Here is a 115343-nt window from a genome sequence, read left to right as displayed (position 1 = left end):
CATTTTGATGGTGTATAATTTGGAAGAAGTTATCATGAAATAAGGGGTTTTTCGACAAAAACCTACGTTTCCTATCCCCTATGTGGTTACAATGAAAAATGAATTTTTAGAAAATCGCCTTAACATAAACCGTCGGCATTTTTTAGGTAAAATGACCGCTGGCATTGGCAGCGTAGCCCTGGGCTCACTGCTCGTTCCCGATTTGTTCAAAGGCTCAGGCGACGACTCCGACGCCCTGCCCTTGGGTATTCCGCACTTTGCCCCCAAAGCCAAACGCGTGATTTACCTGTTCCAAAACGGCGCCCCATCGCAATACGAAAGTTTTGAATACAAACCCATGCTCAATAAAATGGCAGGAGAAGAGCTTCCCGCTTCTATTCGCATGGGACAACGCCTCACGGGTATGACCGCCAACCAGGCCAAATTCCCGTTGGTAGGTTCGCATTTTAAGTTTGCGCAATACGGGCAATCGGGCATGTGGATGAGTGAGTTGTTTCCAAACATCGCCAACATCGCCGACGACCTCTGCATGATTAAAACCATGAACACCGAGGCCATCAACCACGATCCAGCCCTCACGTTTATGCAAACAGGTGCCCAACAGGGCAACCGCCCAAGCATGGGTGCATGGGCAAGCTACGGACTGGGCAGCGAAAACAAAAACCTTCCTGCATTCTCAGTGTTGCTTTCGCGTGGCAAAGGCAACGGTCAGGGCGTTTATTCCAAACTGTGGACCAACGGGTTTCTGGATTCTACCCACCAGGGCGTGGTATTCAGCAGCGGCGAAGAGCCCATTTTGTACCTCAACGACCCCGCTGGCACCGACCGCTCGGCCCGGCGTAAGATGCTGGACAACCTTTCTGAATTGAATAACATGGCCTACGACGATTTTGGCGACCCCGAAATCAAGGCCAAAGTGCAGCAATACGAGATGGCCTACCGAATGCAAACGGCCGTGCCTGAACTCACCGACCTCAGCAAAGAACCCGACCACATCATCAAAATGTACGGCCCGGAATGTCTGGTACCGGGCACTTTTGCCGCAAATTGCCTTCTGGCCCGCAAACTGTCGGAAGCGGGTGTGCGTTTTGTGCAGTTATACCATCAGGGATGGGATCAACACGGCAACATGGTCGGTGAAATGCCCCTTCAGGCCAAAGATACCGACCGCGCTTCGGCGGCGTTGATTACCGATTTAAAACAACGTGGCTTGCTCGACGAAACCTTGGTCATTTGGGGTGGCGAATTTGGCCGTACCAACTACAGCCAAGGCACGGCCACCAAAGATAATTACGGCCGCGATCATCACCCCCGCGCCTATTGCACGTTTATGGCGGGCGGCGGCGTCAAACCGGGCACCGTTTACGGCGAAACCGACGATTTTGGGTACAATATCGTCCGCGACCCAGTACACATCAACGATTTCCACGCCACGGTCATGCACCTCATGGGCCTGAACCACGAAAAGCTGACCTACAAGCACTTAGGCCGCCGCTATCGCCTGACGGATGTAGCCGGAAAAGTAATTCCGGGCTTGATTGCATAACGCTGTCGCTCGCGTCCCGCGAGTGACTACCTAAACCGACACTTTTTCCAAAAATGCCTCGTTTTCAAAACCTAATCTCTTACCTACTTTTAGCCATTCACGCCCTGTTGGTGTTTTTATTGGCATTTCAGGACAAAGTCATCCTTCCAGCGTGGCTACAACCCGTGGGCCGAATGCACCCTATGCTACTGCATTTGCCCATTGGTTTATTGATTTTGGCAGGATTGCTGTGGATATTCAGGAAAGAATTTGAAGGGGCAAACTTTAACAAATTGTTGGGCTTTATCCTGTCATTGACTGCCTTAACGGCTGCCCTAACCGCGCTTATGGGATTCTTCCTTTCCCGCGAAGAAGGCTACACCGCCGACTTACTCAATTGGCACAAATACACAGGAATCGGCCTGAGTTTTCTGGCGTATGGCTTAGTTTTATTGCATCAACAAACCATTGAACGCAAAGTCATATTTAATACAATTTTGGCACTTAGTGCGGTTGTTTTAGCCGTAACGGGGCATTTTGGAGCCAGCCTCACGCACGGAGAAGATTATCTGTTTCCCACCAAAGATGGCGACGCCCCCCTTACCATCACCGACGATACCCCGGTGTTTGAAGCGGCTGTTCAGCCCATTTTGAAGGCCAAATGCTTTCAATGCCACAACGAGCAAAAGACCAAAGGCGAACTGCTCATGACCACCGTGGCGGGCTTGCTGAAAGGCGGCAAAAACGGTCCGATATGGGTAGCGGGCGACGCCCTCAATAGCCACATTATCCAACGCGCAAACCTGCCGCTCGACGATAAAAAGCACATGCCTCCCCGAGGAAAAGCCCAGCTAACCCCTCAAGAAATCGGTTTGCTGACGGCCTGGGTACAGAGCGGAGCCGATGTCAAAAAGCCCATCAAAGCATTGGCGGCCAACGATCCAATAAAAGCATTTTTGGAAAAGGGAGAAAGGAAAACGGAAAATGCAGCGGTTTACACTTTTGAACCGGCGTCTGAATCTACCCTTGAAAAACTCAACAATCCCTTCCGAGTGGTATTTCCTCTGGCGCACAATTCGCCCGCATTACAGGCTGATTTCTTTGTGCGGCAAGCGTACAAACCAGAGCAGTTGGGCGAGTTGTCGGACATCAAACAACAATTGGTGGTCCTGAATTTATCAAATATGCCCATCAAAGACGAGGATTTGGTGACCATTGCCAAATTTGAAAAGTTAGAAAAACTGAACTTGAACAATTCAGACATTACAGGCAAAACCCTGTCGGCCTTTAAGACGCTAAAGGGCTTAAAATCACTGTCATTGTCGGGCACAAAAGTGACCAAGGAATCATTGAAAACCATTGAAAATCTACCCAATCTTCAGGAAGTATTTATCTGGAATACGCCCATTTTGGAGAAAGAAGTGGCTGAATTGAAAAAACAAAACCCTAAAATTCGCTTTGAATTGGGCTACATTCCTAGAGAATCTGAAAGGCTAAAGCTCAATCCTCCGATGTTGGTCAACGAAAAATTTGTGTTGACCGAGCAAACGCCCGTTACCTTCAAACATCCCCTCAAAGGCGTCACAATTCGTTATACGCTCGATGGCTCCGTCCCAGATTCTACGGCCTCGTCGGTATACAAACAACCGATTGCCCTTAACGGCTATACCGTGGTGAAAGCCCGCGCAACCAAAGACAACTGGTACGCCAGCGACGTGGTCGAGTACACGTTTTTCAAAGGAACCTATCGCCCTACCCATGTTGAATTATTAAACGAGCCCAACCCTCAATACCAAGGCGAAGGCAGCAATACCCTCATCAATCAGAAAAAAGGCGAAGCCAGCGATTTTAAGAACCCTGCTTGGCTTGGCTACCGTGAAAAGCCTTTTGAAGCACTGTTTACGTTTGCCCAGCCTACGGCTGTTAAATCACTGACACTAAGTATTGGCAAAAACATCGGCGGCTTCATTTTTCCGCCTGCTTCGGTCGAAGTATGGGGTGGCAGCGACAAAGCCCATTTGACACTGTTGCAGAAAATTTTACCCGAACAACCGACCAAAGACCAGTCAGCCCGCGTTGAAGCTATTCAGAGTCAATTGAAAGAGGGTAAATACACGGTCATTAAAGTTGTTGCACGGCCAGTACCAAAACTTCCCGCTTGGCATCCGGGCAAAGGACAACCAGCGTGGGTCTTTGTAGATGAAGTATTTTTCAATTGAAAAGAAGAATCCCCCCCAAGGTTTCAGCCTAATTCAGCAGTTTTATTCTAAGGTGTGAAGTTCCGTTGCCTTTCACTTCAAAGGCACAATCTTCAAAATTAGGGCCCGTAAATACCGGACGATAATTATTACTGAAGCCAAAAGGCTCTTTGGGATAACCCACGAAGTTTTTATCCAACTTCCAATTATCATTCATATCGTGATACAACGCCAGCGCATAACGCCCCGGCGGCAAATTCATCACGGTGCGGGTTTCTCCCTTGGCCGACACCGCCACCATTTGCCCAAAATCAGGCTTGGTGTACGTACTTCCAAAGGTATTTCCTGCCCGAAATACGCCCAAACGCAAAGTGCCCTTCGGATGGCGGATGTTGGTTATTTCAATGGTAAGGGCGGTTTCTTCGGCCGTCAACAAAAGTGAGAGTAAAGATACTAAGAGCAATAACTTCATAAACGAGACTGGGTAATAGCTGATAGAGAATAATGTATACGATTGGTAAAGGCTATTGACAAGCGAAAATAATATAACCCCTAGTTAACAACTAGCGACTGCTTATTTTTATTACTTTCATCCAAATTTTTCTCGCTTAAATGTAAGTCATTAGATTTGCATTTAATGACGAAATGCCTATAATTGCATCACTGCTTTCGATTTAACTTAACCTATGTAATGAACGAAAAACCCAAATTAACCTTTTGGCAAATCTGGAACATGAGTTTCGGGTTTTTAGGGATTCAATATGGCTTTGGCTTGCAACAAGCAAATATGAGTCCCATTTTCCGCTACCTCGGAGCCGACGAAGCGTCTATCCCTGGCCTTTGGCTTGCTGGACCGCTTACTGGCTTATTGCTCCAGCCCATCATCGGGGCAGTTTCTGACCGCAGTTGGTCTCCCACTTGGGGGCGGCGTAGGCCATTTATCCTTGCGGGAGCACTTTTAGGAAGCATTGCTATGATTCTGATGCCCAATTCTTCGGCGGTCTGGATGGCGGCGGGCCTGATGTGGATTCTCGATGCGGGCCTCAATTCTGCCATGGAACCATTTCGGGCTTTTGTGGGTGATATGCTCAACGAAAAACAGCGTCCTGTTGGATTTGCGGTCCAATCCTTCTTTGTGGGTTTTGGACAAACCCTCGCCAACCTGATGCCTTATATTTTGCCACTTTTGGGTGTCTCGATGGTTTTATCTGACGACCAACTGGCCAATGGTATTCCCAACTCGGTTCGCTATCCATTCTATATAGGAGCGGCGTCTATTCTACTGGCGGTATTTTGGACAATGCGTACCACCAAAGAATACCCTCCCGAAAACGATGATTATAAAAAAACGCACGTTTTCTCGGAAGAAGAAAAAAAATCCATTTCCTTTTGGCATTTAGCCTTAGCCGTTGGCGCCGCAATTTTGGCCTTTGGCTTTGCTTACTTTTCGGGTGGCTTGGCCAACGGCATTAAATGGGGTTTAGGTATTTTAATTGGCGGGTACTTGGTGTTGATGTTGCCCGTATTCAAGGAAATTTTGGCCCCGCTTTCAACCATGCCTACGGTAATGCGTCAATTGTGGTGGGTAAAGTTTTTTACGTGGTACGGCCTGCCGCTGATGTGGCAATACCTTTCATTGGCTACGGCCAAATACGCGTTCAACGCGCCCGATGCCGTTTCAAATCCAACGGGTTTTGAAGAAGGAACCAAATGGGGCGGGCTTTGTTTTGCTATGTTCAGTATTTCGTGCGCAGTCGTTTCATTTTTTATTCCACGGATTGCCAAGGCCGTCGGGAGCAACCGCGCTACCCACGCCCTGTTTATGTGCCTCGGCGCGGCTGGTTTCTTTATGACATTGATTTCTAACGATAAGATGATTTATTTGGCCGGTATGACCATCATCGGGTTTATGTGGGGCTCTATAATGTCAATGCCCTATTTAATGCTAGCCGAAGCCGTACCCAAAGAAAAAATGGGAGTATACATGGGTATATTTAACGGCTTTATTTGCGTACCGCAGTTCATCGGGATGCTTACCGTACCGCTTTTCTATAAAACATTGTTGGGCGATGACCCTCGCAACGCCCTTGTGTTGGCGGGCGTTTGTATGTTATTTGCCGCTGCTTCTTGTTTTTTGGTGAAAGAAGCGAAATCATAGCCTAGAAACTTACTCAAATGTAAAAAGTCCCGATAGCATCGCATCATGCCATTGGGGCTTTTTTACATTTGTACTTAGTTATACGATTCTTAGTCTACTTTTTATTAAAATTATACCCCAACGTCAGGAAGAAAATCTGGGATTCTGTACCAGCGTAAGGTTTTACACCTCCTTCCGAAAAGCCCTGATTCAGGAAGTCATTTAGGTAATACTGCACTTTTAACCCAAACCCATTTTTAGCCTGAAATCCAACAAAAACGGCGGGCATAAACGCATTGGTACGATTGCTGAACCATTCGTTAAACTTATCGACTTTCTCGCCGTTTATAAAGTTTTTTTGTTTGTAATTGATGGCAAAACCTGCTTCAGCTCCCCCATACACGTAGAAGTTACGCAAATCTCCAATTTTAATTCCCACCGGAATTCCCACCGCATACACCCGCTGTTTGGTTTTAAATTTATCGGTTTTGACCGTTCCTACAATCTCTTCTTCCGTAATCATTCCGATATTGGTCAGGTTCAATCCACCAAAAACCCCGAAATGATTGCCCAAGTCCAGATTGGCATTGGTACCTAAGTTAAAAAACAACGTAAAACGCGGAATACTTCCCACTTCTTTACCGTTGCGGGTTACTTGCGAGAACGACAAAAGAGCACCGTTTCCACCCTGCGTGTAATAAATCTTCGACGATTTTTCTTTGGCTGAATCTTCAACGCTGTCCTGAGCAATGGCAGCTACGGAAGTCAAAAAAGCGATGGCGAAAATGATTGTTTTCATGGCTGTTGATTTTTTATGGTTAAGAATGATTTTCGTAAACAAGATGCAAGCTACTGGTCAAATGGTGACGGAATTGAGGATAAATGGGCAAAAAAAAGGACGAACGTTCCAAATTCTCCGCTCGACGGCAAAACGGTTTTATAGACTTCCTTTGAAAAATATTTTCCAGCCTTGGGGCCTCTTGGTCGTTAAAACCGCGTTTTTCGCTTTGTCGACATTAAAATCGAATATAAACTTTTTTAGATTTGCGATTTTTAATAAATACTCCTAACTTTGCAGCCCATTTTGATAGAGAAGTGAAAGCGCTAACACAGTACGACATAGGCATTTACGGTTTAAAAGACAAGCAGTATGTCTATAATTTTGAGTCAGGTCACGAATTTTTCGAGGCACTGGAGCAAGAATTAATTGAAAATGGTCAGTTTACAACGCATTTGACCATCGACAAGTCTACTACGATGCTGATTCTTAATTTTAGCATTGCAGGAGTCGTTGAGTTGGTGTGTGACCGCAGTCTTGAAGTTTTTGAAGAGCCAATTGATTTAACCGAAAAGCTCATTTTAAAATTTGGAGACCACGATGAAATACTGGCCGAAGACATTGAGCTTATCCGTCACGAAACGGTTAAAATCAACGTTGCTCAGTACATTTTTGATTTCATCGCGCTTTCATTGCCTATGAAAAAACTTCATCCACGCTTCAGAAATGAAGAGAATGAAGATGAAGAAGAGGGAATTTTAGTATATCAGTCAGGAGAAGAAAGCGAAGAAAAAGCCGCTGATGCCCCCGACAACGAAGCAATAGACCCTCGTTGGGCCGCTTTACAAAAGTTAAAAGGAAAAGAATAAGCATTTTTTTAGAGTAACTATAGATAACGAACAAACAATAAAGACATAAAGCAATGGCACATCCCAAACGAAGACATTCAAGCACTCGCCGCGACAAACGCCGTACACACGACGCAATCCAGGGTAAAGCACTTTCAACTGACCCAACAACGGGCGAAGTACATTTGATGCACCGTGCGCACGTATTTGAAGGAAATTTGGTTTACAAAGGCAAAGTTGTGGTAGAAGGCTACAAGCAAGTCTAATTCATAACTCTCTGTATGTGAAAGCATTTTATGGCAACTTATAGATAAAGTTGTTGTGAAATGCTTTTTTAGTATCGGTTATCTGCTATTTTTACAGCCTCATTTTGAGTATAACGATACCTTCTTGATACCCAATACCTCTAAAGAATAATGAAAATAGGAATAGACGCAATGGGAGGGGATTTTGCCCCCGATGCTATAATAGAAGGAGCCGTCAATGCAGCATCCCAATTACCCCCGGATATCCATATTGTATTGATTGGTAAGCAGGATGTAGTCAATGCTTTGCTGGAAAAATATAATTATCAGGGCAGCCAAATTGAAGTTGTCCATGCCGAAGAAGTCGTCGAAATGGGGGAACATCCCACAAAAGCGCTCTCTCAGAAGCCCCATTCCAGTATCTCAATTGGATTTAAGTTATTAAAAGACAAACAATTAGATATTTTTTGCGGAGCAGGCAACACGGGCGCTATGCACGTAGGAGCACTCTTTAGTATCAAAGCAATTGAGGGAATCATCCGCCCAGCCATTGTAGGATTTGTGCCTCAGAAAAAAGGCGGACACGCCGTTATGCTTGATATTGGCGCCAATGCCGACTGCAAACCCGAAGTATTGGAGCAATTTGGCGTCATAGGCTCTATATTCGCCCAGCAAACTTTCCAGATTGAACGCCCACGCGTGGCTTTAATGAATATCGGGGAAGAAGAGCAAAAAGGCTCGGTAGTAGCGCAGGCCGCTCACCAACTTTTAAAAGATAATACCCGAATTCATTTCGTAGGCAACATGGAAGGCGGCGATATGTTTGACGACAAAGCCGATGTCATTGTCACCGACGGATTTACGGGAAATGCTCTTTTCAAATTGGCCGAATCTTTCTACGATGTTGCCAAAGAGCGCGGTATTCAGGATGAGTTTATTGATAAAATGAATTATGAATCAGTGGGCGGTAGCTCCATCATCGGAGTCAACGGCAACGTCATGATTGCACACGGAATATCCTCGGCCATCGCCATCAAAAATATGATTACCTGGGCGCGCAAACAAGTGGAATCACACGCCTACGTTCAGATTGCCAAAGCCCTAAGTTAAAACTGCGTTAGCTGTTACCCGTTCAACGTTGTCCGAATTTAAAAAACGAACTTACGTATAACCGAGACACAGATAACTAATAACTTTTACGAAGTAAAAAATGAGTCAAATTCGAGCTGCTATTACGGGGATACAAGGATACGTACCCGACTACATTTTGACCAATGCAGAATTGGAAAAAATGGTTGATACCAATGACGAATGGATAACCGCCCGTACAGGTATCAAAGAACGTCACATCCTCAAAGGAGAAGGCCTAGGCACTTCTCACATGGCAGCTGAAGCAGTAAAAGGTCTTTTGACAAAGACCCATACCGCCCCAGAAGAAGTTGATTTACTTATCTGCGCAACCACAACCCCCGACTTTATCTTTCCAAGTACCGCCAATCTTATCTGCGATATGGTCGGTATCAAATCCATCGGGAGTTTTGATATTCAGGCTGCTTGTTCAGGCTTTGTGTACGCCCTAACCGTGGGCTCTCAGTTTATCGAAACAGGAAAATACAAAAAGGTGATTGTAGTAGGTGCCGATAAAATGTCGGCCATCGTCGACTACACCGACCGTACCACCTGCGTACTTTTCGGTGATGGAGCGGGAGCTGTAATGCTCGAACCCAACACCGAAGGTTTTGGAATTATCGACAGTATTATCCGTTCCGACGGTGCTGGACAGCCTTTCTTGAACCAAAAAGCAGGAGGAAGCCGCTACCCGCCCACCCACGAAACCATCGATAAACGCTGGCACTATGCGTACCAGGATGGTCCTTCGGTATTTAAGTTTGCCGTCACCAATATGGCCGACGTTGCCGCCGAAATCATGGAGCGCAATCACCTCACGGGCGACGATGTGGCGTGGCTCGTACCACATCAGGCCAACAAACGTATCATTTCTGCCACCGCCAATCGGATGAAAGTAGGAATGGATAAAGTGATGCTTAATATTCAAAAATACGGCAATACCACCGCCGCTACCATCCCGCTTTGTTTGTGGGATTACGAATCTCAACTCAACAAAGGCGACAACCTGATTTTGGCCGCTTTTGGGGGTGGGTTCACGTGGGGGTCGGTGTATGTCAAATGGGGCTACTAAGCTTTCCAGCAGCTCTTTAATGTTTTTTTTATCAACCTATATTTTGCAAATAATCGTCAGTTTTAAGGGTTTGTAATGTAGTTTTAGCCGCTTTACCAATCAACTACTCAACCAAAAACTGTAACTCAAAAAAGTATGGCAACAACCGCAGACATCCGTAATGGATTGGTCATTAACTTCAACAACGATTTATTCCAAGTAGTTGAATTTCAACACGTAAAACCTGGCAAAGGCGCAGCTTTCGTACGCACGAAAATCAAAAGCCTTACCACTGGAAAAGTGTTGGATAACACCTTCAACTCAGGAGTAGCTATTTATCCAGTTCGTGTAGAACGCCGCTCTTTCCAGTACTTGTACAAAGATGAAACTGGTTATAATTTCATGGACAATGAAACATTTGACCAAATCTCTATTTCCGAAAAACTTCTTACTGCGGCTGATTTGCTGAAAGAAGGCCAAGTCGTTGAAGTACTCATTAATACCGAAAACGAATCCCCCCTCACCTGTGAATTACCCTCTTTTGTGGAACTTGTCGTCACCTACGCCGAGCCAGGCATCAAAGGGGATACTGCCAATAACCCCCGCAAGGCCGTTGAAGTTGAAACAGGAGCCCGTATTATGGTGCCTATGTTTATCGAAGAAGGCGACAAACTCCGTATCGATACCCGCACTTACGATTATGTAGAACGCGTAAAATAATTCCTACTGATTGTAGCCAATCATTGATGGCATGGCGCTAAAAAATAGTGACGACTGCGTAATAACCACTAAAAAAATGGAAATCAAAGACATTCAAAAATTGTTGGACTTCATCGCTAATTCTGGCTTGGATGAAGTCAATATCGAAACCGGAGAATTTAAGGTAAGTGTAAAGAAAAATGCGGCAGCTACGTATGTAACGGCCGCCCCTGCTCCCGTAGCAGCAGCGCCTGTAGCGGCTCCTCAGCCCGCGGCTCCTGCCGCCCAGCCTGCCGCCGCCCCTGTGGCTCCCAAAGCTGATGATTCAAAGTACCTGACCATTAAATCACCAATGATTGGTACTTTCTACCGCTCAGGTGGCCCAGACAAACCCTCTTTTGTAGAAATAGGCGACGAGGTTACGGCGGGCAAAGTAGTTTGCATCGTGGAAGCTATGAAGCTCTTTAACGAAATCGAGTCGGAAGTATCGGGCCGGATTGTGAAAGTATTGGTTGAAAATGCAACTCCCGTTGAATACGACCAGCCTTTGTTCTTGGTAGAACCCATTTAAATCGTCGGAGTTAATCAAGTTTTTGCCGTAAAATATCGGGAACAATCAAGTTTTGATTGATAAACTCCCCGATTTTATGACAATCCCCTGATTACCAATGACTACTCAATGACTCAAAATTATGTTCAAAAAAATACTTATTGCCAATCGCGGGGAAATCGCCTTACGGGTGATTCGTACCTGCCGCGAAATGGGAATTCAGACCGTGGCGGTGTACTCAACAGCCGACCGTGAAAGTCTGCACGTACGTTTTGCCGACGAAGCGGTTTGTATTGGCCCCCCTGCAAGCCGTCAGTCCTACCTGAATATTCCAAACATCATTTCGGCCGCCGAAATCACCAACGCCGACGCCATTCACCCCGGCTACGGATTCTTGTCGGAAAATGCGGAGTTTTCTCGAATTTGTGCCGATTACGGTATCAAATTCATCGGAGCAACGGCCGAGCAGATTAACTTCATGGGCGACAAAGCCACCGCAAAAGCAACCATGAGAGCCGCGGGCGTACCCGTAATTCCAGGCTCAGAAGGGCTACTTGACTCGGTAGAACAAGGCAAAGAATTGGCCAAAGAAATTGGCTACCCCGTCATTGTGAAAGCAACTGCGGGGGGCGGTGGACGCGGAATGCGTATCATCAAAGATGAAAGTGAGTTTCAGAAAGCGTGGGATGATGCCAAAATGGAATCAGGCGCGGCTTTCGGCAACGACGGCCTTTATCTCGAAAAATTTGTAGAAGAACCCCGCCACATTGAAATTCAGGTGGTAGGCGACCAATACGGCAAAGTATGCCACCTTTCGGAGCGCGATTGCTCGATTCAGCGTCGCCACCAAAAACTGGTTGAAGAAACACCTTCTCCCATCGTGACCCCCGAACTTCGGGAGCGAATGGGGCAAGCCGCCATCAAAGGTGCTTCGGCCATCAATTACGAAGGGGCAGGAACCATTGAGTTTTTGGTCGATAAATACGGTGAATTCTACTTCATGGAAATGAATACCCGGATTCAAGTAGAACACCCGATTACGGAAGAGGTAACCAACTTTGACCTCATTAAGGAACAAATCAAAGTGGCGGCTGGTGAGCCAATTTCGGGACAAAACTACACCCCAAAGCGCTACGCAATGGAGTGCCGTATCAACGCAGAAGACCCCGCCAACGGATTCCGCCCAAGCCCAGGCAAGATTACGCAATTGCACTTCCCTGGCGGTCACGGCGTTCGTATCGATAGCCACGTATATGCTGGCTACACCATTCCTCCCAATTATGACTCCATGATTGCGAAGATTATTGTAAGCGGTCAGTCACGCGAAGAAGTGATGACCCGCATGAAACGGGCTTTGCAGGAATGCGTCATTGAAGGGATAAAAACTACGATTCCTTTCCATATCCGCCTCATGGACGACCCCGGCTTTAAATCGGGGATATTTACGACCAAATACTTGGAGTCCTTTGATTTCGGGGGATTGTAAGGTATAAATAACTGAAAAATGTAAAACTGATAAATGTAAAATAAGGAAAATACAGTCTGCATCAAGCTGTAAATCAGTTTTTCTTTTCGCCATATTTCTTTAAAAGCGGGCTTTCAAAAGCTCGCTTTTTTTGTTTCAACTTTCCCAAAAGTGTGCCTTTTTGGGAAGCTCTTTCTTGAACTGATGCACAATTTGAGGTTGTTATTTCCCAAGAAACCCTGTCTTTAAGTTAGCATGATTTTTTTATCTTTTCGGTCATAACTTATCATTCAACTTTAACAAACAAGGTTATGAAAAAGCAACAAATCACCGAAGAGATGAAACAATCTCCGCTTCATCAATTGTTTTTGGAAGAAATTAAAGACATTTATTGGGCCGAAAATCATTTGCTGAAAGCCCTACCAAAAATGGCCGAAGCCAGTACTTCAACCGAACTTAGGAAGGCATTTGAAGGTCACTTGGCCGTTACACAAACCCACGTAGAACGTTTGAAAAAGGTTTTTGAATCATTGGACGAAAAACCTGAAACCAAAACCTGTGAAGCCCTTAAAGGACTAATCAGAGAGGCCAACGAAATCATTGACGATACCGAAGACGGCACCATGGTGCGGGATTGTGGCCTGATTTTGGCAGCCCAAAAAGTTGAACATTACGAAATTGCAACCTATGGTACCCTGCGTACTTTGGCCGCCATTATGGGCCATACGGAAGTGCAAGCACTTTTACAGGCTACGTTGGACGAAGAACACTCGGCCGACGATGAACTGACACAGGTGGCAATGTCATTTGTTAACGAAGAAGCCATGTCCGAAAAATAGCTTAAGAGGCTAGAATAACTTAACAAAAAAGCAGAAGGTGAACCCTTCTGCTTTTTTTGAAACATTGTTACTGTCTATATTGGAAGTTTTAACCAGCAATACAAAGTCAACATTCAGAAGAAGGTTCTGATTTATTCTACTTTTCTAAATACAACCCGCTGTAAATTATCAACCGAATAGTTAGTGACGGGCTGGTTATCAACACCTTGTTTTTTTCCTGAAGTCACCTCAAAAATCAATTCTTTGCCTCTCAATTCATAGGTAGAAGTAAGTATTACGCCAGATGTTTCAAAAACGCAATACAGTTTATTCTCGAATAAATAGTCCATCAGCTCAATTCCACCTCCTTCGTCTGTAATATAATGCCCTTTTGAAGCGTCTTTTAGCCGTAAAATATAGTCTTTAACCATAGGCATTTGGGGCGACAAATATTCCATTTTCCACATCCATGCATCCGCAGCTGTCATTTTTTTAACGGTCAATTTTACAGACAAGCTGTCTTTGAGCATGCCTCGGTTGTAGATGTACATCGTTCCTTCCCAATTACCCAAACAGGTATCTACAAACGTTGTCTGCGCCATTGAAGACTCAAAAAAAGCAAAAAAGAGCCAAAGTATCAGTCCGAGTTTTTTCATAACAAACCATTATTTCAGTTCTTCTACCGTATCTATAAAATAACAATGGGGATGATGTTTCATGCCTATTTTGGGATAATACTCTACTGCTTTGGGCGCCGACAATAAAATGAGTTTGGCACGGGGCGCAGCCAGTTTTGTTTGCCGAATCAATTCCTTACCGATGCCCTGTTTTTGATACGCTTCGTCCACCGCCAAATCTGACAGATAGGTACAAAAAGCAAAGTCAGTAATGGCCCGCGATACGCCAACTAGGACGCCATTGTCGCGCGCCGTTACCAACAGATTGGCATTTTTGAGCATATCTGCTATCCGCTCAGTATCTTCTACGGGTCGACGCTCGCCTAAGGTTGAGCGATTGAGTACTGATATAAATTCATCAACAGACAACTGATTTTCTACTTGATAATTGATTAAAAATGACATGTAAGGTCTTGTTTTAGGCTCCAACAGAACAGGCAACAATTATCCGTACTTTTCGGCACTTTTCATCATACAGAAACAAAAAACTGTTCTTTTGCTCCGAATATAACCAAGCCTAAAGGCTATCTATCTAAAATTAGCACATCCACCCCAAAAATGATCAAAAGCATTTTTTCATAGAACGAGGTAATTTAGATTTGGTAAATTACTATAGCGAAATATCTTTTTTCACCCGACTAAACCTTCTCTCATCAATGGCTGCAACCCTGAAATGCCCCAAATGCGATAGCCTAGAAACTGTCAAAAACGGAATTATTAAAAACCGCCAACGGTTTCGGTGCAAAAAATGCGACTACAATTTTACCGTAGACAAACTCGGCAAAGGTATTAGTTCGTATTACGTCATCAAAGCCCTCCAGCTATATATTGAAGGGGTGAGTTTCCGCGAAATCGAGCGTTTGTTGGGCGTCAGTCACGTATCGGTCATGAACTGGGTCAAAAAATACCAAATCAAAATGCCCGACCGAATCACGCATCATGCCACTTATAAAGTAATGAGCCATAAGGAATTGGCGGAGTTTTATGCCGACCGCAAAAACCTCGAAGGAACGGGCATGATTGTGACCGAATTGGGCGATAAATTTATGATGATTAAATGGGAACGATTTAAAGATTAAGGTTCCTAAGAATTCATTTTAGTCAAACACGGCATTGCATTCTCCCCTATTTCTCCTATTTATTGCTAATATAATATACTTTTGCTAAATTACTATAGGCACTTTTCGGGGTGCCTATTCCTATTTTGCGCCCCTTTATACTTCAATTAGCGCCAAAATACCCTATAATATTCTGTTTTTTTCTTTAATTACCACAGAATATTCAGACTTGGGCACCATTATTAATATAAAATAAGGCAAATAGGGTGTTTTATTAGCCTTTACCTACACTAATTGACCAAAGCTATATCAATATTTTTTTTATTTATTGTATTTTATGGTGTTTTGGATCACAATTGCTGCCCAAGGCGCCAGGGCTTCGATTGCAATGCAGTCCGAATTTTTCGAAACCTTCTCCTCTTAACCGACAATGAAAAAGTTATTTTTAGTATTGATTTTTGCTACCAGCTGCGCCCATAGCTACGCCCAAGGCTCTACGGATTATGGTTCAGGAATGAAATTTAATATAAACCCTGAAGGCACGAAATACGTGCGTTTGATTACTTGGAGTCAGATATGGGCTAGGTCTGTACAGAACAATCCTGGCACGTTAATCAACGGAACACCCCAAGATAAAACGTTTGATGTGGGTGGTAGGCGCTTACGGATGCTAGCAATGGCCCAAGTGAGCCCCCGATTTATGGTATTGGCTCACTTTGGTGTCAACAATCAGTCTTTTCTGAACGGCGGTGCTGCGGGCACTTCTGGAACGGGTGGATATGGCGCTGGCAAAAAACCAGGGCTATTTTTCCATGACTTTTGGAGTGAATATACCATCATCCCTACCATCAACGCCGAGACCAAAAAGCCAAACAAATTTACGATGAATATTGGGGCTGGTCTGCACTACGTAATGGGGATTTCAAGAATGACCATGTCGAGTACCCTTAATTATTTGGCCGTTGATGCACCCATATTCAACTGGGCACTTATCGAAAACAGTGATCAATTTGCCCGCCAATACGGCATCTTTACCAAAGGAAAAGCGGGCAAGTTTGAGTATCGTTTGGCATTAAATAAACCGTTTGCAACCAACGGAACGGCCACTGAAGGCGTAGCCGTCGACAACAATGGCCAGAGTAAAGCCGCGCTGGCAGGCTATTTAGAATATGAATTTTTTGACCGAGAATCCAATGCCCTTCCTTTCAAAGTGGGCACCTACGTAGGCACCAAAAAGGTATTTAACGTGGGAGCAGGGTTTTATTCTCAAAAAGAAGGAACACAAAGCCTAAAAAATGGAATTGTACAAAAACATTCCATAAACTTGCTGGCGTTGGATGCATTTCTGGATATGCCGATCGGTAAAAAAGAGAAAAATGCAGCCCTTACGATGTACACCGGCTATTTTAATTACAATTTTGGTCCCAACTACCTCCGCAACATCGGCATCATGAATATTGGCACGATTGACCCCAAGTTTACCGATAAAAAAGCCTTGGCGGGGGCGGGAAATGCCCGCCCAATGATAGGAACAGGCTCCATTTTCTATACACAAGCAGGAATTTTATTGCCCAAAACCAGCGATAAACCCAAAATCCGCGTTCAGCCATTTGCCGCTTACACGTCTAAGAAGTTTGAAGCCCTCAGTAAAACAGGCAGCTACTTTGACCTTGGCAGCAACTTTTTCATCGACGGGCACCACGCGAAAATCACTTTACAGTACTCAACTCGCCCCATCTACACGGCCAAAGATGTCATAGATGGCAACAAAGGTGAGTTTATCGTTCAATTCCAAACGTATCTTTGAGTTTGGTTAAGTAAAACCCTCCTCCGAAACCCTTATATTTTCTCTAATTATAACACCTAACTTTCCTACACTAATGTCAGAATCTGCAACAACGAATACTAAAGCGCAGAAAAAACAAAGCTTAGCGGCCATCATTGCGGCATCGTCGGTCGGTACGATGATTGAGTGGTACGATTTCTACATCTTTGGAAGCTTGGCGACGATTATCGCCACCAAGTTTTTTCCAGACGGCAACCCCACCGCGGCTTTTCTTTCTACCTTAGCCACTTTTGCCGCAGGCTTTGTGGTTCGTCCTTTCGGGGCCATTTTCTTTGGCCGCTTGGGTGACCTTATTGGCCGAAAATATACCTTCATGGTCACGTTGCTGCTGATGGGCGGCGCTACGTTCATGATTGGTTTGATTCCCAGCTACGAAACCATCGGTTTCTTGGCTCCTACCCTAGTGCTTTTACTGCGTCTTTTGCAGGGGTTAGCCCTTGGCGGCGAATACGGCGGCGCCGCTACTTACGTGGCCGAGCACTCTCCCGCCGACAAGCGTGGATTCTGGACTTCATGGATTCAAATCACGGCTACTGCAGGGTTGTTTGTATCGCTGATTGTGATTCAATTGACCCAAAACAGCATGTCGAAAGAGGCTTTTTCTGAATGGGGCTGGCGCGTACCGTTTTTGGTTTCCATCATCATGGTGTACGTTTCGGTCTTGATTCGTAAAAACATGCACGAATCGCCGTTGTTTGCCAAAGCAAAAGCCGAAGGAAAAACCTCTACCAACCCGCTGAAAGAATCATTCGGCAACCGTTACAACTTCAAATTTGTGTTGCTGGCTTTATTGGGAGCCACTATGGGCCAAGGAGTTGTGTGGTACACGGGGCAATTTTACGCGTTGAGCTTTCTCCAAAAAGTAATGGCCATTGACCTTCAGCAATCCAACGCGCTGATGACCTACGCGTTGATGTTGGGCACGCCATTCTTTGTGTTATTCGGTTGGTTGTCTGATAAGATTGGCCGCAAAGGCATCATGCTCGCTGGTATGTTGATTGCCATTTTGTCGTACCGTCCGATTTACGAAAAAATGTACCAGACCACCAACATCCAAAATAAAACGGAAGTAGCCGAAAAAACAACGGTAGGTATAACCCGCACGCTGGACAAAAAAGACGGGGTTGAAACCAAAGATTCGCTCATTGTCACTACCATCAAAAAAGAATATACGGACGGCACTCAATACGAAGAAAAGAAGATTGAAAAAATCTTAGCCGATGCCTCCGCAGCCCCCGTAAAACCCGAAATCAAGAAACTCGTCACCATCAATGACAGCGATAAATGGACGCTTATTTGGCTAGTCTTCATTCAGGTGATTTTCGTAACAATGGTCTACGGCCCTATCGCAGCCTTCCTCGTGGAGATGTTTCCGACCCGCATTCGCTACACGTCTATGTCGTTGCCGTACCACATCGGAAACGGCGTATTTGGTGGACTGTTGCCTACCATTGCCACCGCTTTGGTTGCCTCGGCTGGCAAAGCCAACGACATCGCCAAAGAAGCTGGGGAAGCATTGCCCAACGCCGCTCCTTACCTCGAAGGACTTTGGTATCCGATTGTCATTGCAGGAATCTGTTTTGTCATTGGATTATTGTACATCAACGGTAAAGATCGCAACGTTAATGATTAATCCACCAAATCAATGAGTAACAAAAACGCTCATTACCCCTATTTTTTCAACTGATTTAGCAACAACAAAGACAATGAATACGATAAAAAGACTAGCAGGTATTATCTGGTTGGCCGTAGGTGCCGCCGCAGGGTATTATTTATTAATCAATCAGGCCATCCCCAAATTTGGCACGGGCAAACCCGAAGACTTGATTCCTGCGGGAATTTACACCTTTATCTTATGTCCTCTTATTGTAGGGAGCCTGGCTACTTTTGGAATTTATGCCCTCAAAGGCGAATACGACAGTAAAAGTTAGGTTTAGGGTTTAGTAGTTTGAATGATTGTCGAAGTAGTATCGCTCTTCGGCAATCATTTTATAACGGCAACGCATAGCAGGCATCTTCACTTTATCCCTTCTTATGAATACAAATCGTAAAATTTCATTGGTGGCGTTGTGTGTAGTGGCGATTGTCCTCTTCAATACCCCTTTTCTTTCGATTTTCAACAAGCCGACATTTATCGGGAGTATCCCCGTATTTTACGGCTTTCTATTTGGAGCATGGTTACTGATTATTGGGGCTACGGCGTGGTTACTTCGTCAATCTGAAGCAGAAGATGAGTAGTTTTTGGATTATTTGCTGGTCTTTGTTGTACCTGTTGCTCTTGTTTGTGATTGCCGACCGGGCTGAGCGCCGCTCGTCCCACAAGCGCAGTTGGGTGAATAATCCTTACGTGTATGCTCTTTCTTTGGCCGTTTACTGCACCGCTTGGACGTTTTATGGTAGCGTGGGTCGAGCGGCCGAATCGGGGCCAGATTTTCTAAGCGTTTACATCGGTCCTACGCTCGTAATTCCGCTTTGGTGGATTATTTTCAGGAAGGTTATTCGCATTTGTAAAGTCCAGCGAATCACCAGCATTGCCGATTTTATCTCCGCCCGTTATGGCAAAAGTCGTGCCTTGGGCGTGATTGTGACCGTGGTGTGTTTACTGGGTATCATCCCCTATATTTCCATTCAACTCAAAGCCATTACGAGCAGCTTTCTGATTCTTTCGGGCAATGATACCTCGCCCAATCAGTCGTTTTTGAGCGATCAATCTTTCTACATCGCCCTGATGCTGATTGTGTTTGCGATTCTATTCGGAACCCGAAAACTAGAAGCCAACGAACGCCACGAAGGCCTCGTTGCGGCCATTGCCTTTGAGTCGCTGGTCAAGTTATTTGCGTTTTTAGCGGTTGGAGTCTTCATTACTTTCGGCATTTTCAACGGCTTCGACGACATCGCCGCCCGCGCAGTGAAAGTCCCCGAACTTCGTAAACTATTTACTTTACCCGAAAATCAAACGGGAAATTGGTTCTGGCATTGCTTTCTGGCCGCCATTGCTATTCTGTTTTTACCTCGTCAGTTTCAGGTAACAGTAGTGGAAAATATCGACGAAAATCACCTCAAAAAAGCACAATGGTTATTCCCGCTTTACCTGCTGATTATCAACATTTTTGTCTTACCCATTGCCCTCAGCGGAAAATTACTTTTTGCCGACGAAGCCATCAAATCTGACACCTATCTGCTGGCCATACCACTGCATTTTAAGCAACAAGGCTTGGCTTTTCTGACTTATTTGGGCGGATTTTCGGCGGCGACAAGCATGATTATCGTGGAATGTACCGCCCTGACGGTGATGTTCAGCAATAATTTACTGATGCCATTTTTGGTGAGCCGTCGGGGGTGGCAAGAACGCATGGGGTCTTCGATTGGGAGTTTTGTCATTACGGCCCGTCGTTTATTTATTGCCGTCATTATTTTGCTAGCGTACGCTTATTACAAAAACGTCAGTGACAAGTACTCGTTGGTATCGGTCGGCATGGTTTCGTTTGCGGCAGTGGCGCAGTTTGCCCCCGCTGCTTTGGGCGGAATTTGTTGGAAACGGGCCAATCTGACGGGAGCGATGAGCGGAATTTTGGCAGGAACAACTGTTTGGTTTTATACCCTGATTATTCCCTCAATGGCCTCAAATGGCCTTATCTCTTCCGACTTTTTGGCGCATGGGCCAGCGCACATTCATTGGCTTAGGCCAGAAGCATTTCTGGGGCTTGAGGGGATGGACAGCCTTTCGCACGGCGTCTTTTGGTCGTTACTTTTTAACGTTTCATTCTACGTTTTGGGGGCGCTAAATTTCTCCCAAAGTGCCGTAGAGCACAACCAAGCCGCGTTGTTTGTCGATATTTTCAGATACGATACGTCTTACGAACGTTCGGTGGCTTGGCGAGGAAAAGCCTTGGTGACTGACATAACGAATCTTTTAAGTAAATTTTTCGGGGAAATGCGCGCACAACGGGCCATAACGCTCTACGTCAAACGCAATAAACTTGCCCTTTCTGCCAAATATGCCGACCCGCAGTTGGTCAATTATGCCGAAAAAATGCTCAGCGGTGCCATTGGGGCTGCTTCGGCGCGGGTGGTGGTGGCGTCGGTGGCGAAAGAAGAACCCGTAACGGTGGATGAGGTGATTGATATTTTAAAAACGTCACAAGAACTGCGCCTTGTGAACGAAGAGCTGACGCGCAAATCGCGCGAACTGGAGCAACTCACGGGTCAGCTCAAGGAAGCCAATGAGCGTCTGCAACAGGCCGACCGCGAAAAAGATGATTTTCTGTCGACGGTTACGCACGAAATCCGAACGCCCATGACCTCTATTCGGGCGTTGTCGGAAATTGTCCTCGACAATCCCGACATGGACGAAGAGCAGCAAAAGCATTTTCTGAGTACCATCATCAAAGAATCAGACCGCCTGACCCGGCTAATCAACCAAGTGCTTGATTTGGAACGGTTTGAAACTGGAAAATACCAATTGACCAAAGAAACATTTCACCCCGAAACCCTCATCGAAGAATCTATAAATTCCATTAATGCCTTGGCCACCGAAAAAAATATTGTCATTCAAACATCTTACGCGGGCAAACTACCCACGATAAACGGAGATTTTGACCGGCTGATGCAGGTGCTCATTAATTTGTTATCCAACGCCATCAAATTTTGCCCCGCCCAAAACGGGCTCATCGAAATAAGGGCAATGGCAGACGGCAATTACCTTTCTATCAGTGTAAAAGACAATGGACCAGGCATCAGTGCGGAGCATATTGCCCTGATTTTTGATAAATTTTACCAAGGAAATGCCCCGCTTGCCCGCAAGCCCAAAGGCAGCGGATTGGGGCTGGCCATTTCCAAAAAAATCATTGAACTGCATCAAGGAAGCATTCATGTGCAGAGTACAGTAGAAGAAGGGGCGCTGTTTACTTTTGAAATACCAGTGTAGTATCTATATCTCTTTGCGATCACAATTTTATTTTAAGAGAATAAATTTTCTATTTTACAACGTTATTCACTCAAAACTCCTAGGTCACCCTACGAACATACTGCCTATATGACACGCCAACATATAAAAATAGTAATAGTAGACGACGAGCCCAATATTTTGATGTCGCTGGAATTCCTGATGAAAAAGGAAGGATACAAAGTTTTTATTGCCCGCGATGGCGAAGAAGCCGTTGATATCGTTCGCACCGAAATTCCAGACGTTGTTTTATTAGATATTATGATGCCCAAAGTCGATGGGTATGAGGTGTGCCGTTTTATCAAAAGCTCGCCAGAATATCAACATGCCAAGGTCATCTTTATGAGTTCAAAAAGCCGTGAAACTGACCTGCAAAAAGGATATGATCTTGGCGCCGATTTATACATACCTAAACCGTTTTCAACCCGCGACATGGTGGCCAAAGTAAACGCACTTACGATGAGCGCCGTATAGTTTCCCCTTTTAAGTTTCATTACTCATGAAATCACCAACACCCTCTTATGCAGGCTTTTACGAAGCCAGCCTTGCTAGTCCTGTGGATTTTTGGACCAAACAGGCCACCAAAATTGCGTGGTATAAAGCACCCGTTCAGACATTAACGATGAACGAAAAGGGGTTCTATCGGTGGTTTGAAGGGGGAACACTAAATACCTGCTACTTGGCCTTGGATTATCACGTAGAGCACGGCCGGTCGGAGCAGGTGGCGCTTATTTATGATTCTCCTGTGACCAAAACCGTTCAAAAATACACCTACGCCCAACTTCAATCGGAGGTAGCAAAATTGGCAGGGGCATTACGTCAATTGGGCGTCGAAAAAGGCGATTGTGTCGTGATTTATATGCCGATGGTACCCGAAGCGGCTTTTGCGATGCTGGCTTGCGCCCGTTTGGGGGCGGTTCATTCGGTGGTTTTCGGAGGATTTGCCCCGCACGAACTGGCCATACGCATTGACGATACCCGCCCTAAAGTCGTTATTTCGGCTTCGTGCGGTATTGAGTTTGAGCGAGTGATTCCGTACAAACCGTTGCTCGACGACGCCATTCACCTCGCCCAATTTAAACCACCTCACTGTTTAATTTTACAACGTCCCCAAATTCACGCTCTCATGCACGCGGGGCGCGACGTTGATTTCAGCACCGCTGTTGCGCAGGCCGAGCCCGTTGATTGCGTACCCGTTGACGCCCTCGACCCGCTATACGTTTTGTACACGTCGGGTACCACGGGCAAACCCAAAGGAATTGTTCGCGACAACGGGGGGCACGCCGTTGCCATGAAATTTTCGATGCAGTATGTATATAACATTCAACCAGGAGATGTGTATTGGGCCGCTTCTGATTTGGGCTGGGCAGTTGGTCATTCATACATTATCTATGCACCTCTTATTCAGGGCTGTACCACCATTTTGTTTGAAGGAAAACCCGTTAGGACTCCCGATGCGGGCACCTTTTGGCGCATTATTTCTGAACATCAGGTAAAAGTATTTTTCACTGCACCCACGGCATTTCGCGCCATCCGGAAAGAAGACCCACAGGCTGAATTTCTCCAAAAATACGACCTTAGCTGCCTCCAACAGCTCTTCGTGGCTGGAGAGCGCTGCGATCCTTCTACCCTCAAATGGTTGCAGGAAATAACCAATAAACCTATCATTGATCATTGGTGGCAAACAGAGTCTGGCTGGCCGATGATTGCCAATATGACGGGCGTAGAGCTTTTACCCGTCAAACCCGGCTCCGCAACCAAACCCGTTTGTGGGTTTGATGTGCAGATTCTGGACGAAGACGGGCAGCCGTTGGATGCCAACCACGAAGGATACGTTTGCCTCAAACTGCCACTGCCTCCCGGCTGCCTACCCACGCTCTGGAACGACGATGCCCGCTTTCAAGAATCGTATCTTTCCAAGTTCCCAGGGTTTTATTTCTCTGGCGACGGCGGCTACAAAGACGACGACGGCTACGTGTACATCATGGGCCGCGTAGACGATGTCATCAATGTGGCGGGGCACCGCCTTTCTACGGGTGAAATGGAGGAATTTGTGGCTTCGCACCCAGCAGTGGCGGAATGTGCCGTGGTGGGAATTCAGGACGAAATGCGCGGACAGCGCCCCGTGGCGTTTGTGGTTCTGAAAGATGGAATGGCCATCGACGAGCCAATGATTGAAACCCAATTGGTAACGTTGATTCGAGAACAAATCGGGGCCGTGGCGTACTTCAAAAGTGCGTTAATTGTAAAACGTTTACCCAAGACCCGTTCGGGAAAAATCCTGCGAAAAGTAATGCGCCAAATCGCCGACGGCGAATCTTACAATGTTCCTTCTACAATTGACGACCCAGCGATTTTAGGAGAAATAGCCGAAAAATTGCAGAACCGAAAAATTGGCAAAGGATTCGGAGAATTTGCAGTCATCTGATTTTCATCACTTTCTATACCTTTTTAGCAATTTTAGGTCAGCGATTTCACTCAAACGGGAAAATGTTTTGTTATTTTTAGACCCGCATTCATCAACAACCTTCCTAACCACGTTAACTTTTACCAAAACACATTCAGATATCATGCGTATCCGTACATTTGAAGAGTACCAAACCGCCTATCAGCACAGTGTAGAAGACCCCGAAGGATTCTGGGCCGAAGTAGCTCAGGAATTCAAATGGCATAAGCCGTGGAAAAAAGTGCTCGAATGGAATTTTAGCACCCCCGACATCAAGTGGTTTGTAGGTGGAAAAACAAACATCACCGAAAACGCCCTCGACCGTCATTTGCGCGAGCTGGGCAATCATCCCGCCATCATTTGGGAGCCCAACGACCCTTCTGAACCCAGCGTAACGCTCACGTACAAAATGCTCCACGACCAAGTGTGTCGTTTTGCCAACGTGCTCAAGCGCAACGGCGTTGTCAAAGGCGACCGCGTGTGTATTTACCTGCCAATGGTGCCCGAAGCAGCCATCGCTATCTTGGCCTGTGCGCGCATCGGTGCTGTTCATTCGGTTGTATTCGGTGGGTTTTCGGCCCAATCGTTGACCGACCGCATCATTGATTCTAACTGTAAAGTTATTGTTACCTCCGACGGTGCGGCGCGTGGCAATAAAAATATCCCCATGAAAGATACCGTTGACGACGCCCTGATTGCGTGTCCTTCGGTTCAAAAAGTTATCGTACTCACCCATACCCGCACGCCCATTTCGATGATTAAAGGCCGTGACGTATGGTGGGAAAGTGAAATGAAGCAAGTTACGTCGGACTGCCGGCCCGAGGTGATGGATTCAGAAGACCCTTTGTTTATTCTCTATACATCAGGCTCAACGGGCAAGCCCAAGGGCGTTGTGCACACCACTGGTGGCTACATGGTGTATTCGGCGTATACGTTCCAAAATGTATTCCAATATGAAAAAGACCAAGTATTTTTCTGTACCGCCGACGTGGGCTGGATTACGGGCCACAGCTACATCGTATACGGCCCGCTGCTGAGTGGAGCCACTTCTTTGATGTTTGAAGGCATCCCGACCTATCCCGATGCGGGACGTTTTTGGGATATTGTTGACCGGCACAAAGTAGACATTCTTTATACCGCCCCTACGGCCATTCGTTCGTTGATGGGCTTTGGCCTCAAATACGTCGAAGGCAAAGACCTTAGTTCGCTCAAAGTGCTGGGCTCGGTGGGTGAACCCATCAATGAAGAAGCATGGAACTGGTACAACGAACACATTGGTAAAGGCAAATGCCCGATTGTAGACACATGGTGGCAAACCGAAACGGGCGGTATTTTGATTTCGCCCATCGCGGGAGTGACCAAAACCAAGCCAACCTACGCTACCCTGCCGCTGCCGGGGGTACAACCGATATTGGTCGACGAAAGCGGCAAAGAAATAGAAGGAAACGGCGTGAGCGGAAATCTTTGTATCAAATATCCGTGGCCGTCTATCATCCGTACCACTTGGGGCGACCACGAGCGCTGTCGGCAGACGTACTTCTCGACCTATCCAAATCTATACTTTACCGGCGACGGTTGCCTCCGCGACGAAGACGGCTACTACCGCATCACGGGCCGCGTGGATGATGTGCTCAACGTATCGGGGCACCGCATCGGAACCGCCGAAGTAGAAAACGCCATCAACATGCACGCCGACGTCATCGAGAGTGCAGTGGTGGGCTATCCGCACGATATCAAAGGGCAGGGAATCTATGCGTTTGTCATTTGCGAAAATACCCTCGACGACGAAGACCTTTCGCGCCGGGATATTTTAGCGACCGTGACACGCATCATTGGGCCCATTGCCAAACCAGATAAAATCCAGTTTGTCAGAGGATTACCCAAAACACGCTCGGGAAAAATCATGCGTCGGATTCTGCGCAAAATCGCCGAAGGAGACACCTCAAATCTAGGCGACACAACCACGCTTCTGGACCCCACAGTGGTGGATGATATTAAAGCAGGCGCGATGTAATATAAGTTTATCCGCTATTCTTTCAAGAAGGCTGCCTCATTCAGGGGCGGCCTTTTCATTTCTTCGTCTCCAGTTTATGAATCACATAATCTAGTTTTTCGTGCAAAAGTCGAATTTCCAACTCGGCACGGAGGTTAATTTCGTAATCACTTTTGGCACGTTCGCGGTCCTTTTGCTCCTGACGATTCTGGCTCATCATGATGACTGGGGCCTGCAAAGCGGCCAAACAAGATAGAAGCAAGTTGAGTAAAATGAACGGATACGGGTCAAATCCCTTGTTGAGCAACAACCACACATTGACGCATATCCAGACGGCGATAAAAAGACCAAACGAAATGATAAACGTCCAGCTACCGCCAAATTCCGCTATTTTATCCGCTACCCGCTCGCCAAAAGTAGTTTTTTGTCGGGTATCATCGAGCGAATTATCCACCAAAATACGGCTGATACTCATGGAAACCAAGATTTTCATCTCTTCATCCGATAGCCTTCCTAAGTCTTTTTGGAGAAGGGTTTCGAGGTGTTTTATTTTTTGATTGTTTAAACTTGTTTCCATTTTTATTGGTTTTGAATAACACACAAACGCCGCAAAGCAATGCAAAAACGCTCACTAGGAAACAGTACGATTTCGCTCTCGGCCATCGGTTTAGGCTGCATGGGAATGTCTGAGTTTTACGGTGCCACCGACGATACCGAATCCCTCAAGACCCTCCATACGGCCCTCGACGAAGGTATAAATTTTCTGGACACTGCCGACGCCTACGGGCCATTTAAAAACGAAGAACTCGTGGGAAAAGTGGTGCGCCAACGCCGCGACGAGGTAGTGTTAGCCACCAAATTTGGCATCATACGCGACCCCAACGACCCCGCCAAGCGGGGCTTCAGCGGACGCCCAGAGTACGTCCAGGCGAGTTGTGATGCCAGCCTTAAACGCCTAGGGATTGACACCATTGATTTATATTATTTGCACCGTTTGGACCAAAATACGCCCATTGAAGAAACTGTCGGTGCCATGAGCGAGCTTGTAAAAGCAGGAAAAGTGCGCTACATAGGACTCTCGGAGGTGTCGGCACAAACCATCAAACGTGCCCATGCGGTACATCCCATCTCGGCCGTTCAGTCAGAATACTCACTTTGGAGCCGCGATATTGAAGAGTCCGTCATCCCTACCTGTAATGAATTGGGCATTACTTTGGTAGCTTACAGTCCACTGGGGCGAGGTTTTTTGACGGGACAGTTCCAAAAATTTGAAGATTTATCTCCTGATGATTTCCGACGGAATTCGCCACGATTTATGGGCGAAAATTTTGCCAAAAATCTCGCCATCGTTGATTTACTCAAACGCTGGGCCGAAGAGCGCGGCATTACTCCTTCACAGTTAGCGCTGGCATGGGTACTGGCACAGGGCGAAAATATTGTACCTATTCCCGGCACCAAACGGGTTTCTTACTTAAAAGAGAACCTAGGTGCACTAACTATTACGCTTTCCAAGGAAGAATTGGCCGAACTCGAACGCATCAGCCCCAAAGAAGCCGTAGCAGGCCTACGTTATCCAGAAGCAATGATGAAGGTGTTGACGGCATAGAGTATCGTTATGGCCACGTAGTCTATTTCTCAAAATTATACCAAATTAGTGTTAAAAATAATTAAGTTTATTTTTTGGGAAAAACTCTTTATATCTACCAATGTTTGCCATTTTTTTCTTTATAAATAGCAATAAATTAGAAAATAAATTTCAAATTTTCTAATTTTTAATTTTTTCATTTAATTTTAAAACCAATTGTTATTCAAACAAAATAGCGACTAAATGTGGATAATATATAATTTTATCAAGAAAAGTATTCAATTAAGGATATTTTTTAAAAATTATTTGTAGATACATTGAATTTTACATTAGCTTTGAGCATTCAATGAAAAACAAAGCAGATTTTATTTGTTTTGTTCAACTTTGAAACACATTTCATCAACCTTCAAATAGTGACTACCCCCTTTTTGTGTAAAAGCAAAAAGGGGGTTTTTTGATGCTCAACAACCCAATGGATTGTGGTTACTTTGCCGATTGGGGTAGCTTTATAGACTCAAAACTGCATCCGACAAGCTATTTTTCTTATTCCAATAGGTGTAATTCGTACACACATATCAATTAATAAAGAAAATGTACTTATTTCGGCCTTAATAAGACCTTTACCCTATGCAAATCAACCCCTTCATTGACGCCGCTCGGCAGGGGCGTAACGAATTTGGCGTGTACGTCGCTGTGTTTATCTTAGTATTTATCGCCAATCTTCTTGGCTCAATTCCTGGCGCTTGGGCCATGGTCACGTGGAAAGATGACCCTCAGGCCTTGCCCGTTTATCTTATTACATCCCTGATGTTGTTGGGCTTTGTGGCCTCGCTCGTGGTGCTTTGGCTGTGTGTAAAACACCTCCACAAACGCAATCCACTCATGATGATTTCGCCTTCTGGGGTTGTCAATTGGCCTCGTATACTCAAATCCGCTGGGCTTTGGATGGTTTGCTCAGCGGTAGTAGAAACCGCTACTTACTTACTGTTTCCTGACAAATACCAGTTTTCGCTCAATTTGAAGGACTTTTTACCCTCGTTGGTCGTGGCCATTGTCTTACTTCCTCTTCAAACTTCTTTTGAAGAGCTTTTTTTCAGAGGGTACCTTTTGCAGGGAATTGGCTCCTGGAACCTCTGGGCCGGTATCATTATTACATCCGTGGTTTTTGGACTTGCGCACAGTTTCAACGACGAGATTGAAGCCGTAGGCTCATTGGGCCTCGCGATGGTATATTACATCGGCGTCGGTCTATTTTTTGCGCTGTTGGGCGTCATCGACAAATCACTTGAACTGCCACTGGGCATTCACTTGGCCAACAATGTGTACGCTTTTTTGTTGGTGGGTTACCCGAGCAGCTCGGTTCCTAGCTCCACTATTTGGATGACTACTGAACTAAACTTTCCGCTCATGGTTACCCAATGGGTGGTGGTGATGGCACTTTATTTATTGCTCGCCAAAAAGGTCGTGGGGCTTCAGTTGATTGCCAAGCCTACCAGTTAATGCCGCTTTCTCCGCCTAAGCCCAATTTCTTGGTAAATTGATTAGACATTTTTGATTTACTGGTAATGTAACGCACGCTTGCCCCGATAAAGGGCGCAATATTGGGCTTTTGGGTAATCAAATTTTCGTGGGCAGAGTTAAAAGTGCGCAGCTGGCGAAAGGTTCCTAATCCCGCTTCCAACGACACATTGAAAACAGTAAACAAATGAGCATTGGCCGCCACCGAAAACTTAACGTGCTGATAATTGCTGCGACGAAACATTTTTTCGGCATTCATGACCTGCTGAAAACCTCCGCTATATCCGTCAAAGGCACCAATCATATCAATGTTAAACCATTCGTTGAAGCGGCGGTTGACATCCAACCGAAAAGGCAATAAAGCCGACACACGCCACTGTTTGCCGAGGCGTTTGTTGAGGCCAAAAACGGGAATCAAACGAAATTTTTGGTTATAAATAACGGCCGTTCCGTAGGCAATCTGGGTATGTAGCCCTAAAATTCTCATTCGGGCAGCCCCTCCCCAGAAAAAAGGCTGGGGCGTAAAAAACGTTTCGTTGGACTCCGTTACGCCCAACCCTCCGCCATAAATCCAGAGTCGGTCGCGCAGGCTGGCCTGAAGCATAAGCACCCCCACCGATGCTGTTTTGTAACCGTTATCTGGGGTAATGATGCCGTTTTGGGTAGGCTTGAGTTGAGAAACATTGGCCAGCATCAAAAAATGGCGCGCGCGCAAATCAAACTTTTTACGCAAACTAAAAGACACATCCACCTCACTCCGCAGCGGAATAATGCCATTGAACGACGTCCGCGAAAGACCATAACGCTGATTATTGCCCATGTTGGCTTCGGGCATATAGTCGGCACGAAGGGTAGCATTAGGATAAAAAAGCCGACTCAACGCAAAATGCTGAGCCGAAAGAGAAGTAGAAATAAGCAGTGTAGCCGAAAGTAAAAAGGAGGCGCGAAAAAACATAATGTCGTGTATTTGGTGGAATTAACGCGCAAAAATGGGCAATATTGCGGAAGAAATACAATCATCTTTTCATTCTGAATTTAGTTTTTAATGAACCTAACCGATAAAATAGTTTGGATAACGGGAGCCTCGTCGGGTATTGGCGAAGCATTAGCCTATGAATTTGCCAAACAAGGCGCAAAATTGGTGCTCTCTGCCCGCCGGCTGGAAGAATTGGAGCGCGTCAAAAAAAGCCTAAACCTGCCCGATGCTTCCGTTCTAATCGTACCGATTGACATGTTGAAACCCGAAGAATTTGGGGCAAAAACCCAAACCGTTCTTCAATACTTCGGGCGAATAGACGTATTGGTTCCCAACGCGGGCATCAGCCAACGGGAAAAATTTCTGGACATTGCGCCCGCCGATTTTCAAAAATTGATGGATACCAATTTCACGAGTGTAGTCCTCCTCACCCGCGAAGTACTTCCGCACATGATTGCTCAAAAATCAGGGGGTATTTTGGTCACGAGCAGCGTGAGCGGCAAAATCGGCACTTCATTCAGGACATTCTATTGTGCCTCCAAACACGCCATTCAGGGTTTTTTTGATTCGTTGCGGGGTGAGGTTTGGCGCGATGGTATCTTGGTAACGGTGGCGTGTCCGGGTTATATCAAAACCAATATTTCGCTCAATGCTATTGGTAAAGACGGCAAACCTTTTGGTAAAATGGACCAAAATCAAGCCAAAGGAATTCCAGCGGATGTGTGTGCCCGTAAAATGGTCAATGCGCTCAAAGCTGGAAAACACGAGATTATCATTGCGGGCTTTAAAGAAACGCTCGGCACTTATCTCAAGCGCTTTGCTCCCAGTCTGTTGTGGCAATTGACCAAAAATTACAGCATCAAAGCCGTTGAACAATAACTGATTTCGATTTTTGGAAAATAGATTTCAAGTTTAAGGGAGATCTCGCGGTTTTTGAGAAACTGCTCGCACGTGGAGGCGGCTTCTCAAAATCGCGAGATTGCGTGAAAGCAGTTTCTCAAAACTGCGATCTCAGGCCTACTGCCTCTACTCGCTATATAGGCATTTCTGTCAGCTTTTGATAGAGTGATGAGTACGCATTTGCCACCACCCCGAAACTATTCCGCTGCCTAATAACCTGGAGATTATTTACCTTTAATTGCTCATAATCAGCTTCCTCCAACACAAACCGAATACCCTTGGCTAAGTCTTCCGCAGAATATAACTGGGCCACGTAGCCCGTTTTTTTGTGCTCGATTTGTTCCGAAATTCCGCCCGAGTCAAAACCCACCACGGGCGTACCGCAGGCCATAGCTTCGATGACGGTGTTGGGGTAATTGTCTTCCAACGAAGGCACCACCATCACATCGGCGGCCTGATACACCTCAACAACTTCGTGCGCTGGTAAGCTTCCCAACGACTTTACTTCCAAGCCCATATCCGTGAGGGCATCGGGTTCGGTTTTGCCAAAAACGACAATACCCCAGTCGGCACGTCGGTCTTTTAATAACTGAGTTGCTTCTTTAAAGTAGGCAAAACCTTTGCGCGGGTCTTGGGTATTGACACCCGCAAAAAGAATCCATTTTTTAGCGGGATTCAGGTCGATTTCTGAAGACGAAGCAGGCTTAAAAACGGAGGTATCGATGGGATTGGGAATGGCAAGCGAAGTCAAATGTTTGGTTAGCGCCGCACGCGTGCCCAATTCTGCCAGCCATCGACTGGGCGAGACGAGCGTCAGTGGAGCATTTGAAAACAGCTTTTTCTTTTGCTCAAACACCTGAGATGATAAATCTGTGGCGCTGGGCTTTCGTACATAGGGGCAAAATCCGCAATGTGTAAGGTAGCGGTCACATTCACGACTATAATGACAACCACCCGTAAAGGTCGACATATCGTGCATGGTCCAGACCACAGGCTTACCGAGCGCAAACAGTTTTTCTAATGAATGTAAAGACAAAAAACCGAAGTTTATCCAATGCAAATGAATCACATCGGCTTCTAACACAAGCGGGTGGGCAGATACGTCAACGCCAGCCCACAAGGGTGAAAAATGAAAGCGAACGCTTTTGTCTTTTTCATGAAACAAAAAATAGGCGCGTTCCGCCGCAAACCGTGCAAACGCCATTTTTTTTTCAATAAAACCAGAGGCAACTCCTTGCACACCCTCTTCCTCGCGTTCAGTTTCCTGCACCAATACCGACGATTCTACCCCAATGCCGCGCAAGGCATGGTGTAGCCGAAGCGCCGCAATCGCAGCCCCACCGAAGGTATGATAGGTACTCAGATGAACGACTTTCATACCCGCCACGCCGATATATTTAACTGTAAATCCATGACATCGTTGTTGCGATAACGGTGATTTACAAAAGGTGCTTTACGGTGCTGATTGGTGTCAATGTAATACCGAAACCCTGCTTTTTCAATCACTTCGATGACCTTCGCCAAGGCTTGCGGTTGGCCGATATAAGCGTGAAACTCTACAAACAAATGTTGCACGCGGTCGAGCACATCGGCACAATCGGGCAAAACATCAATTTCGGCTCCTTCAATGTCGATTTTTAGAAAATCAACGCGGGTTTCTACCGCCAACTCGTCGCGCAAACGCACCGAAGGAACCAATTTTTTGCTGCCTTGGCCATAAATAGAGGCATCGTCGGCCTGACCTTCGCCAAACCACACGCCAGCGGTGTCTTTCCAAACCGCTTTTTGGACGATTTCTACATCATTAATGCCGTTAATTTTTAGGTTTTGGGTCAAATAATTGGCAATTACTGGCTCCGCTTCGTAGGCTTTGATACGCGCCTGTGGGTACAATTCCTTAAAGTAAATAACGCTCATACCGACGTTGGCCCCGCAATCATAAATCACGGGTGCAGACGCTGATGTGTTGAATTTGTAAAACGCTTCGACGTAAATTTCTTCGTATTGCCACGTCCACGAAAAAGCATCGGGTACTTCCAGTTGATAACGTCCAAATTTAACCTTGGTCGGTTGGTAGCGCGGGCGGTCGCCATAGCGCCAAAAAAGCCCCAACAACTCCCTACCAGCGGGATTTCGGAGGATGTGAAACGGGTGTTTGAGTAAATATCGAAAAGCAAGCATGGAGCAAAATTAAGGAATCATTCTGTATCTTTGTTCAAGTATTCTACAATCCACAGGTGTACTCATGGTGATTCCGTTAAACCTACCAGCCCGCGACCAGTTTACCGACCACGAGTTGGTCACATTCTGTTTATCCAATCCCGACCGTTCAAGTTGAACGGGATGAGAATGGCCAAATTTTTATAAATATGTCTCCTACCCACCTCTTGACAAGCACAAACAACAGTGAATTAAATGGTGATAGGCATCTAACGGCGTACGATTGGGTTGGTTGATCACCATGAGTGAGCAACAAACCTACATTTATCGCCCAAGCCAACCAGTAGAAACCAAAGCCTTTTCCAAAGCATTAGACGGTGGGGATGTATTAATTGATTTTGAAGTTGTATTGAACAACATTGTAGAAATATAGTTTTAAAAGCACGACCTTTGGCAAAAACTGCTCCTCCATGCTTATTTCACTTATCGTAGCAGCGGCCCAAAATGGTGTTATCGGGCGTGATAATCAGCTCATCTGGCATTTGCCCGACGATTTGAAGCAATTCAAACGCCTCACCACAGGCTACCCCATCATCATGGGGCGCAAAACATTTGACTCCATCGGAAAGCCCTTACCCAACCGGACATCTATCGTCATTACGCGAAATCAAGATTGGCAATTTGAAGGCGTAATTGTGGTCAATTCAGTCAACAAAGCTATTGAAGCCGCGCGCCAAACGGGCACCGACGAAGCCTTCGTCATTGGCGGGGCAGAAGTATATAAAATGACATTGCCCGTAGCCGACAAAATTTATCTGACGGAAGTAAAAGCGGAGTTTGAAGGGGATGCCTATTTCACTATCCCCAATAAAGAAAAGTGGCAAGAAATCAGCAGGGTAAGTCATGCAACCGACGAAAAGCACGCCATTGCATTTGATTTTGTAGAATTGGTGCGCCAAGGCTGATAGAGTCCGTGAAGGCAGTAGTGTCTGACGGTTTAGAACCGTCGGACACGGCTAGCGTCTAAACCGCCCAACAGATGCAGGAAACGAGCCCTCGTACCTGAGCAAGCTTCTTGCTAAAGTCAAGTATATTTTTGATTTTGCAAGGCACTTTATATAACCGAAAGCTCCCCTTCCTGATGAAAAACGCACTCCGAGTCATTGCGATTGGCCTTGTTTTATTGATTGGCGTGTTGTTGTTCAACACCCTCCGTATTTCTTCCAAACAAATGGCTGGCATAGCACCCGCACCCGCCCTAGCCATCAGCGATTCTGCCCTGACGCACTTGTCCGATGCCGTTAAAATCCGTACCGTTTCGTACGAAGATTTGTCGCTCATGGACAGTACGCAGTTCGAAAAATTCATTGGTTTCCTCGAACAAGCTTACCCTCTCACCCACGCCCGTCTCAAACGCGAACGGGTTAACGGCTACGCTTTATTGTTTGAGTGGAAAGGAAAGAACCCTACCCTCAAACCTGCCCTGCTGATGGGCCACTACGATGTTGTTCCCGTAGTACAAGGCACCGAAAAAATGTGGAAACACCAACCTTTTGCGGGAGATATTGCTGATGGTTTTATTTACGGTCGTGGTACGCTTGACGACAAAGTAACGGTTATCGGGGTTTTGGAAGCAATCGAATATTTATTGAAGCAAAACTACCAACCTGAGCGCTCCTTTTACCTAGCCTTCGGCCACGACGAAGAGGTTTCCGGGCGCTACGGGGCACGCCAAATTGCGGCGTTGCTTGAAACCAGAAAGGTACAGTTGGAGTACGTCATGGATGAGGGCGGCACTATTAAGACCGATGGTGTTTCGGGCATCACCACTCCTATTGCACTCATTGGCATCGCCGAAAAAGGCTACACGACCCTTCAATTAACCTCAGTGGGCGACGGAGGCCATTCGTCCATGCCACCGCCCCAAACCAGCATCGGCATGATGGCCGAAGCGATTGACAAGCTTCAGAAAAATCCTTTCCCCGCGCGTTTGGAAGGCGCGGCCAGTTATTTACAGGATTACCTCGCCCCCGAAATGCCCTTCGGCACCAAATTAGCCATGGCAAACCGCTGGCTACTCAAGCCAGTGATTGTCAATATTCTCGCTAAAACCAACGCTGGCAACGCCATGGTTCGCACGAGCATTGCCCCCACCGTAATCCACGCAGGCGTTAAAGACAATGTGCTCCCTGTGGAGGTCATTGCCAAAATAAACTTCCGAATTCTGCCTGGTGATTCTGTAAAAGGTGTAGCCGAGTATGTCCAAAAAACCATTGATAACGAGCGCATTACAATTGAAACACTCAAACAGTTTGACTCCGAGCCCTCCCCCGTTTCTGATACCGCTACCCTTGGATTTCGGGCGTTGCACCGAACCATCAAAAGCTGTTTTCCAGAAGTGATTGTAGCCCCTTATCTAGTGGTAGGTGCTACAGATGCGCGTTTTTACCGCAACGTGTGTTCAAATATCTACCGTTTTATGCCCGTTAGAATGAACGAAGAAGACCTCAAACGCCCCCACGGCACCAACGAGCGCATCAGTGAAACTGATTTCAAAAATGTGGTAAAATTTTATATTGAATTGGTAAAAAGAAGTTAGGTTGAAGCCGTTTCAAATAACGGCTGCTTATCTTTCAACTTCCTACTTTTTAGTCCTTCTTCAAGCAAGGTAAAATTCAGTTGTTTCCTGATTTATTTCTATATACTAACAATCTTTTAATGTCAAACTGGTCAATGTCACTCACTTTTTTGGTAATTTTAAACTTAATTTACACGTAATATTGCCTCAATGTTAAATCAACGCAATTCAATTACTTTTGCCGTATAAATCCTTTGATTGAAATGATTTCAAAATCGTTGCCAAGTTTTGATGAAGCCTTCGCTTGGGATTGCTTTAGAGGAGGGGACAAAAAGGCCTTTGCCGAAATCTATGAACGGTTTGTGAAAGTACTTTATAACTATGCCTACAAGCTGACCCACGACCCGCAAACCTCTCAAGATGCAGTACAAGAGCTTTTTGTAGAAATATGGGACACCCGCGAACGGCTCAGTGCCACCACTTCGATTCGATTTTATCTGTATCGGGCCCTGCGGCGCAAGATTCACCGTTCTTACCAAAATGAGTGGCGTACCGATCTGAATTCTTTGCAGGACCATGAGATTCCTGATACGCTCCTATGGCCTTCTATCGAAGAAATGACCATTACTGAAGAAACGTTTGATGCCAATGTAAAGTGGTTAAAATCTCAACTTGAGCAACTCTCGGCCCGGGAATACGAAGCGCTGCAACTACGCTTTTATGATGGGTTGGAATATGATCAAATCGCGGAAATACTGCAAATAAACGACCAGTCGGCCCGAAATTTAATCACCCGGGCCATTCAGCGTTTGCGCCGAAACCTCCCCGATTCGTTGCTTCACGTGCTGCTGTACTACGTTTTTCAATTTTCTATTAAATAATTTCAAAAAAAATTCAGAAAAAGTGAGTTACCGATAAAGTTTCCTGCTTTTTCTTCATGAGGGGTAAACGTTTACTGTTTACACGCCATTCGATTTATTATTTATGAAGCCCCTTTCCGAATTTTCTGCGCGTGATTTTGCCGAACATCCGGACTTCAGAAATTGGGTACAAGCCCCAACGCCGGAGTCGGATACTTTTTGGGAAAATTATCGCCAGACTTATCCACACCAACAACCCCATATACTGAGGGCCCAAGCTTTGGTTAAAGCCATCGCCGAAAGCCCTCAGTTTTTTCCTTCCGATTCCCAACTTTCCGAGATGTGGCAGTATATAGAAACTCACACATCGGAGAAAACCCCCACACCAGTCGTTCGTTCATTGAGAGTATGGTGGGCCGCCGCGGCCGCCGTCATTTTGGTCATGGCCGCGGGATGGATTTGGTGGCAGCAACGTCAACAGCCCATTTCGTACGATACCATCGTTGCCACCGCAACCAAGCAACTGGAAGAACGAATCAATACCCAAAATCAGATCCAACACCTTCGCCTTCCCGATGGAAGTTCGGTACAGTTGGCTCCCAAAAGTCGGCTGAGTTTTGCGAAAAAATTCGAAAACCTACGCGAAGTATACCTAGATGGAGAAGCTTACTTTGAAGTAAAACGTGACCCCGAACATCCTTTTTTGGTATACGCCGCCGAAACGGTGACTCAAGTAGTAGGTACGAGTTTTACCGTGCAGGCCTTTGTAGGAAAACCCAACGTAAACGTGTCGGTCCAGGAAGGCAAGGTGGCGGTCTCGTCGCGAAAAAACCTATCTAACGACCTTAAAAACACGGTTTTACTCGCCGCCAATCAACAGGCAACGTTTGTCAGAAACGGTGAGATTTTGGTAAAATCGCTGGTAGAAAATCCCACCAAAATTATCGCCGACCAGAAAGAATTGGTTTATACCGACCGTTCAGCAGTAAGCGTATTGCGTGACTTAGAGCAACAATACGGGGTAGAATTGGTATACGATGAAGATGTGTTGAAGAAATGCTTTGTTACAATAAGTTTTTCTGACGAAGTATTTTATGAGCGTCTGCGTTTACTATGCCGTACCATCGGGGCCGAGTACGAAACCATTGAAACCCAGATTGTCATTAAATCCAACGGATGCCAATAACCTTGCATTCAGTTTCGTTTTATTGAATAGATTTTTATATCCACTCCTCTTTTTAAAAGCAAAATGGCCGGTGAAGGACCAGTTCACCGACCAAAAACAGTAAGCCCTCAACCATCTGCAATACGGTTGACGCAGGGCTTTTTTGTCGTGTCCGCGTTTTCCACATCGAACAAAACAAACAAAAATATGAATTTTTTTTCCAACTAATCATTGGTTGTACGTAGCCTTGAAAATTACTACTGCCCAACTCGTTTTCGTGCTGCTGTTGATGAGCGTTGGCTACACCCGACGAGCCGCAGCCCAGGATGTCCTCAACCAACGATTCTCGTTAAAGGTTGAGAACCAATCCCTGCGTCAAGTGCTCAATAAAATCGAAAAACAGGCAAAAGTTCGTTTTTCTTATCGGTCCGAAATACTTAAAAAAGTGCCCACAGTCAACCTGACGGTGAAGGACGAAAAGCTAGAGAATGTATTTGACCAACTTTTTTCGCCCCTTCAAATCAACTATGAGATTATAAGCCGAAAACAAATTGTACTCACCAAAAAACCGCAAAGAATCACGGTTTCACCCTTAGAACTTCCTAAACGCACCAAAAGCACGTCCATAGAAACCCTCATCTCTGGAACGGTCAAAGGAGAAAACGGCGAAGGACTGCCCGGCGTAAATATTTTGGTCAAAGGAACGGTCAAAGGAACTTCCACCGACGTCAACGGCCACTTCACCCTTTCCGTACCTCTCCCACAAACGGTTTTGGTATTAAGTTACGTGGGCTACCTCCGTCGGGAAATAATGGTGGGAAATCGAACTACCCTCGAAATTGTGATGGATTCTGATTCTAAGTTACTTTCAGAAGTCATAGTCGTAGGCTACGGAACCCAAAAGAAAGCACACCTCACCGGTGCCGTTGACCAAGTAACGAGCGAAGTACTCGAAAACCGTTCGTTGCCCAACCTGACCCAAGGTTTACAAGGTGTAATTCCCAATCTAAACCTGCGCATGGCCGACGGAAAACCCATACAATCTCCTTTATATAATATTCGCGGCACTACTTCCATTGGGCAGGGAGGAAACGCCCTGATTTTGATTGACGGCGTAGAAGGCGACCCTAGTCGCCTCAATCCCAACGATGTAGCGAGCGTAACGGTCCTGAAAGATGCGGCATCGGCAGCTATCTACGGAGCCAGAGGGGCGTTTGGCGTGGTACTGATTACCACCAAAAGTCCCCAAAAAGATAAGACCGTGATTAGCTATTCGCTCAACCACTCTATCAAAAGCCCCACCACGCTTCCTAAATTCGTGACCAATGGATACGAGTTTGCAAAGATGTTTAATGAAAGCTGGACGGCTTGGAATGATTATTCACAGACCCCACAAAACGTCAATAAAACACTTCGCTTCTCTCCCGCCTACCTGACCGAATTTGAACGGAGAAACAATGACCCCACCCTGCCCAAAACAGACATCGACCCCGCCACCGGCGAGTACGTATACTACGAAAATACCGATTGGTACAAGGAGTTGTACAAAGAAAATAACAGCGCCACTGAGCACAACCTTTCAGTGTCGGGCAGCAGTGGCAAAGCAGATTTTTACTTAACAGGTCGTTATTATACGCAAAGCGGCCTGTTTCGTTACAATTCCGACGATTACCGCCTCATGAGCGTACGGGCCAAAGGGTCGATTCAGCCATTTCCGTGGTTGAAAGTGACCAATAACGCCGATTTTTCTTCCATGAAATACCATAATCCGCTCAACGTAGGTGAGGGCGGGGGCATCTGGCGCAACATCGCCGACGAAGGCCACATGATGGCACCAATGTTTAACCCTGACGGAACCCTTTCTTATTCAGCGGCGTATACGGTAGGTGATTTTTGGTACGGCAAAAACGGCATCGACATGGACAAACGCGTGTTTAGAAACACGACCGATTTTACCAGCCAATTTTTCAATGACCAATTCAGGATAAAAGGAAATTTTACCTTTCAAAATACTGACGACAACGAATACCGCCGTCGGGTGCCCGTACCCTATAGCCGCAAACCTGGGGTGATTGAATACGTAGGCACAGGCACCAACGATTTGCAGAATATTTACCGTGAAACACTCTACACAGCTACCAACCTATACGCCGAATACGAGCCTAAAATCAGTCCAAATCATTTTCTAAAAGCATTGGTGGGGTATAACTACGAATTATCAACTTTTCGCCGCCTCGAAACCATACGTAATGGACTGATTTACGAAGATGCAAACGACATCAACCTTGCCTTGGGGCAGTCGGTCAGTACGAGCGGCGGCTGGGAAAAATGGGCGGTTGTGGGTGGTTTTTACCGGTTTAATTATTCTTTTAAAGACAAATACTTGTTGGAACTCAACGGCCGCTACGACGGCTCGTCCAAATTTCCATCAAATGAGCGGTATGCATTTTTCCCCTCTGTTTCAGCAGGTTGGCGCTTGTCTAACGAATCTTTTTGGAAGATTTTGCCAAAATTTATCAGCGACCTTAAAATCAGAGGCTCCTACGGCTCGCTCGGCAACGGAAGCATTGGCTCTTATGCGTTTCAAGAGCAATTTTCCATTTCGCAATCCAACCGAATCTTAAACGGAGTCCGTCCCCAAAAAACAGGGCAACCCAGCGTCATTCCCGATGGCCTCACGTGGGAAACCTCCACCACGCAAGATGTAGGAATCGACTTGGGAATGTTTAACAATCGCCTGATTCTTAACGCCGATGCATACATTCGCAAAACGACCAATATGTTTACGGTGGGAATGACGCTACCCGCGGTTTTCGGGACCGATATTCCCAAAGGCAACTACGCCGACCTCACCACCAAAGGCTGGGAGGGCGTTTTGTCGTGGCGGGATAAATTCCAAGCAGGTGGTAAGCCTTTCGACTACGAAGTACGCCTTACGATGGCTGATTATACCTCTACCATCGACAAATTCAACAATCCCAACAAGAAACTCAGTGACTACTACGCTGGGCAAACCATCGGTGAAATTTGGGGTTATACCACCGACGGGTACTTTACCTCCTTAGGCGATGTGGAGAATTCCGCCAAACAAACCTTGTTTAAAGCCTCTAACACGGGACAATGGTTGCCCGGTGACATAAAATTTAGAGATTTGAACGGCGATGGCCAGATTGACAACGGTGATAATACCGTGGCAAGCCCCGGCGACCGCAGTATCATCGGCAATTCGACACCTCGTTACACTTACGGAATCATCCTCAGTGCCAACTGGAATAACTTCTTTTTTTCTACCTTCTTTCAAGGCGTTGGGCAACAGGATTGGTGGCCGGGCCCAGAAGCTGCTATTTTTTGGGGACAATACAACCGTCCATACAATAAGTTGCCCGAATGGCACATGGGGAATATTTGGTCGCCCGAAAACCCCAATGCCTACTTGCCGCGCTACCGAGGGTACGTAACGCAAAATAGCGCCGGAGAGCTGTATCAGGCCCAAACTAAATACCTTCAAAATGCGGCCTATCTCCGGATGAAAAATCTTCAGATTGGCTATAATTTACCCCGCGTGCTCATTAAAAAGTTGGGAATGAACACAACCAAAATTTTTGTTTCGGGCGAAAATCTCGCAACATGGTCGCCACTCTACAAACTCACCCGCGATTTGGACGTAGAAAACCTCGGTCCGTCCGACAGCGTGGTCACCAACGGAAATAGCGGCAACGGGTACAACTATCCGATTTTGAAAAGTATTACCATCGGCCTATCGGCAACATTCTAAGCTAAAATCAGCCTTGCACAAATGAAAACATATACGATAGGATTTTTATTGACACTGTTTTGCCTCGCTGGTTGCAGCGAATTAGATCAGGTGCCTGAGGCAACAGCCACCAAAGATGCCGTTTTTAGCAACGAAAAAGGCCTAGAATTATACACAGCTTCTTTTTACGATAACTTGCCCAACGCCAGCGAAATCCACAAAGGAGACGCCATGGCCGATTACAGCGTGCGCACCCAAGTGCCCGATTTTTTGCGCGAAGGAGCCTATGGCCCACGCCAAAGTACAGGCTGGTCGTGGACGGCATTGCGCAACATCAATTACTTTATTGCCAACAATACCAACCCTTCCATCCCCGTCGACGTGCGTAAACATTACAACGGAATGGCGCGTTTTTTCAGAGCGTGGTTCTACTTCGACAAAGTGGTGCGTTTTGGCGATGTTCCGTGGATTAATAAACCCCTAGATGTCTCGGATGGAGCCTTGTTTGGTGGCCGTGATCCCCGCAGTATGGTCATGGACTCGGTATTGGCCGATTTAAACTACGCCTGCGAAAACATCCGCACCACCAACGACAACACCCGCAGCGTGATTACCAAATACGTGGTTTATGGTTTTAAATCACGCGTATGTCTCTTCGAAGGAACTTTCAGAAAGTATCAAACTTCGTACACCCTGATGGATACCTCCGAAAAATGGCTCACCGAAGCAGCCAATGCTGCCGATAAAGTAATGAAAGAGGGCGGTTTCAGCCTCAACGAAGCGGGTGGTTCCGAAAAATCCTACCGTCAATTATTTACGAGTAAAACCCCTGTTACGTCCGAAATCATGCTCGCCACAGTCGTAGACCCCGCCCTGAGCATCTTCAACGACGCCAACTGGTGGTGGACCAGCGCCACCTACGGAGCGCGGGTGAGTTTGAATCGTACTTTCATAAATACCTACCTAAATATAGATGGAACACCTTTTACCAGCCGCGCAGGGCACGAAGTCCTCCCGTTTATGGAAGAGGTAAAAGGTCGGGATAAACGCCTACAACAAACCATTCGGGTGGGAAATTATACTCGTATCAACGGCGGAACTGCGGAGCCTGCCCCGCCCGTATTTTCTTACACGTACACAGGGTACATGCCCATCAAGTGGTCGCTGGATGATACCTATTTTGATGGCGGAAGCCGCAACGACAACTCCATCTGCCTCATGCGCTACGCCGAAATACTTCTCAACTATGCCGAGGCAAAAGCAGAGCTTAAAACCCTAACCGACGCCGATTGGGCAAAAACCGTAGGAGCATTACGCAAACGAGCAGGCATAACGGGTGGTTTTACCGCCAAACCAACCGCTATTGACGCATATCTTCAAGTCCATTACTTCCCCGAAATTACGGATGCTACTCTACTCGAAATCCGGCGCGAACGAGGCATTGAGCTAGTATTTGAGGGCTTCCGATTCAACGACATTATCCGCTGGAAGTGCGGCGAATTAATGGAGCAAATCTGGAACGGTTTCTACGTACCCGCCCTCGACAAACCCTTAGATCTGAACGAAGACGGGAAGAATGACGTCGTTTTTTATAAAATAAGACCTACTACTCAATTGGCGGGGGTAACGTATATTAATGTGGCAGAAACTATAAACGGCGTAGCCAACCCTCAGCGCTTGAAAAACGACACCTACGGAGAACTCACTTGGCTGACCAATATTCCTCGAAAATGGAATGAAAAATATTATCTTTATCCCATTCCGGAAGCGGATAGACTGTTAAATCCAGCCTTAGGACAAAACCCTGGTTGGTAATCCACTCAATTTCAAACTACTATTCTTTCACAAATGAACAAAAGTCTGTTTTTAGGGGTATTGTTTGTACTCTTTGCCCAAAACGTTTATTCACAAAAAAACACCCCGATTGTGGTGGCCACGTACAATGTAAGGTATAACACCCCCAACGACGGCGTCAATGCCTGGCCTAACCGCAAAGAAGAAGTAAAAGCGCTGATTCGCTACCACGAATTTGATATTTTTGGCACACAGGAAGGCTTGCGCGGGCAGTTGGACGACATTGCTGAATTACAAGAATTTACGTTTTTTGGAGCTGGCCGCGACGACGGTCAAAAGGCGGGCGAGCATTCGGCCATTTTCTACAAAAAAGACCGTTTTAAAGTATTACAATCGGGCAATTTCTGGTTAAGCCAAACCCCTGACAAACCTTCCAAAGGATGGGATGCTACCTGCTGCAATCGTATTTGTTCGTGGGTAAAATTCAAAGATGCCACGACGAAGAAGGAGTTTTACTTTTTCAGCGTTCACTTCGACCACCAAGGCGTTGAAGCCCGCCGCCAGTCGGGGAAATTGATGGTGCAGAAAATCAAAGAAATTGCCAAAGATGCACCCACGATTTGCGTGGGAGATTTTAATTCCACCCCCGAAACTGAACAAATTATCGAAATGCAGACGCTGCTCAGCGATGCAAAAAAGGTATCAGCCATGGCTCCTTATGGTCCCGAAGGCACATTTAACTCCTTTAAGTTTGACGCACCGATGAAAAACCGAATTGACTATATCTTTGCAAGTAAGCAAATATCTGTCTTAAAATACGGTGTCCTGACCGACGCAAAAGAGCAACGCTATCCTTCAGACCACCAACCCGTTGTGGCAAAGGTCGTGATTAACTAAGAAGTTTTTTTGCTAAAAATGCCCCCTGAGGAAATTATTAGGGGGCATTTTTATGATTTCTACGGTCGATTTACCCTTGTATTTTCTCCTGATGTCTCCACAAATCCTGAAAAATAGCGCTGTTTTGGCGGAGGGACTCAAACGTTCCTTGGTCGGCGATTCGGCCGTTTTGAAGAATATAGACGTAGTCAAATTTGGTCAAAAGATGCAGACGGTGAAGCGTGGAGACAACCGCCTTACCGCTAAATTCTTCAAACAAACGGTCATAAATCTGCACCTCCGTTTTGGGGTCAACGCTGCTCGTTGGCTCATCCAAAAGCACAATGTCACTGCTTCGGGCGGCCAATACGCCCCGCGCTAAAGCCAAACGCTGTTTTTGTCCGCCTGATAAATTCACCCCTTTTTCCTGAATGTTTGATTGCAGCCCGTTGGGCAATTGCGCAATCACTTCCGAAAAATGCGCGGTGGCGCAAACCGCACTGATGTCGGTTTCTTCAAAAGGCAACCCAAGCGTAATGTTGTATTCAATCGTATTTTCAAATATTTCAGGTTCTTGCGGAAAGAGCGTTACGGTGTCGTTAATTGTTTCAAGCCCCCTAAAATCTTTCCCATCGATGTTGATTTTCAGCCCGCTTTCGGCTTGATACAACCCGCGCAACAGCGCCAACAATGTACTCTTGCCGCTACCGCTTTCACCAATAAACGCCACCCGCTGTCCGCGCTTAATGCTCAACGAAAGATTGTGCAAACTGTGGGCTTTGTGCTCGGCATCGTACAGCTCTTGGTGCGAAAAGTTCAGGTGTTGAATCTGAATCGTTTGCCAAGCAGTCGGCAGCATTTCCTCCGACTCAGCCCGGTGCTGTTGGGAATACGACTCACCAATGGCACGGGCCGTTTGCACGTCGGTATTGTACCGAGTGATTTCGGTATACTGCCAGGCCACATCCTGAAACACACTGGTAAACTGATTGACATACCCTAACAAAGTCACCAACCCACCGACCAAAAATACCGTATTGGGTACATAATTCTCATACACGTAGCCAATGGCGACTACCACATAGATTATTCCAATCAGCACGCTAGCAACAAACCATTTCCACTCATTGATAACCACCGTACGACGAAAAGGCGGAAAAATCTCGGCTACTTTTCCCATCAAGCTATTTTGCATTCGCTTTTCGAGCCGAAGCGTAATCACCGTAATGATATTGGAAAGGCTATCAAAAAGCGTGGAAGAAACGACGTGTTCTTTCTCGTTGGTTTCGTCAAGTGCTTTGATAAACGGTTTGTCAAATTTAAAAATAATCCAGACCGTCAATACACCAATCAAGACGCCGATGCCCCCGTAAAAAGGAGAAAAATATAGAATGGCGCCAAACGAAAAAATAAACTTGGCAAAGGCATGAAAAAACATAAAACCATTTTGAAAGAAATCTCTCAACGCTTCATAAGCTTTTCTGATGCGGTTGATGGTAGCACCGCTGTGGTGGTCTTGATGCCAACGTACCGGCAGATGCAAGGCTTGATGATAGAGTTCATCCAAAAAATTGCGGCTGAGATTAAAGGCCAATTCACGCTCCATTACCCGAGCAGGGCCGTGAAAAGCCCATTCCAACAGCATCAAAAACAAATATCCACCCGCATACATCCAAACGTGTTTAATCACGCCTGTACCTTCTTTTTGAATGGCTTCAATAAACCACCCATAAAGAAGCGGATTGAGGGCATACACGATATTTGCCAAAACAAACAGCCCATATACAAGCAAATAACGCCCCTTTTGCTGGCGGGCATACCGCCAGGCAATACGAAGCAAGGAAATATAGGGGTTTTGCATGGGTTACAATAATCAGCCTCAGGCGATTGTCGTCACTTTTTTCAAATCATCCCAAAAACTCGGGTACGATTTGGCCACCACGTGCGGTTCGGAAATTTCAACAGGAAACACCATACCTACTGGCGCAAAAGCCATGGCCATGCGGTGGTCATCGTAAGTCTCAATCACGGGTGTTGAAGGAGGAGTAGCAGGCGTTTCTGCCTTTTTTCTAACGATATATTTGGTGTTTTGCTCCAATTCAACCAACTCACCACCAATTTTGGGCAATTCTGCCTGAAGCGCCCCTACACGGTCTGTTTCCTTGATTTTCAGGCTTTCAATGCCCGTCATGGTTACCTCAATTCCTGCTACTGCCGCACAGGCCGCCACGGTTTGGGCCAAATCTGGACAATCGGTAAAATCCCACGCAAAAGCTTTGTCAGCGGGAATTTTAGTCAATAAAACACCGCGCTTGGTAAAGGCACTTTTTACGCCCATGTGCTCCATAATTTTCACAATGGCGCTATCGCCCTGCAAGGAGTTTTCTTTAAGACCCAATAATTCTACCTCCGCATCTTTGGCCAACGCCACCAAACTGTACCAATAACTCGCCCCTGACCAGTCAGATTCAATGGCATAGTGCGTTGGGATATAGTGTTGAGCAGGTACGCGAATGGTTTTAGCTTCCCAATTGGCTTCGTGGGTCACGCCAAAAGCCCGCATTTGTTGAAGCGTCATTTCAATATAAGGCCGCGAACCAATTTCTCCCGTCAATTCAAGCGTAATGCCGTCGGGTAACATGGGGCCAATCATCAACAAAGCCGAAATATACTGACTGCTTACATCCCCCCGAATCGTCAGGTGATTTTGGCCCGAATACTGAAAACCGTTAAGCTCGGTAGGAGGATAGCCTTCGTTTTGTTTATACGTAATGTTTGCCCCCAAAATACGCAATGCATCTACTAATATTCCAATCGGGCGCTCACACATGCGCGGTGTTCCCGTCATGGTTTTGTGTTGATTTGTAACGGCAAAATACGCCGTCAAAAAACGCATGGTAGTACCCGCATCCAGTACGTCGGCTACGACATCCGAAGACTGTAAAAGGCGCATCATGGTTTGGGTATCACGTGCAGAAGAAATATTCTCCAATTGGCCTTTAAACTGCGTCAGCGCATTAATGATCAATGCCCGGTTGCTTTCGCTTTTAGAAGAAGCCAGTCGGATTTCGGTACGAATGGGTTGAGTAGGTGGGTTAACAATAACTGAGTTCATGAAATAAGAAACGTTGGATGAAAGACATTGGGCCGAAATAAGTAGCATACTTTATTGTCAAAAGCCCAAGGCATTTCGTCGATTAATATAATAATTTTACAAAGTTAAGGCCATTTTTTTGCTTTTCAACATAAAAAAATACAATTTGCAGCTTGATTTATTCATAGCTTATGAATGATGTTTCGGTTATTATTCTGACGCACAACGAAGAAAAACACATTGAAAGATGTATTCAAAGTTTGCTGCACTTTACGGATAAAATCTTCATCGTAGATTCTGGTTCAACGGATCGTACCGTAGCCATCGCCGAATCGTTAGGGGCAAATGTAATGCATAACCCTTGGGTTACGTATGCGGTTCAATTCAATTTTGGCATCAATCACACGCCTTTTAAGACCGATTGGCTGATGCGCATGGACGCCGACGAGTACGTTACCCCTGAATTAGGCCAAGAGATAAAGCAATCACTTGCCGCTTTGAACAACGACACTACGGGTATCTATGTGAAACGCCGGGTCATGTTTATGAACCAATGGATAAAACGCGGAGGATACTATCCGATTTGGCTTTTAAGGCTTTGGCGAAGAGACAAAGGAATCTGTGAAGAACTTTGGATGGATGAGCACATTAAACTTTCAGAAGGCGCCACGGTCCAATTCAAAAATGACATTGTGGATCATAATCTCAACAACCTGACGTGGTGGACGCAGAAGCACAATAATTATGCCATTCGGGAAGTAATTGATTTATTGGACATAAAATACAATTTTACGGAAGCCAATCGCGTTATACCTAAACTTTTTGGAACGCAGGATCAACGTAAACGTTTCCTAAAGCTGAAATACGCTTCTTTACCCCTTTTCACACGTCCTTTTGCCTATTTTTTTTATCGTTATTTTGTAAAGTTAGGTTTCCTTGACGGCAAAAAAGGCCTGATTTGGCACTTCTTACAAGGACTTTGGTATCGCTTTTTGGTAGATGCCAAAATATATGAAGTTTATCATCGAGTTGGGAAAGACAAACAAGACATCATCGAATTTTTCCGAAATGAATACGGAAAAGACTTATCAGCGGTTCAAAACCGACCTGTCGAAGTACGACAATAGTTGGTACAAGCAGCCACCTTTCATAAAAAATGTGCTTTGGTTTATTACAAACGCCATTTTTTTGAATTCATATTTGCTCGTACCAGTTTCATTAAAACGCCTCATTTTGAGAGCCTTTGGTGCAACAATAGGCACTGGAGTCATGATTAAGCCAAAAGTAAATATCAAATATCCATGGTTACTTAATGTAGGTAATTACGTCTGGATAGGAGAAGAGGTCTGGATTGACAACCTGACGACAGTATCGCTGGGGGATCACGTATGTTTGTCGCAAGGCGCTATGCTCCTTACGGGAAATCATGACTATACCCGCAGTACTTTTGATTTAAGCGTGGGTAAAATCGTCATTGAAGACGGCGTTTGGATTGGTGCAAAAGCCATGGTGTGTCCCAATGTAGTTTGCCATTCGCACGCGGTATTGGCCGTAAATTCGGTTGCAGTCAAAGACTTGGAAGCCTACGGAGTCTATCAAGGCAACCCAGCACAATGGATAAGAGAACGAAAAATAACTGAATAATTACAGCATATACAACAAATATAGCTTCTCCCTCAACAGATAAATTAATAAGGAAGGAGAACGGTTAACATTTCGAAACTTTGAAAGTAAGCATTATAACGGTCGTTTTTAACGGAGAAAAAACCATACGAAGTTGTATTGATTCGGTGCTAAAGCAGTCCTACAAAGACATCGAATATATCATAATCGACGGAAAATCAACCGATACGACACCAGAAATTGTTAAAAGTTACGGCACGAAAATTGCTGTATTTTTGTCCGAAAAAGATGCTGGAATTTATGATGCCATGAACAAAGGCATCTCTCTAGCAACCGGTGAGGTAATCGGCATCTTGAATGCCGACGACTTTTATCACGACGCTTTTGTCATTGAGCATATTGTTGATAGGCTGATAGAAACAAACGCAGAGGCAATCTACGGTGATTTGATTTACGTAAATGCCGACGATACGCACCGAGTAACGCGTTATTGGAAATCTGGTAACTACCAAAGGAGTAACTTTTTGTTTGGATGGATGCCACCTCATCCAACGTTTTTCCTTCGAAGTTCGTCCTATAAGAAATTCGGGACGTATCGATTGGACCTTGGAAGCGCGGCTGATTACGAGCTCATGCTGAGGATGATGTACAAACACCAAATAAGTGTGACCTACCAACCTCAAATCACAACCGTAATGCGAACAGGTGGCGTCAGCAACAAGTCGCTTGATAATCGTTTAAAAGCAAATACAAGCGACCGGATGGCGTGGACTCTCAACGGAATTAAACCTTATTGGTTTACGCTGTGGTTAAAACCCCTCCGAAAAGTTTTACAGTTTGTTTACAAGCCAAAATATACCGAATAATAAATTGCCCCCTATTTTCGTCGTCGATTTTTGTTCGGTAATCTTATTTTTATAATTTTTGTTTTCAAGTTATGAAGGCAAAGTAAGCTGAAATTGAATTTATGAATGCAGATATACTTATAGATGTACTCCGAACACAGTATCAAAATATACTTCAACACGAAGTGTATCAGTGCCTTATATCTTTTTTGATTGCCTGTGCCGTATCCGTTACATCTATCCCCGTCATCATTAACATCAGCGGTTTATTGGAGCTTAAAAAGAAGCCCAATTTTCGGAGCGCTCACCAGCAAGAAACCCCCGAATTTGGCGGAATAGCCATCTACGCCTCCCTGCTGATTGCCCACTTTCTTTGGCCTCATACCAATGAAAACACCGATTCTTACCTGACAAGTTTGGCCGTGGTAGGTCTCACGATTCTGTTTTTTCTGGGTCTAAAAGACGATATTTTGGTGCTCGACCCCAACAAAAAACTGTTGCTTCAAGTATTAGCCGTTTCAACACTTATTCTTTTGGGTGGGCTGAAAGTGGATAATTTCTTCGGGATTTTCGGTATTCATCAGATTCCAGATTTAATCAGCATTCCTTTTACAATCTTTATATTCATTGCGCTCATCAACGCCATTAACCTCATTGACGGGGTCGATGGTTTGGCGGGCGGGATTGCTTTTATTGCGGGGTTGAGTTTCGGGACGTGGTTTTTGCTTAACCACCATTTTTCAATGGCCTGTATGGCGTTCTCGATGTCGGGGGCTTTGCTGGGTTTCCTTCGGTTCAATTTCTCCAAAACCAGCAAAATTTTTATGGGTGATACAGGCTCACTTATTGTCGGTTTTTTGTTGGCTTTTTTTGCCGTAAAATTCATCCGACTCAACGTCACCTATATCCACGACAGCAGCGCATTTTTCAACGCACCTATTTTGGCGGTTGTGCTTTTGATTGTTCCGATATTTGATACACTGCGGGTATTTCTGGTACGTATACTTAACCGACGTTCTCCGTTTAAGGCCGACCGCAATCACATGCACCACGTTTTATTGGATAATGGCCTGAGCCACTTCCAGACTTCAATTACACTTTGGAGTATGACTATTGTTAACGTGATTGGTTATTTTTTGACTTTTAAGTACATTACAAATACCCAGGCTTTCTTTGTACTGGTAGGTCTTTTCTTTTTATATCTGCTTATTGGATATGTATTGAAAATGCGAGCGGTAAAAATGAAGAGGCAGGTATCTTGGGCCGATGTATGGAAACCTCAAGATTTACGCAGCCAACGTTACTCATGGGCAAAGAGATTCATTAAAGGATTATAATAACAGAAGAGAGGCTTAGTGCTTCTCTTCTGTTATTTGATAGATACCCCACCCGATATAATCATCTTCATCACATCGGCACTAGAGAGGCCTTCGAGTACTTCAATATGCTCCGCCGAAACAATAAAAAGTTCTCCAGAAAAAGCATAAGAATGGGGACAATAAACTGCCATATAGCCTTCCAATTGCAAATTGGACAAATCCGTTTGAGTAATAAAACCCAGTTTTTTAAGATTTGACTGTTGATTAACCGTTACCAGCACAGGTTGGTTAAATTTTCGCTTGTCGCCCACAAAAGCTGTGATGAGGTCTTTGAAGGAATAATAGATAAGACTCACCAACGGCATCTGCTTCAAAATGCTTTGGCCAAAAGCAAAAAATGACTGCGGCACAAAACGCGAGAAAATAAATCCCAAAAAAACGATACTTGAAAGGATAATCAACAGCCCCAAACCAGGTAAGTAAAGGGTCTGTTTGTCGCTTGTGTCAATATAAATGGGAAGAATACTGTCTAAATACCCAATCCCTTCTTTGATAATTACGAATGTAAAATAGGTCGGCGCTACCAATATAAGCCCACGGCCAAAGTAGGCCAGAATACGTTTAACGATACGATTTTGTAGCATTTTACGGCATAATAATAGTTTTACACTTGCCCGATTCTTGTAACGGCATCAACAAATCGGCAAGGCATTTGTTCTTCTCAACTGCGAATGTTTTAGGTAAGTTCCTTCTCTCGAACGCCATTAATCCCCTAATCGGCTCTAAAAATGGATAAAACTCTAAAAAAAAGAAAAAGATATTTCTTTATAATTACCCGATTTAATGAGATGTTTACATTTGAATACTACCCCTTCAAATTTACTTGTCTTCCGGTAAACGCGACCAATTGTATGGTGTCATTCTAATTTAATTACCCATATGCCGCGTACCAAAAATAAAATACATTCTCCATACTATATGGGAGCAATGGCTAAGTATTGCGACTTGGCCATTGGCGGTCATCCTTCTGCCCGGCCCACTGGGGAGGAACAGGCCGCGTGGTTTGCAAAACACCTTCGCAAAAAGGGTGAGCAAGGGGCCGATTGGGACGTGCCTGGTGTAGAAAGCCTGAAAAAAGTTTACTGTAAAATGCGCCGCTCCCCGTGGAGTTGCAGCTTCGATGAGTCAACGCTCAATAAAGTTTGCGGTATGATTGGGAAGGACGTGGAGTTTGCTGATTTCGAAACGTATGAGGACTTCAAAAAATGGATGGGTGAACCGCCAAACGGAGACGAAAATTGGCTGGCAATCATTGCCCGCGAACGCATCCAACAGCTTTTTGAGGAAACCGAAAAACAAAAATTATTGATACGGAATGCCGAAAATACGGCCCGTTCGCTCACGTTTGACATTGAAAAAATTGAGCAATACTTTGCGGTCGGAAACCTGTCGGCGGTGGAAGCGAATAAGTACGCTAAGTTTCAAAAAAAGCAACTGGAGCAACTGGAAAAACTGGCGGATTTTGCCATTCAGGAGATTGCTACCGAGTCGTTTGTTAAAGCCTTTAACACGGTATTTGTGTACGACAGCAATAAAATTTTGACCGTGACCTTGACCGCAAAACTTTGGAACTTTGCGTGGAAAATAGACCAATATCTAAAAGGATTGGTAAAGCCTAGCCCAGAAATGCTCCGCTATATGCTGGATCTCAAATGTAACCTGATGAAAACCGCAGGGGCAATGGAGAAGAACGAAATAGCCCAACAGCTTAACCGTGAATTTTTAGAACTGATTGACGAAAACGCTCCCCGCCACACGTTTGATTTATCCCCTCTGATTTCGTATCATTTGAGCAATTGCATCATTAATCCCCACTTCTACCACTTAAACCCCGAGTATCGCTCCAGCACCGATGAGTCGACTTCCCAAAAATCGCTCTCTCCGTTTTATTATTATCTGCTGGGTATTATTCAATATTACAGAGGTCGTCAATTTTACACGGCAGCGGTCCAAAACCTCCACCATGCACTTGATCATTGGAGCAAAACTGAGCTGAATAAAAGCGTGGAGGCAGCCCACGCATACTATTTACTGAGCAAAATACAACAGGAAATGGGGTACTTTGTTGAATCGATGTCGCTTTCCGAAAAAGCAAACATTATTTTAGGCAACGTTGCCGAAATGGATACTTTTTTTGAGAATCACCCTATTTTCGCAAAAAAGAGTACGCACAATATTGAAAAAGAGCCCCGTTGAGGTATCAATGGGGCTCTTCAGAAACCAAAAAGCATGACAACGGCAACGCCTCGACTTATGCTTTTTTTGCTTGCAGTTTTTTAACGGTGTATACCGCTGCACCTACTGCCAATGCCACCGACAAGAGTTTTACTACTTTTTTCACGGCTTTATGGATGATTTAGAAATGAGTAAAATGAACATTTAATGCTAATTTAGGACTTTATCTCAGGGTAGAGTTCACACGGTTGCACCTAATTAATAAGACTCCTAAAAGAGGCAAAAAGTTGATTGGTTTTGCAAAAAAATTACAGCAACAAAAGTGCCAATTTTTAAGAACGAGTTATAGCGTAGAAATACGTGTTTTAAGACCGTTTGATAATTTTTTACAATCTTTTCCCCAATTCTTCCAACTGTTGGTCCGTAAAATCCATGTGCGTCACAAAGCGCACTAGATGTTTGCCAAACGTAACGGCTCGAATTCCTTTTTGCGCCAATTGAGCCACGTAATCAACGGCAAGGATGGTTTCTGGCAAACGGAAGATGACAATATTGGTATCAATCGGGAAAATCTCTTCTACTTCAGGGAGTTGTTGAAGCATCTGCCCAATGGCTCGGGCCCGGGCGTGATCTTCGCGCAGACGCTCCACGTGATAATCAAGGGCATAAATACCCGCGGCGGCCAAATAACCCGCCTGCCGCCAGCCGCCCCCCATTACTTTTCGGAATCGTCGCGCTTGTTTTACAAAATCCTTCGTCCCCAACAACAACGACCCCACTGGACAACCCAACCCTTTGGAGAGACAAATGCTGATGCTATCAAACACACGGCCGTACTCCACGGGAGATTCGCCCGTTTCGACCAAAGCGTTGAAGAGTCTAGCACCGTCAAGATGCAAGCCTAGACCATGCTCGTTGCAAACCAGGCGAATGGACTCAATATCCGACAAATTATAATAGCATCCTCCGCCTTTATTCATCGTATTTTCGAGCGAAACGAGCCTCGATACAGCCGCATGAACATCGTCGGGATTATTGACGGCATCTCGTACCTGCTGTGCGTTGATACGACCACGGTCGCCCTCCAATAATTTAACCGAACTAAACGAATTCAGCGCTATTCCTCCTCCTTCGTAGAGGTAGATATGAGAATTCTTGTCACAAATTACTTCACTACCCGGACGCGTATGTACTCGAATTGCCAATTGATTGGTCATGGTCCCCGAAGCACAAAACAAGGCCGCTTCCATTCCAAACAATCGAGCCGCTTTTTCTTCTAATGCATTGACCGTCGGGTCATCGCCAAAAACATCGTCGCCGACAGAAGCCGAAAACATGGCTTCAAGCATGGGTTGAGTAGGCTTGGTTAGGGTATCAGAACGAAGGTCGATGGACATTATGGGGGATTGGTTGGTTTAAAAATTTGAGCGATGCAAAAATAACAAAAGGCGGACTTCTCCGCCTTTTGTTGTGGGAATAAACTGAAAACAATCAGCTTTTCAACACCAATGTGCTGGCAATCATATCGTGCAAGGCCTGTTTTTTGGCGGTAAAGGCCGCCATAATGTACCCAATCAGCATAATCATCCCCGAAACAATGCGCCCAACAAAACGAATTATTGCGGTGGTCGGGGTAATACGATTTCCGTTGAGGTCTGTTACTTTAAGTCCCATCGCTATTTTACCCAGAGTAGCCTGTTTTTCTGACGACTCCATTAGCACAAAATAAACGCCGCTGATGCCCCAGCTTACGAGCTGAATCATCAAGCCCGCTCCCATCATTGCCGAAAAAATGCTCATCGCCTCTCCGGGCTCCATTGTTTCGAGCGAATCTGTGTCAATCTTGGACGCTACCCCCAGACCTAAGGAAATCATAATCGGTACAATAATGAATGATTGAGCAACTCCAATAATGATTCCATCAATAATCAAGGCGACTAGCCGGCGACCAAAACTCGCATAGTTGGTAGGTTCTCCTACCTGAGTAATTACATTTTCCATGTTAAAAAGATTAAAAGGTTTCGAACGAATAGGTTGTACAAACCTATGATTTTCAGGCAAAAAACCAAACATTTTAGCCCATTCTTTCGCTGGTGTATTGAAGTTTTTTCTCTTTTTAATACCAAAAAGCCCACCTATATCTACTTGGCAATTTTCGTCAGCATTTACTTTCCTTTTGGCAACTATCTTTCGCCCTTTTCAAACACTTTCCAAAACCCTCCCAGCCACTACCATTTTTGATTAACTAGCCCTTCGCTTGCAGCACCTATTCACCCAAACTTCACAAAAACAGTCATATTGTCAGCAAAAAACAACCTAAAATTGACACATTAAGACATTTTGTCATTAATATAAAACCCACAGAAAACCAAACAAAAAAATACAATTAATTGAATATCAAACATTTAAATAAAAATAGATTATGTAAGTCAATTATTTTGTTGGTAGGTGGTACAAAAGTTGAAGATATAGAACCGTCGCATCGGCGAACCGTCGCATCGGCGAATTGAATCAGAAAACTTAAAACACTAAAAAAATAACAATCATGGCAACTTTAGTAAAAACAAACGGCAATTTCCCCAACTTATTCGGAAGTGTATTTGGCAAAGACCTCAATGACATTTTTGCCCCTGCTACATTGAGCAACTATGGCGTACCAGCCGTTAATATCGTAGAACACGAGGGTGGTTTTCGACTAGAAGTAGCCGCTCCTGGTCTCAAAAAAGAAGATTTTAAAATCAACTTAGAAAACAACGTGTTGACGATTTCGGCCCAACAAGAGCAAAAAAACGAAGAAAGTACTGAGAAATACACCCGCAAAGAATTTAGTTACACAAGTTTTCGCCGGGCTTTTACCTTACCTAACACCATCAACGGCGACCAAATCAACGCTGCTTACACCGACGGAATATTAAAAATCGAACTTCCTAAAAAAGACGAAGCGAAAAAATCGCCACGTATTATCGAAATCGGCTAATCCAGAAGAATAAATAACAGAAGCCCCACTTCTTGGATAAAGAGTGGGGCTTCTGTTATTAGCGTGTTGATGGTTTTGAGAATCCAACAACACGGCGCTTAAAGCAGTACAATATCATTTGCATTGGCTACTTCAAAGTTTTGAGTTTTGAGGTTTTGAGCAATTGAGCTTGAAGATTCTTTTGCTTTGGCCACCGCCACCGACGTACCTTCTTCATCCACAATTTCAACCGCTTCACCCGCTTCAAAATCTCCTTCTACTTCCGTGATGCCGACGGCTAAAAGGCTTTTTCGATTTTGAAGGGCCAACGCCGCCCCCGCATCGATTAGGATACGCCCCGCTACCAAACTACCACTTCCGAGCCAGCGATTGCGGGCCGAAAGCACGCTTTCCTGTGAAACAAACACAGTTCCAGTCTCTTCACGCAATGCCCTTAAAATACCATCCGACTCGTTCATCCCGAAGATAATCGTCCGAATGCCCATGCGCATCGCGAGTTTGGCGAAGGTAAGTTTAGAGGTCATCCCCCCCAAACCTACGCTAGACTTATCCGTTCTGACGTACTTAAAAACATCATTTACCTGCGAAACTCTCGGGATAACTTTACCAGTATTGTCCAACAATCCACCCACTGATGTACACAACATCAACGTGTCGGCACCGAAACCTACCGCAATGAGGGTTGCCAGTTCGTCATTATCAGAAAACTTTAATTCGCGGCTGCTGACTACGTCGTTTTCATTTACAATTGGGATAATGCCGTTGTCCCACAACTCCTGAAAGGTTTCTTTCATTTGTAAAAACTGGTCGCGATTGGCAAAATGCCCTCGCTCGCAGAGGCTCTGGGCCACGGGAATCTCATAAGGGGCAAAGAACTGCGCGTACTTGTTGAGCAATAGCAGGTTACCAATGGCCGCCGCCGCTTTACGCTGGGCTATTTCGCCCGCATAATTGCGGATATACTGCTTGCCAGCCGCCACCGCCCCCGACGATACAATCACCAAATGATACTCCGAATACAACTGCGCCACCTGCCGCGCAATCTCCACCATCACCAATTGATTCAGCTCTCCATTGGCTTTGGTAATGGCCGCACTTCCAAATTTTATAACTAAGATGGGTTTTGACATTAATCGTAATCTTTGCGGCAAAGTTACGAACCAGAAAGGGTTACCCAAATTTAGAGTTCAGGAATCAGCAGACAAAAACATAAAAAAGGATATTTTCTATCCTACTCAGCAACTCAAGCTACAGTATTTTCAAAAAGTAAGCTCACGCATAAATGGGGTAAGAATTCCCGATTCCCCATAATACAACGCTCACTTTTGCGGTTATTTCCCCTTTTATGCATTCATAGTCACTCCCTATTTTTTATTTATCTCAATCCGTAAACCTGCAAATTAAAAATATAACAAATTGATTACAAGGACATTAACAAGCATATATTCTTAGGCACAACCATTGTTATTTCTTCAAAACGGCCTGTCAGGGCACACTTTTTTAATCTTACTAGACAAATGACCGCACAAGCGTCATTGTTATGTATCACCAAAAATCATCAAAGAAAATTGTTATGGAAACAAACACAAGTGAAAAAAATCGCCATCTGACAGGCATGTTCCGGGACCGGGAAAGTGCGGAGAAAGCCTATAATTCACTAACCGAACGCGGCTATACCAAAGACGATGTCAATCTGGTCATGTCTGATGAAACCCGCAAAAAATATTTCGACAAGGACGATGATGTCAATACCGAGCTAGGCGACAAAGCCATGGAAAAAGCGGGTGTGGGCTCGGCCATCGGTGGTACACTCGGGGCCATTGTGGGGGCTATTGCCGCCATAGGTACTACACTGGCCCTTCCAGGGCTCGGGCTTGTAATCGCAGGACCAGTAGCGGCAGCCTTAGCCGGTGCAGGAGCTGGGGGCTTAACGGGCGGGCTAGTAGGTGCGCTGGTAGGTTCTGGTATTCCAGAAGACAGAGCCCATGAGTACGAAAAAGGTATCAAAGACGGTGGAATCTTTATGGGCGTGAAACCCAAAAACGAAGAAGATGCCCGTTATCTGAACGAATCCTGGAACCAAGGCCAAGGCCAGCAGAGTCATTACTAGCACTAATATCTTCTGAAAACCAAAGCACCCGGTGGCGTATAGTCATCGGGTGCCTTTTTTTTGCATTTTGCCGTTCATCTGTTTTACGGTTTAGCTACATGTCTCCCCCAACGACTTTTGACTTTTCAGCACAAAAAATCAGGGTCTTCTATCCTGGTAATAAGATAAAAGACCCTGTGTCAGATAGTACCCAAAATGTGGAGAGAAATCCCCTCCCGGGAAGTGCTCAAAAAAGATGCGTCGGCTACTTTCGAGCTACATTCTTCTTTACTTTTTTACCTCTGTTTTCGGCCCATTCTTCCGCTTTGGCAGTAGCAATGGCAATGGCACTTCCTTCGTCGCGCCCATCTTCCAAGAGTGCATTCGCAATTTCGATGGCTTTATCGCGTACCGGTTTCATGAGGTTCTTCATCGAAGGCGGAAAATCATCTTTAGTCCAAGGCATAGCTGTATCCGTTAAAAGGGGTGTGGATAATGACCTTTTCTTACATTTTATCGGTTTTTTTTTCCGTTTGTTCCGCCATTTGCAAATGGCGTTTTAACGTCGGTAGCGTTTTGGCAGCAAACGCCTTTATATCGGCGTCATTTCCTTTATCAGCGGCTTTCTCAAACGCGTCGATATCTTTTTTGTGGTCATCCACCATCATATTCATGTACTCTTTGTCAAATTCTTTACCAATTTTAGTGGTAAGGTCATTGACCATTTTCTGGTGTTTTTCCATGAGCATGGCGGGAAGCGTAATGCCTTTTTGAGCGGCCAATGATTTCAATTCATTGTTGGCTTTGGTGTGGTCGTCAACCATCATTTTGGCAAAATTCTTCACATAGGCCGATACAGCTTTATTAGCCGCCAATTGGCCCAATTCCACTTCCATCATGCCTCCGCTGGCGGCTTCAGTCAGAAACTCGGTATCTTCATCCTGAGCATCGGAAGCCGAATCAACCGACATAACAGCTGTATCTGCGGTAGAATCATTTGTGTCTTTGTTTTCTGAAGAATTACAAGCGGCGAAGCCCCACATTACGATGAGGGCCGACACCCAAATAAGTTTTGTTTTCATAACATTTTGTTTTAAAAGGTTGAATAACACAGCATTCTGATAAAAAGCTATGCCGGGCCTTTTAAAAATCTTATTCCATACAAAAAGCGAGCGACTTTCGCCGCTCGCTTTTTGTATGGAATTCATCAGGAAACATCTTTATTTGTCAAACCACTGTGGCGTATCCAACGTCAATCCAGAAGGCGTATTAGGATTGGAATTAACCTCTTCGCTACGGTAAAGCAGGCGGCGTATCAACCCCGCTACCGGTGCCCCCGTTGGAGTAGTCATAGCAGGCACTTCCTGTCCAATTGTCCCCGAACGACGGTGCTGCACCCAGCCTTCAATCGGCCGCATAAACAAGTCTAAGTATTGCTGTTGCGCCAAAACTGTTTTGTAATTGGTGGCCGTCAGGGCAGGCAAAGCCGCAACATAGGCATCCGTTTGGGCCGCAGTGACTCCCAAGGCCAACATTGATTCGCGCACCCCAGCCCGCATCTTGGTCGTAGCTGCCTCAAAGCCTCCAGGGGCAAATCCTCGGGCAATGGCTTCGGCTTCAAACAACAATTGTTCTGAATACGAAAACGATACTTCGGGCAGGTCGGGTTTCAGCAAGTTCATGTTAACCAAAGCAGATTTGGTGGTATAAACTTCAACGGGCCCCAACGCAATAAATTCATTGGGGGCCGCATCCGTGCCAGGCTGATAAAAATACGGAATCCGTGGATCTTTGAGCGACACCAGCAAGTCATAAACGGGCTTGGAGCAATACCAATCCGACTGTACGCCTCCCCTAAAAATAGCCGTAAACGAAAAGCGCGGGTTCTGACGACCTGGTTGATTGTAGTATTTATACAACATGGCATCGGCATTAGAAGAAATCATATTTCCCCCCGCAACCAACTGACCAATGGCTGCACCCTTGGTAGGGTCAGAATCGACCATTGAAAATAAGATTCTCATTTTCAACGAATTGGCAAACTTACGCCATTTAGCCATGTCACCACCATAATACAAGTCATTGGGGGCAATAATACCTTTAGCGTTCAAGTCAATCAGCCCGATGGCTTCGTCGAGTAGCGCAATAGTGCCGTTCAATACATCCTGTTGTTTGTCGAATTTAGGAAAGTCTACTTTGCCGTTTGCAGCTTCAGTAAACGGAATATCCCCCCATAATAAAGAGGTTTGCGCGTACGCAAACGCCATCAAAATTTTACACTGAGCCACCGCATTTTTATTGACAGGTTGGGTGTTTTGGGCAATCTCAATGGCCACATTCAGGTTTTTTAGAACGTCGGTGTACGTCCGTCCCCAAGCGCTGCGGATACGGGTCTGGTCATACTGCGACTGCGAAAGACCCCAACGACCGCCCGAAGCCCACATTTGGTTCATCAGGGCGATGGGCCAAGTGAGTTCGGCCACGCGCAAAAGCGAAAATTGCGTAGAAGCTCCCGAAAACAACAACGCAGGGTCAACCGATGTAGAACGGTTGGGGTCGATGTTGATGTTGCTGTCTTTGAAACAAGCCGTTGTGGAAATGGCCAGCAAAGCGGCTAAAATCAGCTTTTTCATGTTGGTTGTAGTTGATATAAGTGAATATTTTTATTAAAAAGTAAATCGTAAGTTACCGCCCACGGTGCGACTGCTCGGGATACTTCCGCGCTCTAGTCCTTCTCCGATGAGGCCCGTCCCCAATACGTTGGCTTCGGGGTCAATGTGCGGCACTTTCGAACTGATAATCCACAGGTTACGTCCCTCTAAACCTAACGCAATACTGCCAAAAGGTGTTTTGCTAATCCACGATTTAGGCAAATTATAGGCAATGCGCACCTCGCGCAATTTGGTATAAGAACCGTCGAAAATGTTGTTTTCTGGACTGACCGAATTATCCAATTGGCTCCAGTATTGTTGAATGCTCGCCACTGGTTTATCGTTCGGACGGAAGGTACCGTCGGCGTTACGAATCACGCCTGGATCAATGAAAGGAGTCCGGTTGTCGATGGCCGTTTCGGCGGCTAAGCCACTACCACGCACAATACTTACCGTTTGTGAGTTGATTACCCCGCCCTTGCGCACATCCACCAGAAAGTTAAAATCAATGCCTTTGTAAGAGAAAGAGTTGTTGATACCCAACGTCCAATCAGGATAAATCGAGCCAAATACCTTTCGTGGGCCGGGCGTCCGTAAGCCCGTTGTGGGGTTGATGATGATATTTCCCTGCGGGTCACGCAACCAGCCTACGCCCTGAATACTAAACGTTTCGCCAGGACGCGCCACCACAAAAATCCCAAATCCGTCGCCAGAAGTGGTGATAAATTCGGTCAATCCAGGCGCTAAAGATTCCACGCGGTTGATGTTTCGGTTGAAGTTAAAGGCCGCATCCCAACGAAAACCCGAACGAGTTTTGAACGGCGTAACGGTCAGCATCGCTTCTAGACCTCTGTTAGAAATTTCACCTACGTTCAAACGTCTGGCCGAGTAACCCGTCGTTTGGGGAATGGCAATGGAGATGATTTGGTCATAGTTGAGGGTTTTATAATACGTCATGTCCAAACCCAAACGTCCGCCAAAAAACTTCAACTCTGCTCCGAATTCATACGAAGTTTGCTGCTGTGGACGGAGGTTGGTGGGTGGCAAAATATTGGTGGCTCCAAAAGCCGACGCCCCACCGATAGGATACAAAATATTGAACGTATAAATATCGCTGGCCTGCGTCAATGGATTGTAGGTAAACGACAATTGGTAGGGGTCTTCGTCTGAACCGACATTGGCGTAATTGGCGCGAAGTTTGGCATAACTCAAAATGTCATTTTTAACAATTCCTAAATTCGGAAATGCTTCAGTCAACACAAAAGATACGCTTGCCGATGGATAAAAATAGGAGTTGTTGTTAACAGGAAGCGTTGAAGACCAGTCATTTCTACCCGTTACGTTGAGAAACAAATAGTTTTTGTAATCAAAACTAAAGTCGCCATACACCCCAAAGATATCGCGCCGGCTGAAGAAGTTGGACGGCACGTTGGATTGGGCGTTGGCAAAAGTATAAAGTTGGTCAATGTTTAAACCTTCCGACAACAAACGCGAACGGCGAATGGTACGTTGGTTAAACTGATGCCCAACGATGCCTTTGAACGTCCAGTTGGTATTGATTTTGCGCGAAATCGTCCCCAAAATATCCGTTTGGAGTTCCCGCTCAAAAATATCGTTGGTTTCAAACTGCCCGTTTAGGCGTCCGCGTGTTCCTTTGCGCGTTACAGCGCGGCGGTTTTCGGTAAAGAAGTCCGTGCCCACGCGCCCCGTTACGTTAAACCAAGGAGTTACATCATAGCTTAGGCTGGTTCCACCGTATACGCGGTCAACAGTATTGGAAAAACGGTTGAACGCCGTTACGAAATAAGGGTTGTTCTGAACACCATTAAGGTCAATAGAACGCGCCAAATCGCCCGTCCAACCTGCGGGAACCGCCTGCGTCGAAGGTGCGAAAAGATTGTTTCTCAATTCGTTAATATCTACCGTCACGGGTAAACCCGCCAAAATTGTAGCGATGATATTGGTCGTATTTGAGCCTTGCTGCGGGCGTCCGTCGCTGGTGGTACGTACGTAGTTCACCCACGCGCGCGAAGTCAGTTTATCCGTAATTTTTTTGCCTGCATTGATAGCAAAGGTATTGCGGTTCAGTTCAGAACCTGGCACCGTTCCCGTTTGACGTAAGTTGGTATAACCGATACGGTAATCCCCTTGGTCGGTAGCGCCGTCCAGCGAAACACTATTAATCATGGTGTGACCCGTCACAAAGAAATTTTTCCAGTTTTGCGGATATGCCTGCAATCCCTGCACGGTTTCGCCTTTGTAATCTTTGACAGGTCCTGTTACGCTTGAAATCTTTGGTCCCCAGCCATTCCCTGACTGAGGATTATACACCCCCAAATTTCCCTGTGCGTACTCTGTTTGGAGTTCAGGAACCCGTAAAACATTGTCGGTACGATAAGACGAGTTGACCGTCACGTTCATTTTTTTCGCTCCTTGCTTACCGCGTTTGGTCGTAATCACAATCACACCGTTGCGGGCCCGCGAGCCGTACAAAGCCGACGCTGCCGCCCCTTTTAGCACGTTCATGGTTTCAATGTCGTCGGGGTTCAAATCTCCCGCCCTGTTACCTACGTCTACCCCACCCGTCACCACGTCGGTTTCGGAGTTGTTAAAAGAAGAGTTTGAAATCGGGATTCCGTCAACCACAAATAGCGGCTCGCTGGAGCTTGAAATGGAGTTGGCACCGCGAATCATGACGCGGCTAGAACCACCCACTGTACCCGACTGCTGCGAAATGCGCACCCCTGCAATCCGACCCGCCATTGAATTGAGCACGTTTGGGTCGCGCGCTTTGACGAGCTCAGCGCCGCCGATCGTCGAAACAGCATAGCCGAGTTCCTTTTTCTCACGCACAATGGCATTGGCCGTTACGACCACTTCGTTCAAATTGACCAAATCAGCCTCCAATTGAATATTGATTGTGGACTGGTTTCCAATTGTGACATCCGCCGTTTTGTATCCAATGAACGAAAATACCAACGTACCCGCTTTGTCGGGAACGCTGATTTGGTAGGTACCATCGGCCTTTGTAGCCGTCCCTACGTTGGTTCCCTTGAGCAAAACATTGACGCCAGGAACACCTTCATTTTCGGGTGAGGTGACCTTTCCCGAAATCGTTCTGGTCTGCGCTCGTCCGAGCATAGACATGCCTAACAACATTAACAGAAGTAGCCTTCTTTTCATGAGGAGATTTGGTTTTTATGGTGTACAGAAAATGGGTAATCGAAAAAAAAGTGCTACTTTGGCTGAATAAGGAACACTTCTAGGCTATTTCACACGTCGTACAGCAGTAATTACGACTGGATTTTTTAGCAATTGCATGGGATTGGAGAAAGCATTGGTCGGCCCAGGTTGGCCCGTTTCCCCTTTCTGAATTTTGCGTACCACCTTCATGCCTTTCACTACCTTACCAAAAGCAGCAAATCCCTGACCGTCGGGGTTTCTCTTACCTCCAAAGTCTAGTTCAGGCTGGGCATTGATACAAATAAAAAATTCGGAAGCGCCACTCTCGGGCTTCCCGCGCGCCATCGAAATGGTGCCATCCACGTGCAGGATCCCCGTTTTGTTGGTTGTTTCCTGCGGAATGGGCGGCAGCATTTTGGTAGAATCACTTTGAAGTCCTCCCTGGATTACTTCAATTTTGACAGGGCTAGTAGACTGATTGTCCATACGTACGACGCGGTAAAATTTACCACCATCGTAGCGTTTTTCATCTACATAGCGAAGAAAGTTGGTCACCGTAATCGGGGCTTTATCGGCGTAGAGTTCAACGATAATATTACCCATTGAGGTTTCAATTTGAACCCTCTGGGCAAAAGTTAACGAAAACGAACTGAGAATAAGGGCGAAAACAAATAAAGGTTTATTCACAAGAGAGACTATTTTGGCTGAATAGATGACCAATATAAATGTTATATCCCATTAAGTCAAGCACTTGCCACTAAACCTCTAAAAATTTAAAGTTGTTTATGGAATTATACAAAAAATTTAAAAATATATACCTAATAGCACCGAACATCCATTAGTGCCGCTGGGACATTTGCCGAAGGATGCTCTACTTCAATGGTAAGAGATTGGGTTAGGATGGCATGTTCCAATACAATCGTCCGCTGACTTTGGTGATTATCTTTGATCTGAGCAACAAGCTCATTTTTATCGTTTAAAATTTGCACATTTTTTACGCAAAACGGCATTTCATTTTCGGGGTGCGACATCAGAACGGTTTCCATCGGGTGGTCAAAATCCGTATCAAAATGCAGCACAATTTTCTTTATTTGTTGTTTTTCGGGCCAATCTAAACGCAATTTGGGGTTCTCATCTTTATAATCGGCCACCCATGCATTGGGCTGATTGGTAGGCCGTTGGAGACCATTCTGGATATTCTCCGCTCCAAAAGCCCGTAAAGCTGGCTCAAATTTTACCGCTAAATTCTTGCCCAACGGACGTCTTTGCGGACACCAAAACTCAAACGTATCTACCCCAATATCTTCAACGGGTTCTTGTTTGCCGTAGTTAGAAACCGCTTTATTAACTAAATTAAACACTGATAACAACCCCGTAATGCGTTGGTCGGAATACGGCAATTTTACTTTTTCATTTTTTTGAATGGTCAAAAACGCGTAGCCCAAATTTTCTAAGTCTTGATATGCTTTCAGTGCATCAGCTATGTTAAAAGCTAAATGCACACAATTACGGCCTTTTGCCAACGGAATCAGGCGTTTTTCAAGGATAATATCAGGCGTGTGGTTGGTGGCCTTGCTCGAAATCCGAAGTTCTACTTCTAGTTCGGTTGGTTCATCGGCGTAGGGGTGAAGAATGGTTTTAAATTTAACGTTGGCAATCGGCAACATCTGCGCCGCCGAAAAGTCCATACGTTGCGGCTCACCCGACGGCATTAATTCTTCCAAAGCCAACGCACTGCTCGCCGAAATCGTGGCTTTTTGAACCAAATCTTGGGCATCCTGCAAACGCAGATTTGGAATGTGTTGCCCTGTTTTGAGCAATTCCTGTTGTAGATACCCAATGTGTTGCGTCTCTGAAAGCTGACGCGGCAGCAGTCCTTTTTCAATGCATACTTTCGCGGCCATACCCACGGCCTGCCCACCGTGGGCACTCGTAGCCATCACCCGCGACGAACCAAACGCTACGTGGCTCGCCGAAATGATACGCCCTGCTATGAACAGGTTATTGATATTTTTAGAATAGAAACAACGATACGGAATTCCGTAGATTCCTTTGCTGTGCCATTGATTACAGCTGGATTGCCCGATTTCCGAAAAAACTCCATCTGAAGGATGTAGGTCAATCGACCAACCACCAAAAGCAACATCATCATAATGAGCACGTTGCTCTACTATATCCTGCTGAATCAGCATATAGTCTCCTTCAAAACGACGGCTCTCGCGTTTGCCAGGAATATGCCCGACCCATTCCAAAGTGAGGTTTGCCGCGTCGGGGAAATTGCCTGAATTTTTAATATAATCCCACACCCCGTAGACCACTTTCCACAATTCCCACTTGATGGTTTCGGTATCATGAACGGTATCTAACCGCCCTCCGTACTCAATCCACCAGAGTTTGCAGCCAAACTCCTGCGTGTTGAACGAGCGGAATTTAGGTACTTTTTGGGTGACATCATGGGAAAAACTAGGTGGCACAAAGGTGATGGGTTTTCCTGCATCTTTGGAATAAAAATAAAGGCTGTGGCCCAGCAATTCACCGTACTCTTTGGAAGGCGCAAATTTCTCCCCAAACTCGTCCTTTGACTCCGCGCCCATGCGGAAAGCGGCCCCCGACAAAAACCCTAAAATACCGTCGCCTGAAGCATCGCAAAAAAGCGGAGCAACGAGTTCATATTGCGTTGAATTTTGGGAACAGAAAGCATATACCTTCGAAATTGTATCAGGCGAAGATTTCTCTAAATCGTAGACCGAGGTATTGAGCAGAAGCGTGATATTTGGCTCAGAAACGACTTTTTCGAGCAAAATAGTATCAAAGATTAGCGGATTGCTGTCGGGATTGCGGTACATATTTTCGACCAATAATTCGTCAATCACCCCGCCTTCCCGCGCCCATCGGTTGTTGTTGCCCATGTGTGAGGTTGCTCCCAATACCCACAATCGCACTTCACTCGATGAGTTGCCCCCCAATACTGGGCGGTCGGTAACGAGCACTACGTTTATCCCTGCCCGGGCCGCCGTAATGGCTCCGCACAATCCCGCTAAGCCTCCTCCTACCACGATCAAATCAGCGGTTAATGTGACACTTTTAGGCAATCTTTTGCCTGTTGCTTCTGCTTTAATCATCCCTATTTCTTTCAAAAATTCGTAATAATCGTATCGCTTTGCTGTTTAGACTTTCCAAGTCTGCTTATTTCAATTCAAATGTTTCGGTAATGACCGAAAAACCCGTGGGTTTCAATATTTCCAATTTTACATTTTTCTCAAAGCCACGCACTAGAACCTTTATCTCTGTGCTTTGACCCGGCTGTAAATCAGGAATCACGACCGTTTTTCCGTCGGTTTTAAGCAGGTATTTTTTTATGGCATACGCTGGGAAATCATTCCGGGCTTTTACCCGAATCATTAATTGATGTTGCCCCTGTCCTCCCGCCTGATAACTTACTTTTTCGAGCGTAACGGGCGACATTTCGCGGCGGTGGGCCGCATACAAAGGCCGTTGAGCACGCTCTGGGCCTACCAAACCCCACGGGCGATAGCCATTGGGAGCCGTTCCTGCGTGCCGACTTTGATAATCATTGTACGACCACCACGAAGCCCCAACGATGTAAGGGCGCTTTCTAATTTCAACCATTACACTCTCTAAATGAAACACTTGACCTGCTTCTCCTGCCGCATTATCGGCACGTGTTCCCCACTCGCTGATTAGAATGGGTTTATCGGGGTAGAGGGCATGAATATGATCAAACGCTTTGGCGTGGTTTCCGTAGGTATTAGTCGAGACAAAATCGCAGTATTGGGTGGCTTCGTCTTCGGGCTTGGCGGGCAAAATATTGAGACGCATGGAAGCAAAAGTATACAGACGCGTTGGGTCAAGACTACGCCCATAGACCATCATGTCTTTGGTCCAACGTTGTCCCGACGGGGTCTCCGACAAATACTCATTGCCCACGCTGTACGCAATGACGCTCGGGTGATTCCAATCGCGCTCCATCATTTCCCGAAACTGCTGCTGAAATTTGCGTCGAATGGTGTCATTGTCCATTTGGGTTGGCGTAAGTTGCCAATTACCCGCCTCGGTAATGATGAGCATTCCGTAGCGGTCGGCCAAATCGTAAAAAGTCTCGCTCGGAGTATAGTGGGTTAGGCGGTGAAATTCCATTCCAGCTTCCTTCATTAGTCGAAAGTCTTTCTCGACCAACCAATCTGGTTCCAATGAACCTAAGCCAGGATAATCAACGACCCGGTTTCCGCCCGCCAGCCGTATTGGCTGACCGTTGAGCAATATTTGCGCATTCTGCACTTCCACTTTTCGAATGCCGAAATTAGTCGACAGCGTATCGCCGCTAATGGCGGCTTGAAGTTGGTACAAGGTAGGCTCGTCGAGGCTCCACAGTTTCACTTCGGGCACCTTCAATGATGTTTCCGCCTCCAAAATCGACGTTTGTCCCGTGCCAATGGAGGACGAAGATGTTTTCCAAACCAATTTTAAGGGTTGGTTGTCTAAAGAAACAACCGTCGTCAATTTGGGCGTAACGGCCTGTTTGGACGCATTCCTAACACGAGCCTTGAGGCGCACACTGGCCGTACCTTTGGCCAAATCGGGCGTTGCTTCCACTTTCAGGTTTTCCAAATAGACTTCCGATTCAACCGTCAAATAAACAGGGCGAATTAGCCCTCCGTAATTAATCCAACCAGGAAACGGGTCGTTGGCATTGCCATTGTCTTTCGCACCCGGAATGGAGCCCGTTTGCCACGTATCGTTATTGATAGAAATCGCCAAAACGTTATCGCCCGATTTCAGGAAACCCGTAATATCAAAATGGAAAGGAGTATACCCGCCTTCGTGCGTGCCTACTTTTTGGTTGTTGAGCCATACTTCCGACTTGTAATACGCGGCATCAAAATGCAAAATGACCCGCTTCCCCACCTGGGGTTGCCACGAAAATGACTTCCGATACCACACCGTTCCCGTATAAAACTGAAAGCGCGGATCTACCGAAAAACAATGCGGAACGGTTACTTTATCCCATCCATTTACATTGTAACTATCTTTAAACCAACCTTTTGTGGCACCCACATCACGGGTATCCATGGCAAATGACCACTGTCCGTGCAACGGGATGGCCTCTGGTTGACGAAGAGTGTATTGCCCAAAAGCAGTAATAGAGATAAGAAAGAATAAAGCACTTAATTTCATATAAGTTTTGTCAATTGATTGTCCGGGCTAAAGCCCACTATTTATAGTTCATTTTCTTCTTTCTTTCACCGCCCTAAAGGGCGGAGCAATTCTATTTTGTATCCATCGATATAGCATTTTGCTTCAATAACTCTATTTTTTGTGCTGCTCGCCACGGAATAATTGCTCCTAAAAGAATCACGACCGCAATTGCTGCCGTAACCATGCCTCCCGACGTGGCAAACGCGCTCAATCCCAACAACATAGCCGCCACAAAAACCAGCGCTCCTGCAATGACCCGCATTCCGAAACGGTTTTGACATTTGATTTCGGTGGCTTCCTCTTCAGTTTCGGCCAATTTGGCCGCTTTGCGCGTGGCTTTGGTGGCCAAGTATTGTTCGTATTCTTCAGAAATTAGGCCTTTGGAACGGGCGTATAATTCATAAGCAAGTAACAACACCAAAGGCAAACCAATACCAATGATAGTTTCTAAAGCCCGGCTTAATTTGAAATCCAACAACCACGGCGACAATACTTTAAAGAACAGATTGACAGTTAGCCCAATGACGGTAATCCAAAAAGTGGTCTTTCCGTTAATACGCTTGGAAAACAGCGCCCAAAGGGGCGGCGCTAACAACGGCCCACCCGAAATGGCCGAAATACTCAACACCACTTCCACAATTCCACCCGCCGCAGGTACTAGTAAAGCAATGACAATCATGCCCAAACCAAAGCCCCACGACGAAAGGCGGGCTATTTTAATCAACTGCCTATCAGAGGCTTTTGGGTTAATAAATCCTTTGTAAATGTCATTGGTAAAAACCGCCGAAACGACATTCAGCGTGGTATTGGCGCTGGCCGAGGTAGAGAAATACATGCCAGTGAGCATCAGCCCCAACAAGCCTGGCGGCAAGACAGCTTTGCAAATTAGCAAATACGCATTTTCTGTATCCAAACCGACCAAGCTGGGATTGAGCGCGCGATAAATCATGGGCGGCAGCATCCAAATCATAGGACTAACGAGGTACAAAGCAGCAAAAAGAAAGGCCACTTTTCGAGCTGATTTGGGACTATCGACGCTGGTATAGCGTTGTACAAAGGTCCAGTTACCGCCAATGTAGGCAATGTGGTACAACACAAAAGCCATCACAAAACCCAAGGTGTATTCTCCGTGCAGTAAATTAAAAAAATCATCAGGAACGGATTGCGTAAATTTATCAAAACCACCCACTTTGGCCAACGAGAGCGGCAACAGAATAAACACCGCTGCCGTCAGAATGACAAACTGAAGAATATCGGTGACCATCACGGCCCACAGCCCGCCCACGGCAGTATAGGCAATCATAAACAGACCCAATACAATGGTTGATTCGACCAACGGAAAACCCAATGAAATGCTCACCAGTTTGGCAACGGGATACAGTACAGAGCCTTTGATAAAAACCGAAACCAAGGTAAAAATGCCGATATAGGTTTTTTGAACGCGCTCACCGAGGCGTTCACGAATGAATTCTGCCGCCGTCAGATTGCCCGTTGCGCGCCAACGTGGGGCCAAAAACAGACCCGTCACGATAGCCCCTACGCACATGGTCCACTGGATGGTGACTGCTACCCAACCGTGTTTGTACGCGATGGAGCCCCACGCCACGAAGGTGCCGGCTGAGAAAAAAGACATAAAAAGCGACAAGCCGCCAATGAACCACGGCACTGCCTCCCCGCCCGCAAAGAAGGATTTAAGGTTGCGGCCCGTTCGGGCAAACAGCATCCCGATAGCCAGCACAAAGGCCGAGAAGATGAAGATGACGGCAGTATCAATGGTTGAGTTCAAAACGGTTTTGCTTAGTTTTGTAAAAAAATATATTTGTGAACTATCCGAGTTATTTATTTTATTCAAATCAAAATTCTACAGAATTCTTCTTTGAAAGTATTGGTTCAAAAGGGGTTATACATAAAGTTATTGCTTTTCAGGAAACATCTTTTACAGGTATTTATAATCTTGCTTTAGGCGATGTTAATCCCTTGACCAATGAAATTGATGACGCTGTGGTAACAGATAATGGTGATACCGAAAAGGTTTTAGCTACAACTTTACAAATTGTGAACCATTATTTTTCTTTATTTCCTCATCATCAAATCTATTTTTCAGGTAATTCACCGGTTCGTAATCGTCTTTACAGAATTGCAATTAATCATAGTTTTCATGAACTTGATTTAGCATTTGAAATGTTTGGTGTTATGAATAACGAATTAGAGCCTTTTGTTTCCAACCGTCCATATCAAGCTTTCTTGATTAGAAAAAAATAATTCTTTAACTTTATATTAAAATTTCTCCTAATGAAAGTCAAGACCATTTCCAAAATTGAAAAAAGAGCTATGGCTGGTCTTAAATCAAAAGATGGAAAACTTCCATTTTCTGATAAATTGGCAAAGGCTAACGAAATCCTGGCTAAAACAGACTTATCTGTCTTAAAGCGAAAATAGTTTACTCTCTTTTTAGGTTGTTCAGGCTCATTTCTGGCCTTCTTACTCTATTAAATTTACCTATTTGAAAGCATTGGACTAAATGGAATTATTCAAAAGCAATCCCAAAAATTTATGCTTTATGAAAACCACCAAGCCAACTCTTGACGATAAAGAATGGGGAAAAATTCACCCAACCCTTAAAATTGCGGCTGCGCCTAAATTGGAACAGGCCAATGAGTTATTAAAAAAAACACCTTTACCGATCAGAAAAAAATAACATTTTTCTGATTATCTCTCAATCGCCATTACTTCAAACCCAACGGCCGGAAGTTGCTTCTTCATTGCTTTTCCTTTTACAGTCACCTGAAAATCAGTAGCCTGCGCGCGATTATTCAGCAATACCACAAAAATTTTATCCTTCTTTTCCGATTCCGCCAAAATGTAATCAATGGTCGGGTTGTCTATTTTTATCAAATTTTCATTTACGATAAGATTCGCTTTTTCCCCGTTGATCGTCCCAGCGGCAAAACCGTAGCTTTGGTGCGGCCCCACTTTAGGCGTCACAAATCCGCGCGGGAAGCTTACCTGCCCGTTGGAACGGAGTTCAGCTTCGGCCATCAGATAGTCGGTGAGCCAACCGATCTGCCACCACGCATGGTGCGGATACGGCCCGGCCCCGCGATTCATGGCGTTCCAATAATACGAGGCCACGCTTGTTTTGGCGTCCACAAAGGCATCACGTCCCCACGCCACCGACCGCGCCATATCGGCAAAAATGGGCTCTTTCGTCAGTTGATGCATCCGAATAAACAGACCCGCATGGCTCGCCAATTGAATCGGCCCGTGGATGTTGGAAGATCCGAAAATACCGCCGTGTTCGAAACTCAAACCCATCTGCGAAATTTCCCAATCTTCGCGCTGCGTACCATTGACGGTTTTGAGGCGGCGGTTCGGAATCGGATGCGTATAAATGGAGGCGGTATAAACCTTGGCGGCCGTAATAGCGGCGTTTTTGTACTTTGAATCGTTGGTCAAATCGTACAAATCCAGCAGCGCCTGTGCCGACTGTGCCGTGGCAAAATCCGGAGCATAGCGGGCATCCCCACAAACTCCCAGAAAACCACCCGTTTCTACGGCATTTTTCACAAACCAATCGGCTCCTTTTCGGGCGGCAACCAAGTATTTGGAGTCTTTCAAAATACGATACGCCACCAGCAAACCATAAAATGTTGGGCGCACATCCTGAATATCTTTGAAGGCTTCCTGCTCGGTTTTGCGGTCGTAGGCTACGGCCCAACTTCCGTTGGATTTTTGGTTTTTCAACAACCATTCCGCTCCCGCCTGCAAGCGCTCTTTTAGAGGTTGATTGTTGGGTTCAAAGAGTAAAATATTGCCAATATCCAACATCGTATAATACGTCACGGCAATGGGTTCAACCACCTCACCCCACTCTTCGGTAAAGCGTTTTGATTTGGCCAGATAATATTGTCCCGCCAATGCGCCTTTGAAAAAACCCTCGTCGGCTATTTGCTGGGTAAACTTAAAATTCAGCGCGTAAAGCAATACATTTTTGATTAACAAACTGTCGTTGGTAGCCTTTGCCAACATCCACATCGCGCCATAATCGGAGTTTTTCATGGCATCTTTGTTGGAACCCACCACGCCGCCCAGATACGACTGCGCTCCTATTTTCAGGCCTTTGTACTCCTCAATATTCCAAAGCGACGTTTTGGGGTCGGTCAGGTAATGGTGCATTTTTTGGATACGGTCGGTCAGCGATTGTTTGCTTTGGCGCAATGCAAGGGCTTCTTTGAGTTGATAAATATCGTACGCGGCATGGTTGATGGCTTTGAACCAATCTCCGTCGATCAGGCTGTAACGAAACGAGTACGTGACCACCTCACCCGCTTTCAGCGCGGATTTGGGTTCACCCAACACAGGATAATACAGTGTAGGCGAAAGCTGCGATTTTCGGTTTTTGTGCGAAAGCCCAACGTTCCAATTTTGGTGCGTGTTTTGGTCTTTTTCCCACGGGTCGCGGCACAGCGCCGGATCGGGAATGACCGAAATCGTAATGCCGTTTTTGGTCGTAACCAACGGGCTTAACGTGCTCGCTGAGCGCTCCCGATATACGGTAGGCATGGCGGGCACTCCATGACCGTAGGCATACGCCAAGGCAAAATTGGGCTGAATATAATTTCCCTGAAAATAGCCAGGCACCGACGCCCAAGCCATATCCGCTTCACTGACAGGCGCAATCGTGGGGGTAGCCAACGAAAAGTAGCCAGCCGTTTTAGGTGTCAGGGTTTGTTTAACGATAATATCGGTCGGGAATTTTGGGTCAAAACTCCACTCAGTCGTCACTTTGGCGTTTTCTGTCTCGTGATTAAAAGTCAACGTATTATTGGCGGTTCGTTGGCCGTTTTTTGCAAAAAAATGAAACGCTTTTCCTGCGGTATTCAACGAAACGGGGCTGATGCTTTCGGCCCACCATTTGGTTTGGTAGTGGTATTTCGGGCCCGGAAATTCTTCGCCCGTAATACTTTTGACGATTTGCTCGGGTTTTTCGGAAGGTTTTTCAGCGGCATAGAGCAACGTATTTTCGCCCGATGGTGTTTTTAGATTCGTCCACGTTTGGTCCTTTTTGACCGATAGAGTTTTGAGTTGCCAACCCTGCGCGCTGTTTTCCCACCGCATTTTTACGGATGAACTTTCCAGCACTAAAGGCACTTGACCCCAAGTGTTCCCGCACCCCAGCAAAAGGGTTAGTAGGAGTATGTTATGTTTTTTTAACATTGTTTCTCAAATCATTTTTCACCCGGAGTTTGGCACAGAGTGAACTTACCTTACAACTAAATCTGCCTTTTTAGTAAATCCCATTGTTCCGTACGACACTTGCAGCGAACGGCAAGCCGCAGGAATGGTATACGACGCCCGAAAAACCCCCGTATTTTCTCCTGTTTCGTTTACTTCAATCGTATTGGGAGATTTTCCATTGACGGTTAACAAAACTTGCCCTTTTTCACCCAGATTCCAGTCCATGTTCAGGGCGGCTTTCAATTCAATGACAACCGTTTCTCCTGCTTTGGCATGCTTAATTTCTTTTCCGTCACGATTCAAAATTTTCACCTGCTGACTGCCGAGCGTGGAGAACGTCAGCGTGGCCTGCCAGCCTCGGTTTGACACACACCAGCCTTCGGTAGCATAGGCATCTTTTCCGATCAGATCCAGGCTTTCGTTGCCTCCAGTCGTTGCCGTTTTTGTTTTCTGAAAATCTTTATCCAACGGTGAACCGTCGAGCGTGCCGCGCACTTTGCCCAACATTCCGTAGCCGTTGGGATGCGCAGCGGGCCACCCATGTTCTACGCCTTCCCAATAGCCGCCGATGTCGAGCCGTTCTTTGCTTTTGTTGCTCAAATGTGCTCCCACGGGATTGACGCCAAACACAAAATCTACCTGCGCCCAGCCCAAATCGCGCAGTCGGGTATCATTTAATAGATAGGCCACGGCAAACATCGACCCGCCCAACGCAGGTGCTCCGCCCAATTCTTTGGTTTTGGGATGTGCCCATTCGGTTTCGCTGTGGACACGGTATTTCCAAAAATTATTGGTCTTCTGGTGCATGTGCGTAGCCCAAGCACTCAGTTTTTCTTTCGTTCCTTTGGGTGCATGTTCGGGCGCGACCATCATAAAATACGCCAATGCTTGCGGCGTAATGTGCTCAGCATTCCGAATCCACCACATGTGGCGGGGGTTGTTAAAATCCCAGTGTTGGATAATGTCCGCGGCGCTTTCTTGCGCCCATTTCAGGTATTGCCCAGGCTTACCGTCAGGTTCGTTTTTTTCACATAAATACATGAACAAATTGCTGAACACCGACTGACCGTAGGCATTGCCCATTTCGTTAAATTCCTGAAAACCAGCATCCACCCATTTGTTGCTATAGGTCCAGTAGCGCACCACTTTATGGCGGTCGTAGTCCATCCATTTTTCATTGCACACTTGGCGGTATTTTAGGTATTTTTCACGGGGTAAATACGGTTTCAAAAAATCATGATAAGCCGCACACACCACCGAAAGTTGGTCAAGCAAATTCCAATAATCGTACTGCATCCGTGGTTGTCCTTCATAGCCCAATGAGCCGTGGCGAGTGCCGACAGGACCTTGGTAGGCCACGTGAGCGTAGGCAAATTCGGCATGCCAGAGGATAAGCTCTATCAAATCGGGTACGTTTTTGTCACCAAATTCAGTTTTCCAGCGGTCATAAAGGGCAGGATTGGACGCGTATTGCAAACATTCAAAAATAGTTTCCAGCCCATACGCACCGCCATCCCGCGAAGGGCCGCCGCCGTAGACTTTGGGCAAATTGGCGTTGATGGGGTCTTCGGAGCCTCGTACATCAATAAAGAATTGATAGCCCAATTTCGACGCTATCTTTTCCAGCAAATGATCCGCAATCCAAAAGGGTACGGAAGTGCCGACGCCGTCTACTTCAATTCGAAATTCATCTTTAGACACGGGATTGAAACGCGTAAACCAACCTTCTTGATTCAATATTTCCCCTTCAAATACTGCTTGATTGGTTGCAATATTAATGATTTTAAATTTTGCCCCGTCTTTCGCTCCAACGCACACAAAACGTTTGGATTCGCCCAGATTATAGCCCGCCTGATTGACCAATACTGGCAGTTTTTCAGGTTGAGCGAAGGTGGTTATACAGCAAGTAAGTAAAACAAAAAATACACGCATTAGATTATCGTTTAGGACAACCAGCCTGACCAGCTGATTTATTACAAATTCTTTAAACCGTCGGTTGAGAATATTTTCAACTGCCCGGCATCATCCGTATAAAGAATATAAACGTCTATATCTTTTCGGTTAACCAAAAACTCTTTGACCGCCGCCAATCCCATCACAAAAAAAGCGGTGTCGTAGCCATCAGCGGTGATGGCATCATTGGCAAAAACGCTGACGCTGAGGATAGCACTTTGCTCCATTGCACCCGTTTTGGGATTAATGATGTGACTGAATAGCTGCCCGTTGGCCTCGTACCGATTACGGTAATTTCCCGCCGTGGTCATGGCTCGATTATTGAGATTCAACTTTGTTTGCAATTTGGCAGGATGCAGGGGATTTTCGATACCGATAGTCCACGGTTGCCCATTGTTTTTCTGGCCTTTCGTCCGAACTTCTCCGCCAATTTCCACCATATAATGATGAATATTTTGTACTTCCAACAAGGCTGCCACTTGGTCAACGCTGTAACCCTGCGCGATGGAATTAAGGTCTAAACGAACGTTTGCCTTTTGTTTTACCACCGAAACCGAATCAAACATTACAAACTGAAAACCAATATATTGCAAAAGAGAATCAACATTCACCAACGCTCCTTTCGGCTTTTCCGTCGGCCCAAACCCATAGGCTTCTACCAACGGCAACACGGTCGGATCAAACGCCCCTTTAGTAGCACGAAACACTTCCGCCGATTTTTTAAGTACGGCATAAAAATGCGGTGACTTGAAGCAATGACTCATCGACCGATTGAACGCTGAAATCTCGGAGTCGGATCGGTAAATCGACAGTGATTTGTCAATCTCTGCCAACAGCGAATCAATTTCTTTTTGAAACGAACGCTTTTGCCCGTCGAAGTATTTAATGTGATACGTTGTCGCCTGCGCTTCCCCTGTCAGGCTCACCATCGGCTCCCCCCAAGACGTGCCCACCTGCCCCTGCCCGAAAGCAGGAATGAAGGCAAATAAAAGGAGGAACATCGGTTTCATGTGCGGTAAGTTAACGTTGAATAGCGTAGTGTTGTCTTGGTTTTAGGGTTTGCCTGGCGGCGTTTCGTCCTTAATAATCGCCATCAATTCAGGCAAGTATTCCTGATATACTCCCCGGGGCGAGGTGTTGTATTTTTTGGTTAGGTAAGCGGCAAAGCCCACCACTTCACCCATCATGCCACAGGTACGCATCACCCGTGTACTGCCAAAGGCAACGTGCGTGGTGCTGATATTGCGCCCAGCCATGAAGAGGTTGCTGATGTTTTTGGAATACAGACAACGGTACGGAATGGTGTAAGGAGCTACTTTAATATGCTTTGTACCCGCAAAGAACTCCTGCCCTTCAAAGTATTTTTTGTTGCGCTCGTCTGGAAAATGCAGGTCGATGGTCCAAGTGGCGGTCACGGTGCCGTCGGGGTATTGCTTGCCTTCTTGAATGTCCATTTGGTTCAGTACGTGGTCGCCCATCAACCGGCGTGATTCGCGTTTGCCGCCGATGTAGGCCACCCATGCCAGTTCGCGTTTGGCGTATTTGGCAGGTTTATTCTTTTTTAAGTACGACCAGTTTCCAAAAATGGCTCTTAAGTTGTGGTCGCGTATTTTTTCGGCATCAGTAATGGTGTTAAAATTACCGAAACCCGTTTCCCATTGCCAGTCGGCTTTGGCTTCGTCGATGTGATATTCGTCGGAAAACTGTATCGCCCAAGGGGTTTCGGGAAACGACGACACGGTGTCGCGTTCAAGCGAAGCCCAAAGGTTGGACGTGCCCAGCGTAAAATTATCGGCTTTATCAGCGGCCAACGATTCGCCCGTTTCGGCTTTGCTTTCGCGGCCCATTCTGAATTCCGCCCCAGCCAATTCGCCGATGGTGCCGTCGCCAGTGCAGTCAGAAAAGAACGTACCTGTAAAGCGTGTTTCTTTATTAGTCGCAATGTCGCGGCCCACCACGGCTACGATTTTGTCCCCGCTTTTTTCCACTTTATACACGTGGGTATTCAAAAACAACGAGATATTTCGTTCCCCTTTCACAATGGCCGTTTTGCGGGCGTCACCGTATTCTTTGGCATCGGGGTTTCCGTTGCCAGGGTCGCCGTTGTCCATTTCACGCACAATTCGGCCGAGTTTTGGGTAATGATTTTTGTCAACATCGCCCATCAAATGCACCCGAATTTCTGAACTATTGTTTCCTCCCAATACTGGACGGTCCTGAATCAAAGCTACTTTTAAGCCCATGCGAGAAGCTGAAATGGCCGCACAGGTTCCAGCAATACCGCCGCCTACAACCACTAAATCAAAATTACTGGCTTCGGTGGGCGCATCGGTCAGCTTCAGTTGCTGCTTGCGAAAAGCCGTCATGGCGTCAAGTTTGTCGGGCGGAATAAAAGTTAGTGAATTCGTAAACAGAATCGCGTCACAACGACCGTTAAAGCCCGTTAAATCGTGTAATGCTACGCTCATTTGCTCATTTTGCACCTCTATTTCACCACCTGGATACCATTTCCACACATCAGAGCCGCTTTCACCAAAGACTTGATTGAGCGGTTTTCCGTTCAGTACGACCTGAAATTTGCCCGGACCTTTGGGAAACGGTGCCCAATCTTTGGTGCGCACCCAAACCCGGTATTTACCTTTTTTAGGAAACTGAACGGTCGTGGTAGCATCTTTCACCGGACGGCCCATGCCATGCGCCATGAGGTACGACGAGCCCATGACCACAAACGATTGCTGGTCGATGACCCAGCCGCCTTTATCGGTAAATGACTCCGTTTCCAGAAAAACGTGGTCTTGTGCCGATAGTTTTAGCGATATAAACAGTAAAAGGAGCGTTCGGAGCAGGGGTTTCATGTTATTTGTCGTTTGGGTGGAGTGTTTGTTTAAACGTTACTATTTTCTTTTGTACGGTTCGGTTTTTGGGCTGGCGTGCTTCCAACACCCGACAAACTTCAGCGGCACAGTTTTCATTGGTTAGCTGATCGGCTAGGGTCAGCAGCGTTTGTTCCGACAGTTTCGGTTGGGTTGCCAGTGCTTTCAGCAAAAGACCTCCTTGTTCTTGATTCGCCTTGCCAACTTGCCAGGCCGCCTGTTCAGTCATTGAATTCGTGAGCGGCAACGTGGCCATCTTTTTCAGAATGGCAATTTGCAACGGATACCCCGCTGATTGGTACGTTTCCCACAGCCATTGCTGCCGAGCGTTATCAGAAAAAAATGTTGTACTAACTTTTTGTAAAGCAAAGCGGGCAGTGAAGATGTTTTTTCCTCGAATAACTTGCTGCATATCCGATTGAAAATCAGGAGCAACAATACCCTCCGCATTCATTACCCGTTCCATAGCCCAATATTGGTAATGGTGATTATTATCCGTCAGAAATCGGTGCAGCAAGGCGTCAGTTCTAAAAGATTCAGTAATCCGCTGCATCTCCGTTACCACCTTTCCGTGGGCAATGTGCCAGAGCGTGTAGCAAGTATATACTGCTCCGTCGATTACTTCATTTTTTACGGTTTTAAGCGTAGCTCCTGCTTTGGCATCCACAGAATCGGCCAGATTTTCGGTGCCTTTTCCGACCAAGTCTTCCATCGAAACTTCTTTCAATAGCGAGTGCGTATTGGCCAGAATAGTCTGCAACTTTTCGTAATCTTCGGGCTTAAACGGTTTATGGTCCATGCGGGTCAAAACCGCGCCTTTCGGAAAGTCGAAACGGGTATAATTCCCCAATAAATCCCAGTAAAAGTTAATATACACTGGTTTGCATTCGCCCGTCAGGCACACCGGCGTAAAAAGGTTGCTGAAGTAGTATAGCGGCTGCCCAGCGTCATCCAATGCCAATTGCAGGGTGTATTCGGTAGTGTCATTAATCGTAACAACATATTCCTTCGTCTTGGCGGGTAGTTGAGCAAAAGCGGTATTTATTACCAGAAAAAAGACACATAAGAGTACCCCGTTCCTGTATCCTTCACGAAAAAGCACACTGAATATAAAGGATTGTCTTATGTGTTTTTTTTCTTTCACCATTACTTCCAAGCGGGGTTTTGTTCCAGTTTAGAATTGGTCAGAATTTCTATATTGGGAATCGGGAAATAACGATGTTTGTCTTGCACGGGGCGCGATGGATAGTAAGAATTTAATACATTGGCCACCATTTTAAACTTACCCGTACGAGTCAGGTCATACCAGCGGTCGGCTTCGTAACATAATTCCCACGAGCGTTCCTGCAAAACCGCCTCAATAAACGCATCTTTACTCAAGCCTAGCGTCAAATCTGGTAAGCCCGCCCGCTTGCGTACCGTATTGATGGCGGCATAAGCTGCTGCCGTAGGGCTTGTGGCGCGGGCTTCGGCCTCAGCGGCAATCAGATACACATCGGCCAAACGTAAAATCGGGAAATTGTTTTCACCGTTAGCACCGTTAGAATTGGGGTCCATAAACTTCTTCACAATGATTCGGTCTCTTAGGGTAACATCGGCCTGACCAATGAGTCGGCCTTGGGCATTGACATACGCCGTATCAAGCAATGCTTTGCGTTTGTCTAAATTACTAAAGGAACGATAGAAAGAATGATACCCAAAAGCCGAGCCAAAAGCGGTTTTGGAAAAAACTGGAGGCGAGTTGGCGGGCGCATAAAATCCTAACAAATCGTAGCCATTCAGCCCCGAAAGGCTCGAAAACTCAGCCGCAAAAATCACTTCTACCCGAGCCGCATCTTCCCTTAATGGATTGTACAAATCCAAAACGTTAGGCATTAGGCTGTATCTGTTTGACTGAATAAGTGCCTGAGCATTTTGAGCTGCTTTGGCGTAATCGCCCGCGTACAATTGGGCTTTTGCTAATAATCCAATCGCTGCCCCATAGGCCGCGCGACCTCTGTCTTTGGGCGTTGGCGGTAAATCTTTGACGGCAGTTTCTAAGTCTTTTATCAAAAAAGCATAAACATCCGCCACAGGGCTTTTTGCGGTCTCGGTGCCAGCAATGTTTTTGGTACTTTCTTGCTTAATGGGCACATCGCCAAAGGTTTTTGCCAAATGAAAATAATACAGGCCCCTTAAAAAATAAGCTTCGGCCAAAATTTGCTTTTTGCGAGTTTCGTCCATCGCCACGCGGGGGACGTTTTCCAGCACTTGGTTGGCCCGGTCAATACCCTGATAACAATGCTGCCAATACTGACCGATTAAGTCCATGGTAGCATCATACGAAAAAACCGTTAGTTGGTCACGACCTACCACTGCCCGCGGAAAACACTGGTCGGCGGAGTAATCGGGCAATTGCGTACCTACGCGGCTATAAAGGTTGGTTACGGGCGTATAAGCTGCCGTAAGAGCGGCTTCGGCATCAGAGGCCGACGTAAAAAATTGGTCAGGCGATACAAACGAGTAGGGCTTTTCGGTTAAATCGCAGGCGCTGATTGCAACTGCTGCCACCACAAACGCAAGGAATTTTAAAAGGTTATTTTTCATAATTCTTCAAGGAATCGGTGATTAAAAAGTGATTTGTAAACCCGCTATCAAGGATTTGGCAATGGGGTAGCCAATGTTGTCAACGCCCAAATTCAGGTTGTTTTGTCCAGCAGTGTTTACTTCTGGATCGTAGCCAGAGTACTTAGTAAGCGTGATAAAATTGTTGGCACTCACGTAGAGGCGTGCATTGTTAAGCCACGACAGCTTCCCTTTTGTCGGTACGGTATAGCCCAAGGTTGCGTTTTTGAAACGAATAAAAGAACCGTCTTCAATCATCACGTCCGATTGGTTGATACGCTGTCCTTGCGCTACTTTAGGGTAATAATTGCTTGGGTTGGTGGGCGTCCAACGGTTAACCATCGTCGCAAATTGATTAAACCCTGCTGCACCGCCTTCCATTCGGAGACGTTGTACATAGAAAATCTCACCGCCTTGTACACCTTGCACAAACACGCTCAAATCAAACCCTTTGTATTTCAGGTTATTGGTGATGCCAAAATAATAATCTGGATTGGGGTCACCAATGATTTGTTGGTCGGCTGCCGAAATGGCTCCGTCGCCGTTGAGGTCTTTGTATCGAATATTTCCTGCCACTCTACCCGTCGGGATATTATCGCCCGTTTGATAAATGCCGTCAAAAATGTAGCCGTAAAACGAACCGAGGGGTTGGCCCACTCGTAAAATACTGTTGTTGGTAAATGGCCCTACCGAGCCGCCGCCATCTCCTGGAATAATCTCGGTACGTGTACCATCAATCAAGGTCAGCTTGTTGCGGTTGGCCGAGATATTGCCGTTAATGTCCCATTTGAAATTGGAAGTATTGGCAATGTTTGCCGTGACGGAAAACTCAATTCCTTTGTTCTCAACCGCTCCAAAGTTTCCAAAAACCGAACCATAACCCGACGACAACGCTACGGAACGAGACAAGAGCAAATCGGTGGTTTTTTTCTGATAGGCGTCAATCGTAAACTGAAGGCGGTTGTTGAGTAAGCCAAAATCTAAACCAATATCGGCCTGACCGCTTTTTTCCCAACGAAGATCAGGGTTGGCAATATTGGCCGACAGGATTCCAATGCTGCGGGTATTGTTAAAGTTATAGTTACCAACTGAGCTCAAACGTGCCAAAGAATTGTACAACGGAATGTCGGCATTACCCGTTATGCCGTAACTCACCCGCAGTTTCATGTCGCTGAAAAGCTTCTGGTTTTGCATAAATTTCTCTTCTGAAATCCGCCAAGCACCTGCTACAGAAGGGAAAAATCCATATTTGTTGTTTGCCCCAAAACGACTCGAACCGTCCACGCGGGCAGTGAGCGTAAGCAAATATTTGCTTTTCAGGTTATAATTTACTCGACCCGTGTAAGAGTCTAAACGCCACTGTTGTTTGTTACTACCGATGGTCACAATAGAAGCTTGCCCAAGGTTATCGTTGAATACCAGATCATTAGGAAACTGCTGTCCCGACATCGCGTCTGTAACCTGCGTTTGGCTTTGCGTGGAGAATACACCCGTCAAATTGAAATCGTGTACACCCAACGTCTTATGGTAATTGAGCAAACTTTCGTGCAAAATGGTATTGGTATTGTTGTTCCCACGTCCACCAGTACCATTCACTGTTGCCCCCGCCCGAACAAAACGGGTTACGTAAGAATCGCGGGTATCGCCTATCAAATCTCCCCCAAAAGATGCACGGTACGTGAGGTCTTTGGTGATGGTCCAATCGGCAAAAATATTCCCCAACAATCGGCGCGTCGTATTGCGGTTGAGTACTTCGCTTGCTACCGCTATCGGATTGTTAAAATCAATGTATCTTCCACTAAACATGGTGGGTTTTCCTTGGGCGTCACGCGGTGACTCTGTTGGTGGGGCATAGAGGGCCGACAATACAATTCCTCCACTCGCGCCATCCAAAAGAGTGGATGAAACAGCCCCGTTATTGACTGAATAAGTGTAAGTGAGGCTGGTCCCAATTTTAAAATTTTTGGTTACTTGGTTGTCCAAATTGACCCGTATCGAACCTCGTTTGAAATTTGAATTAATGATGATGCCGTTTTGGTCAAAATAATTCATCGAAACGTTGAAAAGCGATTTCTCAGTCCCGCCCGAAAACGAAAGTTGGTGGCTCTGCATTCCGCCTTTTTGAAAAATTTCTTTTTGCCAATCCGTTCCCTCGCCCAATTGTGCGGGATTGGGGAATAAGTTTTGGCCCGTCAGTTCATTTTCCAAGGCCGCAAACTCCGACGCATTCAACAAATCCAAGGTCTTACGAATTTGCTGTTGGCCTGCATAGCCTTCATACGTTACCCGTGTTTGACCTGCCTTGCCTCTTTTGGTGGTGATAAGTACCACGCCGTTGGCACCGCGTGTTCCATACACCGCAGTAGCAGAAGCATCTTTTAATACCTCAATAGATTCAATATCATTCGGATTTAGCGTTGAAAGTACCGATAGGCGGTTTCCGTTGTCATTTCCGAAACCACTACCTCCACCCGCCACGGGGTTATCTCCTCCCGAAATCGGGAAGCCATCCACCACATAAAGTGGTTCGCTACTACCACTGATTGAGTTGTTTCCTCTGATCCTCACGCTGATACTTCCACCAGGAGCACCTGAATTTTGGGTTACCTGTACTCCAGAAGCACGGGCTTGTAAACCCTGTACAAAGTTGGCAATGGGAGTGACTTTCAGCTCTGCTGCTTTGATGGAAGAAACCGCCCCGGTCAAATCACTTTTTTTAACCGAACCATAGCCTACCACCACTACATCTTCCAGCAACTTGGTGTCGAGCTTTAAAACAACATCAACTTTTGAACGATTACCAACCGTTTCGGTCACTGAAAGATACCCAATGTAACTAAAACTCAATTTGGCATCGGATTTTACATTGGGAATGCTGTAATTTCCGTCTTTGTCGGTTGTGGTGCCGCTTGGTGTACCCACCACAATGACGCTTACCCCTGGCAAGCCCTCCCCATTTTCCGTGTTCACTTTTCCTTTCACCGTCAGCGATTGCGTAAAGGCATATTGAGTTCCTAGCAACAAAAGCAAGGAATACCCCAGTAAAAGTTTAAAATGTAGAAATTTCATAGATTAAGGTACTGTGTTTAGAAGGTTGAAAATTTTTAAAACAATTCAATTACAAAAAACATGGTTATGTACAATTTTATAAAACTATATACTCGCATTCATTGTAAGCCTTCATTTTAGGATAGAAGAGTCTTTTTAATTTCTTTCTGATTAAAAGAGTAATTAAAACATACCAAAAAAGAAATATTATTCAATAATAAGTAGATATTATACAATCTTTATCAGATAATTGCATTTAAAAACAATTGGGAACGTTCCCATTGTTTGGGAACGTTCCCAAAAACACCAAACCAACAAATAACACAGCTTAGACTTTAAATTAAAATAGTACAATAAATGAAAAAGCACCAAATCACCATCATTGATATAGCAAGACAGTTGAATATTTCAAAATCCACGGTATCAAGAGTGCTCACGGGGCATCCAAACGTAAGCGAAAAAACCAGAGAGGCGGTGTTGAAATTGGCCAACGAACTCGACTACCAACGCAACATGTTGGCCATTAACCTCATGTCGAGTCAAAGCCATACGATTGGCATTATCGTACCCGAATTTGTTACGTCATTTTTTCCAATGGTGATTATGGGGGCACAGGAAGTGGCTTCGCAGGCGGGGTATAATGTGCTAATCAGTCAGTCGAACGAAAGCTACGAAACCGAAGTCGCCAATGCCAAAGTCATGCTTGACAATCGGGTAGATGGGGTTTTGGTGTCTTTGACGCGAGAAACGCGTAATTATGACCACCTTAAAGTTTTTCAGCGAAAAGGAATCCCGATTGTGTTTTTCAATCGGGTATGTGACGATATGCAAGTACCGAAGGTGGTGGTGGACGATTACGAAGGGGCTTTTAAAGCCGTAGAACACCTCATCCTGACGGGCAGAAAACGCATTGCGCATTTGGGCGGACCTACTTCACTCCACGTAAGTAAAAAGCGTTTGGAAGGTTATAAAGACGCTTTGCGAAAATACAATCAACCGATTGACCCAGGCCTGATCCTTGATTACGACCTCAATTTAGAAAAAGTCAAAATTTATATCAAACACCTACTCGACCTGCCCGAGCCACCCGATGCCCTTTTTACCATTAACGATCCCACGGCCTTTGAAGCCATGATTTTTATGAAAGCTAAAGGTCTCAAAATACCCGAAGAGATTGCCGTTGTGGGGTTTAGCAACAACTATGGCTCTACACTCATTGAGCCCCGCCTCACCACCGTAGCACAACCGACCCACCAAATTGGGCAAGTAGCGGCACAGTTATTGCTGGACCAAATCAACTCAGATGCTTCCGAATGGAAGCCAATATATCGGGTGTTGAAAACTGAATTGTTGGTACGTGGGTCGAGTTAACAAATGGTATATTCAGTTGTATTCCATCCCCTTTTGCCAATCAATTTTTAAGGGGTATGGCCACATTATAATTCACCGTGTCGCTGATATAAACGGCACAAAAAAGAATTTTTGGCTTACCATTTTCAAAATACAATTGGGGCCGTTCGAGTTTCCCCACTTTTTCTGTTCCACTTTCCCAAGGGATTTCCAACGTAGAAACAAGGATATTTTTGGCGGGTTTCCAGTCCAACCCATCCAGCGACTCAAACAAGGCAAGGCTCGTACCAGCGTTGGTAAAAACGCCTTTCATGTCTTTGACAATGGCCCAATATTTTCCTTCTTGAAACCAGATATAAGGGTCTTCGGCGGCAAATTTGACGGTATCTTTGACAAAAACGGGTTTGGGTTGCTTTACAAAAGGACCTTCGGGGCGGTTGGCAATTGCTACGCCGTGCAGTACCCGCCCGCCAAAAGGCATTTTACCGTTGCTGACGCCTTTATAGACCATCAGAAATGTTCCGTCGGGACGTTGAGCCAAGGAAGGATTGTTGGTCAATAAATGGTCGAAAGCGTTAGGGGTGGTGTCCACCAGGGGTTTATCGCTGCGTTTCCATTGACCCAAGGGTGAATCGGCCACGGCCACGCCAATACGTTGATGATTGCGGTGATCCCACCACTCGCCGTTGCCGTAATTTCCCATGTAGTAGAGGTAGTATTTGTTTCCAAACTTATGAATCGTGGGGTTGTGGGTGACGTCGGCATCCCAATACTTTTTGTCTCGTTTGGGCAAAATCACCTTGGCAAATTTGTACGGCCCTGTGGGGGCGTCGGCTACGGCCACGGCTACCTCGCTGTCGGTGACCCAAGCCAAATGCTTTTTGCTTTGGGGCCATCGGCTATAAAAAAGATAGTATTTGCCATCATCGCCTTTGACCATGCTTCCGCACCAAACCATGTAGCCTTTATCTTCAAACTTGGCTGATTGCGGCACGGGTTGAATCATTTTTGTAAAATCAAGGTCTTGGGCAGCTACGTCAAAAAAACCAAGTAAAAGACTAAAAACCAGAAACTTATTCATTATTTTCCGCTGTATTTTAAAGGTACAAATACGTTCATGGAGTGTTTGCGTTTGTCTATTCCCATAGCGCCAAACAACAGTTTCGGTACACCTTTTTCCATGTACAGGCAAGGTCGTTCGAGTTTGTCGTCAAGTGGTTTTCCAGTTTCCCAAAAGACAGTTTTTGAAACTACTTTGGGGTAGGCGGCAGGTTGCCAATCGAAACCGTTGGTCGAAATCATCAAGGCTAATGCCCCGCTTTCACCCGTGAATTTTCCTACTACGTCCCGTACAATGGCGTAGTTCACGCCCTGCTGATGCCACAAATAGGGGTCTTCGGCCACCATCCATTCTTTGCTGCCCTTTTCGGCTTCAAAAATGGGTTGCGGGTGCTTTACAAATTGACCCGTGGGAGCGTTGGAAAACGCCACCCCAAAACGCACCCTTCCGCCTCGGATAGTACCATTTTTTTCGACTTGTTTGTAAACCAAAATAAATTGCCCCTTCTCATCTACCGTGATGGCGGGGTTTGAAACCATGAGTGCATCGTGGGCGGTAGAGTCGGTGCTTACGTCTAAAATCGGTTGAGCAAATCGGGTCCATTCGCCTTCGGGGTCGTCGGCTACGGCTACGCCAATGCGCTGATTATTACGATATTCCCACCAATTCGGGTTTTCGTACGCCGTGTGCGGTTTCACGTACGATTTGCCCGTTGAGCCCATGTAGTACAGGTAAAATTTATTCTTGTAGGCGATCACGGCGGGGTTGTGGGTACAAACACCGTCCCAAAATTGATTGCCACGCGCAGGAAAAACTACTTTGACGTGACGATACGGGCCTTCGGGTCGGTCTGCCCGAGCCAGGGCAATTTCGGAATGAGTGATCCACGCTTCGTGGCCTTTGTCACGAGGCCAACGGCTGTATAGCATGTAAAATTTGCCATTTTTCCCCTTGACCACTGAGCCACACCAAATGTTATAGAGGCTATCGCTAAAAGTATTATTGAGGGGAATGGGCTGAGCCATCGCACTCAAATCCCTCTGCGGCGTTGAACCCCAATGGCTTTTTTCGGTCTCTTTTGGGGCTTGTCCAAAAACGCTTGATATAAAGCAACTCAACAAAATGAGCAGCATCCCTTGGTAATGTTTCATATTGCCTTATTTAATCATTAAAATCACGTCTTTGGCGCGCGATTCGGGCGTCACTTTGAGGAAAAGTACTTTTCCTTCCTTCAATTCACCTTCAATGGTCGTGTTGGCTGGAGCGTGCAATTTGAACTGCACATCCCAATTTTTGGGCCAAGCAGGAAAAAGATACAGCTTGTCATCGGGGGTTTGGAGGAGCATTTCCTGCAAACCAATCATGCCCGAACCGCCCCAATTGTGGTCGGGAACCCAATCGTGGCCTGGCCCCCAAAAAGTGGGGTATCGCCTTGGTGCGTTTCTCAGTTTTTTGATGGTTATCTCGGCGGCTTCATCCGTCAAGCCCAATCTTGCACAAAAAATGGCGTCTTGGTGCCAACTGATGTGGTTTTTCTGAATGGCCCGGTCGGCACCGTACTTCCAAGTATTGATAGCAATATCAAGCTTGGGTTTGCCGATGCCAAACATTCCCCAAGGATAAACGGGGTACAATTGGGGTAATTCTTGGTTGTTGATACGCCCCCACGCCTCGGCAGGGGCAATGGTCAGGTGTCCATTTTTTTCTTTCAAGGGTATCTCGGGAATGCTTTTCAGCACTTTTTCGTAGTGCTTTTTCTTTTCGGGCGAAAGGTACTTGTCCGACAGTTCCGTCAAACGCTTGGTGATGCTGTACAACCCTGCAATGGTGGACGATGAGTTGTACGCCATTTTGTAGGTTTCTGCGCCCGTTGATGGAAAAAGAATAAGTTTACCGTCGTCGGCAAAAGCGCTTCTACTGCGGGTGGTGGCTTCCCATTGGTAGTGTTCGTAGAAAAAAGTAACGCAACTTTCCACAAACGGCAGGTATTTGCTGATGTCTTCGTTGTTGTATTTTTCCAAGTCGAGCATCATCAGGCAAAACTCCATTTGGGTATCCCAGAGGTACTCCAGCCAATAATTATATTCAATGCCAGCAGGGAAGTTTTGGGGACGTTTCCAGCCGTAAGAGGTAGCGAGCGGCACCCCAAACTGCTCCAACTGCTCGGTAAACGATGCGCCATTGTGCCCCCAATACACTTTTGTGCGGGTTTCGGCATTTTTCAAGGCCCTCAGATAAAAGTTGAGTTGAGAAGGCAACATATCAAAATCACCACTTCGGAACATCGGAAAGTACACCAAACGTTGGTTTTGGGCAGTATGCGTTCCGCCACCCCAATCGCGGTGGTCGGGAGTAAAGGGTGCATTTTTATCAGTGAAAGATGGGTCAAACGTAAACATGCCCCCGTTGAACTTGGTAGGATAAGTCCCATAGGCGTTGCATCCCAACTGATAACGAAAGAGGTTGTAGTTGCGCCCCACTTGCCAAGCCACCGAACTGCTGTCTTTTTGGCGGCTGTTGACGGCGATATGGCTTCGTTGCCAAAAAGCATTCCACCATTTTTTGGTAGTCTCAAAATCAGCTGTTTGGGTATCTTTTACAGACTGAATTATTTGTTCTAACCCTACCTTCCACTGCGCAATCGTCTCGGTAGTGGCTATGTGTAAGACAATTTGCAGCTCTTGTTTTCGCGCCGCTTGTTTGCTCTCTAATTTCCACGCCGTAAACTCCGTATCAGCGTATTTACCTTGGCTAATTCCTGCACTTTTGAAATTACTTCCACCCATCCAACCGCCAAAAGTTAGGTTTTTGAGGGGGTTCCACAATTGACTTTTTACAGAATCTAACTTTTGTTGTTTGACCGTAAAATCAAAAACGGATTCGTCACGGTTGCGGTGATACCAAAGCACATTTTGACCTTCAAATTTCATAGAATCCTTGCGCACCACCGCCTGAAACGGAGCATCTCTAAATGCCAAACTCGCCTTAGTTTGCCCTGCCAGCGTCCAAGTGAGGTCTTTGTCACGCCAGTTTTCGTACCACGCTTCCACTTTCAATTTTTCGTCGCTTTCGGTTTCTACGTGAACCACGGGCTTGAACACATCCACCCAAATTTTCACCAGCACTTTCTTCTTATTCTTTACCGAAGAAATTTCTACGTAGCCCTCGTTTAGCTTCAATTCTTGCTTAAAAGAGCCATTTTGAAACAGATTGGGGGTAATTCGCAGACGAATACGGCCAAATTTGGGGAATACATTGTTCTCGTCAAACGCCCCACTGCGTGATAAATAGAAGAAAATTTCGTCCTTCTCTGTCCATACGTTGAGGCCAATATCACCACCGCCACAAGGCATTGATTCTGAAGAATTGGCACTTTGTTTTGACCAAACAACGTTGTATTGCGAAACGTCAAAACTGCTTTGCGCCACGACTTGATGAATGGTCAGCATGGCAAAAAAAACGATTTTCAGGGTGGATTTCATTTCAAGGTTTGGGTTAAAATATACTTCGCTGTCGTCTCTCCAATGTCATTTAGAGCCGTTTGATTGTAGTGAATGGCATCGTGTAGCCAGCCTTTTTCTTTGAATAAATGGGTGTTTTCATACACAATGTGGGTGTTTTTCAAACGTTGGGTTACATTTTTTTGAGCTAATCGTACTTGCTCAAATCCCGCTTGAGAATGGCCTACATAATAACCCGTCTGGACGATATAGAAGCCTACTTTCTGACCAAATTTAACCCTAAAGCGTTGAATCACCTTTATTAAAGCAGCCTCGTATTCTTGCATAGTCAGTTGTTGAGCATTGATGGCATTGGCATCTCGTTCGCCTTGTAGCCAGATAATTCCGCTTAATTTTACCCCAGTTTTTTCGACAGCCTTTTGGGTTTTCAGCACTGCATTTTCAAAAAGCTGTAAGCGTCCTGTATCATCCCACGTCCCATAATTATCAAGCTCTGCTTTTTGATGGCACGATGCTCCACTTCTGGCCGCCGAGATGATAACCACCTGTTTTTTACTCAATTCTGCGTATGTCTTGGCAAATGCAGGGCCGATACTGCCCGTGGTAGCAGCGCCAAATTTTAATTCATTTGCTCCTACGGGATCTTGCAAATGCAAGAGCGTATCATTAGAAAATCGGTATTCAAAGGCGGTTCCAAGCATACACTTAGCCGATTGGGCACTGTCGCCTACTCCCACGGCGTTGCTTTGCCCTGCCACCAAAAACAAAACCTTTTCTTGAGCCTGTAAACGACTGAAAACCAGCAAAATCATCAAAAAGTTAATTGTTTTAGCCATGCAATTTTTCAATGAGTTGAAGTTAAATAGAGTACAATATATACCAGATATACCAGGGCTTTACTCGTACCAAAAATCAAAACAGTTGAAACTCCCTAACTCCTGCAAAACCGTAGGAATCTAAAATCACCAAACGAAACTTTTGGGCTGTTACGGGGCTAATATCTTTGCTCCAATTGCCCATTTTTTCATCCTGCGCTACAGTCAGCCATTGGCCATCTTTTTCATACTGAATTTCAAAGCGTTTAATTTGAGATTTCTGATACACCAATTCACTCACTTTAAGCTGTTTAACCGTTTGTTTTGTACCCAAATCTACTTCCAGCCAACCCTTGTTTTGAAACAAATCGAAAGCTTTTTCTGTCTGATAATGTAAGTCTTTTCCATAATACGCTTCAAAATCTACGTCGGTGCGGCGCCCCATTTTCCAAAAAGTAGCGGGATTATCGTCAAAAGCGGCTGATGGATCGTGCAAAAACTGCCCCAACGCACTCGAAGCCGTCGCTTTTTTGCCATAAGCCAATGAATTAGTGGTTGTAAACGGGATAATTTGCCCCAATTGAGCAGCGGGTTTATCCAGCGTAATCGTCACAATTGTAGCGATAGAATCCCGTCCATTTTGGGGTATTTTTAAGGTAATATCTGTCTTGGTTTGCGTAAACGAAATAGCGTTTCCATTCAATAGAGACACTTTTTTAATGGTGGATGTCATGGGCGGAAGTTTGATTTCACCGCCTGTGTTGTTCAACAGATGCAGATACAGTTTGTTGCCTCGGTACGAGCTAACGTAGTCTTTTGAGGGGGTATAAATTCCCCCTTTGGTTTGGTAAACGGCTTCCGCATTTTTGTTCAGCCAATCGCCCATCTCGGTGGCCCGTGCTACAAAATTGGGTGGAAAAACGCCCAAACTGTCGGGACCGATGTTGAACAAAAGATTGCCATTGCCACCCACGCAACGCAGCAACGTATGCAGCGATTCTTTCAAACTGCGGGGCGTATCGTTGAATCGCCACGCCCACTGATGCCCCATGTTGGTGCAAGTTTCCCAAGGCACGGCACCGTAGCCCGCCACAAAACCTTCGGGCGTAGCATAGTCGGCATAAGCCCCTACTCGCGCGTGCGATTCGTCGGGATTGAAAGGCTCGAGCCGATTGTTAATGATGATTTCGGGTTGTAACGTACGGGCCAAATCAAATACTCTTTTGGGGTGAATCGGGCTGGGTGAGCCTTCATAATCTATCCATAACAAACTGATTTTCCCATAGTTGGTCAATAGTTCACGTACCTGTTGCTCCACTCGATCAGCAAAAATATCGTTGGTTTTGGGGTTGCGACAATCAGGGTCTTTCCAGTCGGCTACCGAAAAATACCAGCCAATGGGCATCCCCGCTTCGTGGGCGGCTTGGGCAAGTTCTTTGCAAACATCCCGCCCAAAAGGGCTGTTCATGATGTTGTAAGACGTGGTTTTGGTATCAAAGAGGCAAAATCCATCGTGGTGTTTTGAAGTCAAAACCAAATACTTCATTCCTCCTGCTTTGGCCAACTTCACCCACTCTCGGGCGTTGAATTGCTTGGGATTAAATCTCAAATACAACGAATCGTACTTGCTTTTACCGTAGCCATTGCGCGACCAACTGATTTCTTTACCAATCAACGAAACAGGTCCCCAGTGGATAAACAGGCCCATTTTAGCATCCTGCCACCACTTTAAACGCAGCTCTTTTGAAATGCTTTTTTGAGAATTGCCCTGCAAAGCAATAAAGAGAAAAAAGAGAATTATAGCTATTTTTTTCATAAAAAAGAGGTTTAACTACTTGATAATATGACCTTTTTGGGCGTAATATAAAATGTATGCGTAACACAAAATGGGTAACACAAAAGCAAAACGAATGCTGTACATATCAGAAATGAGTCCCATCAATGGCGGTACAATGGCTCCACCTACAATGCTCATGATAATCAACGACGAACCTGTTTTGGTATAAGCACCCAAATTTTTAATGCTCAATGTAAACAAGATGGGGTACATGACCGACGTAAAAAGCCCCACCACCGAAAGCGACAAAATCGAAAGATAACCCGTGCTTAAAATTGCCAGTGTCACCAGCGAAATTGCCCCTAATGCGCAGGATATCAACATTTTAGAAGGATTTACTTTTTGCAAAAAATAGGCCCCTGCCAACCGTCCGACCAATACCAAAGCCATGAAGAGAGTGATAAACAAAGCAGCTTTCTGTTCACCTAATTCATTAATTTCTAATGACTTGGCATAACGAATCAAAAAACTAACAATCCCCACCTCGGCACCTAAATAACAAAATACGCCCAATGCTCCCAGCACCGTATGCTTATATTTAAAAATGGCCTTTAATCGAACTTTCTGTTCACCTTCTTCCTGAATATCAGGCATTTTAATAAAAAACAATGCCGCGCCCAATACCAAAAAAAGCGTTCCTAAAGCCAAATAGGGTATTTTGACCAATTGAGCTTCGGCGTTGAGATAATCTGCCAATTGGCTGGGGCTAAACTGCTGAACGGTAGCTTCGGGTATATCAGTGGCGTGAAGCAAAAACACCGCTCCAATGTAGGGGCCAATGGTGGCACCAATAGAGCCTACCGCCGCCGCCAGACTGAGCCGACTTGACGCTTTTTCGGGGTCCCCCAAAATGGAGAGGTAGGGCGTAGCCGTCACTTCCAGAAAAGTAAAACCTGCGGCCATGATGAACAAAGCCGTCAAAAAAAGTGGATAAAAGCGCGTTTCGGCGGCTGGAAAAAATATAAATGCCCCCACCGCCGCCAGCAAAAGCCCCGTAATCATTCCTGCCCGATACCCAAACCGACGGATGTATTGACCCACGGGTAAGGCCAACAAAAAATATCCGCCAAAAAAAGCCGACTGCACTAAAGATGACTGAAAATCAGTCAATTGACAAGCTCTTTTGAGGTGTGGAATAAGCACATCGTTGATGTTTCGGCTCAAATTCCAGATAAACATCAGGCTCATGACGACCAAAAGCGGTATAAGAAATGGGTGGCGGTTTTTCACTTCAGACATTCATTTAACAAAAAAATAGGTTTCATTTCAGCCCAGTGTTCGTGGGGTTGGGCTTGGGTCAATCGTTGTTGAAATCCATTCATAAAAGCCGCCCATTCGGTTTGCAAAGGCATTTTACCAATGGCTTCAAAAGCCGTATTCAGGTCAATACCTTCTTTGGTTTCGACAATCATAAACAACCGAGTCCCGAGGCGATAGATTTGCATATCCACAATTCCGCCCGCTCTGATACCCTTCGGGATTTCGGGCCAAATGTGCTCAGGTTGATGAAAATGTTCGTATTGGGCAATGAGCTCGTCGTCGTCTTTCAAATCCAAGGCTAAACAGGTTCTGTGCGTTTTCATCTTAGTTATTTTTTATAGCCCAATTCCGCCCCTCCGCTTACGGGCATGATACAGCCCGTTATGAACCGAGCGGCCTCAGAAACCAAAAACACCGCCACATCCGCAATGACATCGCCTTCGGGACAGTAGCCCAACGCGTGAATGTTATCCAGATAATTTTCAATAGCTTCCGGATTAGGCTGTTGCGTTGCCCACTGGCGCAGCATGGGGGTCCAAACCCCAGCAGGGCAGATGGCATTGACCCTAATCCCAAACGGCGCATAATCCAAGGCCATCGCTTTGGTCAGGGCACTCATCCCACCTTTAGTAGCCACGTATGCCGCGTGGTTTTCCTGCCCAATTGTCCCCACCATGCTACTGGTGTTTAAAATGCAACCTTTGGTCATTTTTAGAGAAGCAATACCGTAACGGGTAGTCCAATACACACTTTTCAGATTGATAGAAAATAGGCTATCCCATTCGTTTTCGCTGGTTTGGTCGAGTGGTTTTGAAGGGTGGGCAATCCCTGCGTTGTTGTGAATGACATCTATTTTACCAAACCGAGCAACGACTGTTTCAATGGCCGATTTTACGTATGCTTCATTTTGTACATCACCCACGAAACCAGCGTGTTCATTCCCCAAACGGTTGATGAGTTTATTCAAAGAAACTTCATCTTTATCCATCACCAAAACCCGAGCGCCAGCTTTTGCATACGCCTCCGCACAGGCTTCGCCAATGCCCGAAGCACCGCCCGTGAGAAAAATCACTTTATTGGTCAATAAGGTCATGTCTTTGGGGAATTAATTTTTCAAATCACTGCTGCTCCCTGCTTCCTGCGGCACTTGATAATAGCCGCCAACGATGCTAGCAGGATGCATAAAATATGGTCGCAAGTGCGGAATATGCTCTAAAAACAGGTTTTCGTGCCCCATACCGATGTGATTAAAAAGCACCAAATGTTGGTGTATTTGCCCCATATCTCCTACATGGGGCAGCACAGGCACCTTAAACTTTTTTGACAATAAACTAATGGCCAGAAACTCAGAGACCCCCCCTACGCGTACGACATCTACCTGACAAAAATCCATGGCCTTCGCCTGCAAAAAGTTCTTAAAAATTACCTTGTTGGGAATGTGTTCGCCCGTGGCCACTTTAAAAGGGGCAATGGCTTGAGCAATGGCCCGATGCCCAAAAACATCGTCAGGGTGTGTGGGTTCTTCAATCCAATAAGGATTAATACTACCCAGCCGTTGACAAATATCCAATGCTTGCGGTACGTTCCATTTTTGATTGGCATCCAGCATAATCGTGGCGGCGTCGCCCGCCGTTTGTCGAATCAAAGCCGCGCGCCTTAGGTCACGAAGGGGGTCAAAAGAGCCTACTTTGAGTTTAAGCGCCGTAAAGCCTTTATCGAGGGCTTGCTTCGTTTTTTCAACGATAAGTTCATCGGAAAAATTAAACCAACCTACCGATGTATCGTAGCCTTTGTAGCCTGTTGACAGTACCGCATTTCTATTTTCTCTCGTTTTGTACTGCTCATTGAGTAGTTGAATGGCTTGCTCGCGCGTAAGCTCATCCTCTAAGTAGCTCAAATCCAGCGTATTGACTAGTGCTTCGGGCGACAAATCCAGCAGCAATTTCCAAAGTGGCACTTGTCGGGCTTTGGCCCAAAGGTCAAAGCAGGCATTGACAATAGCCGCCAACGCCAGATGAACCACGCCTTTGTGCGGCCCCAACCACCGCAACGAAGGCTCGTCGGCCAATGTACGGTAAGTTGTACCAAAATCTGCCATCAACTCTTCGATTTCTGCCCCTACCAATTTTACCGATAAATATTGAATGGCTTTGCACACTAAGTCATTGCCTGCCCCCAAGGTAAAGGCCAAACCTACTCCTTCTATTGAGGTATCCGTTTTTAACACACAAACGGCATAAGAATATTGAGGGTTGGTGTGGGTTGCATCTGAACCCGCTCCTTCGCCCATTTTAAAACGTTTATCAAGAACTTCAACAGAATGAATATACATGGAATTAGGTTAATTTCATACAGATAAAGTGCGATTACTACTTGGTCATAACATTGAAAATGCTAACGTTTTTTAATCTTGGCGGAGCCGTGCTTTGCATAATTGTGAGGCGAAATTTTGCGCCTTCAATCGGGTCAACGGGTCGAATATGTTTGTAGCCAATATTTGTTCCTTCGGCGATGGTTTTCCATTTTTTATTTATTTCTGCCTCAATTTTAAATGCCCTTACCCGCTCGCCTTGCGTAATGTCTTCTTGCAAAACGAAATAATTAACCGCCCGTTTTTTGTCTAATTTCAACTCAAAAACAGTTCCTTCGCCGCTTGTAGTTTTAATGGGATTCGAAAAACGGCTTTTGATTTCATCACCCCATTCGGTCAGGCGTCTTACATCAGCATCGGGAAGTAAGCCTCTATCATCGGGCGTAAGCCCCACGATTAAGGTCGAATTATGCCCCACCGACCGCTCATACATATTCATCAAATTTTTTAGTGGAAAAATATGCGTGTCGTCATTGGGCTCCCAAAACCATTCATGGCGGCCATTATACCCCCTCAGTGGTGCGTCCGACATGGCCGGCATCCAATATTTCCCGTCTTTATCGCCCTCTTTTAAGAGTTTGAAATCGTCTTTAAAAACAATCTCTTTCTGTGCAGAATGTGAAAACGGGAACGGAAAAGTAGCCCAACATGGGTAAGGCACCGTGCCAGATTCGGAGCCCCCCCAACGAAAATCTGCCCGCTGCGCATTGTGGTAAAACAAGCATTTGGGCTGGTATTTTTCAACAATGGGCAATACATCAGCCCCATATTTGGTGGGGTCGTCGGCACCGCCATCAAACCAAATCATAAACAAATCGCCGTAGCGCGTGCAGAGTTCTTTAACCATGCCTTCGCACATTTTTTTGTAGGCTATTTGCCGATTTTTAACAAATTGGCTTTCGCCTTCAATCCTAAAATCATGGACCCCCAAAAACGAATTCCACCGAATTCCGAGATAAATCCCAGGGGCAATACCGTATTTCCGACAAGAATTGACAAAATCACGTACTATATCACCTTTACCCTCCTGAAATTTCAGGGCTTTCATACAATAGGGATTGACGTCGCTTTGATAAAGTGCAAAGCCTGTTTCGTGGGTGGCGGTCAGGACGGCAAATTTACCGCCCATTGCTTTCACGGCTTTGACCCATTGGTCGGTATCTAATTGGGTCGGATTAAAAACATTGATGTCCTCAATGGGCGTGATGCGATTGTAGGCCTGGTTGTAATTTTTTCCATCAAAAACGTGTAAATCATAACTAATAAGCGCCCCGATTTCCGCTTCATGCCAAGCCATCTGGGAAAGCGTAGGTTTGGGGAAATCGTTATTTTGAGCCCAAATTTTCGCTGTTAAACCCAAAATAGTGAGAAGAAAAAGGAGGGTATTTTTCATTGATTCGTGGTTTATTGGAAGCATTGACGCTGCAATGAATGTTCTTTTTGGCATCATTTTACGCCGTCAGGATATGGAATACGTTGCCCCGTGGCTTTGAAAGTAGGGAGATGTGCATTCCGTTTTTTGAGTTCATCGGTCAATAGCTGAGCCATTTGTTTCAGCTTTGTGGGCTGGGCTTTTGCTAAGTCATTCAGCTCGCCAATATCGTTTTTCAAATTGTACAATTCTAAGGTTTGGGTTTTGTGTAAATAGACCAATTTCCAGTCACCTTGGCGTATGGCGCTTCCCCACGACGTGCCTTTAAAATTTACGTTGGTCCAGTTGTTGGGATAATGCCACAGAAGGATTTTTTTGTCGTCGCGTTTGTTCTTATTTTCCAAAAACGGCCGTAAATTTTTGCCATCTACGGTTTGGATGGTAGTGTATTTGGTCACGCCCGCCATACCCAATACGGTGGGGAAGAAATCGTCAATGGATACGTACTGACTGGAAATGCTGTTTTTCTCCACCTTCGGCCCCGACACCAGCATAGGCACACGAATACCTCCCTCATACAGAGAGCCTTTACCTTGTTTTAGGGGTAGATTTTGGCTGTGTACTTCCCCGCTGCGTAACTGAAGACTATACCCACCGTTGTCAGAAATGAATAAAATATACGTGTTTTTATCCAAATTATTGGTTTCCAAATAATCCATTATATCGCCCAAGCTCTTGTCCATTCCTTCCACCAAAGCCGAATACCTCGCCTCGGTATCGGTTAGGCCCTGGTCAAGATATTTTTGGTAAAAACGGGCGTCTTTATCGAATGGTAAATGAACGGCATAATGCGACATATACAGAAAAAAAGGTTTCTTACTCACCTGATTTTCTTTCAGGGCGGCAATCGCTTCTTGGGTAAGTGCCTCGGTCAGAAATATGTCTTTTCCGTGGTATTTTTCTAAATCGCGCACTCCCCAAGTGGTATCGTTGGGGGTACGTCTGAAATTTTTTTCGCCCAAAAAGCTACTTGGATGTCCTGCGGCTGTACCGGCAATGTTTTTCTCAAAACCAATCGCCAGTGGATTGGCCGCTGGGGTTCCGTAAGAGGCAAAATGCGCCTTGCCACAATGGAGCGTAAAATAACCCGCTTGCCGTAACAATTGGGGTAAAGGCGTAGCATGAACGGTTTTGGCGATGCCCACCACGGGACTCATGCCGTTGTGATTCCAGCTGGGGGGATTCAGCAAGCTATCGGGGTAGTCGGTGGGAGTATCTTTTTGGGTATTCGTCCAGTTGGTGACATTGTGCCGTGCTACGTTCATACCTGTCATCAGACTTACGCGGGTTGGTGTACAAACAGGGTTGGCGTAGGCATTCGTAAACTTCATGCCATTACGGGCAAGTCGCTCCATGTTAGGGGTATGGAAGCGCTGATTAATGGGCGTTTTGTCTTGCCAAAAGGGCACGGAAGTGTCTTGCCAACCCATATCGTCAACCAAAAAAATGATAATATTTGGTTGGTTTTGCGCACTTACCAAGTGACTCCCAACGCTAATTCCGAGAATTATTAATAGTCTCAACATCAATTTATCGTTTAAAATAAAGGACAAAATACCACCAATACTAAACAACTTTTAGTGTATGATCGCCCTTTAATGGTCAACGTTTTCTGATTTTTACAAAACCTTTATTCTGAAACGACCTATTGTCTGAACTCATCACCACGTTCAGGATTGAACTTGTACCTTCATCAATTTGGCCAGTACGATTGATAAAAAACACATTTTCCTTGCGTTTTCTTTGAATAAATTCTTGAAGCGTATTGGGGTCTTTATCAAAAATGAGTTCGGCTTTTTCAACGTACATACCCGTCACACTGACGGCATTGGTAAAAATTACTTCGTATTGACCCGGTGCGGTGATAAACTTTCCTAAGTCAATACTCATTTGACCTTTTCCGTTTACGAAGTCTTTGGTATCCCATTCCTGCAAAATAGTGTACTCTTTGGCTTCTTTCTCCGATTTTGGGAGTTCAAAATCCGTAACGTAATAGGCTGCCATGCTCCTAATGAGGGGCGCACCTTTGTTTTCGGTGACTTTCAACTTTATGGCAGTCATTTCCACATCGTCGAAATAATCTATTTTTGTTACCCCTACCGAGCTACCTGTCGTCAATTTTTCCCATTTGTTTTTTATCAATCCCCACAGTTCGTATTTTCTAATTCGGTGCCCCTGCCGGTAGTCTTCTTTCAAGATGATGTGGTTTATCTTCGTGGGTTTTGGAAGCACCAATTCTACTTCGTTGGAGGTTTTGTTTTTCACTTCGGCCAAAGGTCGGTTAAATCTTCGGTTGATTTCTGCCCCAAATTCAGCGTATCTTTTTACATCTCCTGCTGGTATCAGGCCTGTTGTGTCGGGGTTTGAGTTAAGCAATAATGTACCACCATGACCAACCGATTTATAATAAATTTCCATCAATTCGTCCACCGTTCTGCGTTTGGCTTCATTTTTTGGCGACCAAAACCAATTGTGGTTGTACAAAGTGACATCGGCTTCTAGCGGAGCCCAAACATCCCCGTCGGGGTCATCATCGTATTGAGTGGCTACCCCCGACTTTAAGACCTCCCCTTTGAGGGAATTCCAGACGGGATAGTGGAGAATGCCGCTTTCCGTACCAGGCCAACGAATAGTGGCATCTGAACCTTGAAAAATGACCGCTTTGGAGGCGTATTTTTGTAAAATATCGCTCACAGGTACCTTACAGGAGCCATCAAACCAAACTTCGAGCATCTCGCCATAATTTGCCAAAACTTCGGTGAGTTGTTGCCTGAAAATCTTGTTATAGGCTTCCTGTTTTGAAGGGTCTTTTGTAATCCCCCCGCTTCCTAGGCCCGCGCCCCACTTGATATCGCCAGGATAAATATAAATACCGAGGTTCAGCCCCGCCTTTTTGCAAGAATTTGCCAAGTCTTTGATGACGTCGCCTTTACCATTTTTCCAAGGAATATTTCTGACGCAATACTCGGTGGTGTAGGTGGGCCACCAGCAAAAACTGCCCGCATGTTTGGCCACAAAAATGATTTCTTTTGCTCCCCACGACTTGGCAACGCGGCACCACTGATCGGTGTCGAGTTTGGTAGGATTGATGCGAGAAATGTCAAACTCACCCGTCTCGTCGTACTCTTTACCGAGCCACGTAGCCACCCCAAAATGGACAAACATAATACGCCCCTGCTCCTGCCATTTGTACTGAACATCAGAGGGTTTAGCCAATTGTTGGCCCGATAAATGTACGTGAACAAAGAGGAAAACGATAAGAAGGATTTTCTTCATTGGTAAAAAAATAATGAATAAGTTAACGAATCTGAAAAGTGGGTTAAAAACTTACTTTATAGCGCCATTTTTAATTTTTATGCTTCCATTTTTTTCAAATGCCAGCTCCATAAACTCGGCGTTTTGTGAAATCACTTTTACTCCTTTGTTGAACTCAATCGAATGGGTTTTAAAAGGCAATTTGACTTTTGCTTTTCCGCCTTTCTCGGCTTTTATTTCAAGGCTCGAAACCAAGCCATTCGTTTTCTGGGCACTTACCAAAAATGCCCCTTCGGCCCTTAAATCTTTGAACGAGGCTTGCTGCCATTTTTGGGGAATGGCCGGAAAAACCTCAATTTGTCCAGCATAACTTTGTAAGAGCATCTCCTGAATACCAGCGGCGTAGGCAAAGTTGCCCTCCAGCGTAAAAGGCCGATACGTCATATTCGATTTGCCCGACTTGGTTTGGTCACCGTTGAGGTGAAAGGAGTTGGTGGAGCAAAAGGCCGTTGCAAAATCGGTCAAGGCCGCCGCTGCCCCTTCACCATCTTTGGCGCGGGCTTTCAGATTGCCCTCCCACGCATACGAATAGCCGCACCACCAAGCGGGGCCAACTTTATCCAGTAATTTGAGCGAATTTGTAATAATTTCTTGGTCTTTCGCTCCGTTTTCCCAGCGAATTTCGCCCAGTGGATGGATGGCCATCAGATGCGAAAAATGACGATGAGATTGGTTATATGGCAGGTCTTTTGAGAAGTTAAGTTCTTTGTTATCAGATAAATGATAAGACTGAAACTGATTCAGAATTTTAGAATAATGCTCGGCTTCGGTTCGTAGATTTAGTTCAAGTGCAAGTTCGTTTGCTTTGGCAAACAAAAACCGCATTAGAGCCAAATCGTAGTTAGTATTTTCTAAAAACCAAGCCGACTTTTTATTGTCATTAATTTCAGGACTCGAACTTAAAGGCAACTGACGATAGCCATTTTTATCGATGTACGTAATTTCTTCGAGGTGTTGGGCCACTTCTTTAAACCAAGGGTAGGCGCGGGTTTTTAAAAAATCTTTATCCATGCTGTATCTCCATTGTAAATAGTAATGTTGCGCCAACCACGCCGATACCGTGGGCGAAAGCGAATATTGAATCCATCCTCCCATTTCCTCGCCCAAAAGCGTGGTTACACCCGGTACATTGAGACCGTTTGAACCAAAATACCACTGCGTATATTTTTTATATTGTTCTCGGTTTTGATCCAAGTGATTAAGATAGCCCATGGCCTCTTCCAAGTGGTTGGCGCTGTATGCGGGCCAATAGCTGAGTTGCGTGTTTAAATCATGGTGAAAGTCACCCTTCCAAGGGGGAATGCGCCCGTTGTCGGCCGTCCAAACCGCTTGCAATGAAATAGGGGGCGTATTGCTTCTGGCAGCACTCCCAAATTTGTACAGCTCAAGGTAATATTGTTTTTCGAGTACCGGATCTGGCAATGACACGGACGATTTTGCCCAAAAGTTTGTCCACCAATTCTGATGCGACTGCCACGCTGCGTTGTAACTGGGAGCCGAAGCCACTATTTTTTGGGCTTCCGGTTGGGGCTTATTGGGGTAATGGGCAGAAATGGCCCAAGAACCTTCAATCGTTTTAGGATTAATTTTCTTCCATTTTACATAAACTTCATAATAGAATCCTCCCCATCCCTGCTGAATATAGCGATAAGACTGGCCACTTTGAATTACTTCACCTTGCTTATACCCAAGCCTTGCCAAGTCGTCGCCAGCCACGGGGCCACCGACTGTATTGCCAGAACTACCTTCGTACTTCGGAGTCAACAATCTCAAATTCAATTCATTAAGATTCTCAAATTTAAAATAGCCAATGTTTTGTTTGGCATGAACGAACGAGGTCATTTTTACGCCATTTTGCCAACTAATGGTTGCTTCTGCTGTTTCGATATTCAGCGTGGTCTGTTTTACATCACCCCAATCTTTGACCTCAAACTCAAGGGCTGCACCCGGTATTTTGCTGGGAGCAGGCTCTCGGTCGTAGGGATGGTCGCCTATTTTTTGAACGGCCGCGTAGTTGTCGGCAAGCACTTGTTCTTTGACCCACTTGTAGTTAAAGCCGGGGGTATGCAGCTCCTGCATGGGGCGCATATCCCAGAGTTCGGCATGGTCGAGCGAAAAACGCAGTTTATCTTCTTTGTGCCAAATCAGTTCGCCAATGAGGCCATTGCCAAGGGGTAGGCCTTCGTCCCAGCGAATAGGTATTTTTTCATATTGGAGCCCTATTCGATTGCGTTGGATTTGACCAAACGCGCTAAAAAACAGAAGTATTTGCAGTGAGATGAGTATCATTGACTTCATCATATTGTTCCGTTGGTGATGTGGTGGGTGGTGAATTTGGCAGACTAAAGGTAAAATCTGTTGTGGCGCTCTGTAAAGATATTGATCGCAGATAGGAAACCGATGAGAGTCGGCAGGGCAAGTCAGTAAGACAAGCTAAATAAAGCTATTTACTTTACTTTCAGAACGTTACAACAAACAAAAGGGTTTATAAAAGCGTTGGTGTTTCTTCCAGAATCAGTAACACCAACGCTCATTTCAACTAAGATGCACGCTGTTAATAGCCGGCATTCTGTACCAAGCTCTTGTTTCTATCCAATTCGTTTTGGGGGAAAGGAAGCACATTATTTTTTTCGCCAAAAGATAGCGTTACGCCCGCAGGGTTTTTGAGGGTCGATAATTTTGCCGCCATTACCCCCCAACGTTTCAGGTCAAAATAGCGATGCCCTTCCAGTGCCAGTTCAATGCGCCTTTCGTGTCGGATAAATTCTCTCAGCAAGTCTTTGGAGTTGTATTTGGTTCGGTCCACAGGGGGAAGGTTTACGCCGGTGCGGGTCCGTATTTTATCGAGGGCATCGTAGATGGTGGCATCTGGTCCTGAAACTTCGTTTTTAGCCTCAGCATACGCCAACAGCACTTCGGCATAGCGTGTATGTACCACGTTCATGTCGGTAACCGTAATTTTAGATCTATCCCAAGGCAATTTAGAAGTATCCATGTACTTCTTTTGATTAAAACCAGTAAGCAATGGATCTGTAACGGCAAATGTAGAGCCATCTGGGTTTTTGTATGAATCACCCGGCACTAAAATGGTCATTTTTAGCCTTGGGTCTCTGTTTTCATAAGGATTGGCAGCATCGTAGCCCGAGCCCGCCTCCGTAATTGGTTTACCATTGGCCATTTCATAGTCATCTACGAGGTTGCGATAGGGAGCAATGGCTCCATACCAACCAAGCTCTACCAGCATACCTTCTCCTCCCTGCGGATTGTTGGGGGCAAGAAATTTGGTAGAAAAAATGATTTCCGGGTTATTCTGCTGAGTTGTCGTTAGAAAAAGATTGGCGTATCCTCCCTGATAGATTGAAAATTTACCAGAATCAATGATGTCTTTTGTAATCGCCGCAGCATCAGCCCAGTTTTGTTGATACATCCTGACTCGGGCTTTTACCATTTGGGCCGATGCCTTCACCGCACGACCTGAGTAAGAGGTGGCTGGTAATTTTGAAATGGCAAAATCCAATTCTTCAACCACAAATGCCAGTACATCGGCTTTGGGGGTTTTAGCAATTTTGGCTTCTTCGGCGGTTTTGGGGGCTGTTTTATAGACCACTACATCTCCAAAAAACTGTACCAAATCAAAATAGTACATGGCCCGAATAAAACGTACATCTGCCTTGTAAGAATCTTTACTTGCTTGAGATACAGCGGCTACCCCATCAATGTTGTCCAGAAAATAATTACACTGAGCAATTCCCGAATAGGGTACATTGTACAAGGCAGCATTGACATTGGAAGGATTGATAACCCCAATGGTGTAATTTCCAAAGCCAAAAAAAGTATGTCGGTCTAAGGCATTGTCGGAATAGGCATCTAAAAAAGGCTTGCGGGCGCCGTAAAAATTATTTTGCAACGTTCGATATACGGCCGTAAGCGACATTTGCACGTCCGTTTCTGTTTTCCAGAAAGTAGGCCCTGAAATTGCATTGAGTGGATTTTTATCCAAGAAGTCTTTATCGCAGGAAGTATGGGTAGTGAGTACCATTATTCCCAGCAATGCAGAAGCTATGTATTTATTTTTGAATTTCATTTTTGTAACAGTTTAGTGAAAGTGAATTTGACTCCTGTCTTTAGAACTTAATGCTTAGTCCAGCGGTATAGATTTTCAACTGTGGGAATTGGGCAAATCTACCGGAGCCGGCGCGTTCGGGGTCATTTCCTTCGTATTTCGTCCAAGTGATTAGGTTATCGCCTGATAAATAAACAGTTAAACCCTTCAATTTAATTTTACTTAATATTTGCTCATTAAGGGTATAAGAGAGGTACAGGTTTTTTAAGCGCAAATACGATGCATCCTGAATAAAATAGGTAGAGGTATATCCAGATACCCCCGCGTAACCTGTCAGGTAAGTAGCAGGTACGGTATTGCTTGGATTGGTAGGAGACCACGCATTAAGGAATTTAACTGGAGGTGCCGAACCTTGCTGGAAGGGCTCGTAGCCCCAACCGGATACCTGCGTATTGATTCCTTGCACACCCTGAAAAAACGCACTTACGCTAAATCCTTTCCAACCGGCATTCAGATTAAAAGAGTAGTTATAATTGGGGAATCGGCTAATGCGAATTCGATCTTCTGGTCCTACGGTACCGTTGCCATCTACATCTCTTATTTTCAAATCACCCGGCTTGAGCGTTCCAGAGTTGGGTTGCTTAGGAGACGTATTAATTTCTTCCTGACTTTGGAACACGCCTATCCATTCATACACAAAGAAATTGTTGTAAGGCTGGCCTATTTCGATTGTTCCCAAGGTTGGAGCGAGGATTTTGGTTACTTTATTTCTGTATCTGTGAAAGAGTACACTGGCACCGTAGTTGAAATCACCGAAACGTTTTCTGTGTCTAAGCTCAACTTCAAATCCTTTGTTTTCCATGGCTCCAGCATTCACAATAGGAGCGGCCAAACCTACACTATTAGGCAAATCGGCGCGTTGAGAAAGAATATCGGTGGTGTTGCGCTTGTACCAGTCGATAGTAGCGCCAAAGAGCCCTTTAAAGATATCAATATCCAGTCCAAAATCTAGCATCGACGTCTTTTCCCATCTCAAATCTTTTGTTACCAATCGCGTAACGGCCGCGCCAGAACTAAGTCCGCTAAACGGATATGCCGTAAGGCTTAAAACATCTTGGTACGGATAATTTCCGATTTCCTGATTTCCCAAAGTACCGTACGAAGCCCTCAATTTTAGATTATCTACCCAAGACAGCGAATTTTTGATGAATCCTTCTTCTGATATTCTCCAAGCGGCGGAGCCTCCTCCAAATATCCCAAAGCGATAATCAGGAGCAACGCGTGAGGAACCGTCGCGGCGAATATTGCCCTCCAGAAAATACTTGCCTTTGTAGTCATAATTGGCCCGTCCAAAAAACGATTGTAAGGCCCATTCCGACGCACCTCCGCCGGTGGCCTGATTGACGGCCCCGCTACCATCCAACACCATGATGCTTGTATTGGGAAAGTCAAACCGATTGCCCAGTATGTTTTCTGTAAAATTATTCTGCTGCTCATAGCCCGCCAAAACCCCTAAATTATGCTCTGTTCCAATTTGTTTGGTGTAATTTAAGGTACTGAAATAGGTCTTGGTGATGTTACGGCTCTCGTTTTGTTGGAGGCCAAAAAAGGTTGGGTTTCCATTGGCTACATGCACATAGTTGCCCGCAGCATCTGGCTGATAAGCGTACGATGGAGAACCAAACTGTCGGTTTTTGTATTGGTCATTAAAGAAAGTAAACCCAGCTTTGTTTAGCCATTTAAGCCCTTTCAAAATCTCAACTTCGGCATAAGCCTGAGCGTTCACGTTGTAGGTCTTTGTAAATTGGCCACCCGTAGCGTAGACTTCTTCTACACTTCGATTGACTCCCCCGTTGCTCGCAAAATCTCGGTTGGTGACTCTTCCGCTACCATCTGGCAAAAAGGGAGCGTACGTGGGAGCAGTAGCATAGGCCAACAAAAGAAGGTTGTCGTTGGTAAGCCACGGCGCTTTGGCATCTTGGAAGGAAAGGTTAATGTTGGTACCTACCCGAACTCTTTTATGTACCTGACTCGAAAAGTCAATCAGTCCGTTGTAACGCTTGTATTTGTAGCCTTTTGTAATAGCATCCTGATTCAAATAATTGAATGAGATGTTGTATAAGGTTTTTTCATTGCCTCCGCTAAATCCCAAATGGTGATTTCTGATAGGCCCTTTGTCCAGTACATAGTCCAGCCAATTGAAATTGGGGTATTGCTCACTATTGGGATTGTTTTTATACAAATCAATTTGCGCCTGTGTATATAGGGGAGCTTGACCGCTCCGGGCTCGGGCCGAGTTGTACATTTCCATGTACATGGGAGAATTTGTAATCAGTTCAGGCACTCTCGTTGCTTCACTGATCCCGTAGCTTGCGGCATATTCGATTTCTGATTTGCCTGCTTTACCTTTTTTGGTCGTAATCAAAACCACCCCATTCGCCGCACGAGCACCGTAGATAGAGGCCGAGGCCGCATCTTTCAACACCGTAACGCTCTCAATGTCTTGCGGGGAAAGATTTTTGATAGAAGCGATGATACCATCGACCAGAATCAAAGGGGCATTTGAAGCGCCAAACGAACCAAATCCTCTCAATTGGTAAGAAGCATCGTCCCGACCCGGCTCTCCAGTGGACTGAATAATATCCAAGCCCGCAATCCTACCTTGCAAAAGGTTTTGCACGTTGGGTACGGGCCGCTCGGTGAGCTCTTTGCCAGATACTGTTGATACCGAACCCGACAAATTAGCCTTTTGTTGAACACCATAGCCCACCACAACCACCTCCGAAAGTGATTCAGCTGCTGGCACTAAATTAACATCAATGGTAGTTTTGCTTCCCACCAACACCTCCTGTGCGGTGTAACCAATATAACTGAATACCAAAGTGGACCCACTCGATGCCTGAACGTTGTATTTTCCATTTACGTCTGTTATGGCTCCTACTGCCGTACCCTTTATCTGAACACTTGCTCCGGGCAAAGGCACACCTCCTGAGTCAAATACGGTGCCTGAAACTGGGCGGTTTTGGGCAAATCCCCCCTGACCTCCCAACAACAGCCAAAGGCTGACCAACAGGAGTAACGTTTTAGTAACTGCTGATTTAGCAGTACTTCTGGGCGTGCTGTTTGAGTCGCCGACGGAGGTATATAAACCCCCATCTGACGTAGAGTTAAACCAGTAAAGACATTTCATGGATTGGATAAGGTTAATACAGGTTAATTTTGTACAGATATTATTCTTTGCATAGTATAAAAAAAATATTTAATAGTTATATTATGCATAATATATCCGCAAAACAAGGCCATAATGAGTAAAAAAGCCTACAATGGGTTGATATGTTTATGTACTATATTTGCATAACTGATAATTGTCTCAAAACATGAAGCCTACTTTCGCACTTTTGCCCGATTTTGCCACTTCTCAAACTCTTTTTGTGGCAAAAGAAATCATACGCCCAGCCTTCGCTACAGATTTTCATTTTCACGATGAATGCCAGTTGGTGTATATCCGATCTGGTGCAGGAACGCGAATCATCGGTGGCTCTATCGAACATTTTGAAGCAGGAGATTTGACCTTTGTGGGGCCACGGGTACCCCATGTTTGGTATTCAAAGCCTAAGTTAGAAGATAGTGAAAACCCTGATGTTTCAATTGCCCTCTATATCAACCCTGTTAAGATCGTAGAAAACTTAAAACCTTTTATAGATACACAATCAGTAAAATCCTTCTTTCAACAATCTACAAGGGGAATAAGTATTATAGGGTCAAAAAAAGAAGCAATGACAAGCCTTCTGCAAAATATGATTCACCAAAAGAATGTATCCTTATTAGCTTCTTTTATTCAAATTCTGGACTTGTTATTAGATTCCGAAGAACTGGTGTGGTTAAACGGTGCCTCCTTATTGTCGGCCTATTCCAACGACGCGCAAGGGCGGGTAGCACAATTAATGGATTTTATCCAACAAAATTTTCGGACAGAAATTACCTTAGAAAAAGCCGCTTCGGTAACAGGCCTACAAATTCACTCCTTCTGTCGCTTTTTTAAGTCGCTTACGCACCGTACTTTTTCCGATTTTATCAATGAAGTGAGAGTCGGCTTTGCCTGTCAGCTTTTACAACATTCAGACATACCTATTACGCAAGTAGCCTTTGAAAGTGGTTACAGCAACATCTCTTATTTCAACCGTTCGTTCAGAAAAATACACCGAATTACGCCAAGGGAGTTTCGGGCACAAATGAGCGCTTTGCCTTAAATTTCCAAAAGTTGAGACATTAAAATTCCGCAGGAACTAGGAATTGTAGGATTTAGCAATGCCCCCCTTTCGGCCATCATAGAACCGTCACTTACTACCGAGGAGCCGTCCGTTTGGGAGATGGGCGAAAAGCCGCAAGGCTGTTGTTAGAACAAATGGAATAGCCTTATAATGTGACACATACGCCCAACGCTAAGCTCATTATCCGAAATTCTTCGGCTAATTTAAGGTTTAAAAAGCAACTTTATTCTAAGGAATTAGGTTAAAATTTTGGGTAGGCAACTAGTTGCAACCCCTTAAAAACACAGCGCACATAGTTTAGAACACTTTGAAAACTTCCACCAACGACCCCTATGCCGCGTTGCGGTATCCCGAGTTTGTCCGATTGATTTCAGCCAACAGCATGATTACCGCTGCCATCATGATTCAGGAGGTAGTCATTGGCTACGAACTCTACAAACTCACTCATGACCCGCTTTCGCTGGGTTTTATCGGTTTGGCCGAAGCGCTACCTTACATTTCAATTGCCTTATTTGGAGGGCATTATGCCGACCGAAAAGACAAACGTACCATTATGCAAATCAGCCAGAGCGTGATACTTTGCTGCTCATTGGCGTTGATTTGGGTGATGTATCCAGCGCACCGTGCTGAGTACTCAACCACGTCTTTGCTCCTAACCGTCTACGGAATTTTGGCCGCCATTGGTTTTGCCAAAGGATTTTATTCTCCCGCCTCTTCTTCCATGAAGGCTTTTTTGACACCCCGCGAAGTCTACTCAAACGCGGCCACTTGGAGCAGTACGTTTTGGCAAACGGGTGCCATCGCCGGGCCAGGCATTGCGGGTTTTTTGTATGCGTACATTGGCTTGACCAATACGCTGTGGGTGGTAGTGGGGTTATTTATCGTCAGTCAAATTCTGTTAGCTTTAATCAAGAAAAAACCGATTCCCGAAGTGGCAGGCCCCGAAGTAAATGTGTGGCAAAGCATCAAAGAAGGCATCAAATTTGTGTACGAAAAAAAGATTCTGTTTTATGCTACTTCGCTCGACTTGGCGGCGGTACTTTTTGGCGGGGTGATTGCCATTTTACCCGTTTTTGCCGAAGATATTTTGAAAGTAGGCGCCGAAGGACTCGGTATCATGCGGGCCGCGCCTTCTGTGGGGGCCGTATTAACCATTTTTGCCACGGCCTATTACACTCCCACCCGAAACGCATGGCGCAATATGCTCATTGCGGTAGCTGGCTTTGGGGTGGCCACCTTGGTGTTTGCCATTTCTACCAACTTCTGGCTGTCGGTGTTTATGCTCTTCCTAACGGGTGCATTTGACGCCATCAGCGTGGTGATTCGTCAGACGATTTTGCAGGTGGTCCCGCCCGACCACATGCGCGGACGCGTGCTTTCGGTCAACAGCGTTTTCATCAGCTCTTCCAACGAAATAGGGGCGTTTGAATCAGGCGTAGCGGCCAAAGTGTTCGGAACAGTCCCTTCCGTTTTGATCGGCGGCGGGCTTACAATGGTTATCGTGACTTGGGTGTGGCTGCGTTCCAAAGAGTTGTTTGGCATAAAATTAACCTAAACAACCGACTATTTTTATCTTTTATTTATCGGTCAATCATTTAGTAATCAAGTACTTATTTGATTTAATTCCACCAATAAAAGATAATAAGTAAACAAATCACAAAACAATCCTGCATCATTTGCTGTTTATCCCCCGTTACACCAAAGACATCATTGCTTTGAGCAGTCAGCGTTCCCCTGTTACTCATAAAAAAAACACTTTTAAGCGCCACGGCTTAGAAGACGAGGACTATTATACCGACCCCAACGGTTTTTTAGTGTTTACGGCGGCCTATCACCTCAAACGCGGCTACTGCTGCAAAAACGGCTGTCGGCACTGCCCATACGGATTTCGGAAGAAGTGAGATTGATCAATCCACCAAAACACTTTGCATTTTCAGCGCAGCAGTTAGACGACGAATGAGGGCTTTTTGCTCGGTGGGGTATTCCAAACTGTCCAATGCTTCTTCAAACAGTTGATAACTCCAGCCTTGTATTTTTATTTTTTCTGATTTCAAGCGTTTTTCAAAGGTTTCCACTTCCTCTTCTCCCACCTGTTTTTGGGCAACTTGCGCCGCCAACAGCAGATAATCTGCCAAACGGTTTTCTTCGGATTTGAATTTCGTCCGGTCCAATCCAAACAGGTATTCGTAGGCTTTATCGGCTTGGTCATTCATTAAGTAGACTTCGGCCGCGCTGAGCTGCACCATGGGCGGCTGATTCTGAACGGCTTCGTACATATTGATTGCTTTGTCAAACGCCGCGCCGCTTTTGCCAGCCGTAGGGCGATACCTCTTGTACCACACCCCGAGGCGGCCCCACAGGTTTGGCGCAAAAAGTTTGTAGTCGTTCACCAGCAATTCATAGTCTTGGATGGCCCCCAACGAATCGCCGAACCTCCACTTGGATTGACCTCTGAGATCTACATAAAGGGCGACGGGCAGTCCGCGCGGTTGTTGTTGCCCCGGCCCTTTAAGCTGCTCTTTTTCAAATTTAAAATACCGATTGATGATCACATTCATGCTGTCGATGGCGCGTTGGTATTGATGGGTATGAAAATAGAACCGCGACCACAATTCGACAGCATATTTCCCTTCGGTCGAATCTATTCGCTGTACTTCTTTCATATATTCCACAAAACGCGGAATATCACCCGTGTTCACCTTTCTTCCTGCCTGATTTAAGTATGCCTGCGCCATTTCCTTGGTTTTGGGAAAGGGTTTGGGAACGTCTATTCCCATTTCGTCGCCAAGCAATAAGCGCTCTTCAAATGAATGGAATTCCTGATTCAATGAAGGCGGCGTTAATTTATTTCGAAACAACACAATGGATTTGATTCCTTGGGTCTTGTACCACTCAATTGGGAATTGTGTTAGTTCATTTTTAACCAGATGCAGGTTTTGTATCTGCGTATCCAGCCAACCCATCATTGGTATAGCACTCAAATTACACTCGGTCAGGTTGACGGTTCCCTTCGGCATACGGAGTTGTTGAATCACGGGCCACAGGGCTTTTTCATCCCAATATTTATTACGGGATAAATCAAGGCTGACCAGTTTACGGCAATTGGCCAAGGACGCTGGCAACGACCGAAGTTGGTTGTGGTTTTTGGCTGGCACTTGGTCCAACGTTCGGCTATTAATGTTCCGATTTAAATACAAGACGTCAGCGTCGGCAAGGTTCAGAAAATTTAGATGCTGCAATTTTCCCAGCGAATTAGGCAAGGTTTCCAAACGACAATTCGACAGCGTTAGCATTGAGAGGCTGTCGCAGTCGCCCAATGATTCAGGGAGTTGGGTCAGTGGATTATGGGAAACATCAAGCGCTCTGAGGCGTTTCAATTGACCGATGGAATTGGGAAGCTCGGTCAATTCATTATTGTTTAATTGTAGATTTTGCAAGCTAACCCAACTGCCGATATTTTTGGGTAATTCGGTCAATTGATTCCCTCTCGCATTCAGCTCTTTTAGTTTTTTGCACTTTGAGAATTCTGCAGGAAGCCTTATCAGGTTGTTATCGGCCAAGAAGGCCATCTCCAATTCAACCGCATTAACCAACCCTGATGGCAGTTCGGCCAATTGGTTATTTTCCACATTCAACATTCTGAGCTTTAGGGCTTTGCCTATATCATTAGGCAACTCTTTCAGTTGATTGTTATTGACGATAAGGTTCCTGAGCTTCGTCAGCTTGCCCAAATCAGGCAATTGGGTGAGACGATTTTCGGCCAGATTGAGCGTTTCCAATTCAGTCATTCTTTCTATCCCTTTCGGCAAAGACCCTCCCAGTACCCTTTCAAGTTGAAGCACTTTCAACCCAATGGATTTTGAAAAATCAGGCATTGCGGAAAGAGGATTTTTCCGCAATGAATCTTCGGATAAATTCCAAAAAATCAATTCCTTTAGGTTGGGTAATGCTATCGTTGTAGCCGCAGAAAAAGAAGGTAAAGTACTCATTATCAAATAAAACGACTCTAATCTCTGACAACGATTCAAGGCGTTTATCAATTCATCGGGCTCGGAAAGTGTACAATTATTTACCGAAAGATGCTGCAATGAATCACTTAAACCTTTAAAATCAGCCCCTTTGAATCTAAAGTTACTGATTTCTACCCCCTTTAAAGAGGCAAATTCAGACAAAGTCTTTGGGTAAGTTAACAAGGGTTGTACCTTATTCTCATGATACTTTCCTTGGAGCGTTATATACTCAAGCGTTTTTAGCTCGGCAAGCCAATCGGGCAACTGTCCTTCAAACGATGAAATCTTTAGTGATTTCAGATTTTTACATTCTCGCAATGCCAATGGTAAACGCATTTGTTTTGAGGTCAACTCTATGTCCAGAGCGGCCAACTGCTTAAAATTGGGTAACACAGGCCAAACAGCACTTAAATCTAGGCTCCCAATCATTTTAAGACTGAGCCCTTCCAAACCTTTCAACTTCGCTACGTTAGCGGGTATCTTTAGAGTGTCACCTGGTTTGATAATGTTCCCACTTATACTCAAATACTTTAACTTGGGCAATCGGCTCAGTTCGTCAAAAAGAGCGGCCATTTT

91 protein-coding genes (2 of these 91 cut by a window edge) are annotated in these 115343 nt (G+C 45.6%); 46 read left to right on the top strand and 45 right to left on the bottom strand.

Going from position 1 to position 115343, the window contains the following annotated elements; translation table 11 throughout:
- The 3 genes in view from GVN20_RS03355 to GVN20_RS03345 are tightly spaced (at most 53 nt apart) and all read left to right on the top strand, a layout consistent with a single transcriptional unit that may run on beyond the window.
- On the top strand, positions 1-43 hold the final stretch of the coding sequence (locus GVN20_RS03355) for a PSD1 and planctomycete cytochrome C domain-containing protein (protein ID WP_310586807.1). The gene continues 2327 nt to the left of window position 1, outside the view; 43 of the gene's 2370 nt are visible here — the last part of the coding sequence; its start codon lies off the left edge, out of view; it ends in the stop codon at positions 41-43.
- A 48-nt stretch (positions 44-91) separates the two neighbouring features.
- The gene (locus GVN20_RS03350; protein WP_166556957.1) at positions 92-1546 is read left to right on the top strand and encodes a DUF1501 domain-containing protein; all 1455 of its coding nucleotides are present in this window, start codon (positions 92-94) and stop codon (positions 1544-1546) included.
- 53 nt (positions 1547-1599) lie between these two features.
- The gene (locus GVN20_RS03345) at positions 1600-3744 is read left to right on the top strand and encodes an FN3 associated domain-containing protein (RefSeq protein ID WP_166556956.1); all 2145 of its coding nucleotides are present in this window, start codon (positions 1600-1602) and stop codon (positions 3742-3744) included.
- A 28-nt stretch (positions 3745-3772) separates the two neighbouring features.
- Here GVN20_RS03345 and GVN20_RS03340 read toward each other — a convergent pair whose 3' ends face one another.
- Positions 3773-4195 carry a DUF2141 domain-containing protein gene (locus GVN20_RS03340; protein WP_166556955.1) on the bottom strand — a complete coding sequence of 141 codons (423 nt, stop codon included), beginning with the start codon at positions 4193-4195 and terminating at the stop codon, positions 3773-3775.
- A gap of 219 nt (positions 4196-4414) precedes the next feature.
- Between GVN20_RS03340 and GVN20_RS03335 the strand changes: the two genes are divergently transcribed.
- A complete protein-coding gene (locus GVN20_RS03335; RefSeq protein ID WP_166556954.1) occupies positions 4415-5881 on the top strand; it encodes an MFS transporter in 1467 nt (488 codons plus the stop codon).
- A gap of 94 nt (positions 5882-5975) precedes the next feature.
- On the opposite strand, the gene GVN20_RS03330 is transcribed toward GVN20_RS03335, so the two are convergent.
- Positions 5976-6659, bottom strand: a complete 684-nt coding sequence (locus GVN20_RS03330; RefSeq protein WP_166556953.1) for a hypothetical protein — start codon at positions 6657-6659, stop codon at positions 5976-5978.
- Positions 6660-6955: 296 nt separating this feature from the next.
- Here GVN20_RS03330 and GVN20_RS03325 point away from each other — a divergent pair, with 296 nt between their 5' ends.
- The 8 genes from GVN20_RS03325 (at position 6956) to GVN20_RS03290 (ending at position 13463) form a co-directional block, all read left to right on the top strand.
- On the top strand, positions 6956-7507 hold the full coding sequence (locus GVN20_RS03325; RefSeq protein WP_310586806.1) for a DUF177 domain-containing protein: 552 nt from the start codon (positions 6956-6958) through the stop codon (positions 7505-7507).
- Positions 7508-7560: 53 nt separating this feature from the next.
- A complete protein-coding gene (rpmF, locus tag GVN20_RS03320; protein ID WP_114067282.1) occupies positions 7561-7752 on the top strand; it encodes a 50S ribosomal protein L32 in 192 nt (63 codons plus the stop codon).
- Between the two features lie 150 nt (positions 7753-7902).
- Complete coding sequence (plsX, locus tag GVN20_RS03315; protein ID WP_166556951.1) at positions 7903-8841, top strand: phosphate acyltransferase PlsX; 939 nt, start codon at positions 7903-7905, stop codon at positions 8839-8841.
- A gap of 100 nt (positions 8842-8941) precedes the next feature.
- A complete protein-coding gene (locus GVN20_RS03310; protein ID WP_166556950.1) occupies positions 8942-9931 on the top strand; it encodes a beta-ketoacyl-ACP synthase III in 990 nt (329 codons plus the stop codon).
- A gap of 135 nt (positions 9932-10066) precedes the next feature.
- Positions 10067-10630 carry an elongation factor P gene (gene efp / locus GVN20_RS03305; RefSeq protein ID WP_166556949.1) on the top strand — a complete coding sequence of 188 codons (564 nt, stop codon included), beginning with the start codon at positions 10067-10069 and terminating at the stop codon, positions 10628-10630.
- A gap of 76 nt (positions 10631-10706) precedes the next feature.
- Positions 10707-11180: an acetyl-CoA carboxylase biotin carboxyl carrier protein gene (accB, locus tag GVN20_RS03300; RefSeq protein ID WP_166556948.1), complete on the top strand. Its 474-nt coding sequence runs from the start codon at positions 10707-10709 to the stop codon at positions 11178-11180.
- 121 nt (positions 11181-11301) lie between these two features.
- The gene (gene accC, locus GVN20_RS03295; RefSeq protein ID WP_166556947.1) at positions 11302-12645 is read left to right on the top strand and encodes an acetyl-CoA carboxylase biotin carboxylase subunit; all 1344 of its coding nucleotides are present in this window, start codon (positions 11302-11304) and stop codon (positions 12643-12645) included.
- A gap of 290 nt (positions 12646-12935) precedes the next feature.
- Positions 12936-13463, top strand: a complete 528-nt coding sequence (locus GVN20_RS03290; protein WP_114067287.1) for a ferritin-like domain-containing protein — start codon at positions 12936-12938, stop codon at positions 13461-13463.
- A 131-nt stretch (positions 13464-13594) separates the two neighbouring features.
- Here the strand turns inward: GVN20_RS03290 and GVN20_RS03285 are convergent, their stop codons facing one another.
- Complete coding sequence (locus tag GVN20_RS03285) at positions 13595-14098, bottom strand: hypothetical protein (RefSeq protein WP_166556946.1); 504 nt, start codon at positions 14096-14098, stop codon at positions 13595-13597.
- A 9-nt stretch (positions 14099-14107) separates the two neighbouring features.
- Entirely contained in the window at positions 14108-14524 is a 417-nt protein-coding gene (locus GVN20_RS03280) for a GNAT family N-acetyltransferase (protein ID WP_166556945.1), read from the bottom strand.
- A 251-nt stretch (positions 14525-14775) separates the two neighbouring features.
- On the opposite strand from GVN20_RS03280, the gene GVN20_RS03275 reads away from it, so the two are divergent.
- The 9 genes from GVN20_RS03275 to acs all read left to right on the top strand — a co-directional run bounded on the left by GVN20_RS03275 (position 14776) and on the right by acs (position 26428).
- Positions 14776-15198 (top strand): IS1 family transposase, encoded by a 423-nt coding sequence (locus tag GVN20_RS03275; protein WP_114067290.1) that lies wholly within the window; start codon positions 14776-14778, stop codon positions 15196-15198.
- A 409-nt stretch (positions 15199-15607) separates the two neighbouring features.
- Positions 15608-16984 carry a porin gene (locus GVN20_RS03270; RefSeq protein ID WP_166556944.1) on the top strand — a complete coding sequence of 459 codons (1377 nt, stop codon included), beginning with the start codon at positions 15608-15610 and terminating at the stop codon, positions 16982-16984.
- 73 nt (positions 16985-17057) lie between these two features.
- Positions 17058-18656 (top strand): MFS transporter, encoded by a 1599-nt coding sequence (locus tag GVN20_RS03265; protein WP_166556943.1) that lies wholly within the window; start codon positions 17058-17060, stop codon positions 18654-18656.
- A 73-nt stretch (positions 18657-18729) separates the two neighbouring features.
- Positions 18730-18954, top strand: a complete 225-nt coding sequence (locus GVN20_RS03260) for a DUF6814 family protein (RefSeq protein WP_114067293.1) — start codon at positions 18730-18732, stop codon at positions 18952-18954.
- Between the two features lie 103 nt (positions 18955-19057).
- Positions 19058-19261 carry a hypothetical protein gene (locus GVN20_RS03255; protein ID WP_114067294.1) on the top strand — a complete coding sequence of 68 codons (204 nt, stop codon included), beginning with the start codon at positions 19058-19060 and terminating at the stop codon, positions 19259-19261.
- Positions 19254-21950 carry a sodium:solute symporter family transporter gene (locus GVN20_RS03250; RefSeq protein WP_166556942.1) on the top strand — a complete coding sequence of 899 codons (2697 nt, stop codon included), beginning with the start codon at positions 19254-19256 and terminating at the stop codon, positions 21948-21950. Before GVN20_RS03255 ends, GVN20_RS03250 begins: the two co-directional genes overlap by 8 nt.
- A gap of 108 nt (positions 21951-22058) precedes the next feature.
- Positions 22059-22442 (top strand): response regulator transcription factor, encoded by a 384-nt coding sequence (locus GVN20_RS03245; RefSeq protein ID WP_114067296.1) that lies wholly within the window; start codon positions 22059-22061, stop codon positions 22440-22442.
- 25 nt (positions 22443-22467) lie between these two features.
- The gene (locus GVN20_RS03240; protein WP_166556941.1) at positions 22468-24396 is read left to right on the top strand and encodes a propionyl-CoA synthetase; all 1929 of its coding nucleotides are present in this window, start codon (positions 22468-22470) and stop codon (positions 24394-24396) included.
- 142 nt (positions 24397-24538) lie between these two features.
- Positions 24539-26428: an acetate--CoA ligase gene (gene acs, locus GVN20_RS03235; RefSeq protein WP_166556940.1), complete on the top strand. Its 1890-nt coding sequence runs from the start codon at positions 24539-24541 to the stop codon at positions 26426-26428.
- A gap of 55 nt (positions 26429-26483) precedes the next feature.
- Here acs and GVN20_RS03230 read toward each other — a convergent pair whose 3' ends face one another.
- Positions 26484-26984 carry a DUF1003 domain-containing protein gene (locus GVN20_RS03230; protein WP_166556939.1) on the bottom strand — a complete coding sequence of 167 codons (501 nt, stop codon included), beginning with the start codon at positions 26982-26984 and terminating at the stop codon, positions 26484-26486.
- Between the two features lie 39 nt (positions 26985-27023).
- On the opposite strand from GVN20_RS03230, the gene GVN20_RS03225 reads away from it, so the two are divergent.
- Both GVN20_RS03225 and GVN20_RS03220 read left to right on the top strand, forming a co-directional pair.
- A complete protein-coding gene (locus tag GVN20_RS03225) occupies positions 27024-28013 on the top strand; it encodes an aldo/keto reductase (protein WP_166556938.1) in 990 nt (329 codons plus the stop codon).
- 606 nt (positions 28014-28619) lie between these two features.
- Entirely contained in the window at positions 28620-29492 is an 873-nt protein-coding gene (locus GVN20_RS03220; RefSeq protein ID WP_166556937.1) for a CPBP family intramembrane glutamic endopeptidase, read from the top strand.
- Here the strand turns inward: GVN20_RS03220 and GVN20_RS03215 are convergent.
- Entirely contained in the window at positions 29482-30465 is a 984-nt protein-coding gene (locus GVN20_RS03215; RefSeq protein WP_166556936.1) for a hypothetical protein, read from the bottom strand. The genes GVN20_RS03220 and GVN20_RS03215 overlap by 11 nt on opposite strands.
- Before the next feature lie 90 nt (positions 30466-30555).
- On the opposite strand from GVN20_RS03215, the gene GVN20_RS03210 reads away from it, so the two are divergent.
- Positions 30556-31365, top strand: coding sequence for an SDR family oxidoreductase (locus GVN20_RS03210; protein ID WP_166556935.1), 810 nt, complete (start codon positions 30556-30558; stop codon positions 31363-31365).
- 154 nt (positions 31366-31519) lie between these two features.
- Here the strand turns inward: GVN20_RS03210 and GVN20_RS03205 are convergent, their stop codons facing one another.
- Positions 31520-32764 (bottom strand): glycosyltransferase, encoded by a 1245-nt coding sequence (locus tag GVN20_RS03205; RefSeq protein WP_166556934.1) that lies wholly within the window; start codon positions 32762-32764, stop codon positions 31520-31522.
- Entirely contained in the window at positions 32761-33567 is an 807-nt protein-coding gene (locus GVN20_RS03200) for an FkbM family methyltransferase (RefSeq protein WP_166556933.1), read from the bottom strand. Before GVN20_RS03200 ends, GVN20_RS03205 begins: the two co-directional genes overlap by 4 nt.
- A 280-nt stretch (positions 33568-33847) precedes the next feature.
- Between GVN20_RS03200 and GVN20_RS29905 the strand changes: the two genes are divergently transcribed.
- The 8 genes from GVN20_RS29905 (at position 33848) to GVN20_RS03160 (ending at position 44594) form a co-directional block, all read left to right on the top strand.
- Positions 33848-33979, top strand: a complete 132-nt coding sequence (locus GVN20_RS29905) for a hypothetical protein (RefSeq protein WP_255455417.1) — start codon at positions 33848-33850, stop codon at positions 33977-33979.
- A 37-nt stretch (positions 33980-34016) separates the two neighbouring features.
- Complete coding sequence (locus GVN20_RS03190; protein ID WP_166556932.1) at positions 34017-34511, top strand: dihydrofolate reductase; 495 nt, start codon at positions 34017-34019, stop codon at positions 34509-34511.
- A 176-nt stretch (positions 34512-34687) separates the two neighbouring features.
- On the top strand, positions 34688-36145 hold the full coding sequence (locus GVN20_RS03185; protein WP_166556931.1) for a M20 family peptidase: 1458 nt from the start codon (positions 34688-34690) through the stop codon (positions 36143-36145).
- 242 nt (positions 36146-36387) lie between these two features.
- Positions 36388-37005, top strand: coding sequence for an RNA polymerase sigma factor (locus GVN20_RS03180; protein WP_166556930.1), 618 nt, complete (start codon positions 36388-36390; stop codon positions 37003-37005).
- A gap of 103 nt (positions 37006-37108) precedes the next feature.
- Positions 37109-38170, top strand: a complete 1062-nt coding sequence (locus GVN20_RS03175) for a FecR family protein (protein ID WP_166556929.1) — start codon at positions 37109-37111, stop codon at positions 38168-38170.
- Positions 38171-38396: 226 nt separating this feature from the next.
- Positions 38397-41924 (top strand): TonB-dependent receptor, encoded by a 3528-nt coding sequence (locus tag GVN20_RS03170; RefSeq protein ID WP_310586805.1) that lies wholly within the window; start codon positions 38397-38399, stop codon positions 41922-41924.
- 21 nt (positions 41925-41945) lie between these two features.
- Positions 41946-43718 (top strand): RagB/SusD family nutrient uptake outer membrane protein, encoded by a 1773-nt coding sequence (locus GVN20_RS03165; protein ID WP_166556928.1) that lies wholly within the window; start codon positions 41946-41948, stop codon positions 43716-43718.
- 33 nt (positions 43719-43751) lie between these two features.
- Entirely contained in the window at positions 43752-44594 is an 843-nt protein-coding gene (locus GVN20_RS03160) for an endonuclease/exonuclease/phosphatase family protein (RefSeq protein ID WP_166556927.1), read from the top strand.
- 70 nt (positions 44595-44664) lie between these two features.
- Here the strand turns inward: GVN20_RS03160 and GVN20_RS03155 are convergent, their stop codons facing one another.
- Together GVN20_RS03155 and GVN20_RS03150 are read right to left on the bottom strand one after the other, a co-directional pair.
- On the bottom strand, positions 44665-46434 hold the full coding sequence (locus tag GVN20_RS03155; RefSeq protein WP_166556926.1) for an ABC transporter ATP-binding protein: 1770 nt from the start codon (positions 46432-46434) through the stop codon (positions 44665-44667).
- 18 nt (positions 46435-46452) lie between these two features.
- On the bottom strand, positions 46453-47688 hold the full coding sequence (locus tag GVN20_RS03150; protein WP_166556925.1) for a 3-phosphoshikimate 1-carboxyvinyltransferase: 1236 nt from the start codon (positions 47686-47688) through the stop codon (positions 46453-46455).
- Positions 47689-47858: 170 nt separating this feature from the next.
- Here GVN20_RS03150 and GVN20_RS03145 point away from each other — a divergent pair, with 170 nt between their 5' ends.
- The 4 genes from GVN20_RS03145 (at position 47859) to GVN20_RS03130 (ending at position 51472) form a co-directional block, all read left to right on the top strand.
- A complete protein-coding gene (locus tag GVN20_RS03145; RefSeq protein ID WP_166556924.1) occupies positions 47859-48794 on the top strand; it encodes a glycosyltransferase family 2 protein in 936 nt (311 codons plus the stop codon).
- Positions 48736-49311, top strand: a complete 576-nt coding sequence (locus tag GVN20_RS03140; protein WP_166556923.1) for a WcaF family extracellular polysaccharide biosynthesis acetyltransferase — start codon at positions 48736-48738, stop codon at positions 49309-49311. The genes GVN20_RS03145 and GVN20_RS03140 overlap by 59 nt, the downstream gene beginning before the upstream one ends.
- 80 nt (positions 49312-49391) lie before the next feature.
- Positions 49392-50156: a glycosyltransferase family 2 protein gene (locus GVN20_RS03135; protein WP_166556922.1), complete on the top strand. Its 765-nt coding sequence runs from the start codon at positions 49392-49394 to the stop codon at positions 50154-50156.
- 101 nt (positions 50157-50257) lie between these two features.
- Positions 50258-51472, top strand: coding sequence for an MraY family glycosyltransferase (locus tag GVN20_RS03130; protein ID WP_114459858.1), 1215 nt, complete (start codon positions 50258-50260; stop codon positions 51470-51472).
- 32 nt (positions 51473-51504) lie between these two features.
- Here the strand turns inward: GVN20_RS03130 and GVN20_RS03125 are convergent, their stop codons facing one another.
- Positions 51505-52098, bottom strand: coding sequence for a DUF502 domain-containing protein (locus GVN20_RS03125; protein WP_166556921.1), 594 nt, complete (start codon positions 52096-52098; stop codon positions 51505-51507).
- Positions 52099-52441: 343 nt separating this feature from the next.
- On the opposite strand from GVN20_RS03125, the gene GVN20_RS03120 reads away from it, so the two are divergent.
- Positions 52442-53710 (top strand): hypothetical protein, encoded by a 1269-nt coding sequence (locus tag GVN20_RS03120; protein ID WP_166556920.1) that lies wholly within the window; start codon positions 52442-52444, stop codon positions 53708-53710.
- Between the two features lie 365 nt (positions 53711-54075).
- Here the strand turns inward: GVN20_RS03120 and GVN20_RS03115 are convergent, their stop codons facing one another.
- Together GVN20_RS03115 and GVN20_RS03110 are read right to left on the bottom strand one after the other, a co-directional pair.
- Positions 54076-55086 (bottom strand): low specificity L-threonine aldolase, encoded by a 1011-nt coding sequence (locus GVN20_RS03115; RefSeq protein ID WP_166556919.1) that lies wholly within the window; start codon positions 55084-55086, stop codon positions 54076-54078.
- A 94-nt stretch (positions 55087-55180) separates the two neighbouring features.
- Positions 55181-55690, bottom strand: coding sequence for an RDD family protein (locus GVN20_RS03110; protein ID WP_166556918.1), 510 nt, complete (start codon positions 55688-55690; stop codon positions 55181-55183).
- A 544-nt stretch (positions 55691-56234) separates the two neighbouring features.
- Between GVN20_RS03110 and GVN20_RS03105 the strand changes: the two genes are divergently transcribed.
- A complete protein-coding gene (locus GVN20_RS03105; protein WP_166556917.1) occupies positions 56235-56666 on the top strand; it encodes an Hsp20/alpha crystallin family protein in 432 nt (143 codons plus the stop codon).
- A gap of 98 nt (positions 56667-56764) precedes the next feature.
- Here the strand turns inward: GVN20_RS03105 and proB are convergent, their stop codons facing one another.
- Positions 56765-57796: a glutamate 5-kinase gene (gene proB / locus GVN20_RS03100; RefSeq protein WP_166556916.1), complete on the bottom strand. Its 1032-nt coding sequence runs from the start codon at positions 57794-57796 to the stop codon at positions 56765-56767.
- Positions 57797-58239: 443 nt separating this feature from the next.
- Between proB and GVN20_RS03095 the strand changes: the two genes are divergently transcribed.
- Positions 58240-58776: a hypothetical protein gene (locus GVN20_RS03095; protein ID WP_166556915.1), complete on the top strand. Its 537-nt coding sequence runs from the start codon at positions 58240-58242 to the stop codon at positions 58774-58776.
- A 244-nt stretch (positions 58777-59020) separates the two neighbouring features.
- Here the strand turns inward: GVN20_RS03095 and GVN20_RS03090 are convergent, their stop codons facing one another.
- From GVN20_RS03090 to GVN20_RS03055, 8 genes are all read right to left on the bottom strand, one after another.
- Positions 59021-59221: a DUF2188 domain-containing protein gene (locus GVN20_RS03090; protein WP_166556914.1), complete on the bottom strand. Its 201-nt coding sequence runs from the start codon at positions 59219-59221 to the stop codon at positions 59021-59023.
- Between the two features lie 40 nt (positions 59222-59261).
- Positions 59262-59837, bottom strand: a complete 576-nt coding sequence (locus GVN20_RS03085) for a DUF4142 domain-containing protein (RefSeq protein ID WP_166556913.1) — start codon at positions 59835-59837, stop codon at positions 59262-59264.
- A gap of 138 nt (positions 59838-59975) precedes the next feature.
- Complete coding sequence (locus tag GVN20_RS03080) at positions 59976-61388, bottom strand: SusD/RagB family nutrient-binding outer membrane lipoprotein (RefSeq protein WP_166556912.1); 1413 nt, start codon at positions 61386-61388, stop codon at positions 59976-59978.
- A gap of 33 nt (positions 61389-61421) precedes the next feature.
- The gene (locus GVN20_RS03075) at positions 61422-64589 is read right to left on the bottom strand and encodes a SusC/RagA family TonB-linked outer membrane protein (protein WP_166556911.1); all 3168 of its coding nucleotides are present in this window, start codon (positions 64587-64589) and stop codon (positions 61422-61424) included.
- 84 nt (positions 64590-64673) lie between these two features.
- A complete protein-coding gene (locus GVN20_RS03070; protein ID WP_310586804.1) occupies positions 64674-65276 on the bottom strand; it encodes a peptidylprolyl isomerase in 603 nt (200 codons plus the stop codon).
- A gap of 131 nt (positions 65277-65407) precedes the next feature.
- Positions 65408-67711, bottom strand: a complete 2304-nt coding sequence (locus GVN20_RS03065; RefSeq protein WP_166556909.1) for an FAD-dependent oxidoreductase — start codon at positions 67709-67711, stop codon at positions 65408-65410.
- A 64-nt stretch (positions 67712-67775) separates the two neighbouring features.
- The gene (locus GVN20_RS03060; RefSeq protein WP_166556908.1) at positions 67776-69785 is read right to left on the bottom strand and encodes a glycoside hydrolase family 2 protein; all 2010 of its coding nucleotides are present in this window, start codon (positions 69783-69785) and stop codon (positions 67776-67778) included.
- A gap of 91 nt (positions 69786-69876) precedes the next feature.
- Positions 69877-71592: a sodium:solute symporter family protein gene (locus tag GVN20_RS03055; RefSeq protein WP_166556907.1), complete on the bottom strand. Its 1716-nt coding sequence runs from the start codon at positions 71590-71592 to the stop codon at positions 69877-69879.
- Positions 71593-71627: 35 nt separating this feature from the next.
- On the opposite strand from GVN20_RS03055, the gene GVN20_RS03050 reads away from it, so the two are divergent.
- The 3 genes from GVN20_RS03050 (at position 71628) to GVN20_RS03040 (ending at position 72504) form a co-directional block, all read left to right on the top strand.
- Positions 71628-72068: a DUF6934 family protein gene (locus tag GVN20_RS03050; protein ID WP_166556906.1), complete on the top strand. Its 441-nt coding sequence runs from the start codon at positions 71628-71630 to the stop codon at positions 72066-72068.
- A gap of 30 nt (positions 72069-72098) precedes the next feature.
- Entirely contained in the window at positions 72099-72245 is a 147-nt protein-coding gene (locus GVN20_RS03045; RefSeq protein ID WP_166556905.1) for a hypothetical protein, read from the top strand.
- A gap of 121 nt (positions 72246-72366) precedes the next feature.
- Positions 72367-72504, top strand: a complete 138-nt coding sequence (locus tag GVN20_RS03040) for a hypothetical protein (protein WP_166556904.1) — start codon at positions 72367-72369, stop codon at positions 72502-72504.
- Between the two features lie 11 nt (positions 72505-72515).
- On the opposite strand, the gene GVN20_RS03035 is transcribed toward GVN20_RS03040, so the two are convergent.
- Genes GVN20_RS03035 through GVN20_RS03005 form a run of 7 tightly spaced genes read right to left on the bottom strand, consistent with a single transcriptional unit; the run spans position 72516 to position 85543 of the window.
- The gene (locus tag GVN20_RS03035) at positions 72516-75023 is read right to left on the bottom strand and encodes a glycerophosphoryl diester phosphodiesterase (protein ID WP_166556903.1); all 2508 of its coding nucleotides are present in this window, start codon (positions 75021-75023) and stop codon (positions 72516-72518) included.
- Between the two features lie 45 nt (positions 75024-75068).
- Positions 75069-76976, bottom strand: a complete 1908-nt coding sequence (locus GVN20_RS03030) for a cellulase N-terminal Ig-like domain-containing protein (protein ID WP_166556902.1) — start codon at positions 76974-76976, stop codon at positions 75069-75071.
- Positions 76977-77017: 41 nt separating this feature from the next.
- Entirely contained in the window at positions 77018-78007 is a 990-nt protein-coding gene (locus GVN20_RS03025; RefSeq protein ID WP_166556901.1) for an FAD:protein FMN transferase, read from the bottom strand.
- Positions 78008-78049: 42 nt separating this feature from the next.
- Complete coding sequence (locus GVN20_RS03020) at positions 78050-79852, bottom strand: FAD-dependent oxidoreductase (protein ID WP_166556900.1); 1803 nt, start codon at positions 79850-79852, stop codon at positions 78050-78052.
- Between the two features lies 1 nt (position 79853).
- Positions 79854-81017: a hypothetical protein gene (locus GVN20_RS03015; protein ID WP_166556899.1), complete on the bottom strand. Its 1164-nt coding sequence runs from the start codon at positions 81015-81017 to the stop codon at positions 79854-79856.
- Positions 81017-82456, bottom strand: coding sequence for a RagB/SusD family nutrient uptake outer membrane protein (locus GVN20_RS03010; RefSeq protein WP_166556898.1), 1440 nt, complete (start codon positions 82454-82456; stop codon positions 81017-81019). The genes GVN20_RS03015 and GVN20_RS03010 overlap by 1 nt, the downstream gene beginning before the upstream one ends.
- 21 nt (positions 82457-82477) lie before the next feature.
- Positions 82478-85543, bottom strand: coding sequence for a TonB-dependent receptor (locus tag GVN20_RS03005; protein ID WP_166556897.1), 3066 nt, complete (start codon positions 85541-85543; stop codon positions 82478-82480).
- A 336-nt stretch (positions 85544-85879) separates the two neighbouring features.
- Between GVN20_RS03005 and GVN20_RS03000 the strand changes: the two genes are divergently transcribed.
- Entirely contained in the window at positions 85880-86893 is a 1014-nt protein-coding gene (locus GVN20_RS03000; RefSeq protein WP_166556896.1) for a LacI family DNA-binding transcriptional regulator, read from the top strand.
- A 40-nt stretch (positions 86894-86933) separates the two neighbouring features.
- On the opposite strand, the gene GVN20_RS02995 is transcribed toward GVN20_RS03000, so the two are convergent.
- The 15 genes from GVN20_RS02995 to GVN20_RS02925 all read right to left on the bottom strand — a co-directional run bounded on the left by GVN20_RS02995 (position 86934) and on the right by GVN20_RS02925 (position 109676).
- Positions 86934-87953: a glycoside hydrolase family protein gene (locus GVN20_RS02995; protein ID WP_166556895.1), complete on the bottom strand. Its 1020-nt coding sequence runs from the start codon at positions 87951-87953 to the stop codon at positions 86934-86936.
- Positions 87953-89083, bottom strand: coding sequence for a glycoside hydrolase family protein (locus GVN20_RS02990; protein ID WP_166556894.1), 1131 nt, complete (start codon positions 89081-89083; stop codon positions 87953-87955). Before GVN20_RS02990 ends, GVN20_RS02995 begins: the two co-directional genes overlap by 1 nt.
- Positions 89084-89089: 6 nt before the next feature.
- Positions 89090-91414, bottom strand: a complete 2325-nt coding sequence (locus tag GVN20_RS02985; protein ID WP_229598953.1) for a DUF5703 domain-containing protein — start codon at positions 91412-91414, stop codon at positions 89090-89092.
- Positions 91411-92229 carry a sialate O-acetylesterase gene (locus GVN20_RS02980; protein WP_166556893.1) on the bottom strand — a complete coding sequence of 273 codons (819 nt, stop codon included), beginning with the start codon at positions 92227-92229 and terminating at the stop codon, positions 91411-91413. Before GVN20_RS02980 ends, GVN20_RS02985 begins: the two co-directional genes overlap by 4 nt.
- 76 nt (positions 92230-92305) lie before the next feature.
- Complete coding sequence (locus GVN20_RS02975; RefSeq protein ID WP_166556892.1) at positions 92306-94024, bottom strand: alpha-L-fucosidase; 1719 nt, start codon at positions 94022-94024, stop codon at positions 92306-92308.
- 15 nt (positions 94025-94039) lie between these two features.
- On the bottom strand, positions 94040-95284 hold the full coding sequence (gene fucP, locus GVN20_RS02970; protein ID WP_166556891.1) for an L-fucose:H+ symporter permease: 1245 nt from the start codon (positions 95282-95284) through the stop codon (positions 94040-94042).
- A complete protein-coding gene (locus GVN20_RS02965; RefSeq protein ID WP_166556890.1) occupies positions 95272-95628 on the bottom strand; it encodes an L-rhamnose mutarotase in 357 nt (118 codons plus the stop codon). Before GVN20_RS02965 ends, fucP begins: the two co-directional genes overlap by 13 nt.
- A gap of 5 nt (positions 95629-95633) precedes the next feature.
- Complete coding sequence (locus GVN20_RS02960; RefSeq protein WP_166556889.1) at positions 95634-96398, bottom strand: SDR family NAD(P)-dependent oxidoreductase; 765 nt, start codon at positions 96396-96398, stop codon at positions 95634-95636.
- 12 nt (positions 96399-96410) lie between these two features.
- Positions 96411-97637 (bottom strand): enolase C-terminal domain-like protein, encoded by a 1227-nt coding sequence (locus GVN20_RS02955; protein ID WP_166556888.1) that lies wholly within the window; start codon positions 97635-97637, stop codon positions 96411-96413.
- Positions 97638-97674: 37 nt separating this feature from the next.
- Complete coding sequence (locus GVN20_RS02950) at positions 97675-99069, bottom strand: alpha-L-fucosidase (protein ID WP_166556887.1); 1395 nt, start codon at positions 99067-99069, stop codon at positions 97675-97677.
- A 53-nt stretch (positions 99070-99122) separates the two neighbouring features.
- Positions 99123-100634, bottom strand: a complete 1512-nt coding sequence (locus GVN20_RS02945; protein WP_166556886.1) for a sulfatase — start codon at positions 100632-100634, stop codon at positions 99123-99125.
- A gap of 76 nt (positions 100635-100710) precedes the next feature.
- Positions 100711-102384, bottom strand: coding sequence for an alpha-L-fucosidase (locus GVN20_RS02940; protein ID WP_166556885.1), 1674 nt, complete (start codon positions 102382-102384; stop codon positions 100711-100713).
- A 51-nt stretch (positions 102385-102435) separates the two neighbouring features.
- Complete coding sequence (locus GVN20_RS02935; RefSeq protein WP_229598952.1) at positions 102436-104712, bottom strand: glycosyl hydrolase family 95 catalytic domain-containing protein; 2277 nt, start codon at positions 104710-104712, stop codon at positions 102436-102438.
- 265 nt (positions 104713-104977) lie between these two features.
- Positions 104978-106507 (bottom strand): RagB/SusD family nutrient uptake outer membrane protein, encoded by a 1530-nt coding sequence (locus tag GVN20_RS02930; protein WP_166556883.1) that lies wholly within the window; start codon positions 106505-106507, stop codon positions 104978-104980.
- Between the two features lie 40 nt (positions 106508-106547).
- Positions 106548-109676, bottom strand: a complete 3129-nt coding sequence (locus tag GVN20_RS02925; protein WP_166556882.1) for a TonB-dependent receptor — start codon at positions 109674-109676, stop codon at positions 106548-106550.
- A gap of 241 nt (positions 109677-109917) precedes the next feature.
- Between GVN20_RS02925 and GVN20_RS02920 the strand changes: the two genes are divergently transcribed.
- The 3 genes from GVN20_RS02920 to GVN20_RS02910 all read left to right on the top strand — a co-directional run bounded on the left by GVN20_RS02920 (position 109918) and on the right by GVN20_RS02910 (position 112658).
- The gene (locus GVN20_RS02920) at positions 109918-110736 is read left to right on the top strand and encodes an AraC family transcriptional regulator (protein ID WP_310586803.1); all 819 of its coding nucleotides are present in this window, start codon (positions 109918-109920) and stop codon (positions 110734-110736) included.
- Between the two features lie 328 nt (positions 110737-111064).
- Positions 111065-112312, top strand: coding sequence for an MFS transporter (locus GVN20_RS02915; RefSeq protein ID WP_166556880.1), 1248 nt, complete (start codon positions 111065-111067; stop codon positions 112310-112312).
- A 121-nt stretch (positions 112313-112433) separates the two neighbouring features.
- Positions 112434-112658 (top strand): DUF5522 domain-containing protein, encoded by a 225-nt coding sequence (locus GVN20_RS02910; RefSeq protein WP_229598951.1) that lies wholly within the window; start codon positions 112434-112436, stop codon positions 112656-112658.
- Positions 112659-112664: 6 nt separating this feature from the next.
- Here GVN20_RS02910 and GVN20_RS02905 read toward each other — a convergent pair whose 3' ends face one another.
- A protein-coding gene (locus GVN20_RS02905) for a leucine-rich repeat domain-containing protein (RefSeq protein ID WP_166556879.1) crosses the window boundary here: on the bottom strand, positions 112665-115343 show its 3' portion. Its footprint extends 264 nt past the window's final position; 2679 of the gene's 2943 nt are visible here — the last part of the coding sequence; its start codon lies beyond the right edge, outside the window; it ends in the stop codon at positions 112665-112667.

The sequence above is a fragment of the Runella sp. CRIBMP genome, assembly GCF_009905605.1.
In the GTDB taxonomy this organism is placed as follows: domain Bacteria; phylum Bacteroidota; class Bacteroidia; order Cytophagales; family Spirosomataceae; genus Runella.
Note: the sequence above shows the minus strand (reverse complement) of the source record. Positions and strands in the feature narration are given on the sequence as shown.

Coding starts and splice junctions, on each gene's coding strand:
- GVN20_RS03350 (WP_166556957.1), top strand. CDS start 92: ATGAAAAATGAATTTTTAGAAAATCGCCTTAACATAAACCGTCGGCAT.
- GVN20_RS03345 (WP_166556956.1), top strand. CDS start 1,600: ATGCCTCGTTTTCAAAACCTAATCTCTTACCTACTTTTAGCCATTCAC.
- GVN20_RS03340 (WP_166556955.1), bottom strand. CDS start 4,195: ATGAAGTTATTGCTCTTAGTATCTTTACTCTCACTTTTGTTGACGGCC.
- GVN20_RS03335 (WP_166556954.1), top strand. CDS start 4,415: ATGAACGAAAAACCCAAATTAACCTTTTGGCAAATCTGGAACATGAGT.
- GVN20_RS03330 (WP_166556953.1), bottom strand. CDS start 6,659: ATGAAAACAATCATTTTCGCCATCGCTTTTTTGACTTCCGTAGCTGCC.
- rpmF (WP_114067282.1), top strand. CDS start 7,561: ATGGCACATCCCAAACGAAGACATTCAAGCACTCGCCGCGACAAACGC.
- plsX (WP_166556951.1), top strand. CDS start 7,903: ATGAAAATAGGAATAGACGCAATGGGAGGGGATTTTGCCCCCGATGCT.
- GVN20_RS03310 (WP_166556950.1), top strand. CDS start 8,942: ATGAGTCAAATTCGAGCTGCTATTACGGGGATACAAGGATACGTACCC.
- efp (WP_166556949.1), top strand. CDS start 10,067: ATGGCAACAACCGCAGACATCCGTAATGGATTGGTCATTAACTTCAAC.
- accB (WP_166556948.1), top strand. CDS start 10,707: ATGGAAATCAAAGACATTCAAAAATTGTTGGACTTCATCGCTAATTCT.
- accC (WP_166556947.1), top strand. CDS start 11,302: ATGTTCAAAAAAATACTTATTGCCAATCGCGGGGAAATCGCCTTACGG.
- GVN20_RS03290 (WP_114067287.1), top strand. CDS start 12,936: ATGAAAAAGCAACAAATCACCGAAGAGATGAAACAATCTCCGCTTCAT.
- GVN20_RS03285 (WP_166556946.1), bottom strand. CDS start 14,098: ATGAAAAAACTCGGACTGATACTTTGGCTCTTTTTTGCTTTTTTTGAG.
- GVN20_RS03280 (WP_166556945.1), bottom strand. CDS start 14,524: ATGTCATTTTTAATCAATTATCAAGTAGAAAATCAGTTGTCTGTTGAT.
- GVN20_RS03275 (WP_114067290.1), top strand. CDS start 14,776: ATGGCTGCAACCCTGAAATGCCCCAAATGCGATAGCCTAGAAACTGTC.
- GVN20_RS03270 (WP_166556944.1), top strand. CDS start 15,608: ATGAAAAAGTTATTTTTAGTATTGATTTTTGCTACCAGCTGCGCCCAT.
- GVN20_RS03265 (WP_166556943.1), top strand. CDS start 17,058: ATGTCAGAATCTGCAACAACGAATACTAAAGCGCAGAAAAAACAAAGC.
- GVN20_RS03260 (WP_114067293.1), top strand. CDS start 18,730: ATGAATACGATAAAAAGACTAGCAGGTATTATCTGGTTGGCCGTAGGT.
- GVN20_RS03255 (WP_114067294.1), top strand. CDS start 19,058: ATGAATACAAATCGTAAAATTTCATTGGTGGCGTTGTGTGTAGTGGCG.
- GVN20_RS03250 (WP_166556942.1), top strand. CDS start 19,254: ATGAGTAGTTTTTGGATTATTTGCTGGTCTTTGTTGTACCTGTTGCTC.
- GVN20_RS03245 (WP_114067296.1), top strand. CDS start 22,059: ATGACACGCCAACATATAAAAATAGTAATAGTAGACGACGAGCCCAAT.
- GVN20_RS03240 (WP_166556941.1), top strand. CDS start 22,468: ATGAAATCACCAACACCCTCTTATGCAGGCTTTTACGAAGCCAGCCTT.
- acs (WP_166556940.1), top strand. CDS start 24,539: ATGCGTATCCGTACATTTGAAGAGTACCAAACCGCCTATCAGCACAGT.
- GVN20_RS03230 (WP_166556939.1), bottom strand. CDS start 26,984: ATGGAAACAAGTTTAAACAATCAAAAAATAAAACACCTCGAAACCCTT.
- GVN20_RS03225 (WP_166556938.1), top strand. CDS start 27,024: ATGCAAAAACGCTCACTAGGAAACAGTACGATTTCGCTCTCGGCCATC.
- GVN20_RS03220 (WP_166556937.1), top strand. CDS start 28,620: ATGCAAATCAACCCCTTCATTGACGCCGCTCGGCAGGGGCGTAACGAA.
- GVN20_RS03215 (WP_166556936.1), bottom strand. CDS start 30,465: ATGTTTTTTCGCGCCTCCTTTTTACTTTCGGCTACACTGCTTATTTCT.
- GVN20_RS03210 (WP_166556935.1), top strand. CDS start 30,556: ATGAACCTAACCGATAAAATAGTTTGGATAACGGGAGCCTCGTCGGGT.
- GVN20_RS03205 (WP_166556934.1), bottom strand. CDS start 32,764: ATGAAAGTCGTTCATCTGAGTACCTATCATACCTTCGGTGGGGCTGCG.
- GVN20_RS03200 (WP_166556933.1), bottom strand. CDS start 33,567: ATGCTTGCTTTTCGATATTTACTCAAACACCCGTTTCACATCCTCCGA.
- GVN20_RS29905 (WP_255455417.1), top strand. CDS start 33,848: ATGAGTGAGCAACAAACCTACATTTATCGCCCAAGCCAACCAGTAGAA.
- GVN20_RS03190 (WP_166556932.1), top strand. CDS start 34,017: ATGCTTATTTCACTTATCGTAGCAGCGGCCCAAAATGGTGTTATCGGG.
- GVN20_RS03185 (WP_166556931.1), top strand. CDS start 34,688: ATGAAAAACGCACTCCGAGTCATTGCGATTGGCCTTGTTTTATTGATT.
- GVN20_RS03180 (WP_166556930.1), top strand. CDS start 36,388: ATGATTTCAAAATCGTTGCCAAGTTTTGATGAAGCCTTCGCTTGGGAT.
- GVN20_RS03175 (WP_166556929.1), top strand. CDS start 37,109: ATGAAGCCCCTTTCCGAATTTTCTGCGCGTGATTTTGCCGAACATCCG.
- GVN20_RS03165 (WP_166556928.1), top strand. CDS start 41,946: ATGAAAACATATACGATAGGATTTTTATTGACACTGTTTTGCCTCGCT.
- GVN20_RS03160 (WP_166556927.1), top strand. CDS start 43,752: ATGAACAAAAGTCTGTTTTTAGGGGTATTGTTTGTACTCTTTGCCCAA.
- GVN20_RS03155 (WP_166556926.1), bottom strand. CDS start 46,434: ATGCAAAACCCCTATATTTCCTTGCTTCGTATTGCCTGGCGGTATGCC.
- GVN20_RS03150 (WP_166556925.1), bottom strand. CDS start 47,688: ATGAACTCAGTTATTGTTAACCCACCTACTCAACCCATTCGTACCGAA.
- GVN20_RS03145 (WP_166556924.1), top strand. CDS start 47,859: ATGAATGATGTTTCGGTTATTATTCTGACGCACAACGAAGAAAAACAC.
- GVN20_RS03140 (WP_166556923.1), top strand. CDS start 48,736: ATGAATACGGAAAAGACTTATCAGCGGTTCAAAACCGACCTGTCGAAG.
- GVN20_RS03130 (WP_114459858.1), top strand. CDS start 50,258: ATGAATGCAGATATACTTATAGATGTACTCCGAACACAGTATCAAAAT.
- GVN20_RS03125 (WP_166556921.1), bottom strand. CDS start 52,098: ATGCTACAAAATCGTATCGTTAAACGTATTCTGGCCTACTTTGGCCGT.
- GVN20_RS03120 (WP_166556920.1), top strand. CDS start 52,442: ATGGCTAAGTATTGCGACTTGGCCATTGGCGGTCATCCTTCTGCCCGG.
- GVN20_RS03115 (WP_166556919.1), bottom strand. CDS start 55,086: ATGTCCATCGACCTTCGTTCTGATACCCTAACCAAGCCTACTCAACCC.
- GVN20_RS03110 (WP_166556918.1), bottom strand. CDS start 55,690: ATGGAAAATGTAATTACTCAGGTAGGAGAACCTACCAACTATGCGAGT.
- GVN20_RS03105 (WP_166556917.1), top strand. CDS start 56,235: ATGGCAACTTTAGTAAAAACAAACGGCAATTTCCCCAACTTATTCGGA.
- proB (WP_166556916.1), bottom strand. CDS start 57,796: ATGTCAAAACCCATCTTAGTTATAAAATTTGGAAGTGCGGCCATTACC.
- GVN20_RS03095 (WP_166556915.1), top strand. CDS start 58,240: ATGGAAACAAACACAAGTGAAAAAAATCGCCATCTGACAGGCATGTTC.
- GVN20_RS03090 (WP_166556914.1), bottom strand. CDS start 59,221: ATGCCTTGGACTAAAGATGATTTTCCGCCTTCGATGAAGAACCTCATG.
- GVN20_RS03085 (WP_166556913.1), bottom strand. CDS start 59,837: ATGAAAACAAAACTTATTTGGGTGTCGGCCCTCATCGTAATGTGGGGC.
- GVN20_RS03080 (WP_166556912.1), bottom strand. CDS start 61,388: ATGAAAAAGCTGATTTTAGCCGCTTTGCTGGCCATTTCCACAACGGCT.
- GVN20_RS03075 (WP_166556911.1), bottom strand. CDS start 64,589: ATGAAAAGAAGGCTACTTCTGTTAATGTTGTTAGGCATGTCTATGCTC.
- GVN20_RS03065 (WP_166556909.1), bottom strand. CDS start 67,711: ATGATTAAAGCAGAAGCAACAGGCAAAAGATTGCCTAAAAGTGTCACA.
- GVN20_RS03060 (WP_166556908.1), bottom strand. CDS start 69,785: ATGAAATTAAGTGCTTTATTCTTTCTTATCTCTATTACTGCTTTTGGG.
- GVN20_RS03045 (WP_166556905.1), top strand. CDS start 72,099: ATGAAAGTCAAGACCATTTCCAAAATTGAAAAAAGAGCTATGGCTGGT.
- GVN20_RS03040 (WP_166556904.1), top strand. CDS start 72,367: ATGAAAACCACCAAGCCAACTCTTGACGATAAAGAATGGGGAAAAATT.
- GVN20_RS03035 (WP_166556903.1), bottom strand. CDS start 75,023: ATGTTAAAAAAACATAACATACTCCTACTAACCCTTTTGCTGGGGTGC.
- GVN20_RS03030 (WP_166556902.1), bottom strand. CDS start 76,976: ATGCGTGTATTTTTTGTTTTACTTACTTGCTGTATAACCACCTTCGCT.
- GVN20_RS03025 (WP_166556901.1), bottom strand. CDS start 78,007: ATGAAACCGATGTTCCTCCTTTTATTTGCCTTCATTCCTGCTTTCGGG.
- GVN20_RS03020 (WP_166556900.1), bottom strand. CDS start 79,852: ATGAAACCCCTGCTCCGAACGCTCCTTTTACTGTTTATATCGCTAAAA.
- GVN20_RS03015 (WP_166556899.1), bottom strand. CDS start 81,017: ATGGTGAAAGAAAAAAAACACATAAGACAATCCTTTATATTCAGTGTG.
- GVN20_RS03010 (WP_166556898.1), bottom strand. CDS start 82,456: ATGAAAAATAACCTTTTAAAATTCCTTGCGTTTGTGGTGGCAGCAGTT.
- GVN20_RS03005 (WP_166556897.1), bottom strand. CDS start 85,543: ATGAAATTTCTACATTTTAAACTTTTACTGGGGTATTCCTTGCTTTTG.
- GVN20_RS03000 (WP_166556896.1), top strand. CDS start 85,880: ATGAAAAAGCACCAAATCACCATCATTGATATAGCAAGACAGTTGAAT.
- GVN20_RS02995 (WP_166556895.1), bottom strand. CDS start 87,953: ATGAATAAGTTTCTGGTTTTTAGTCTTTTACTTGGTTTTTTTGACGTA.
- GVN20_RS02990 (WP_166556894.1), bottom strand. CDS start 89,083: ATGAAACATTACCAAGGGATGCTGCTCATTTTGTTGAGTTGCTTTATA.
- GVN20_RS02985 (WP_229598953.1), bottom strand. CDS start 91,414: ATGAAATCCACCCTGAAAATCGTTTTTTTTGCCATGCTGACCATTCAT.
- GVN20_RS02980 (WP_166556893.1), bottom strand. CDS start 92,229: ATGGCTAAAACAATTAACTTTTTGATGATTTTGCTGGTTTTCAGTCGT.
- GVN20_RS02975 (WP_166556892.1), bottom strand. CDS start 94,024: ATGAAAAAAATAGCTATAATTCTCTTTTTTCTCTTTATTGCTTTGCAG.
- fucP (WP_166556891.1), bottom strand. CDS start 95,284: ATGTCTGAAGTGAAAAACCGCCACCCATTTCTTATACCGCTTTTGGTC.
- GVN20_RS02965 (WP_166556890.1), bottom strand. CDS start 95,628: ATGAAAACGCACAGAACCTGTTTAGCCTTGGATTTGAAAGACGACGAC.
- GVN20_RS02960 (WP_166556889.1), bottom strand. CDS start 96,398: ATGACCTTATTGACCAATAAAGTGATTTTTCTCACGGGCGGTGCTTCG.
- GVN20_RS02955 (WP_166556888.1), bottom strand. CDS start 97,637: ATGTATATTCATTCTGTTGAAGTTCTTGATAAACGTTTTAAAATGGGC.
- GVN20_RS02950 (WP_166556887.1), bottom strand. CDS start 99,069: ATGAAAAATACCCTCCTTTTTCTTCTCACTATTTTGGGTTTAACAGCG.
- GVN20_RS02945 (WP_166556886.1), bottom strand. CDS start 100,634: ATGTTGAGACTATTAATAATTCTCGGAATTAGCGTTGGGAGTCACTTG.
- GVN20_RS02940 (WP_166556885.1), bottom strand. CDS start 102,384: ATGAAGAAAATCCTTCTTATCGTTTTCCTCTTTGTTCACGTACATTTA.
- GVN20_RS02935 (WP_229598952.1), bottom strand. CDS start 104,712: ATGATACTCATCTCACTGCAAATACTTCTGTTTTTTAGCGCGTTTGGT.
- GVN20_RS02930 (WP_166556883.1), bottom strand. CDS start 106,507: ATGAAATTCAAAAATAAATACATAGCTTCTGCATTGCTGGGAATAATG.
- GVN20_RS02925 (WP_166556882.1), bottom strand. CDS start 109,676: ATGAAATGTCTTTACTGGTTTAACTCTACGTCAGATGGGGGTTTATAT.